This is a genomic window from Massilia pseudoviolaceinigra, from assembly GCF_030846505.1.
GTDB classification, from domain to species: Bacteria; Pseudomonadota; Gammaproteobacteria; order Burkholderiales; family Burkholderiaceae_D; genus Telluria_A; species Telluria_A violaceinigra.
Map to the genome: position 1 here is coordinate 1 of NZ_JAVCWL010000016.1, position 115,343 is coordinate 115,343.

At 63.8% G+C, this 115,343-nt stretch carries 96 protein-coding genes, 5 tRNA genes and 2 pseudogenes (1 of these 103 running past the window's edge); 50 read left to right on the forward strand and 53 right to left on the reverse strand.

From position 1 onward, the window contains the following. A partial coding sequence (locus RBA40_RS16715) for a transposase (protein ID WP_306648932.1) occupies positions 1–292 on the reverse strand: 292 nt, incomplete at its 3' end. Positions 293–470: 178 nt separating this feature from the next. On the opposite strand from RBA40_RS16715, the pseudogene RBA40_RS16720 reads away from it, so the two are divergent. Next, positions 471–1,274: pseudogene (locus tag RBA40_RS16720) on the forward strand (IS5 family transposase). A gap of 6 nt (positions 1,275–1,280) precedes the next feature. On the opposite strand, the gene RBA40_RS16725 reads toward RBA40_RS16720, so the two are convergent. The 9 genes from RBA40_RS16725 to RBA40_RS16765 form a co-directional block, all read right to left on the reverse strand. After that, positions 1,281–1,802: a GNAT family N-acetyltransferase gene (locus RBA40_RS16725; RefSeq protein WP_306648933.1), complete on the reverse strand. Its 522-nt coding sequence runs from the start codon at positions 1,800–1,802 to the stop codon at positions 1,281–1,283. A 4-nt stretch (positions 1,803–1,806) separates the two neighbouring features. Further along, positions 1,807–2,379, reverse strand: a complete 573-nt coding sequence (locus tag RBA40_RS16730) for a helix-turn-helix domain-containing protein (protein ID WP_306648934.1) — start codon at positions 2,377–2,379, stop codon at positions 1,807–1,809. Between the two features lie 107 nt (positions 2,380–2,486). Continuing rightward, positions 2,487–4,574: a 3-hydroxyacyl-CoA dehydrogenase NAD-binding domain-containing protein gene (locus tag RBA40_RS16735; protein ID WP_306648935.1), complete on the reverse strand. Its 2,088-nt coding sequence runs from the start codon at positions 4,572–4,574 to the stop codon at positions 2,487–2,489. A gap of 231 nt (positions 4,575–4,805) precedes the next feature. Then, positions 4,806–5,510: an ABC transporter ATP-binding protein gene (locus tag RBA40_RS16740; RefSeq protein ID WP_306648936.1), complete on the reverse strand. Its 705-nt coding sequence runs from the start codon at positions 5,508–5,510 to the stop codon at positions 4,806–4,808. Next, positions 5,507–6,271, reverse strand: a complete 765-nt coding sequence (locus tag RBA40_RS16745; RefSeq protein ID WP_306648937.1) for an ABC transporter ATP-binding protein — start codon at positions 6,269–6,271, stop codon at positions 5,507–5,509. The genes RBA40_RS16740 and RBA40_RS16745 overlap by 4 nt, the downstream gene beginning before the upstream one ends. Then, positions 6,268–7,545 carry a branched-chain amino acid ABC transporter permease gene (locus tag RBA40_RS16750; RefSeq protein ID WP_306648938.1) on the reverse strand — a complete coding sequence of 426 codons (1,278 nt, stop codon included), beginning with the start codon at positions 7,543–7,545 and terminating at the stop codon, positions 6,268–6,270. Before RBA40_RS16750 ends, RBA40_RS16745 begins: the two co-directional genes overlap by 4 nt. Continuing rightward, positions 7,542–8,486 (reverse strand): branched-chain amino acid ABC transporter permease, encoded by a 945-nt coding sequence (locus tag RBA40_RS16755; RefSeq protein WP_306625968.1) that lies wholly within the window; start codon positions 8,484–8,486, stop codon positions 7,542–7,544. The genes RBA40_RS16750 and RBA40_RS16755 overlap by 4 nt, the downstream gene beginning before the upstream one ends. A 216-nt stretch (positions 8,487–8,702) precedes the next feature. Next, positions 8,703–9,941, reverse strand: a complete 1,239-nt coding sequence (locus RBA40_RS16760) for a branched-chain amino acid ABC transporter substrate-binding protein (RefSeq protein WP_306648939.1) — start codon at positions 9,939–9,941, stop codon at positions 8,703–8,705. A gap of 269 nt (positions 9,942–10,210) precedes the next feature. Then, positions 10,211–11,863 carry a 3-(methylthio)propionyl-CoA ligase gene (locus tag RBA40_RS16765; protein ID WP_306648940.1) on the reverse strand — a complete coding sequence of 551 codons (1,653 nt, stop codon included), beginning with the start codon at positions 11,861–11,863 and terminating at the stop codon, positions 10,211–10,213. Between the two features lie 198 nt (positions 11,864–12,061). On the opposite strand from RBA40_RS16765, the gene RBA40_RS16770 reads away from it, so the two are divergent. The 9 genes and pseudogenes from RBA40_RS16770 to RBA40_RS16810 all read left to right on the forward strand — a co-directional run. Beyond that, positions 12,062–13,588, forward strand: coding sequence for a protein adenylyltransferase SelO (locus RBA40_RS16770; RefSeq protein WP_445352054.1), 1,527 nt, complete (start codon positions 12,062–12,064; stop codon positions 13,586–13,588). Positions 13,589–13,599: 11 nt separating this feature from the next. After that, the gene (msrB, locus tag RBA40_RS16775) at positions 13,600–13,995 is read left to right on the forward strand and encodes a peptide-methionine (R)-S-oxide reductase MsrB (protein ID WP_306648942.1); all 396 of its coding nucleotides are present in this window, start codon (positions 13,600–13,602) and stop codon (positions 13,993–13,995) included. Positions 13,996–14,010: 15 nt separating this feature from the next. Then, positions 14,011–14,646 (forward strand): septation protein A, encoded by a 636-nt coding sequence (locus RBA40_RS16780; RefSeq protein ID WP_306648943.1) that lies wholly within the window; start codon positions 14,011–14,013, stop codon positions 14,644–14,646. A gap of 2 nt (positions 14,647–14,648) precedes the next feature. Further along, positions 14,649–14,918, forward strand: a complete 270-nt coding sequence (locus tag RBA40_RS16785; protein WP_374710510.1) for a BolA family protein — start codon at positions 14,649–14,651, stop codon at positions 14,916–14,918. A gap of 107 nt (positions 14,919–15,025) precedes the next feature. Further along, positions 15,026–15,805: a peptidylprolyl isomerase gene (locus RBA40_RS16790; protein WP_306648945.1), complete on the forward strand. Its 780-nt coding sequence runs from the start codon at positions 15,026–15,028 to the stop codon at positions 15,803–15,805. A gap of 101 nt (positions 15,806–15,906) precedes the next feature. Continuing rightward, the gene (locus RBA40_RS16795) at positions 15,907–16,722 is read left to right on the forward strand and encodes a peptidylprolyl isomerase (protein WP_306648946.1); all 816 of its coding nucleotides are present in this window, start codon (positions 15,907–15,909) and stop codon (positions 16,720–16,722) included. A 322-nt stretch (positions 16,723–17,044) separates the two neighbouring features. Further along, a complete protein-coding gene (locus RBA40_RS16800) occupies positions 17,045–17,653 on the forward strand; it encodes a TetR/AcrR family transcriptional regulator (RefSeq protein WP_306648947.1) in 609 nt (202 codons plus the stop codon). Between the two features lie 96 nt (positions 17,654–17,749). Then, positions 17,750–18,562 carry an oxidoreductase gene (locus RBA40_RS16805; RefSeq protein WP_306648948.1) on the forward strand — a complete coding sequence of 271 codons (813 nt, stop codon included), beginning with the start codon at positions 17,750–17,752 and terminating at the stop codon, positions 18,560–18,562. Between the two features lie 70 nt (positions 18,563–18,632). Then, positions 18,633–19,028: pseudogene (locus RBA40_RS16810) on the forward strand (zinc-binding dehydrogenase); the annotation flags it as partial. Between the two features lie 61 nt (positions 19,029–19,089). Here RBA40_RS16810 and RBA40_RS16815 read toward each other — a convergent pair. Next, a complete protein-coding gene (locus RBA40_RS16815; RefSeq protein WP_306648949.1) occupies positions 19,090–19,449 on the reverse strand; it encodes an antibiotic biosynthesis monooxygenase family protein in 360 nt (119 codons plus the stop codon). Next, positions 19,446–19,775 (reverse strand): NIPSNAP family protein, encoded by a 330-nt coding sequence (locus RBA40_RS16820; protein WP_306648950.1) that lies wholly within the window; start codon positions 19,773–19,775, stop codon positions 19,446–19,448. The genes RBA40_RS16815 and RBA40_RS16820 overlap by 4 nt, the downstream gene beginning before the upstream one ends. Positions 19,776–20,452: 677 nt before the next feature. On the opposite strand from RBA40_RS16820, the gene RBA40_RS16825 reads away from it, so the two are divergent. Further along, positions 20,453–21,076: a pyridoxamine 5'-phosphate oxidase family protein gene (locus tag RBA40_RS16825; protein WP_306649038.1), complete on the forward strand. Its 624-nt coding sequence runs from the start codon at positions 20,453–20,455 to the stop codon at positions 21,074–21,076. Between the two features lie 588 nt (positions 21,077–21,664). Here the strand turns inward: RBA40_RS16825 and RBA40_RS16830 are convergent. After that, positions 21,665–22,111: a hypothetical protein gene (locus RBA40_RS16830; protein ID WP_306648951.1), complete on the reverse strand. Its 447-nt coding sequence runs from the start codon at positions 22,109–22,111 to the stop codon at positions 21,665–21,667. Between the two features lie 232 nt (positions 22,112–22,343). Next, positions 22,344–26,390 carry a phosphoribosylformylglycinamidine synthase gene (gene purL, locus RBA40_RS16835; protein ID WP_306648952.1) on the reverse strand — a complete coding sequence of 1,349 codons (4,047 nt, stop codon included), beginning with the start codon at positions 26,388–26,390 and terminating at the stop codon, positions 22,344–22,346. Positions 26,391–26,660: 270 nt separating this feature from the next. Between purL and RBA40_RS16840 the strand changes: the two genes are divergently transcribed. After that, entirely contained in the window at positions 26,661–28,277 is a 1,617-nt protein-coding gene (locus tag RBA40_RS16840; protein WP_306648953.1) for a tetratricopeptide repeat-containing response regulator, read from the forward strand. Between the two features lie 54 nt (positions 28,278–28,331). On the opposite strand, the gene RBA40_RS16845 is transcribed toward RBA40_RS16840, so the two are convergent. Both RBA40_RS16845 and RBA40_RS16850 read right to left on the reverse strand, forming a co-directional pair. Next, entirely contained in the window at positions 28,332–29,129 is a 798-nt protein-coding gene (locus tag RBA40_RS16845; protein ID WP_306648954.1) for a hypothetical protein, read from the reverse strand. A 200-nt stretch (positions 29,130–29,329) separates the two neighbouring features. Then, positions 29,330–32,944 (reverse strand): hydantoinase B/oxoprolinase family protein, encoded by a 3,615-nt coding sequence (locus RBA40_RS16850; protein WP_306648955.1) that lies wholly within the window; start codon positions 32,942–32,944, stop codon positions 29,330–29,332. A gap of 112 nt (positions 32,945–33,056) precedes the next feature. Here RBA40_RS16850 and RBA40_RS16855 point away from each other — a divergent pair, with 112 nt between their 5' ends. Then, positions 33,057–34,541, forward strand: coding sequence for an NAD(P)H-hydrate dehydratase (locus tag RBA40_RS16855; RefSeq protein ID WP_306649039.1), 1,485 nt, complete (start codon positions 33,057–33,059; stop codon positions 34,539–34,541). Between the two features lie 115 nt (positions 34,542–34,656). Here the strand turns inward: RBA40_RS16855 and RBA40_RS16860 are convergent, their stop codons facing one another. Next, the gene (locus RBA40_RS16860) at positions 34,657–35,373 is read right to left on the reverse strand and encodes an ABC transporter ATP-binding protein (RefSeq protein ID WP_099882717.1); all 717 of its coding nucleotides are present in this window, start codon (positions 35,371–35,373) and stop codon (positions 34,657–34,659) included. Here RBA40_RS16860 and RBA40_RS16865 point away from each other — a divergent pair. The 3 genes from RBA40_RS16865 to RBA40_RS16875 are packed head-to-tail and all read left to right on the forward strand — an operon-like array spanning position 35,372 to position 38,372. After that, entirely contained in the window at positions 35,372–36,001 is a 630-nt protein-coding gene (locus RBA40_RS16865) for an arylesterase (protein WP_374710506.1), read from the forward strand. The two genes, RBA40_RS16860 and RBA40_RS16865, sit on opposite strands and share 2 nt — an antisense overlap. Further along, complete coding sequence (mnmH, locus tag RBA40_RS16870; protein WP_306648957.1) at positions 35,998–37,053, forward strand: tRNA 2-selenouridine(34) synthase MnmH; 1,056 nt, start codon at positions 35,998–36,000, stop codon at positions 37,051–37,053. Before RBA40_RS16865 ends, mnmH begins: the two co-directional genes overlap by 4 nt. Before the next feature lie 23 nt (positions 37,054–37,076). After that, positions 37,077–38,372: a PoNe immunity protein domain-containing protein gene (locus RBA40_RS16875; protein WP_306648958.1), complete on the forward strand. Its 1,296-nt coding sequence runs from the start codon at positions 37,077–37,079 to the stop codon at positions 38,370–38,372. A gap of 21 nt (positions 38,373–38,393) precedes the next feature. Here the strand turns inward: RBA40_RS16875 and RBA40_RS16880 are convergent, their stop codons facing one another. Beyond that, entirely contained in the window at positions 38,394–39,143 is a 750-nt protein-coding gene (locus RBA40_RS16880; RefSeq protein WP_306648959.1) for a hypothetical protein, read from the reverse strand. A gap of 35 nt (positions 39,144–39,178) precedes the next feature. After that, the gene (locus RBA40_RS16885) at positions 39,179–39,607 is read right to left on the reverse strand and encodes a pentapeptide repeat-containing protein (protein ID WP_306648960.1); all 429 of its coding nucleotides are present in this window, start codon (positions 39,605–39,607) and stop codon (positions 39,179–39,181) included. A 62-nt stretch (positions 39,608–39,669) separates the two neighbouring features. Here RBA40_RS16885 and RBA40_RS16890 point away from each other — a divergent pair, with 62 nt between their 5' ends. Beyond that, the gene (locus RBA40_RS16890) at positions 39,670–40,182 is read left to right on the forward strand and encodes a hypothetical protein (RefSeq protein WP_306648961.1); all 513 of its coding nucleotides are present in this window, start codon (positions 39,670–39,672) and stop codon (positions 40,180–40,182) included. An 87-nt stretch (positions 40,183–40,269) separates the two neighbouring features. Here RBA40_RS16890 and RBA40_RS16895 read toward each other — a convergent pair whose 3' ends face one another. From RBA40_RS16895 to RBA40_RS16945, 11 genes are all read right to left on the reverse strand, one after another. Next, positions 40,270–42,201, reverse strand: coding sequence for a SurA N-terminal domain-containing protein (locus RBA40_RS16895; RefSeq protein ID WP_306648962.1), 1,932 nt, complete (start codon positions 42,199–42,201; stop codon positions 40,270–40,272). A gap of 211 nt (positions 42,202–42,412) precedes the next feature. After that, positions 42,413–42,489: transfer RNA gene (locus tag RBA40_RS16900), tRNA-Asp, on the reverse strand. A gap of 22 nt (positions 42,490–42,511) precedes the next feature. Next, positions 42,512–42,588: transfer RNA gene (locus tag RBA40_RS16905), tRNA-Asp, on the reverse strand. A 24-nt stretch (positions 42,589–42,612) separates the two neighbouring features. Next, positions 42,613–42,689, reverse strand: a tRNA-Asp gene (locus tag RBA40_RS16910). A gap of 30 nt (positions 42,690–42,719) precedes the next feature. Continuing rightward, positions 42,720–42,795: transfer RNA gene (locus RBA40_RS16915), tRNA-Val, on the reverse strand. Between the two features lie 66 nt (positions 42,796–42,861). Beyond that, positions 42,862–43,134 (reverse strand): non-specific DNA-binding protein Hbs, encoded by a 273-nt coding sequence (gene hbs, locus RBA40_RS16920; RefSeq protein ID WP_054262580.1) that lies wholly within the window; start codon positions 43,132–43,134, stop codon positions 42,862–42,864. A gap of 159 nt (positions 43,135–43,293) precedes the next feature. Then, entirely contained in the window at positions 43,294–45,711 is a 2,418-nt protein-coding gene (lon, locus tag RBA40_RS16925; protein ID WP_374710507.1) for an endopeptidase La, read from the reverse strand. A gap of 285 nt (positions 45,712–45,996) precedes the next feature. After that, on the reverse strand, positions 45,997–47,265 hold the full coding sequence (clpX, locus tag RBA40_RS16930) for an ATP-dependent Clp protease ATP-binding subunit ClpX (RefSeq protein ID WP_099879298.1): 1,269 nt from the start codon (positions 47,263–47,265) through the stop codon (positions 45,997–45,999). Positions 47,266–47,539: 274 nt separating this feature from the next. After that, positions 47,540–48,157: an ATP-dependent Clp endopeptidase proteolytic subunit ClpP gene (gene clpP, locus RBA40_RS16935; RefSeq protein ID WP_166879491.1), complete on the reverse strand. Its 618-nt coding sequence runs from the start codon at positions 48,155–48,157 to the stop codon at positions 47,540–47,542. A gap of 37 nt (positions 48,158–48,194) precedes the next feature. Next, positions 48,195–49,535: a trigger factor gene (gene tig, locus RBA40_RS16940; RefSeq protein WP_306648963.1), complete on the reverse strand. Its 1,341-nt coding sequence runs from the start codon at positions 49,533–49,535 to the stop codon at positions 48,195–48,197. A gap of 34 nt (positions 49,536–49,569) precedes the next feature. Continuing rightward, a tRNA-Leu gene (locus tag RBA40_RS16945) sits at positions 49,570–49,656 on the reverse strand. Between the two features lie 226 nt (positions 49,657–49,882). On the opposite strand from RBA40_RS16945, the gene RBA40_RS16950 reads away from it, so the two are divergent. Beyond that, positions 49,883–51,250 carry an MATE family efflux transporter gene (locus RBA40_RS16950; RefSeq protein ID WP_306648964.1) on the forward strand — a complete coding sequence of 456 codons (1,368 nt, stop codon included), beginning with the start codon at positions 49,883–49,885 and terminating at the stop codon, positions 51,248–51,250. A gap of 125 nt (positions 51,251–51,375) precedes the next feature. Here RBA40_RS16950 and RBA40_RS16955 read toward each other — a convergent pair whose 3' ends face one another. Both RBA40_RS16955 and RBA40_RS16960 read right to left on the reverse strand, forming a co-directional pair. Further along, on the reverse strand, positions 51,376–54,477 hold the full coding sequence (locus RBA40_RS16955; RefSeq protein ID WP_306648965.1) for an efflux RND transporter permease subunit: 3,102 nt from the start codon (positions 54,475–54,477) through the stop codon (positions 51,376–51,378). Next, positions 54,474–55,628, reverse strand: coding sequence for an efflux RND transporter periplasmic adaptor subunit (locus tag RBA40_RS16960; RefSeq protein ID WP_306648967.1), 1,155 nt, complete (start codon positions 55,626–55,628; stop codon positions 54,474–54,476). The genes RBA40_RS16955 and RBA40_RS16960 overlap by 4 nt, the downstream gene beginning before the upstream one ends. Before the next feature lie 202 nt (positions 55,629–55,830). Between RBA40_RS16960 and hpnC the strand changes: the two genes are divergently transcribed. From hpnC to RBA40_RS16990, 6 genes are all read left to right on the forward strand, one after another. Beyond that, a complete protein-coding gene (gene hpnC / locus RBA40_RS16965; RefSeq protein WP_306648968.1) occupies positions 55,831–56,640 on the forward strand; it encodes a squalene synthase HpnC in 810 nt (269 codons plus the stop codon). Positions 56,641–56,783: 143 nt separating this feature from the next. Further along, entirely contained in the window at positions 56,784–57,617 is an 834-nt protein-coding gene (hpnD, locus tag RBA40_RS16970; protein ID WP_099879308.1) for a presqualene diphosphate synthase HpnD, read from the forward strand. Positions 57,618–57,624: 7 nt separating this feature from the next. Next, positions 57,625–58,950 (forward strand): hydroxysqualene dehydroxylase HpnE, encoded by a 1,326-nt coding sequence (hpnE, locus tag RBA40_RS16975; protein WP_306649040.1) that lies wholly within the window; start codon positions 57,625–57,627, stop codon positions 58,948–58,950. Positions 58,951–59,074: 124 nt separating this feature from the next. Continuing rightward, on the forward strand, positions 59,075–59,212 hold the full coding sequence (locus RBA40_RS16980) for a hypothetical protein (protein WP_157778710.1): 138 nt from the start codon (positions 59,075–59,077) through the stop codon (positions 59,210–59,212). A 16-nt stretch (positions 59,213–59,228) separates the two neighbouring features. Beyond that, positions 59,229–60,086 carry a DUF1700 domain-containing protein gene (locus RBA40_RS16985; protein WP_306648969.1) on the forward strand — a complete coding sequence of 286 codons (858 nt, stop codon included), beginning with the start codon at positions 59,229–59,231 and terminating at the stop codon, positions 60,084–60,086. Between the two features lie 20 nt (positions 60,087–60,106). Beyond that, the gene (locus RBA40_RS16990) at positions 60,107–60,913 is read left to right on the forward strand and encodes a head GIN domain-containing protein (RefSeq protein WP_306648970.1); all 807 of its coding nucleotides are present in this window, start codon (positions 60,107–60,109) and stop codon (positions 60,911–60,913) included. On the opposite strand, the gene RBA40_RS16995 is transcribed toward RBA40_RS16990, so the two are convergent. Then, on the reverse strand, positions 60,900–62,156 hold the full coding sequence (locus RBA40_RS16995; RefSeq protein ID WP_306648971.1) for a TIGR03862 family flavoprotein: 1,257 nt from the start codon (positions 62,154–62,156) through the stop codon (positions 60,900–60,902). The genes RBA40_RS16990 and RBA40_RS16995 overlap by 14 nt on opposite strands. Positions 62,157–62,294: 138 nt before the next feature. On the opposite strand from RBA40_RS16995, the gene RBA40_RS17000 reads away from it, so the two are divergent. The 6 genes from RBA40_RS17000 to RBA40_RS17025 all read left to right on the forward strand — a co-directional run bounded on the left by RBA40_RS17000 (position 62,295) and on the right by RBA40_RS17025 (position 73,176). After that, positions 62,295–62,681, forward strand: coding sequence for a hypothetical protein (locus RBA40_RS17000; protein WP_099879318.1), 387 nt, complete (start codon positions 62,295–62,297; stop codon positions 62,679–62,681). 9 nt (positions 62,682–62,690) lie between these two features. Further along, positions 62,691–62,894: a helix-turn-helix transcriptional regulator gene (locus tag RBA40_RS17005; RefSeq protein WP_306648972.1), complete on the forward strand. Its 204-nt coding sequence runs from the start codon at positions 62,691–62,693 to the stop codon at positions 62,892–62,894. After that, positions 62,891–63,820 (forward strand): alpha/beta fold hydrolase, encoded by a 930-nt coding sequence (locus RBA40_RS17010; protein ID WP_306648973.1) that lies wholly within the window; start codon positions 62,891–62,893, stop codon positions 63,818–63,820. Before RBA40_RS17005 ends, RBA40_RS17010 begins: the two co-directional genes overlap by 4 nt. Before the next feature lie 263 nt (positions 63,821–64,083). After that, entirely contained in the window at positions 64,084–68,658 is a 4,575-nt protein-coding gene (locus tag RBA40_RS17015; protein ID WP_306648974.1) for a hypothetical protein, read from the forward strand. A 15-nt stretch (positions 68,659–68,673) separates the two neighbouring features. Next, entirely contained in the window at positions 68,674–72,138 is a 3,465-nt protein-coding gene (locus RBA40_RS17020) for a hypothetical protein (protein ID WP_306648975.1), read from the forward strand. Positions 72,139–72,255: 117 nt separating this feature from the next. Continuing rightward, complete coding sequence (locus RBA40_RS17025) at positions 72,256–73,176, forward strand: hypothetical protein (RefSeq protein WP_306648976.1); 921 nt, start codon at positions 72,256–72,258, stop codon at positions 73,174–73,176. Between the two features lie 12 nt (positions 73,177–73,188). Here RBA40_RS17025 and RBA40_RS17030 read toward each other — a convergent pair whose 3' ends face one another. Next, a complete protein-coding gene (locus tag RBA40_RS17030) occupies positions 73,189–73,860 on the reverse strand; it encodes a GntR family transcriptional regulator (protein WP_306648977.1) in 672 nt (223 codons plus the stop codon). A gap of 187 nt (positions 73,861–74,047) precedes the next feature. Between RBA40_RS17030 and dctP the strand changes: the two genes are divergently transcribed. Genes dctP through RBA40_RS17080 form a run of 10 tightly spaced genes read left to right on the forward strand, consistent with a single transcriptional unit; the run spans position 74,048 to position 82,983 of the window. Further along, entirely contained in the window at positions 74,048–75,064 is a 1,017-nt protein-coding gene (gene dctP / locus RBA40_RS17035) for a TRAP transporter substrate-binding protein DctP (RefSeq protein ID WP_306648978.1), read from the forward strand. After that, positions 75,061–75,627, forward strand: a complete 567-nt coding sequence (locus tag RBA40_RS17040; RefSeq protein ID WP_306648979.1) for a TRAP transporter small permease — start codon at positions 75,061–75,063, stop codon at positions 75,625–75,627. Before dctP ends, RBA40_RS17040 begins: the two co-directional genes overlap by 4 nt. Next, entirely contained in the window at positions 75,624–76,973 is a 1,350-nt protein-coding gene (locus RBA40_RS17045) for a TRAP transporter large permease (protein WP_306648980.1), read from the forward strand. Before RBA40_RS17040 ends, RBA40_RS17045 begins: the two co-directional genes overlap by 4 nt. After that, positions 76,974–78,641: a malonate decarboxylase subunit alpha gene (gene mdcA / locus RBA40_RS17050; RefSeq protein WP_306648981.1), complete on the forward strand. Its 1,668-nt coding sequence runs from the start codon at positions 76,974–76,976 to the stop codon at positions 78,639–78,641. A gap of 25 nt (positions 78,642–78,666) precedes the next feature. Beyond that, a complete protein-coding gene (gene mdcC / locus RBA40_RS17055) occupies positions 78,667–78,981 on the forward strand; it encodes a malonate decarboxylase acyl carrier protein (protein ID WP_306648982.1) in 315 nt (104 codons plus the stop codon). Next, on the forward strand, positions 78,978–79,877 hold the full coding sequence (locus RBA40_RS17060; protein ID WP_306648983.1) for a biotin-independent malonate decarboxylase subunit beta: 900 nt from the start codon (positions 78,978–78,980) through the stop codon (positions 79,875–79,877). Before mdcC ends, RBA40_RS17060 begins: the two co-directional genes overlap by 4 nt. Continuing rightward, positions 79,874–80,590, forward strand: coding sequence for a biotin-independent malonate decarboxylase subunit gamma (gene mdcE / locus RBA40_RS17065; protein ID WP_306648984.1), 717 nt, complete (start codon positions 79,874–79,876; stop codon positions 80,588–80,590). The genes RBA40_RS17060 and mdcE overlap by 4 nt, the downstream gene beginning before the upstream one ends. Then, entirely contained in the window at positions 80,574–81,218 is a 645-nt protein-coding gene (gene mdcG / locus RBA40_RS17070) for a malonate decarboxylase holo-[acyl-carrier-protein] synthase (RefSeq protein WP_306648985.1), read from the forward strand. The genes mdcE and mdcG overlap by 17 nt, the downstream gene beginning before the upstream one ends. Then, a complete protein-coding gene (gene mdcB / locus RBA40_RS17075) occupies positions 81,215–82,090 on the forward strand; it encodes a triphosphoribosyl-dephospho-CoA synthase MdcB (RefSeq protein ID WP_306648986.1) in 876 nt (291 codons plus the stop codon). Before mdcG ends, mdcB begins: the two co-directional genes overlap by 4 nt. After that, positions 82,087–82,983: an ACP S-malonyltransferase gene (locus tag RBA40_RS17080; RefSeq protein ID WP_306648987.1), complete on the forward strand. Its 897-nt coding sequence runs from the start codon at positions 82,087–82,089 to the stop codon at positions 82,981–82,983. The genes mdcB and RBA40_RS17080 overlap by 4 nt, the downstream gene beginning before the upstream one ends. 5 nt (positions 82,984–82,988) lie before the next feature. Here RBA40_RS17080 and moaD read toward each other — a convergent pair whose 3' ends face one another. Genes moaD through thrC form a run of 3 tightly spaced genes read right to left on the reverse strand, consistent with a single transcriptional unit; the run spans position 82,989 to position 85,989 of the window. Next, positions 82,989–83,246 (reverse strand): molybdopterin converting factor subunit 1, encoded by a 258-nt coding sequence (moaD, locus tag RBA40_RS17085; protein ID WP_099879344.1) that lies wholly within the window; start codon positions 83,244–83,246, stop codon positions 82,989–82,991. 6 nt (positions 83,247–83,252) lie between these two features. After that, on the reverse strand, positions 83,253–84,476 hold the full coding sequence (locus tag RBA40_RS17090) for a molybdopterin molybdotransferase MoeA (RefSeq protein ID WP_374710511.1): 1,224 nt from the start codon (positions 84,474–84,476) through the stop codon (positions 83,253–83,255). 37 nt (positions 84,477–84,513) lie between these two features. After that, the gene (thrC, locus tag RBA40_RS17095; RefSeq protein WP_306648989.1) at positions 84,514–85,989 is read right to left on the reverse strand and encodes a threonine synthase; all 1,476 of its coding nucleotides are present in this window, start codon (positions 85,987–85,989) and stop codon (positions 84,514–84,516) included. 322 nt (positions 85,990–86,311) lie between these two features. Between thrC and RBA40_RS17100 the strand changes: the two genes are divergently transcribed. The 4 genes from RBA40_RS17100 to RBA40_RS17115 all read left to right on the forward strand — a co-directional run bounded on the left by RBA40_RS17100 (position 86,312) and on the right by RBA40_RS17115 (position 89,511). Further along, complete coding sequence (locus RBA40_RS17100) at positions 86,312–86,515, forward strand: hypothetical protein (protein WP_306648990.1); 204 nt, start codon at positions 86,312–86,314, stop codon at positions 86,513–86,515. A 348-nt stretch (positions 86,516–86,863) separates the two neighbouring features. Continuing rightward, positions 86,864–87,559, forward strand: a complete 696-nt coding sequence (locus tag RBA40_RS17105) for a hypothetical protein (protein ID WP_306648991.1) — start codon at positions 86,864–86,866, stop codon at positions 87,557–87,559. Between the two features lie 50 nt (positions 87,560–87,609). Beyond that, the gene (locus tag RBA40_RS17110) at positions 87,610–88,554 is read left to right on the forward strand and encodes a hypothetical protein (protein ID WP_306648992.1); all 945 of its coding nucleotides are present in this window, start codon (positions 87,610–87,612) and stop codon (positions 88,552–88,554) included. A 6-nt stretch (positions 88,555–88,560) separates the two neighbouring features. Next, positions 88,561–89,511, forward strand: a complete 951-nt coding sequence (locus RBA40_RS17115) for a hypothetical protein (protein ID WP_306648993.1) — start codon at positions 88,561–88,563, stop codon at positions 89,509–89,511. Between the two features lie 65 nt (positions 89,512–89,576). On the opposite strand, the gene RBA40_RS17120 is transcribed toward RBA40_RS17115, so the two are convergent. Both RBA40_RS17120 and RBA40_RS17125 read right to left on the reverse strand, forming a co-directional pair. Next, positions 89,577–90,194 carry an NAD(P)-dependent oxidoreductase gene (locus RBA40_RS17120; protein WP_306648994.1) on the reverse strand — a complete coding sequence of 206 codons (618 nt, stop codon included), beginning with the start codon at positions 90,192–90,194 and terminating at the stop codon, positions 89,577–89,579. Beyond that, positions 90,191–91,024, reverse strand: a complete 834-nt coding sequence (locus tag RBA40_RS17125) for an inositol monophosphatase family protein (RefSeq protein ID WP_306648995.1) — start codon at positions 91,022–91,024, stop codon at positions 90,191–90,193. Before RBA40_RS17125 ends, RBA40_RS17120 begins: the two co-directional genes overlap by 4 nt. Positions 91,025–91,104: 80 nt before the next feature. Between RBA40_RS17125 and RBA40_RS17130 the strand changes: the two genes are divergently transcribed. The 3 genes from RBA40_RS17130 to RBA40_RS17140 all read left to right on the forward strand — a co-directional run bounded on the left by RBA40_RS17130 (position 91,105) and on the right by RBA40_RS17140 (position 94,637). Next, positions 91,105–91,737 carry a TetR/AcrR family transcriptional regulator gene (locus tag RBA40_RS17130; protein WP_306648996.1) on the forward strand — a complete coding sequence of 211 codons (633 nt, stop codon included), beginning with the start codon at positions 91,105–91,107 and terminating at the stop codon, positions 91,735–91,737. A gap of 341 nt (positions 91,738–92,078) precedes the next feature. Then, on the forward strand, positions 92,079–94,061 hold the full coding sequence (locus RBA40_RS17135) for a PKD domain-containing protein (protein ID WP_306648997.1): 1,983 nt from the start codon (positions 92,079–92,081) through the stop codon (positions 94,059–94,061). Between the two features lie 330 nt (positions 94,062–94,391). Then, positions 94,392–94,637: a type II toxin-antitoxin system Phd/YefM family antitoxin gene (locus RBA40_RS17140; RefSeq protein WP_306648998.1), complete on the forward strand. Its 246-nt coding sequence runs from the start codon at positions 94,392–94,394 to the stop codon at positions 94,635–94,637. A 238-nt stretch (positions 94,638–94,875) separates the two neighbouring features. Here the strand turns inward: RBA40_RS17140 and RBA40_RS17145 are convergent, their stop codons facing one another. Genes RBA40_RS17145 through kbl form a run of 4 tightly spaced genes read right to left on the reverse strand, consistent with a single transcriptional unit; the run spans position 94,876 to position 99,183 of the window. Continuing rightward, a complete protein-coding gene (locus RBA40_RS17145; protein WP_306648999.1) occupies positions 94,876–95,529 on the reverse strand; it encodes an SMI1/KNR4 family protein in 654 nt (217 codons plus the stop codon). A 6-nt stretch (positions 95,530–95,535) separates the two neighbouring features. Beyond that, on the reverse strand, positions 95,536–96,933 hold the full coding sequence (locus RBA40_RS17150; RefSeq protein ID WP_306649000.1) for an L-serine ammonia-lyase: 1,398 nt from the start codon (positions 96,931–96,933) through the stop codon (positions 95,536–95,538). A 48-nt stretch (positions 96,934–96,981) separates the two neighbouring features. Further along, positions 96,982–97,944 carry an NAD-dependent epimerase/dehydratase family protein gene (locus tag RBA40_RS17155; protein ID WP_306649001.1) on the reverse strand — a complete coding sequence of 321 codons (963 nt, stop codon included), beginning with the start codon at positions 97,942–97,944 and terminating at the stop codon, positions 96,982–96,984. Positions 97,945–97,962: 18 nt separating this feature from the next. Next, a complete protein-coding gene (gene kbl / locus RBA40_RS17160; protein ID WP_306649002.1) occupies positions 97,963–99,183 on the reverse strand; it encodes a glycine C-acetyltransferase in 1,221 nt (406 codons plus the stop codon). A gap of 214 nt (positions 99,184–99,397) precedes the next feature. Here kbl and RBA40_RS17165 point away from each other — a divergent pair, with 214 nt between their 5' ends. Next, a complete protein-coding gene (locus RBA40_RS17165; RefSeq protein WP_099882727.1) occupies positions 99,398–99,973 on the forward strand; it encodes a helix-turn-helix domain-containing protein in 576 nt (191 codons plus the stop codon). A gap of 337 nt (positions 99,974–100,310) precedes the next feature. Here the strand turns inward: RBA40_RS17165 and RBA40_RS17170 are convergent, their stop codons facing one another. Next, positions 100,311–101,027, reverse strand: a complete 717-nt coding sequence (locus RBA40_RS17170; protein WP_306649003.1) for a hypothetical protein — start codon at positions 101,025–101,027, stop codon at positions 100,311–100,313. Positions 101,028–101,315: 288 nt separating this feature from the next. Between RBA40_RS17170 and RBA40_RS17175 the strand changes: the two genes are divergently transcribed. Beyond that, entirely contained in the window at positions 101,316–101,744 is a 429-nt protein-coding gene (locus tag RBA40_RS17175) for a hypothetical protein (RefSeq protein ID WP_306649004.1), read from the forward strand. Here the strand turns inward: RBA40_RS17175 and RBA40_RS17180 are convergent. The 9 genes from RBA40_RS17180 to RBA40_RS17220 form a co-directional block, all read right to left on the reverse strand. Next, entirely contained in the window at positions 101,735–102,706 is a 972-nt protein-coding gene (locus RBA40_RS17180; RefSeq protein WP_306649005.1) for a hypothetical protein, read from the reverse strand. The genes RBA40_RS17175 and RBA40_RS17180 overlap by 10 nt on opposite strands. Positions 102,707–102,877: 171 nt before the next feature. Continuing rightward, positions 102,878–105,052: a prolyl oligopeptidase family serine peptidase gene (locus RBA40_RS17185; RefSeq protein ID WP_374710508.1), complete on the reverse strand. Its 2,175-nt coding sequence runs from the start codon at positions 105,050–105,052 to the stop codon at positions 102,878–102,880. 98 nt (positions 105,053–105,150) lie between these two features. Beyond that, the gene (locus RBA40_RS17190; RefSeq protein WP_306649007.1) at positions 105,151–107,562 is read right to left on the reverse strand and encodes a putative bifunctional diguanylate cyclase/phosphodiesterase; all 2,412 of its coding nucleotides are present in this window, start codon (positions 107,560–107,562) and stop codon (positions 105,151–105,153) included. 4 nt (positions 107,563–107,566) lie between these two features. Then, positions 107,567–108,211, reverse strand: coding sequence for a methylamine utilization protein (locus RBA40_RS17195; protein ID WP_306649008.1), 645 nt, complete (start codon positions 108,209–108,211; stop codon positions 107,567–107,569). Positions 108,212–108,450: 239 nt separating this feature from the next. Further along, positions 108,451–109,836, reverse strand: a complete 1,386-nt coding sequence (locus RBA40_RS17200; protein ID WP_306649009.1) for a tetratricopeptide repeat protein — start codon at positions 109,834–109,836, stop codon at positions 108,451–108,453. A 231-nt stretch (positions 109,837–110,067) separates the two neighbouring features. Continuing rightward, positions 110,068–112,083 (reverse strand): TonB-dependent receptor, encoded by a 2,016-nt coding sequence (locus RBA40_RS17205; RefSeq protein ID WP_306649010.1) that lies wholly within the window; start codon positions 112,081–112,083, stop codon positions 110,068–110,070. A 93-nt stretch (positions 112,084–112,176) separates the two neighbouring features. Beyond that, positions 112,177–112,533: a hypothetical protein gene (locus RBA40_RS17210; RefSeq protein ID WP_306649011.1), complete on the reverse strand. Its 357-nt coding sequence runs from the start codon at positions 112,531–112,533 to the stop codon at positions 112,177–112,179. 21 nt (positions 112,534–112,554) lie between these two features. Further along, on the reverse strand, positions 112,555–113,208 hold the full coding sequence (locus RBA40_RS17215) for a 3'-5' exonuclease (protein WP_306649012.1): 654 nt from the start codon (positions 113,206–113,208) through the stop codon (positions 112,555–112,557). An 8-nt stretch (positions 113,209–113,216) separates the two neighbouring features. Beyond that, positions 113,217–114,467 (reverse strand): Hsp70 family protein, encoded by a 1,251-nt coding sequence (locus tag RBA40_RS17220; RefSeq protein ID WP_099879386.1) that lies wholly within the window; start codon positions 114,465–114,467, stop codon positions 113,217–113,219. Between the two features lie 196 nt (positions 114,468–114,663). On the opposite strand from RBA40_RS17220, the gene RBA40_RS17225 reads away from it, so the two are divergent. Beyond that, on the forward strand, positions 114,664–115,343 hold the 5' portion of the coding sequence (locus tag RBA40_RS17225) for a LacI family DNA-binding transcriptional regulator (protein WP_306649013.1). Its footprint extends 394 nt past the window's final position; 680 of the gene's 1,074 nt are visible here — the first part of the coding sequence; it begins with the start codon at positions 114,664–114,666; its stop codon lies off the right edge, out of view.

A 115,343-nucleotide genomic window follows, 5' to 3' on the forward strand; every position in this document is an offset into this window, starting at 1 on the left:
ATTTTAAGCCGAGCCGACAAAACCAACGGTACGCCAGGTTCATGCTTACTTCCTCGCAAAATCTACGTTCGGACCGGATTCCATAGCAGTACCCAATGATCAGCATGCGCGCCATGAGTTCGGGATCAATCGACGGTCGACCAGTATGGCTAGACGAATCGGCCAGGGACAGCCGAAACTCGCTCAGGTCGAGGTACCGGTCCACTGCTCTCAGCAGATGGTCTTCGGGAACATATTCCTCTAGGCTGAGCACAACAAATAGCTCTCGCTTCGTTGTCTGACGCCCCATCATCTCAGCCTCCCTCTTTGAGACCTGTTAGACAGTGATAAGCGGTTAAGATCGCGAGCTCGAGTGGAGTTTTTCAACGCAATAGGGCGGAAGCAGCCGCCCGCGACAGTCCGGAAGCCGACGTACGCGGCCGCAGTCCGGCCGTTAAAATAACGGCCGTGTTCGCAGCCGGACTGATGCCATGGCCCAAGCACTTCGTCGCGAAGACCTTTGGTCGCTTATAGAAGCTCATCTTCCAAGTCACCATAGATCGCCGGAAGGTGGGCGACCGCGAATCAACGATTCGTGCAGCCCTACCGGGAATCTTGTTTGTCCTCAGAACGGAATACCTTGGGAGTACCTGCCGCGTGAGCTTGGGTGCGGCAGCGGCATGACGTGCTGGCGTCGCCTTCACGACTGGATGCAAGCGGGTGTTTGGCAGAGCGTCCGCGAGGCGGTCCTGCGTCGACTCCGAGAGTTTGACCAGATCATGTGGGATCGAGCCTGCATTGACGCAGCTAGCGTGCCGGCACCGGCTGGCGGCGAGCATACTGGCCGGAACCCGACTGACCGCGGCAAACTCGGCTGCAAACACCATTTACTGGTAGATCAGCGTGGACTACCCTAGCAGCCCGAATCACAGGCGCTCAGGTCCATGATTCGCGCCTGCTCATCCCTTTCGTAGAATCAATCCCAGCAGTTAAAGGGCTATCAGGCCGCGCGGGCAAACGTCCAGGTCAGCTACATGCTGATCGAGCGTACGCTTCAAGAGCGCATCGGGCCTCGCTGCGCCGGCGAGGGATCTCGGCACGGATCGCACGCTACGGCGTCGAGTCACACGAAAAGCTTGGCCAATGGCGCTGGGTCGTTGAACGCACCCTGGGGTGGCCGCACCGTTTTCGCAGACTGCGCATCCGTTATGAACGGCGAGCCGACATCCACCCAAGCCTTTCTTTTGCTTGCCTGCTCACTCATCTGTTGGAGGTACGTCGAGATGTTTTGTTAGGCGCTCTTAAACCCCGATCCGCTTCCAGTACAACAGCGTGCCCGTCAGGCCGCCTTGGGGCTTGAGCGCGTAGTCTGGAATCTCGCCGGCCAGGGTGAAGCCATGTTTGGCGTAGAGCCCGGCAGCGCCGCCCTCGCTGGCGGTATCGAGCACCAGCAGGGTTTTGCCGCGTGCCACCGCAGCAGCCTCGGCAGCTTGGAGCAAAGCCGCCGCGATGCCGCGTCCACGGCAGCGCGGCAAGGTCATCATCTTTGCGATTTCCGCGCGGTGCGGCTGGTTGGGCGGGCAGTCGAGCAGCAGGCTGACCGTCGCTACAAGTTGATCAGCCTCAAAAGCGCCGAACACGATGCGCTGGCCATCCGCCGCCGCTTGCAACGCGCGTTCCCAGAAGGCGCGCGCTTCCGAGAGGTCTAGCGGGTCCATGAAGCCGACCGAACCGCCTTGGGCGACAACCTCCGCCAGCAGCCCCGCGAGGGTCTCGATCAGTGCCGGGGCGGCCCCCAGCGGACGAATTTGAATGGTCGACATGCGATCAGCTCCTTGAAAGAACGACCAGGTAACGGCAGGTATCTGCCCCGTCATTGGCAATCGTCACCTCGGACGGCGGCCCGAAGCCGAGGCAGTCGCCGGCCTCCAGGCGGTGTTGTTCGCCGCCCTCCACCACCGTCAGCGGCCCCGCCTGCACCCAGATCGCCTGACGGATATGCGCGTACGACGACGCCGGCAACACCACGCGTTGGCCGGGCGGCATGGCGACCTGCACGATTTCCACGGGGTGATCGGGGCGCGCGTAGACTTGCCGGCGTACGTAGCCGCTGTCCGGATCGCGCCACAAGGGCTGCTGCGCCGCGCGCATGACGCGGCCAGCGTCGTCATGGCCCTCCGCGCGCAGCAGCAGGCCGGCGAGCGTCAGGTCGAAGGCGCCCGCCAGCCGCACCAGGATGACCGCCGTGGGACTGGTCTCTTCGCGTTCGATCTTGCTGATCGTGGCCTTGGCAACGCCGGAACGGGCCGCCAGATCGGCCAGCGACCAGCCACGCGCATCGCGCTCCAAGCGTAGCCGGCGGGCGATGGCAGCGCCTGTATCATCTTTTAATGTATCCATTCGTCCAATATAATGGACTAAAACATTGAATGCAAGCCCCATGGGCAATAAAAAAGGCAGCCCCGGCAATCCGGGTGCTGCCTTTTATCGTTGCGGTACCGCGTGTATCAGCTGTTGAAACCCTTGCCGTCGGCGGCCAGGCGCACCATCAGCGGGGCTGGCGTCCAGGCGTTGCCGTGACGGCCCTTGGCGTACTTTTCCATCGCCATGAGCACATTGGCCAGGCCGACCGTATCGGCATAGAACATCGGACCGCCGCGGAACACAGGGAAGCCGTAGCCCGTCAGGTAGACCATGTCAATGTCGGAAGCGCGCATGGCGATGCCTTCTTCCAGGATGAGCGCGCCTTCGTTGACCAGCGAATACACCAGACGCTCGACGATTTCCTCATCGCTGATCTTGCGGCGCTCGACGCCGATGTCGGCCGAGTGCTTGACGATCATGTCGTTGACGTCCTTCGAGGCATACGCCTTGCGGTCGCCGGCCTTGTAGTCGTACCAGCCCGAGCTGGTTTTCTGGCCGTAGCGGCCCATTTCGCACAGCAGGTCGGCGGTTTTCGAGTAGGTGATTTCAGGCGACTCGACATAGCGGCGCTTGCGGATGTACCAGCCGATATCGTTGCCTGCCAGGTCGCCCATGCGGAACGGACCCATCGCAAAACCGAATTTCTCGACAGCTTTATCAACCTGTTCCGGCAGGCAGCCTTCTTCCAGCAGGAAGCCGGCCTGGCGGCTGTACTGCTCGATCATGCGGTTGCCGATGAAGCCATCGCACACGCCCGACACCACGCCGGTCTTGCGCAGTTTTTTCGACAGCGCCAGGGTGGTGGCAAGCACATCCTTGCCAGTCTTGGCGCCGCGCACGATTTCCAGCAGCTTCATCACGTTGGCGGGGCTGAAGAAGTGGGTACCGACCACATCCTGCGGGCGGCTGGTGAAGTCGGCGATCTTGTTTACGTCCAGGGTCGAGGTGTTCGACGCCAGGATCGCGCCCGGCTTCATCACCGCGTCGAGCTGGCGGAAGACCGATTCCTTCACGCCCATGTCTTCGAACACGGCTTCGACGACGATGTCGGCCTGGGCGATGTCGGCGTAATTGAGGGTGCCGCTGATGAGGGCGACGCGCTGTTCGAATTTCTCGGGCGTGAGCTTGCCCTTTTTCATCGTGTTTTCGTAGTTCTTACGGATCGTGGCAATGCCCTTGTCCAGCGCTTCCTGCTTGGTTTCGAGCAGGATGACGGGAATGCCGGCGTTGACGAAGTTCATGGCGATGCCGCCGCCCATGGTGCCGGCGCCGATAATGGCGGCCTGCTTGATCTCGCGGGTCGGCGTGTCGGCTGGCACATCCGGAATCTTGCTGGCGAGGCGCTCAGCGAAGAACGCGTGGCGCAGCGACTTCGATTCCGGCGTCTGGATCAGGTGCAGGAAGCGCTCGCGCTCGAACTTGATGCCGTCTTCGAACTTTTTGGTGACTGACGCGGCCACGGTTTCAACGCATTCCATCGGCGCCGGGAATGCGCCCGACATGGCCTTGACCGTATTACGCGAAAATTGCAGGAAAGCTTCGTGGTTCGGATAGTTCACCTTGCGGTCGCGCACGCGCGGCAGCGGACGCACATCGGCGACTTTGCTGGCGAAGGCCACGGCCGAGTCGATCAGGTTGGCGTCGGAGGCAAACACTTCGTCGAACAGCGCGGTGCCGGCGAATTTTTCCGATGGCACAGGGGTGCCGGAGACGATCATGTTCAGGGCCATTTCAAGGCCGACCACGCGCGGCAGGCGCTGGGTGCCGCCGGCGCCCGGCAGCAGGCCGAGCTTGACTTCCGGCAGCGCGATTTGGGCGCCGGGCATGGCGACGCGGTAGTTGCAGCCCAGCGCCAGTTCGAGGCCGCCGCCCATGCAGACCGTGTGAATGGCGGCCACGACCGGTTTGGTCGAGCTTTCGGCGACCTGGATCAGCGAGTGCAGGGACGGTTCGGTGAGGGCCTTGGGCGAATTGAATTCCTTGATGTCGGCGCCACCGGAAAACGCCTTGCCGGCGCCGGTGATGACGATTGCCTTGACGGCGTCGTCCGCCAGCGCGCGGCGAATGCCGGCGACCGCGGCGGTCCGCGTCTCAAGACCCAGTCCGTTGACCGGTGGATTGTTCAGTGTGATGACGGCAACGCTGCCATTGACCAGGTATTCGGCGCTCATGTCTCTTCCTTTGTTAGTGGGTTCAGCAGTCTTCGACTATACATCATAATAGAACGGTCGTATTATTTTTTGTGATGATAGGGGTAGCGTCAGGAACTTGGGTTCCCGCCGAGTGCCGCCTTGGCGCGGGAACGACGAATCTACTTTTAGCAGCCAAAAAACCGTCGTCTCCGGCATTGCCGGAACCGACTTCCCGGGCCGGCGGGAACCCAAGTTCCGCCGATTATCCGCTTACACCTCCAACCACTCCTTGCGTACCCCCGCATCCGCCCTCAACTCCTGCGGCGTCCCCTCGAACACGATCGCCCCATGCCCCATCACATACACCCGCTGCGAAATCTCCAGCGCAATGGCCAGTTTCTGCTCCACCAGCAGCACCGAAATCCCCTTCTCCTTCAACGCCAATAAATACTGCGCCACCAGCGCCACGATTTTCGGTGCCAGGCCCTCGGTCGGCTCGTCGATCATGATCAGATCCGGATCGCCCATCAAGCTGCGGCACAAGGTGAGCATCTGCTGCTCCCCGCCCGACAGAAACCCGGCCGCGACGGTGCGCCGTTCCAGCAGGCGCGGGAACATGTTGTACATATCGTCGAGCGACCATCTTCCCGCCACGCCGGTCTTCTTCTGCCCCAGAATCAGATTCTGTTCCACCGTCAGGGTCGGAAAAATATCGCGGTTCTCCGGCACATACGCCAAACCCTTGTGCGCAATCTGGAATGCCTTCAATCCCAGCACTTCCTCCCCCTTGAACAGCACCGAGCCGGTGGCATTGACCTGCCCCATCACCGCCTTGACCAGGGTCGAGCGCCCCACGCCATTACGGCCCAGCAGGCTGACAATCTCGCCTTTGCCGATCTGCAGATCGACCCCGTGCAGAATATGGCCCTTGCCGTAAAACGCATGCAGGTTTTTAATCTCCAGAATGGCGCTCATGCGGCATCCTCGCTGCCTTCGTGGCCCAGATAGGCCGCCTGCACGGCGGCATTCGAGCGGATATTGGCCGGCGTATCGCAGGCGATCACCTCCCCATACACCAGCACCGCGATCTTATCGGCCAGCCCGAACACCACGCTCATATCGTGCTCCACCATCACCAGCGACTTGCCCACGGTGACCTTGCGGATCAACTCCACCGCCGCATCCGATTCCGAACGGCTCATGCCGGCGGTCGGCTCGTCGAGCAGAATCACATCGGCGCCGCCGGCAATGGTGATGCCAATCTCCAGCGCGCGCTGTTCGGCATAGGTCAGCACGCCGGCCAATACCTTGCGCTGGCGCTGCATGCCGATCTGCTCCAATACCTCTTCCGCGCGTTCATGAGCGTCGCGCAAGCCATTCAAACGCTGCCAGAACGAGTGTTTATACCCGAGCGACCACAATACCGCGCAGCGCAGGTTTTCATACACCGACAGCCGCTCGAACAGATTGCTGATCTGGAAACTGCGCGATAAACCGAGCCGATTGATCTCGAACGGGCGCAAGCCGCTGATGCTGTTCCCGTTGAGGCAAATATCGCCCGACGAAATATCGAACCGGCCCGATACCAGATTGAACAAGGTCGATTTACCGGCGCCGTTCGGGCCGATCACGGCGCAGCGTTCGCCTTTTTGCACGGTCAGGCTGGCGCCGCGGATGATTTCGGAACGCCCGAAACTCTTGCGCACGTCTTTCAGTTCAAGTGCGGCCGTCGTCATGCAACACCTCCGCGCTGTTGTGCCACGATTTCCGCATTAACGTCACTCCAGACTGCGTAATATCCCGGCTGGAAGCGCCGGTAGCCCACAATGCCAGCGACCAGCAGCGCGCCTGCCACCAGCCACGGTCCGGCCGATTTGGTATCGATCTCCTGTCCGAAACGGGTCATGACGCTGCCGTTGGCGGCGTCCAGGGTCAGGTGGTAGAGCATTTCGGTGCCCATCACCATGCCCGCCAGAGCGACCAGCACGCACGCTCCCACCGCCAGCAGCGGCTTCCAGATGCGCGCGAACTTGCGCGCGCTGGCGACCCGCAGCAGCATCAGGATCAGGCTGGCCAGTCCGGCCGGGGCGTAGCGCACCAGCAGAATGAAGAACAGGCCCAGATACAGTTGCCACGCTGGCGTGAAGTCAGACAGCATCACGGAAAAGAAGATGCCGACGATGGTGCCGAGCAAGGGACCGAAGAAAAAGCCAATCCCGCCGATGAACACGAACAGCAGGATGCTGCCCGAACGGATGGCGCTGACATTCTCGGCGCTGACAATCTCGAAGTTGATCGCCGACAGCCCGCCCGAAATGCCGGCGAAAAACGCCGACAGGATCAGCGTCAGGTAGCGCACCCATTGCGTGTCGTAGCCGATGAATTCGACGCGTTCGGGATTGTCGCGCACGGCATTGGCCATGCGCCCGAGCGGCGTTTGCGTGAACGCGAACATGGCCACCGTAGTGACGAACAGCCACGCGGCGATCAGGTAATACACCTGCACCTGCGGCCCGTACGTGATGCCCAGGAAGGCTTCACCGCGCACCCGGTTGGTGGTGATGCCGCCCTCGCCGCCAAAAAAGCCGGGAAACATCAGCGAGCTGGCAAACACCAGTTCCACCAGGCCCAGGGTGATCATGGCGAAGGTGGTGCCGGATTTCTTGGTGGTCACGTAACCGAACAGCACGCCGAAGCCCATGCCCGCCACGCCGCCCACCAGCGGAATGAGCGAGGTCGGCACCAGCGCGCCAATGCCGGTACTGTTCATCGCGTGGATGGCAAAGAAGGCGCCCAGCCCGGAATAGACGGCGTGGCCGAACGACAGCATGCCGCCTTGCCCCAGCAGCATATTGTAGGACAGGCCGAAAATCATCACCGTGCCGATCTGGGACAGGATCGACAGCGCCGCGCCCTTGGTAAAGATCAGCGGGGCCAGCACCAGGATCAGCGCAAAGCCGCCCCACACGAGGTAGCGCCCGAGGTTCAGGGGAGTGTAGGTGAGCCTCATTCGCGTGTCCCCATCAAGCCCTTCGGCCGGAAAATCAGGATCAGGACCAGCAGCAGGAACGGCAGGATGGCCGCGCTTTGCGAAATAGTCAGCTTCAGTACCTCGTAGCCGGGCGTGTCCATGGTGATGTTGGCGCCGATGCCGTTCAGTAAGGTCATCAGCGAGTAATCTAGCGCCACGGCGAAGGTTTGCAGCACGCCGATCAGGATCGAGGCATAAAAGGCTCCGGCCAGCGAGCCCATGCCGCCGACCACGACCACCACGAAGATGATGCTGCCGACCGTGGCGGCCATACCCGGTTCGGTCACGAAAGCATTGCCGCCAATTACGCCCGCCAGCCCGGCCAGTGCGCAACCGCCACCGAACACCCACATGAAAATGCGCGGCACGTTGTGGCCGAGCGCCTCGACCGCATCCGGATGGCTGAGCGCCGCCTGGATCACCAGCCCGACCCGGGTGCGCGTGAGCACCAGGTAAATCCCGGCCAGCATCGACAGCGCGACCAGCATCATGAAGCCGCGGTAGATCGGAAAACTGGTTGAGAAGAGGGTGAACAGCGGTCCGTCGAGCTCCTTCGGAATCGGATACGGCACCGCCGCCCTGCCCCATATCAGCTGGACCAGCTCGACGACCAGGAAGGACAGGCCGAAGGTAAAGAGCAGTTCGGGAATGTGGCCGTACTTATGCAGGGGACGCAGGCCGTAGCGCTCGACCAGCGCGCCGATCAGCCCGACCGCGACGGGCGCGAGCACCAGCGCAGGCCAGAATCCGAGCACGCTGCTGATGGTGTAGGCGATGTAGGCGCCGAGCATGTAAAAACTGGCGTGCGCAAAGTTGAGCACGCCCATCATGCTGAAGATCAGGGTCAGTCCGGACGAGAGCATGAACAGCAGCAGTCCGTAACTGATCCCGTTCAGCAGGGTGAACAGTGTGAATTCCATAGGTGTCTGCAGGTTGCAGTGGGCGTGCAGGACCCACCGTGGTCGGAAACGCAAAGGTGGTGGACACGCGCGCCACAGCGGGCCCGCCCACCCTACAGTGTTGCTCGGACATGCCGCCCGGGTAGGGGCCGCCCGGGTAGGGGCCGCCCGGGTAGGGGCCGCCCGGGAGAGGGCCGGCCGGCTTGTGGCCGGACGGCGCGCCCCGCGGCCGTGGCGTTACGCCCCTGGCCGCTTCATCTGGCAGGAAGTCGGCTGGTTCGCCAGGTAGGCGTCGATCTTCTTGTCCATTCGCCAGCCGTAGCCGGTATTTTCCTGGTCGTACTTGATGTCTTTGCCGTTGGTCTTGGTCCAGGTGCCGATGTACAGCGGCTGTTGCAGCTGGTGGTCGGCCTTGTTCATGATGACTTCGCCGTTGATGCTGTTGAACTTGGCGCCTTCCATGGCGAACGCCACTTTCACCGGGTCGGTGGTCTTGGCGGTCTTGATGGCCTGGGACAGTATGCCGATGGCGCTGTGGGTCTGGGCCGCGTAGTAATCGTCGTTGTATTTCTTCTTGAACGCTTCGACGATGTCCTTGCCGAGGAATTTGTCGTTGTTGACCATCCAGTTGCCGACGATCTTGACGCGGTCGGCGCCGGCTGCGCCCATGGCGGTGGGCACGCCCGTGGTGACGCCGTAGTAGGTGTAGAAATTGGCCTTGAGGTCGGCATCCTTGGCGGCGCGGATCAGCAGTGCCAGGTCGGCGCCCCAGTTGCCGGTGATGACGGTATCGGCGCCGGAAGCCTTGATCTTGGCAATGTAGGGCGAGAAATCCTTGACCTGGGCGATCGGGTGCAGGTCGTCACCGGCGATCTTGATGTCAGGACGCTTGCGTTTCAGGTATTCCTTGGCGGCACGGCTGACGGCCTGGCCGAAGGCATAGTTCTGGCCGATGATGTAGACGCTCTTGATGTCCTTGTTGGGGGCCATGTAGGAAGTCAGCGCCTCCATTTTCATGTCGGAATTGGCGTCGAAACGGAAGTGCCAGAAGCTGCACTTGCTGTTGGTCATGTCGGGATCGATGGCCGCATAGTTCAGGAACACGACTTCCTTGCCCGGATTGCGCTCGTTGTGCTTGTTGATCGCGTCGAGCAGGGCCAGGCCGACGCCGGAGCCGCTGCCCTGGGTGATGTAGCGGTAGCCCTGGTCGATGACGGTCTTGAGCAGGGTGAGGGATTCCTGTGGACTGGCCTTGTTGTCGAAGCCGACCACCTCGACCTTGTGCTCGCCGGCCCACTTTTGCTGGGTGGCCATGTCGGCGATCAGCTGGAAGCTTTTGAGCTGGTTCTGCCCGACCGGCGCGAAGGGGCCCGATAGAGGGTCGATGTAGGCAATCTTCACTGTTTCAGCCTGGGCCGAAGCCGACAGCAATGCAAACGAAACAGCCAGTGTCAACGGGCGAATAGTCTTGATCATGCGTCTCCATCCTTCTCTATTGTCTATGCGGGTCTGATGCCCTTGCAGCGAGTGCTGCCCATCTGGTGCTTGAAACCTCTTGTTAAATGTAAATGGTATTACAGACCCTACCCTCAAAACCGTCGCCCCCGCGCAAGGCGGGGGCCCAAGTCGGTTCCCAACCTGCGACATGTCGTAGTAACTTAGGCCCCCGCCTGCGCGGGGGCGATGGTTCTTAGGTCAGCGCTAGTTCACAGGCTCGAGTAAGCTGCCTGCGTACTGACGGCGGCTCAACCCACCGGCAACTGATGCGCCTTGAACTGATCGCGCAGCTTGTTCTTTTGAATCTTGCCCGTCGCCCCCATCGGCAGTGCATCGATGAACACCACATCATCCGGCATCCAGAATTTGGCGATCTTGCCTTCAAAAAACGCCAGTATCTCCTCGCGCGTCACTTCCATGCCTGGTCGTTTGACCACCAATAACAGCGGACGTTCATCCCATTTTGGATGCGCGATGCCGATACACGCCGCCTGCAGCACCGACGGATGCGACATGGCAATATTCTCCAGGTCGATCGTGCCGATCCATTCCCCACCGGACTTGATCACGTCCTTGCTGCGGTCGGTAATCTGCATGTAGCCGTCGGCATCGATGGTGGCCACGTCGCCGGTCGGGAACCAGCCATCCTGCAGCACGTCGCCGCCTTCATTCTTGAAATAGCTCTTGATAATCCATGGCCCCTTGACCAGCAAGTGACCGTAGGTGCTGCCATCCCACGGCAATTCGGTGCCGGCGTCGTCGACGATCTTCATGTCGACGCCGTACACCGCGTGGCCCTGCTTTTGCAAGATCTTGCGCTGCGCATCCTTCGGCAACGCCAGGTGCTTGGTCTGCAAGCCACCGGCCGTGCCCAGCGGCGACATTTCCGTCATGCCCCAGGCATGGATGACCTCGACATTGAACTTGTCGATCAGCGTGTCCATCATCGCGGGCGGACAAGCCGAGCCGCCAATCACCGTGCGCCGGAAGGTACTGAACTGCAGCTGGTTCTGGAGCGCATGGTTGATCAGGCCCAGCCAGACCGTCGGCACGCCGGCCGAGAAAGTGACTTTTTCAGCCTCGAACAGCTCGTACAGCGACTTGCCGTCCAGCGCCGCGCCCGGATACACCATCTTGGCGCCCGACAGCAGCACCGAGTACGGCAAGCCCCAGGCATTGACGTGGAACATCGGTACGACCGGCAGCACGGTGTCGGCCGAGGACACGTTGAGCGCGTTCGGCATCGCCGAACCATACGCGTGCAGCACGGTGGAACGATGCGAGTAGAGCGCTCCCTTGGGGTTGCCCGTGGTGCCCGACGTATAGCACAGCGAAGCGGCCGAATTCTCGTCGAACAGCGGCCACTGGTAATCGTCCGAGCTGCTTGAAATGAGATCTTCATAGCACAGCAGTTGCGCGATCTTGGTCTCGGCCGGCATGTGCTCGCGCCCGGCCATCAGGATGAAGGCCTTGACGGTGGTGCAGTGGGCGGCCACGGCTTCGATCAGCGGCAGGAAGGTCAGGTCGAAGTACAGGTACTGGTCTTCGGCGTGATTGGTGATGTAGGCGATCTGTTCCGGGTGCAGGCGCGGGTTGATCGTATGCAGCACGGCGCCCGATCCGGACACCGCATAATACAGTTCCATGTGGCGGTAGCCGTTCCAGGCCAGGGTGGCGACCCGGTCGCCGAGCTTGACGCCCAGGCCGGTGAGCACATTGGCCATCTGGCGCGCGCGCTGGTGACAGTCGCGGTAGGTGTAGCGGTGCAAGTCGCCTTCGACCCGCCGTGAAACGATTTCGGTGCTGCCGTAATGCCTTGCCGCGAATTCGATAATGCTGGAGATGAGCAATGGCTGGTCCATCATTTGCCCCATCAGTGGGCTCATCGGGTAAGACGTCATCAATACTCCTGTCATTACGTTGCGGCCGCACTGCGGCAACCGTTGACTTAGTTTCGTACGACCGTGCTAAAACAGTCAATCAATTTCGATGGTGCAGCGCATCCAGACCAACCGGTCCACTGCCCCACGCTTGCCCAGACCGCTTGCCGGCGCGTGTGGGCCCGGCCAAAAAATGGACGGTACGGTAGAATTCCGCTATTGTTTTCACCCACTACCGCGACTGGATCAGCTATTAACGTCGATGACTTGCCACTGGACAATTCCTTTGCTGAATTGCCTCCCGCTTTCTACACCCGGCTCATGCCGACGCCGCTGCCAGCGCCCTACTTCGTCGCCGCCAGCGCGCGCGCGGCCGCGCTTGTCGGGCTCGACCCGGCCTTGCTGGCGCACGATGACTTCGTCGCCACCTTTACCGGCAACCACGTGCCGCCGCGCGCCAAACCGCTCGCGGCAGTCTATTCCGGACACCAGTTCGGCGTCTGGGCCGGCCAGCTCGGCGACGGCCGCGCCATCCTGCTCGGCCAGCTCGCCGGTACCCAGGGCCCGATGGAGCTGCAACTCAAGGGCGCCGGCAAAACCCCCTACTCGCGCATGGGCGACGGGCGCGCCGTGCTGCGCTCGTCGATCCGCGAATTCCTGTGCTCCGAAGCAATGGCCGCGCTCGGCATCCCGACCACGCGCGCCCTCGTCGTCACCGGGTCCGACCAGGGTATCTTTCGCGAAACGGTCGAGAGCGCGGCCGTGGTCACGCGCATGGCGCCAAGTTTCGTGCGCTTCGGCTCGTTCGAGCACTGGTCTTCGCGCGACAAGCCGGAAGAACTGCGCATCCTGGCTGACTACGTCATCGCCACCTTCTACCCGGAACTGAGCGGCGCGCCGAATCCCTACCAGGCCCTGCTGCAGGAAGTCACCCGCCGCACGGCACACATGATTGCGCACTGGCAAGGGGTCGGCTTCATGCATGGCGTCATGAACACCGACAATATGTCGATCCTCGGCCTGACGCTCGACTACGGCCCGTTCGGCTTCATGGAAGCCTTCGATGCCCAGCATATCTGCAATCACACCGACCAGCAGGGGCGCTATTCCTACGCCAACCAGCCCGAGGTGGGCCACTGGAACTGCTACGCCCTGGCGCAGGCCCTGCTGCCGCTGATCGGCAGCGTCGAGGAAGCGCAGGATGCGCTGGCGCTCTACCAGCCGGCCTTCGCCAGCAAGTTCGACGAATTGCTGCGCGCCAAGCTGGGCCTGACCACGACGCAGGACGACGACGCGCAGCTGTTCGACGCCATGTTTACGCTGATGAACGACAGCCATGTCGACTTCACCCAGTTTTTCCGCAAGCTGGGCACGCTGCAGGCCGGCGACCCGGCGGCCGGCGACCCGGTGGCCGGCGACCCGGCGCAGGACAGCCCCCTGCGCGACATGTTTTATGTACGCGAGGACTTCGACGCCTGGGCGGCCCGTTACCGCGCCCGCCTGCGGGCCGAAGCGAGCGTTGACGCGCAGCGCAAGCTTGCAATGGACCGTGTCAACCCAAAGTTTGTATTGCGCAATTACCTGGCCCAGGTTGCCATCGAAAAAGCGCAAAACAAGGATTTCTCCGAAGTGGCGCGGCTGCTTGCCGTGCTGGAGCATCCATTCGACGAGCAACCCCACAACGAGCACTACGCAGCGTTGCCGCCCGACTGGGCGAGCCACCTCGAAGTGAGCTGTTCATCCTGAAAGAAGCTGCCATGTCCGATAAAGTCACCAAAACCGACGCCGAATGGCGTGCCATGCTCGACCCGATGGAATACGAGGTCACGCGCCACGCGGCCACCGAACGCGCCTTCACCGGCAAGTTCTGGGACCACCACGAGCACGGCATCTACACCTGCGTGTGCTGCAACACGCCGCTGTTCGCCTCCGACACCAAATTCGATTCCGGCTGCGGCTGGCCGAGCTACTTCAAGGCGCTCGACCCGGCCAATGTGATCGAAAAAACCGACCGCACGCATGGTATGCTGCGCACCGAGATCATTTGCGCGGTCTGCGACGCGCATCTCGGCCATGTGTTTCCGGACGGCCCGCCGCCGACCGGATTACGCTATTGCATTAATTCCGCTTCACTGCGTTTCGACCCAACTTGAACCACCAATAACAACATGAAACTTCTGTTCGACTTTTTCCCCATTTTGCTGTTCTTCGGCGTCTTCAAGCTCGCCGAGGTATATCAGCAGGCATCGTTCGCCATCGCCACCACCTATCTGGGCGGACTCGTTGCCGGAGGGAGCATCAAGCCGGACCAGGCGCCGATCATGATCGCCACGGTGGTCGCGATCGTCGCCACCACCTTTCAGCTGGTCTACCTCAAGCTGCGCGGCCGCAAGATCGACGCCATGCTGTGGGTGTCCTTTCTCATCATCACCTTCTTCGGCGGCATGACGATCTACTTCCACGACGACACCTTCATCAAGTGGAAGCCGACCATCATCTACTGGGTCTTCGCGTTCGCCATGGGCGTGGCGCAGTTCGGCTTCGGCAAGAACCTGATGCGCCAGGCGATGGAAGCGCAGATCAAGCTGCCCGAGCCGGTGTGGAAGAACGTGGGCCTGTCATGGATGGTGTTCTTCTTCGCGCTCGGGCTGGTCAACCTGCTGGCCGCGTTTGTCATTTTCAAGGGCAACACCAGCGCCTGGGTCAGCTTCAAGCTGTTCGGCATCAATGGCCTGCTGTTCGTCTTCATCATCGTGCAGACGCTGATGCTGTCGAAGTACATCGAAGCGGAGGAACAGGCATGACCATGGCTACCCGTCCCGAGCGCATCCGCGCGCTTCTCACGACCGCGCTCGAACCGAGCGTGCTCGAACTGACCGACGAATCGGCCCTGCATGCAGGCCACGCCGGGGCCGCTTCAGGAGGCAGCCACTTCCGCCTCAAGATCGTCTCGGCGCGTTTCGAGGGGCTCAGACTCGTCATGCGACATCGACTCGTGTATGATTCCGTGCACGATATGATGCACAATGAAATCCATGCACTTGCCATCACTGCGCTGGCGCCGTCCGAGCTGTGATCATTGCGCCTTCAGAGCGCGTTAAGAAATATGTCCGACAATTGAACGTAAAGTAAAAAAACTAATCTAACCTTTGTCCGAGTAACTTTTTCAAACAGGATTGAATAATGACCTTTAAGCCAGCCCGCTTGCTGTTAGCACTGATCGCCGTTGCCGCCATGCCTGCCTTTGCGCAGAATGCCGCCGTTGTCAACGGCAAGCCCATTCCTTTGGCGCGTGTCGATGCAGTCGTCAAGCAAGTTGTTGCCCAAGGCCAGCAGGCGGATTCCCCGGAACTGCGCGAGATGGTCAAGAAAGACCTGATCGCCCGCGAAGTCATGATGCAGGAAGCCCTGAAAAAGGGTTTCGAGAAAGACGCCACCGTCAAGCAGCAGCTCGACAGCGCGCGCCAGACCATCGTCATCAACGCACTGGTGCGTGACTATGTGAGCAAGAACGCCGTCAGCGACGCCGACATCAAGGCCGAATACGAGCGCTACAAGGCGCAGGCCGGCGACAAGGAATACCATGTGCGCCACATCCTGGCCGAGAACGAAGCCGACGCCAAGGCCATCATCGCCAAGCTGAAGGGCGGCGCCAAGTTTGAAGACCTGGCCAAGACCTCCAAGGATACCGGCACCGCCAACAGCGGTGGCGATCTGGACTGGGCGCTGCCATCGTCGTTCCCGAAACCATTCAGCGACGCCTTCGTCAGCCTGCAAAAAGGCCAGGTCGGCGAGAACCCGGTGCAAACGCCAGCCGGCTTCCACGTCATCAAGCTCGACGATACGCGCGCAGCCAAACTGCCGACGTTCGACGAAGTGAAGCCACAAATTGCCGATTCGCTGCAGCAAAAGAAACTGCAAGCCTATCAGGAAGAAATGATCAAGAAAGCGGCGATCAAGTAAGATCGTAGGGCCGGCGCACACGTGCGCCGGCGCTCGCTGGGCGAGATTGGCGGTATGATCCGTCCAGCCGCATACTTTTGTAATTTATAGGATCTAAAATAATGATGTTGAAGCCTGCCCGCCTGTTGTTAGCCATCCTCGCGCTGGCCACCGCGCCTGCGTTCGCGCAAAAAACTAGTGCTCCGAGTAGTGCTCCGAGTAGTGCTCCTATTGCTACCGTCAACGGCAAAGCCATTCCAGCCGCCAGGGTCGATCAGATCGTCAAGCAAGTCGTTGCTCAAGGCAAGCAGACCGATTCCCCGCAACTGCGCGAAGCGATCAAGAAAGACCTGATCGGCCGTGAAGTCATGATCCAGGAAGCTGACAAACAAGGCTTCGGCATGCGTCCTGAAGTCAAGTCCGCGCTCGAGAACGCGCGCCAGAGCATCATCATCAACGCGATGCTGGCCGACTACGTCAAGAAGAACCCTGTCAAGGATGCCGAGATCAAGGCCGAGTACGACAAGTACAAATCCACGGTCGGCGACAAGGAATACCACGCCAAGCACATCCTGGTGCCAACCGAAGAAGAAGCCAAGGCGCTCATCGCCAAGCTGAAAACCGGCAGCAAGTTTGAAGAGCTGGCCAAGGCCTCCTCGAAAGACGGCTCGGCAGCCAACGGCGGCGATCTGGACTGGGCGAGCCCGAATAACTACGTACCTGAGTTCTCGAAGGCCATGGTCGCCCTGCAAAAAGGCGCGATCACCGATACCCCGGTCAAGACGCAGTACGGCTTCCACGTCATCAAGCTGGAAGATTCCCGTGCAACCAAGGTTCCGCCACTGGAAGAAATCAAGCAGCAAGTCGCCGAATCACTGCAACAGCGCAAGCTGCAGCAGTTCCGCGAAGATCTGATGAAAAAAGCGACGATCAAGTAAGCCCGGTCGATCCGCTACAAGAGCGCATCCTCGGATGCGCTTTTTTTTCGTCTATTCCAGTCTCACACGCGATGCGGACCGCCGAAGCGGGTCATCCAAGGCAACTGCGACTTGCCGCCCCCATGGCTTCCTATGGGCTTGGTACCAAGCAGCGTGACTGGATGACGATGTCTCGAACGCCAGCCCGCCAAACAATCTGTCCACTGTACAGCCAACGCGTCGTTTCGGTCCATCGAGCCCAGCTTACCCGAACCACGACTGGGAGATTTCCCTGGCGGTGCGCTTGACGAGATCTCTTCTGCGCGTGGGCAAAAATTGGTATATGATGACCATCATGCAAAGTCCAAAAACAAAACGCAGCGCGTCAAGCCGCAAGGAAGCCACCCACGAACGCATCGTCGAGGTCGCCTCGCGGGCGATCCGGCGTAGCGGATACGCCGGCACGGGCGTGGCCGACATCATGAAAGAAGCGGGCCTGACCCACGGTGGCTTTTACGCCCACTTTGCCTCGCGCGACGCCTTGCTGGCCGAGGCGGCCGACCGGGCCGGTGCCGAGGCCGTGGCCGCATCGGCGCGCATTGCCGCCGCTGCATCCCCGGGTCAGGGCTTGCAGGCGCTGATCGACGCTTACCTGTCGCCGCAGCACCTTGCCACCATCGAATTCGGCTGTCCGGTGGCGGCCCTGTGCTCGGAGATGCCGCGCCAGGCGCCGGAAGTGCGCCGCGCCGCCACCCAGCACATCAAAGCCATGATCGATGTCATCGCGCGCCAGTCGCCCGATTGGGGCCAGCCCGGCGTGCACGAGCAGGCAGTCACCACGCTTGCCACCCTGATCGGCAGCCTGATGCTGGCGCGCGCCGTCGACGATTCTAAACTGGCCGACAGCTTTCTTCACAACGCGAAACACACCCTGGACCCTGCCAGCAATTGAACACGGCGCCTCGTCGCGCTACTTTCTTAAATCCAGAATATGATGATCATCATATCTTGCCGCAGATTTGTCCCCGCCACGGAATGGAATAACACTATGAACAACAAAATTGCATTGGTCACCGGGGCCTCCTCCGGTATCGGCGAATCGACCGCGCAGCGTCTCGCGCAGGGCGGCTACACCGTCTACGGCACCACCCGCGCCGCCTCGCCGCGCGCGCACGGCGCGGTGGGCATGCTGACGCTCGACGTGACGAGCGACGACTCGGTCGAGGCCGCGATTGCGGAAGTGCTGCGCCGCCATGGCCGCATCGACCTCCTGGTCAACAACGCCGGCTTCGGCGTGGCGCCGGCCGCCGCCGAGGAAAGCTCGATCGAGCAGGCGCGCGCCATCTTCGACACCAACTTCTTCGGCATGGTGCGCATGACGCGCGCCGTCCTACCCCACATGCGCCAGCAAGGCAGCGGCCGTATCCTGAATATCGGCTCGGTGCTCGGTTTCCTGCCGATGCCCTACATGGCCCTGTATTCGGCTAGCAAGCACGCTGTCGCCGGCTATTCGGAATCGCTCGATCATGAGCTGCGCACCCTCGGCATCCGCGTGTCGGTGATCGAGCCGGGCTATATCAAGACATCGTTCGACACCAACTCGCTCGAGCCCGATCTGCCGCTTGCCATGTATGGCGCGCTGCGCGCCGCCTTGAACGCGCGCGTGAAAGAGGTGCTGCGCACGGCGCAGGGGCCGGACGTCGTGGCGGAGACCGTCTTGCAGGCGGCAACAGCGGCGCACCCGAAGCTGCGCTACGCTTCCGGCACCCTTGCCGGCCGCATGCGTTTGCTGCGCAGATTCGCTCCCGCCAGCCTGGTCGATGCCGGCATCCGCAAAGACCTGCGCCTCGAAGCAGCCTGATCATGAAAGCATTTATCCTGGAAGCGTATTCAAAGAAGGCGCGCTGCGCAGCGCCGAGGTGGCGAAACCGGTCGTGCGCGACGACGATGTTGTGCTCAACAGCCAGGATGCGGCTACGCTGGAAAAATCGCTGCGCGTGCTCAAACCGGGCGGGAAGCTCATTTCCGTCTCCGGACCGCCGGACCCGGATTTTGCCACGGAACTGGGGCTGCCGTGGTTTGTGAAGCTGGTGATGACGCTGCTCAGTGCCGGCGCACGCAGGAAAGCGCGCAAGCTCGGTGTCACCTACTCCTTCCTCTTCATGCGCGCAGATGGCAAACAGCTGGCCGAGATCGCCAGCCTGATCGACGGCGGCAAGATCGGCGCCGTGATCGACCGCATTTTTCCCTTCGAAGAAACGAACGCCGCCCTCGATTACGTTGAAGCAGGCAGGGCCAAGGGCAAGGTTGCCATCAAGGTCCGGTAACAGCGCTGGATGCCGCGCGAGGCGATGTCATCCCATGTGCGCGCGAAGCACACCAGGGGCCTCAAGCCAAGGGCGGCTGGTCATGCCGGGCACGCGAATCGGCCGGCGCTTCCGCCCGCTCATCCATGCCGTAGTCGCGCATGACGGCCGCCACGCGCAAGCGGTAATCGGCGAAGATGAACGCGCGCCCCTGCTCCTGCGTCTCCCGATGCAAGCCGTGGTTGCGCCACGCGCGCACCGCCTCCTCATCGCGCCAGAACGACAGCGACAGGATCTTGCCGGCGTCCGTCAAGCTCTGGAAGCGTTCGATCGACAGGAAGCCATCCATCCGTTCGAGTTCAGGCCGCAGTGTCGCGGCGGCGTCCAGGTAGGCCTGGCGCTGCGCCTCGTGCGGGATGACCTCGAAGATCACGGCGATCATTGCGCGGCCCGCTGGAACGCGCTCTCGACCACCTCGGTGAAGGTGCGCTCTTCGCGCAGGATGAAGCGCTTTTCCTGCGCCATGGCGAAGTTGGCGCGGCTCTCGGGGTCGAGACGCAGGCGCGCGCGGTAGGCCTCGTAGGCGGCGAGGCTGTCGAATCCGACCAGGCCCCACGCTTCGTAATTGGTGCCTTCGAGCGGCAGGAAGTACCCGATCAGGTTGCCGCCGCAGCGGGGAATGATGCGGCCCCAGTTCTCGGCATACTCGCGAAAAGCGTCGCGTTGGAAGGGGTCGATTTCGTAGCGGATAAAGCAGGCGATGGTCATGATGGTCCTCGGTGAACTGAAGACCTGACTATAAGGGAATGCGGTTGGCAAATGGTTCGGCGTGGAGCGAACCATTGCGCGGCTGTGAAGCGCGTCTTGTTAGTAAGCGTCTTCCCAGCAACGTCTGTTCTACCTGATTCTCCGGCGGCATGATTGAGTGCGGGCACAAATTGAATTGTGTCCACAACTTCGATGATGGACACAAGAATTTAACCAGTCATTTCGCACCCGGAGCGCGGCCCCTACAGGCAGCACAGCATCGGGTTCAAGCGTGCCGTTGTAGCGAAGTCTCTCGTTGAGGGGACTTCAGTGTCGCGTCTAGCCCGCGAGTTCAACATCAATGCCAAACCGTGTTGACGAGTTCCCGCCCTGGCATTGCGCCGGGCAGCTGGCTCCTGCCTAAAAACACTCCGTTTCCCAGCGGTGTGACGCTATCATCGGAGAATTCGACGGCTCAAGACGGCGCTGAGACGACGCTACGCTTATCCACCCCACGTTCTTCTCTCAATTGAATGGCACACGCTCAGTCCCCCGCCCCAGGCTGCAGTCGCGCGCGATGGCTACCAGTTGAAGATGTGCTCGGGTAAAATGGATATCCAAGCAGCCGTTAGGAGCCATCGCCGGAGGTTCTCTTGTGACCGCAAGAGCTTATTAATCAGCATAGGGAGTAGAGCTTGATCCAGCTTGACAGCCAAATCGTTTCGGATATCGCAGCGCTTGAAGGGATTTACGGAACGCCTGCCGCAGCGTCGATAAAGAAAGAAGCGGCATACATTCATCCGCACTATCGAAAATTCATCGAGGCGGCGCCGTTTGCCCTCCTGGCAACAAGCGGATCGGACGGTCTGGATGTGTCTCCCCGAGGTGACCGCGCTGGTTTTGTCCGGGTCCACGACGAAGTAACCTTGCTCCTTCCCGATCGTCGCGGGAACAATCGAATAGACAGCCTGCGGAATGTCCTGCATGATTCCCGGGTCTCTCTCATCTTTTTGATACCCGGGATTGGAGAAACGTTGCGGGTCAACGGTGCAGCATCGATTCAAGTCGATCCGGGTTTGCTGTCAACCTTCAGTATCGACGGCAAATCGCCGCTTTCCGTATTGGTCGTGAAAGTCAACGCGGTGTTTTTCCAGTGCTCACGCGCGATACTTCGTTCGCATCTCTGGGACCCGTCCAGGCATCGGGATCGTGGGGATTTGCCGAGCCTTGGAACAATCTTGGCGGATTTGAGTAGTGACGAAATTGATGGCCCAAAATATGATGCCGATTTGCCCCGGCGTCTATCAACAACTCTTTATTGATCTCGGCAGCGTCGCTGACTCGTACACTTAGTGCCGATTTGTCCCGGTATTTTGTGTGATGCCAGCATCGCTTGAATTGCCGGGCGGCTCAAGACGGTGTCAGGGCGACGCTTACTCTTGTTAAAGGGGTTCCAAGCCGGAACCGCCGAAAATTCCGTCACTCCAAATCGGGGGCGTTTGACGAAAGGGAAATTAAAGATACGCTAGGTTTCCGGTAGCCGCAGGCCGCGAAACTCGGCTCGTTTGAATTTTACCCAGAAAGAAAGAAGAGGATACTTTGTTGGGTCATAGTTGAAGAGGTCGAGTTAGGTTCCTGGACCTGCGGCGCGATCGACATGACTGAGCAGATTCTCCCTTGCCTTGCCATGACCTACCTTCCGGCCGCGCTTTCACCGTCAAGGCATCCGGCAAGGATGTCAAGCGTCCGCAATTGGAATTACCAGGATATCGCCGGCGACCTGGCGGCACATCCTACTGAATGGGCACTACACGTTCCGGAGCGGCGGTAAGATGATCGACCTGGATGCGCTCCTGGCAGGGTTGGATTTGGGGTGACTGAATTTTCGGCGGTTCCGGCGTGCCCCCCCCTTAAAGCGCCTCGTCCCAGAGCGTCACGTCGTGCGCAACAAAGGCGACCGTGCCGCCCGGTTCGGGCCACAAGCCCCCCATTTCTTCTTCCGATAAACAGAAACAGGCTTCGCCGGCCATGATGAACGCATGGCGTTGTGCGCTCGGGTCGCTGTGCGCCGATTGGCTTTCGAGCATGCCGGTGACCTTGAATGATCCCGGTGTGTCCAGCGCTTCCACGGCGTTCATTGCCGCTTGATCGAGCACGCCAAATTGCGTGACCGAACCCTGGGTGATCTCGACGCCGAATTCCATGCCCAAGCAGTCCTCGGCGCGTTCGAGCGCCGGTACCAGCCGGGCAATGCCGCTGAAGGCGGCACTGCGGAAGTGGACGACGAAACTCGGTTGCGGGGTGTAGCCGATCAGGCGCATCGACGCGCTGTCGATTTCTTCAATTGTTATGTTCATCTGGAGGCTCCAGTTGACAGGTTTTCGACCAAAAGGCCGCGTTCTCGAGCGAGTCAAGTTAACTGCAAAACCGCCATTCCGCACGGACGGGAATCGAACGCACCGTCGCTTTCGTAGTGGCCTTGGATTCCCGCCTGCGCGGGAAGTCATTTCTGGCAGTGCCAGGAATGACGGTCTTGAGAGTTGCGGCTCGTTTTGCGGTTTGCCTTTTGCGTTCTGCGTTTAGCTTAACTTAGCCGACCCACTTGCGCGCATTGCGGAACATGCGCATCCACGGCGAATCCTCGCCCCATGCTTCCGGATGCCACGACTGCTGCACCGAGCGGAACACGCGCTCGGCGTGCGGCATCAGCACGCTGAAGCGCCCATCCGCCGTCGTCACCGACGTCAGCCCCTCGGGCGAACCATTCGGGTTGAACGGATACGCCTCGGTGGCCGCGCCACGATTGTCGACAAAGCGCATCGCCTTGACCACCGCGCCGATATCGCCCGTCTGCGAGAAGTCGGCAAACCCTTCGCCGTGCGCGATCGCAATCGCCGCCTGCGTGCCCGCCATGCCGCTGAAGAAGATCGACGGCGAATCGAGCACCTCGACCATCGCAAAGCGCGCCTCGAACTGCTCCGATTTATTGCGCGTGAACTTCGGCCACGCATGCGCGCCAGGAATGATCGATTTCAGGTTGCTCATCATCTGGCAACCGTTGCACACGCCCAGTCCGAACGTGTCGGCACGGTTGAAGAAGCGCGCGAACTGGTCCGCCAGCTGGGCGTTGAACAGAATCGTCTTGGCCCAGCCCTCGCCGGCACCGAGCACGTCGCCGTACGAGAAGCCACCGACGGCGATGATGCCCTGGAAGTCGTCCAGCTTGGCGCGGCCGGCAATCAGGTCGCTCATGTGAACGTCGACCGCCGCAAATCCGGCCTGGTGCATCACCCACGCGGTCTCGATATGCGAGTTCACGCCCTGCTCGCGCAGGATCGCCACGCGCGGCCGCACGCCCGTCGCCACGAACGGCGCGGCGATATTCTCGCTCGGGTCGAACGTCAGCTTCGGCGTAATGCCAGGATCGGTTTCGTCCAGCAGGCGCTCGTACTCGGCATCGGCGCACGCAGGATTGTCGCGCAGGCGCGCGATGCGCCAGCTCGTTTCGCTCCACACGCGGTGCAGCGCGCTGCGCGCTTCGGTGTAGATCACCTTGGCGTCGCGCGTGAATTCGATCACGCCACGCTCGTTCGGCTTGCCGATGATATGGCTGCACGCGCCCAGATTGTGCTCGCGCAGCACGTTCATCACAAGCGACTTTTCGTCCGAACGCACCTGGATCACGGCGCCCAGTTCTTCGCTGAACAAGGCACGCAGGGTTTGCTCGTTGCGGCGCTCGGCCACCTGGCCCGCCCAGTTCTTGGCGTCGCCCCAGTCGGCGCCATGGCCGGCTTCGAGCGTGAGGATGTCGAGGTTGACCGACAGGCCGCTGCGGCCCGCGAACGCCATCTCGCACAAGGTGGCGAACAGGCCGCCATCGGAACGGTCGTGGTAAGCGAGCAGCTTGTCGTCGGCGTTCAATTGCTGGATCGCCGCGAAGAAGCCTTTCAGGTCGTCCGCGCTGTCGACGTCCGGCGTGTCGTTGCCGAGCTGCTGGGTCACCAGCGACAACGCCGAGGCGCCGAGGCGGTTCTTGCCGCGTCCCAGATCGATCAGGATCAGCGCAGTCTCGCCGGCATCCTGCCTGATCTGCGGCGTGAGCGAACGGCGCACGTCGTAGACCGGTGCGAACGAGGAGACGATCAGCGATACCGGCGACGTGACCGCCTTTGCGGCGTCTTCATCGCGCCAGGTGGTGCGCATCGACAGCGAATCCTTGCCGACCGGGATACTGATTCCCAGGGCCGGGCACAGTTCCATGCCGACCGCCTTGACGGTGTCGAACAGCGCGGCATCCTGACCCGGCTGCCCGCAGGCGGCCATCCAGTTAGCCGACAGCTTGATGTCGGAGATATCGCGGATCGGCGCGGCGGCAATGTTGGTCACCGCTTCGCCGACCGCCATGCGGCCCGACGCTGCGGCGTCAATCACCGCCAGCGGGGTGCGTTCGCCCATTGCCATCGCTTCGCCAAGGTAGCCTTCGAAGCTCATGGCGGTAACGGCGCAATCGGCCACCGGAACCTGCCACGGGCCGACCATCTGGTCGCGCACCGTGGTGCCGCCGACCGTACGGTCGCCGATGGTAATCAGGAACGATTTGTCGGCCACCGCGGGCAGCAGCAGCACGCGCCTGGCGACGTCAAGCAGATCGAGGCCGGTCAGGTCGATTGCGGGGAATGCATTGTGAACGTGCGTGACCTCGCGCAGCATCTTGGGCGGCTTGCCGAGCAAGACGTCCATCGGCATGTCGACCGGCGAGTTGCCCAGTTCCGGGTCGATCAGCTTGAGCTGGCGCTCTTCGGTGGCTACGCCGACGGCGGCGAACAGGCAGCGCTCACGCTCGCACATGGCGGCGAACAGCGCCAGGCTCTCTGGAGCAATCGCCAGCACGTAGCGTTCCTGCGATTCGTTGGACCAGATCTCTTTCGGCGCCATGCCGCTTTCTTCGAGCGGCACCTTGCGCAGGTCGAAAATCGCGCCGCGCTTGGCGTCGTTGGTGATCTCCGGGAAAGCGTTCGACAGCCCGCCCGCGCCCACGTCGTGGATCGAGATGATCGGATTGTCGGCGCCCATCTGCCAGCACGCGTTGATCACTTCCTGCGCGCGCCGTTCCATTTCGGGATTGCCGCGCTGGACCGAGTCGAAATCCAGGTCGGCCGTGTTGGTGCCGGTCGCCATCGAGGACGCGGCGCTGCCGCCCATCCCGATGCGCATGCCCGGGCCGCCGAGCTGAATCAGCAGGCTGCCGACCGGGATGTCGTTCTTGTGCGTGTGCTGCCCGGAGATATTGCCGATGCCGCCGGCGATCATGATCGGCTTGTGGTAGCCGAACACCGCGTCGGGCATGCCCGCGCTCAAGGCGCCGACATTCTGTTCGTAGGTGCGGAAGTAGCCGCCCAGGACCGGACGGCCAAACTCGTTGCTGAACGCGGCCCCGCCGAGCGGGCCTTCGATCATGATCTGCAGCGGCGAGGCGATGCGGTCAGGCTTGCCGTAGACGGCCGCTTGCGCGCGCTCGCCGAACGGCTGGTTGACGTTGGCCGCGTTCTCCCATGGACGCACGGCGTCCGGGATCATCAGGTTCGACACCGTGAAGCCGGTCAGGCCAGCCTTCGGCTTGGCCCCGCGGCCGGTCGCGCCTTCGTCGCGGATTTCGCCGCCCGCGCCGGTGGAGGCGCCGGGGAACGGCGAAATCGCGGTCGGGTGATTGTGCGTTTCGACCTTCATCAGGGTGTGCGTCAGTTCCGTCGACGGGGCGTATTCGTGCCCTGCGCCACGCGGATAGAAGCGCATGACGCTCGCCCCTTCCATGATCGACGAATTGTCGCTGTAGGCGACGATCGTGCCTTTCGGCTGCAGCTGGTGCGTGTTCTTGATCATCTGGAACAGCGATTTGTCCTGCGCCACCCCGTCGACGATCCAGTCGGCGTTGAAAATCTTGTGGCGGCAATGCTCGCTGTTCGCCTGCGCGAACATCATCAGTTCGACGTCGGTCGGGTTGCGCCCGGCCTTCGTGAACGCGTCGAACAGGTAGTCGATTTCATCGTCGGACAGGGCCAGGCCAAGTTCGGTGTTGGCTTTTTCCAAAGCGTGCTTGCCGGCGCCGATAACATCCACCGACTCCAGCGGCCGCGCTTCGAGTTCGCGGAACAGGCTTGAGGCCTGGTCGGCGTTGCGCAGCACGCTTTCGGTCATGCGGTCGTGCAGCAGGCCAGCCACCGCGTCGGTTTGCGCGTCGGAGAGCTTCTTGGCCGCGCCGATGCTGCTGCCCAGGATGCCCGTTTTCAGGCTGACCGAAAATGCAATCCCCCGCTCGATCCGGTGCACATGCGCCATGCCGCAGTTGTGCGCGATGTCGGTCGCTTTCGATGCCCATGGCGAGATGGTACCCAGGCGCGGGATGACGAAGAATTCTTCCGTCACGCCTTCGCGCGGATTTTCCGCGGCAGGTTCGCCGTAGGTCAGCATCGCGGACAGGCGCGACGTGTCGTCCGCCGACAGCGCCGCGCTGGTATCGATAAAGTGATAAAAACGCGCCTGGACCGCCGTAATCGCCGGGGCGACAGCTTGCAATTGGCTCAGGAGGCGTTGGCTGCGAAATACGGACAGGGCATTGGAACCCGGTAGTATCAACATGGTTGGAAGGTGGTTGATGCAGCGAGGCTGCGGGGTTAAAGGTAATGAAGGCACTAATCTGGGTAAGGCTGAAATCCTTTAGGCCGACATTATACCGTGTTGCTACCCCGACAGCGCGGCGTATTCGCCTCACCGCCTCGTGTGCCTGTTGCCGCCAGCGGGAACATTAGCGTATCGTAGGGTTTCAAGAGTTTCCCGCACGAACCGTTAATAGTGCTGAAACCCCGTTCATGGGGGCACGAGAGTGAAAAGATGCAAGATAACAGCAACTTGTCCGTATTGGTAATCGACCCGAACCCGGGCATGCGCGGCAGCCTGCAGAACATGCTGGTGCAGTCCAGCATCACGAAAATCGAATTTGCCGTCAACGCCAGCACGGCGATCAAACAGGTCGGCAAGCGCAGCTACGACCTGATCCTGTGCGAATACGACCTCGACGGCGGTGGGGGCAGCGACAACGGCCAGGATGGCCAGCAGCTGCTGGAAGACATGCGCCATCACAAGCTGATCGGGCTGTCGACCATTTTCATCATGATTACCTCGGAGGGTGTTTATAGCAAGGTGGTCAGCGCCGCCGAACTGACCCCGACCGACTACATCCTCAAGCCGTTCACGGTGGACATGCTCAGCCAGCGCATCAACCGCGCCATCGAGCGCCGCGCTGTGTTCCTGCCGACCTACAACCTGATCGCCCAGGGCAATCTGCGCGAGGCGATCAGGTCGGCCGCGACCGGAGAAGCGAATCACCCGCGCTATGTGGCCGATTTTGCAAGGCTGCGCGCCGACATGCATGTGGCGCTCGACGAACTGCCGCAGGCCGAGGATATCTACAGCGGCATCCTGGCCAGCAAGCCGATCGGCTGGGCCAGCCTGGGCCTGGCGCGCGTGCTGTTCGCGCAAGACAAGATTGAAGAAGCCGAGAACGTTGTCACAAAGCTCATCGAAGACAACCCCAAGTTCATGGCCGCCTACGATCTGCTGGCCAAGTGCCACGAAATGAACGGCGCCGCCTATCGCGCCCAGAAGATCCTGGAAGAAGCGGTGGCGATTTCGCCGCACATGGTGCGCCGCCTGCGCCGCCTGGGCGAGGTGGCGCTGGAAGCGGGCGACGTGGTGGTGGCGGAAAAATCGTTCAAACAGGTGGTATCGCGCTCCAAATACTCGGAATTTCGCGACCCGGAAGACCACGTCAAGCTGGTCAAGACCCTGCTCAAGAAAGGCGACACCAACCAGGCCGGCAGCGTCATCCGCGACATGGAAAAGTCCCTGCGCGGCAATGCCGCCATCGATGCCTGCAAGTCCATTTCGGTGGCGCTGCTGCATGAGTCGGCCGGCAATACCTCGGCCGCAGTGACGGAACTCAATGCGGCGGTGGCGGCGGTGCGGCTGTCGAAGGGCTTGTCGAGCGAGCTCAAGATCGACCTGGCGCGCACCTGCCTGTCGAACCGGCTCGACAATGCTGCGGCGGAAGTCATGCTGACGGTCATGAACGACGTCGACAGCGACGTGTCGATGCAGGATGCGATGAGCGTGTTCGTCAAGGCCGGCCGGCCCGATCTGGCCGAAGGCATGAACTCGCGCCTGATGACCCAGGTGCAGGAACTGCTCGACCTGGCCGCCGAAAAAGGCAATATGGGCGACGTGAAAGGCGCGGTGCAGACCCTGCTCGAAGCCCAGCACATGGCGCCGAAGAACGTGCAGGTCATGGTGGCGCTGGCCAAGGCGATCCTGCGCCAGCTCGAAGACCTGGGCTGGGATCATCCGCTGGCCGAGACATGCAACACCCAGATCGACGCCATCCGCAAGATCGACCCGGCCAATCCCCTGCTTCCGGGCCTGACCGAGGATTACCACAGCGCCCAGCGCAAGTACGGCATTTCGACGTAGTTCCTGCTACCGCGCCACCAGACCAGCGGCAAATGCATCACCTGGAACGAGGGTTCAGCACTCGCGTGCCAGCGCCCCGCTCTTGCACGGCTTGGCGTTGGCGGGCGTGTGCAGCTTGAACGGCGGCTCCTGCCTTGCGCTTGTCTTGGCGGGCGCAGGTTTGGCTTTCGCCGCCGGCTTGGTCCCCGGCTTGGTTGCAGGCTTTGTTACCGGTTTCGGCGCCACCTTGGCCTTGAGGCCAGGTTTGACAGGCGCCACGGCAGCCGGCTTCTTCTTCGCGCCCGCTTTCGCCACCACCGGCGGTGCGTTCTTCTTTGCGACCGGCTTGGCAGAAGCGACAGGCGCCTTCGGCTTGACCACCGGCTTTTTCAAAACGACCGCAGGCGGCTTGGCCTTGACGTCTGGCTTGGCCGGCATCGCCTTTTTCACCACCGCGGCAGCAGGCGGATGCGCAGGTTTCGGCGCGGGTGCAGGCTCAACCGGCTGCTTGACAACCGGCGCGGCTGGTTTTTCCGGCTCGGGCGGCAAGACGACCAGCGGCGGCACCGGTTCCGGCGCGGGCGTGATGCGGCCCGGCGGCGGCGACGTATTGTCGGGTACCGGTTCGGGGACTGTCGGAGGAACCGCAGCGGCCGGCGGCGTCTTGACCACTGGCTTGGCCGACGCCGTGGCATCGACCTTCGCGCTCATCGCCACGGCATGCATGGCATTGTCGACCTTGCGTTCCGAATAGAACCAGAACCCGGCGCCGACGAGCGCCGCCAGGGCAGCCACACTGCCGCCCCAGGCCACCGCCGCGCCGATCCAGTCGCCCGCGGGCGCCCTCTCCTGCGGCGCGATACCCAACAACACCGGCGGACCATCCGGGTCCGCAGGCGCCGGGGCAGGCGGCGCCGGCTCGGGAGGTACTGGCGGCGCAGCAGGTGCCGGCTCGTTTTCCGGCAGCAGGCTCGGTTCTACCCGCCGAGGGCCGTTTTGCTCATGTGATTCCAAAATGCAACCCTTATTGATCTGACACTAAATTGTGTACCAATCCATAAGTGTAGCCAATTTCACAAATTTTTGGAGCACGAATCTCCAAATCCGCCTCCACCCGGCGTTTCGATCACGAACAGGTCGCCTGCCGCCATCTCGGTTTTGCCGATATGCGCGAGCAGCTCGACGCTGCCGTCGGCCCGCACCACGCTGTTCACTCCGCATGCGCCCGGGCTGCCGCCAGCCATGCCGAACGGCGCATGGATACGGTTATTCGACAGGATCGCCGCCGTCATCGGCTCCAGGAAGCGCACCTTGCGCACCCCGCCGTTACCGCCGTGCCAGCGCCCTGCCCCGCCCGAACCGGGCCGGATCTCATAGCTTTCCAGCCGCACCGGGAAACGGAATTCCAGGATTTCCGGGTCGGTCAGGCGCGAATTGGTCATGTTGGTCTGGACCACGTCGGTGCCGTTGTAGCCCTCGCCGGCGCCGGAGCCGCCCGAAATGGTTTCGTAATACTGGTATTTGGCGTTCCCGAACGTGAAATTGTTCATCGTGCCCTGCGAGGCGGCCATGACACCGAGCGCGCCGTACAGCGTGTTGGTGATGCAGGTCGACGTTTCCACGTTCCCCGATACGACCGACGCCGGATAGTGCGGATTGAGCATCGAGCCCGGCGGAATGATCACCTTCAGCGGTTTCAGGCAGCCAGCGTTGAGCGGAATTTCATCATCCACCAGCGTGCGGAACACATACAGCACCGCCGCCATGCACACCGCCGACGGCGCGTTGAAGTTGTTGGCCAGCTGCGGCGAGGTGCCGCTGAAGTCAATCGTCGCGCTGCGGGTGGCTTGGTCGACCCGAATGGCAACCTGGATCCGGGCGCCGTTATCGAGGTCGGTGGTGAAGTCGCCGTCCTTGAGCGCCGTGATCACGCGCCGCACCGCTTCTTCGGCGTTGTCCTGCACGTGCCCCATGTAAGCCTGCACGACGGCCAGCCCGAAGTGCGCGACCATCTTGCGCAGTTCGTCCACACCCTTCTGGTTGGCCGCCACCTGCGCGCGCAGGTCGGCCATGTTCTGGTCGGGATTGCGCGCCGGGTAGCGCGCGCCGGACAAGAGAGCGCGGGCTTCCGCGTCGCGCAGCAAGCCATCGGCGCCGTCGACCAGCTTGAAGTTATCGATCAATACGCCTTCCTGCTCGATGAACACCGAGTCCGGCGGCATCGACCCTGGCGTGGTGCCGCCGATGTCGGCGTGGTGACCGCGCGAGCCGACGTAAAACAGGATCGCGGCGCCCGCCTCATCGAACACCGGCGTAATGACCGTCACATCGGGCAGATGGGTGCCGCCGTGGTACGGGTCGTTGAGCATGAAGACATCGCCCGGACGCATCTTGCCGGCGTTTTCGGTCATGACGGTCTTGATCGATTCGCCCATCGAGCCCAGATGCACCGGCATGTGCGGCGCATTGGCGATCAGGTTGCCGGCGGCATCAAAAATCGCGCAGCTGAAGTCCAGCCGCTCCTTGATGTTCACCGAGTACGCGGTGTTCTGCAGGCGCAGCCCCATTTGCTCGGCAATCGACATGAACAAATTATTGAAGATCTCCAGCATCACCGGATCGGCCGTGGTGCCGATGGCGCGCCGCGCGGGCAGCGCTTCGATCCGGGTCAGCACCAGGTGGTTGTGCGGCGTGACTTTCGCCTGCCAGCCCAGTTCCACCACGGTGGTGGCGTTGTCTTCGGCGACGATGGCCGGGCCCTTGATCACGTCGCCCGGGCGCATGTCGGCCCGCTTGTACAAGCCCGTGTTGTGCCACGAGTCGGCGCCGAACATGCGCACCGTCTCGCGCGCCTTGAGCGGTGCCTCGCGCGTGGGCAGCACGGCCAGGTTCTCGGCCGGCGCGTCGGATGCGCCGATGGCTTCGACCGAGACCGCCTCGACCACCATCGCCTTCGACGGCATCAGGAACGAGAAGCGCTTCTTGTAGGCCGCCTCGAACTGGTTCTTCATGCGATCGGGATTATCGAACAGGACGATGATGGCCGAATCGGTGCCTTCGTAGCGCAGGTGAACGCGGCGCACCAGGCGGATGCGCGAAGCGGCCACGCCCTGATGCGTGAGTTCGCGGGTCAGGCCTTCGCCGAGGGCGTGCAGATAGCCGGCCAGCATATCGGGGGTGGTGTCGGCCAGGCGCAGTTCGACCGCGCGCTCGCGCATGGAGCGCTGGTCGGCCAGGCCCATGCCGTAGGCCGACAGCACGCCGGCCAGCGAGTGCACGAACACCGTCTTCATGCCGAGGGCGTCGGCCACCAGGCAGGCGTGCTGGCCGCCGGCGCCGCCGAAACTGGTGAGTGCATAGTCGGTCACGTCGTGGCCGCGCTGCACCGAGATCTGCTTGATCGCGTTGGCCATGTTCCCGACCGCGATCTGGATGAAGCCTTCGGCCACCTGCTCCGGTGCCGGCGTGGCGCCGGTGGCGGCGCCAATCTTCTGCGCCAGCGCGAGGAACAGCGCGCGCACGCGCTCCGGGTCGAGCGGCTGGTTGGCATCGGGGCCGAACAGGCGCGGGAAATGCGCGGGCTGGATTTTGCCCAGCATGACGTTGCAATCGGTGACCGCGAGCGGTCCGCCGCGCCGGTAGCTGGCCGGCCCCGGATTGGCGCCGGCGCTGTCCGGGCCGACACGATAGCGGCTGCCGTCGAAATGCAGGAGCGAGCCGCCGCCGGCGGCCACGGTGTGAATGCTCATCATCGGCGCGCGCATGCGCACGCCCGCGACTTGGGTCTCGAACACGCGCTCGAATTCGCCCGAAAAGTGCGATACGTCGGTCGAGGTGCCGCCCATGTCGAAGCCGATCACCTTGTCGAAGCCGGCCAACTGGCTGGCGCGCGCCATGCCGACGATGCCGCCGGCCGGTCCGGACAAGATGCTGTCCTTGCCCTGGAAGGCACGGGCGTCGGTGAGGCCGCCGTTCGACTGCATGAACTGCAGGTTCACGGTGGGCATCTCGGCGGCCACCTGGTCGACGTAGCGGCGCAGGATCGGCGAGAGGTAGGCGTCAACGACGGTGGTGTCGCCGCGTGCAACCAGTTTCATCATCGGGCTCACTTCGTGCGAGACCGAGACCTGGGTGTAGCCGATGGCGCGGGCGATGCGCGCGGCCGCCGCTTCGTGCGTGGTGTAGCGGTAGCCGTGCATGAAGACGATTGCCAGCGAACGGGCGCCGTCGTCATAGGCTGTTTGCAGGGCGGCGCGGGTGGCGTCGTCGTCGAGTGGGGTGAGCACGTCGCCGTGGGCGCCCATGCGTTCATCGATTTCCACCACGTGGCTGTACAGCAGTTCCGGCAGCACGATATGACGATCGAACAATTTCGGCCGGTTCTGATACGCTATGCGCAGCGCGTCGCGAAAGCCACGCGTGATGGCCAGCGCCGTGCGCTCGCCCTTGCGTTCGAGCAGTGCGTTGGTGGCGACAGTGGTGCCCATCTTGACCGCCTCGATAGCCTCGACCGGTATCGGATCGCCGGCCCGCAGGCCAAGCAGGTGGCGGATGCCGGCGACGGCTGCATCGCTGTATTGCTCCGGATTTTCGGACAACAATTTATGGGTCACCAGGCTGCCGTCGGGCTGACGCGCCACGATGTCGGTAAATGTGCCGCCGCGATCGATCCAGAATTGCCAATCCATGTGCCGTCCTTAAATGTGTTTGGAATGGCGCATATTGTAGTGCCCAACCCGAAATTTTAGTCGCAGCGCATTGAAATTGGCACAATATTGGTGCCTTTGCAACGGAGTTATGATGAAATCACTGTACAACGTGGCCGAAATCCGCAGTATCGAACAGACCATGGCAGCGGCCCTGCCGGCCGGCACGCTGATGCAGCGCGCCGGCGAAGCGGCCACCGGCGCCGCGCGCGACATGCTGGCCCGGCGCAAGGTGCTGGTGCTGGCTGGCCCGGGCAACAATGGCGGCGACGCGCTCGAAGTGGCGGCCAACCTGGCCGGTGCCAACACCGATCTTGACGCCGATGTCACGGTACTGCATCTTCCCGGCGCGGCGGCGCCCTCGCCCGAAACAGCGCAGGCGCTGGCCCGCGCGCGCGCCAGCAAGGCGCACTTTGTCGATACCCTGCCGCTGGGGCGCGACTGGGGCCTGATCGTCGATGGCCTGTTCGGCATCGGCCTGGCGCGCCCGCTGGCTGGCGAGATGCGTTCGCTGGTCGAGACCATCAATGCACTCGGACGGCCGGTGCTGGCGCTCGATGTACCGAGCGGGCTCGATGCCGATACCGGCGCCGTGATCGGCCCGGACGGCGTTGCGATCCACGCCACGCGCACGATTACCTTCATCGCCGACAAGCCCGGGCTGCATACGTATGAAGGACGCGACTACGCCGGCCAGGTGCAGGTGGCGCCGCTCGGCATCGATCCGGGCCAGCGGCCGCCAGCCGGGGCGCGCCTGAACGAGCCGGCGCTGTTTGCGCGCCACCTCGCGCCGCGCCGGCATAACAGCCATAAAGGCAGCTTTGGCGATGTGGCCGTGGTCGGCGGCGCCAAAGGCATGGGTGGCGCGCCCCTGCTGGCGGCGCGCGGGGCCCTGTTTTGCGGGGCCGGGCGGGTGTTTGTGGCCGCCATCGACCCGGTGGCTGCGGTCGATGGCGGCCAGCCCGAAATCATGATGCGCGACGCCCAGGAGTTCGACAGCGGCGAAGGCACGCTCGTGATCGGGCCGGGCATGGGCGACTCGGTCACCGCCATGCGGGTGCTGTTCAAGGCGCTCGAAGGCACGGCGCCGCTGGTGCTCGATGCCGATGCGCTTAACCTGCTCGCGGCCAGTCCGGACTTGCAGGGACGGCTGGCGCAGCGCGTGGCGCCGGCGATCCTGACGCCGCATCCGCTGGAGGCGGCGCGGCTGCTGGGCGTGACCAGCGGCGTTGTTCAGGGCGACCGGCTGGCCGCGGCGCGCGAACTGGCATCGCGTTTGAATGCGGTGGTGGTGCTCAAGGGATCGGGCAGCGTGATTGCGAATGCCAGTGGGGCGGCGGTGATCAATCCGACCGGGAACGCGGGATTGGCGACGGCGGGCAGCGGTGACGTGCTGGCGGGGATCTGCGGCAGTTTGCTGGCGCAAGGGTGGCAGGCGTGGGAGGCGGCGCTCGGCGCGGTGTGGGTGCATGGCGCGGCGGCCGACCGGCTGGTGGCGCAAGGGAGCGGGCCGATTGGCTTGACGGCGGGCGAGTTGCCGGTGGCGGCGCGCGCGGTGCTCAATGCGCTGGCGCGCTGAGGCACCGTTTCGTCAATTCGCTACACCTTGCTCCGTCGTTCCTGCTATTGGCAGAAACGACTTCCTGCGCGGGAACGACGGATTATGGTTCGGTGGCTAACGGAAACCGCTAGACCTAAACCAACCGCCCACCCGCAATCGTAATCGTCCGTCCACAACGCGCCGCAATCGACGGATCGTGCGTGACCAGCACCAGGGTCGACCCGCGTTCGCGGTTCAATTCGAACATCAGCTGAATCACCGCCTCGCCGGTGGCCGCATCGAGGCTGCCGGTCGGCTCGTCGGCGAACAGCAGCGGCGGCTCGGTAACGAACGCGCGCGCCAGGGCCACGCGCTGCTGCTCGCCGCCCGACAAAAATTTCGGATAATGCTTCAGGCGGCTCGACAGCCCTACCCGTCCCAGCATCGCCGCCGCCTTTTCCTTGGCGTCGCTTTCGCCGCGCAATTCCATCGGCAACATGACGTTTTCCAGCGCATTCAAGTGCGCCAGCAACTGGAACGACTGGAATACGAAGCCCAGCTTGGCCTTGCGCAGGCTGGCGCGGCCATCTTCATCGAGCGCGAAGATATCGTCGCCGGCGAGGATCACCTTGCCGGACGATGGCGTGTCCAGGCCGGCAAGCAGCCCAAGCAAGGTCGACTTGCCCGAACCGGACGCGCCCACGATCGCGAGCGTCTCGGCCGGTTGCACTGTAAAATCCACACTGTGCAAAATGGTGAGCTCGCCGCTGGCGTCGGCCACCCGTTTCGACAGGCCGATCACCTCGATCGCCGCCGGCGCCTTTGCATGGTCACTTACGTAACGATTGGAAGAGTCAGGAATGTCACGCATGCTTGTTTATCTCAAAAAATGGTCTGTTTGCGGGCTGCTGATGCTGGCCGCCTCGGCGAGCGCCTATTCTGCACCAAAAACCGTGCTTGTGCTGGGCGATAGTCTCTCCGCCGAGTATGGCCTGAGCCGCGGCGCCGGCTGGGTCGCGCTGCTGGAGCAGAAACTCAAGGCTGAAAAAATCGACGCCGCCATCGTCAACGCCAGCATCAGCGGCGAAACCACCAGCGGCGGCCGCGCGCGCCTGCCGGCCCTGCTCACGCAGCACAAGCCGGACATCGTGGTCATCGAACTGGGCGCCAACGACGGCCTGCGCGGCCTGCCGGTGCCGGCCGCCGAAACCAATATGCGCACCATGATCGAGCTGGCGCAGAAGAACAAGGCGCGCGTGCTGCTGGTCGGCATGCGCATTCCGCCCAACTACGGGCGCGATTACACCGAGCGTTTCTTCGGTATGTACAAGTCGCTGTCGACCCAGTACAAGGCGCCGCTGGTGCCGTTCATGCTCGACGGCGTGGCCGACAAGCCGGCGCTGTTCCAGCCCGACCGCCTGCATCCGAACGCCCAGGCCCATCCGGTCATCCTGGCGAACATCTGGCCTCATTTCCTCGCACTGGTGAAATCCCGATGAAATATCCCGCCCTGGAGAATTTTGCTTCGCTGCTGCCGCAGCTCGACCAGTTCGACTGCATCATCGACGCGCGCAGCGAGTCCGAGTTCGCCCTCGACCATCTTCCCGGCGCCATCAACTGCCCGGTCCTGAGCGACCCGGAGCGCGTGCGGGTGGGCACCATGTACAAGCAGATCAACGCCTTCGAGGCCAAGAAGGTCGGCGCGGCGCTGGTGGCCAAGAACATCGCGCGCCATATCGAAACGCTGTGGCTGGACAAGCCCAAGGAATGGCGGCCGCTGGTGTATTGCTGGCGTGGCGGCAACCGCAGCGGCTCGATGGCGCTGATCCTGGCCAAGATCGGCTGGCCGTCGGTGCAGCTCGACGGCGGCTACAAGGCGTACCGCGCGTATGTCAGCGCGGCGCTGCTGGAAACGCCCGTGCCGGAATTGAAGGTTATCTGCGGCACCACGGGCAGCGGCAAGAGCCGCCTGCTGCAGGTGCTCGATTCGATCGGCGCGCAGGTGCTGGACCTGGAACAGCTGGCCGCGCACCGCGGCTCGGTGCTGGGCAATCTGCCGAGCAAGCCGCAGCCGTCGCAAAAGATGTTCGAAACCCTCATCTGGGAAAAACTGCGCCGCTTCGATCCGGCCCGGCCCGTGTTCGTGGAATCGGAAAGCAAGAAGGTCGGCCAGTTGCGCGTGCCGGACGCGTTGATGAACAAGATGCGGCAATCGTCGTGCGTGTCGTTGATGCTGTCGCGGCCGAACCGGGTGCGCCTGCTGATGGAAGACTACCAGCATTTCACCGAGAGTCCGGACACGCTCAATACGCAGCTCGACTGCCTGACGCTGCTGCACGGACGCGACAAGATCGACAGCTGGCACGCGCTGGCCAGCGGCGGGCAGATGCCGGTGCTGGTGGACGAATTGCTGGCCGCGCACTACGATCCGGCTTACCTGCGCTCGATCGACCGCAATTTCATCCAGGTCGGCAAGGCCGAGGTGGTGCAGCTGGACGATATCGGCGAGGCGGATTTCCTGGCCGCGGCGCACCATTTGAATGCCGCGTGAACAACCTTTGACAACTTGACCGCATGAGCACACCGCGTAACCTGAGCAGCACGCCTGCCGAGATGGAATCCCATGTCGGCGACGCCGACACCAGCGTCGCTTTTCCCCTGCGCCGCTATGCGGAAGAGCCGGAAAATTCGTTCAATCAGTACGAACTGCTGACCATTCCCCGCTATCAGCAAAAATGTCTGCTGCACCGTTTCGGGCGCGGCGACTCGCTCGACAGCATCCGTGCCTGGTTCGTGGACGACATGCTGCCCACCTTGCGCAGCACGCAGGAAACGAGCAAGAAGCTGTTCCCGGAGCATGACGTGCTGATTGATGCGGGCGAACCATGGGCCTTGCTGTGGCTGTTTGCCTTCGTCTGCTTCGACGACAAGGGCACGGAACTGGCGCGCGCCGACACCTGGTTCACGCGCGAGGACGGCCCGGTGTTGTTCGACATGATGCTCAAGGCATTTGTTCCATCGACGTCGTACGCCAAGGAATACGATCCAACGTTCTCGGAGCCGAAAGACGAAGCGGTCATCGATGCGCTGCTGCTGGACGAACCTGCGCGCACGCGCGCACTGGAAGCATGCATGCGCCAGTGGCCGAAACTGATGAAGCCATCCGGCTACCGTGAAGCGCCGGCCGCAGGCAAACATATCTTCCTGCATTTCCCGTTCGAGATTGCGCTGGCGGTGTGTGCCTACGATATCGACGACAGCACCTTCCGCGACCTGCCCTACTATCCGCGCGAGCTGGTCGACTATTACCGTGAACACGTGCGCGGCAAGCGCGATGCGTGGCGCGCCACGGGTGCTGGCGCGGGACCGGAAATTCCGCCTTCGCCGCACCTGCAGCCGAAAAAAGTCTACTCCCTCAAGCCTGCCGAGGCGTACGTGCGCTGGCTGGAGCTGGCCTGCAACGAGCAGGCCGACATCGTCACCAAGGCGCACAAGGGGCTGAAGAAGCGCAAGAGCATGCCGGCGCTGTGCAGCGCGATGGAGGTGCTGGCCGGGCTGGGTTATGGCGCGCAGGCGGACTTGAAGGACGACGAGTCGCTGGCCGACCATGTGGTGGCCATGTGCGCCGCGCGCGGCTTGCCCGGATTCACGCCACCGCCGCCGCCGCCGGAGGGCCCTGCCCGCATCAGCAAGATCCTGTCGAGGTTGCAGGCATGGGCGGCCGGGCAAGGCCAGCAGTTGTTCGTCCTCAACGACGACGATGACGACAACTGGAACGCGCTCCTGGTACGGGCCGATGCGAAGGATGAATTTACGCTGCTGTGCGAACAGTTGTCGCTTGAGGTGCTTGACGAGGATGGCTGGAGCTGAGACTTCGTCAGCCCCTTTTATTCACGAAATAAGATGCCGGAATGTCGGTTCGATGTTTTTTGAATGCAGGAAGCGCACGATGTCTTCCAGCGTGGCGTCGCGCAGCAGCAAGCCATCGGCGCTGGGGGCAGGCTCGCGTGGCGGCACGCTGACGCTCGCCTTGACGGGCGCACCATGCGCCTGTTCGAGTACGTCGAGGGCATGCTGGAACTGTTTGGCGCTGATGCGCTCCACGCGCTCGAGCAGCGCTGCCTGGCCTGCCAGCGGCGGCGGCATTTCCAGCCCGGACTCGTCGGCAAAGGAAGCGCCCAGGCCCGGATCGATGAATGCGGCCCACTTGCCGCTGTGCGGGTCGAGGCAAGGCGGCAATTCCACCGGGGCGCTGGCCGCGTCCGCAAGCACGTCCATGTCCGGGGTGTAGGCCCGGCGGAGCAATTCCAGAAACGTTTGAACCCGGGCGACCGGCGTGGGCGTGTCCAGCGACATCCACAGGTAGTAGCCATTGGCACCCGAAATACTGACTGCCGGCGCGGGAAAGCCAAGCTCGGCCTGCAAGGCGTTTGCCAGCGTGCACAGGCGCATCCAGTGCTGCGCTTCTTCGGCACCGGGCGTTTTTCGGAAGGCGATGACGATGGCACGCGTGCGGCCGGTATCGTCCGCCGAATCGATCGCAAGGGAGGATTGGCCCAACCGGCGCTGCGCCAGCGTTTCTGGCGACAAGCTACCTTCGGGCAGGTATAACCTCGTCAATTCCGACATCAATTTCTGCATCTGTTTCCTTGAATCGGACCGCATCGGCCTGCTGCTTAGGCTCGTCCTTTCGCGTATTTTGCCACAGGACGCCTCGATGCCGGAGGCCTGCTGAGAAACTCGGCTTCAAGACCTGGGCAACGGGTCTGCGTGCATTTGTACCAAGCGTTATCATTGAACGAGCAGACGCCGTTCAGATTGTCTTTCACAAAATGGCAATCGACGAACTCGCACTCGACGAACTTGCATCCTGCAAAGCTGGTACCGCGAAATGTACAGTCCGTGAATTTTACGTTGACGAACAGCGCGCAATTAAACAGGCCCCAATACCACGTGCAGCGCTCAATGGTGCAGCCGATAAAAGTGGAATCCACATTCCCGCCCTCGGTATCGATCCCGATAAATTCGCAATACCGATAAATATGATCGTTCCACCCGGCCGGTTTTCGCAAGGATGTTTCGAATCGTTCGCCTTCATATAACATGTAATGCGCTCCAAATTAATCGGTTATGCTGGATGTTGCCAACACCTGCCCTCGGAAACGCCTTGAATTCTCCCTACCGCCCCCCTGCCGCCCAATTCGCCAATCAATCCGCCACAGGTACCGATATTCGCCGGCGCGGAGCCGCTATCTTCGCCACACTCCCCTCGCTCTTGCTCATTATCTTTCAGGGAAATAGTTTTTACGTGCATCCGGTGTGGACAGAAATCCGCGTCTTTGAGCCGAGCTACACGATGACGCCATTGGTCCTGATAAGCGCAGTTACAGGTCATGCCATTGCGCTTCAATGTATTCAGGCATCGGCGTCGCGCATGATCGGACTGGGCGCGGCGGCTGCTGCGATGTGGGCGATGACCGCAGTCGTCGCGGGCAACCTCATTCTTGACAAAGCGACGCAATTCAATCTTGTCGCGGTGCTCGCACAATGGGCAGTCATCGTTGCGTTCTTCTTGCCAATCATAATAGTGAAATGCGTAATCCTGCGGCATTATGGCCGTGCCATGCTGGCACCGGACGACAAGCCAATAGCAGGCATCGCCAACGGCCCCCCTCAATGAGGCCAACGCTAAGCCTCAAGGGGCGATGAGAGGCGAAAAAAAACCCGGCAGCGCGAGCGACCGGGTTTTTATCTGCCTGAACAGCGATTACTTCACCGCAGGGACAGCTGGCGTATCGGCTGCGGCGACTTCAGTCTTGACCGTGACCTTGGCCTTGGCTTTTTGCTTGAGCGCATCGATGTAATTATGCATCTCAGCCTGGCCAATACGCTGGGCAATGTCCTGCTGCTCCGCTGCGCGGCGCGCCACGTCCGGCTTGGCTGCTTGCGCGACCTTGCCGATGCGATAGACGCCGTAGCCGATGCCCGGCAGGTCCACGCCAACATAGGCTGGCAGCTTGCTCGTGTCTGCCTTCAGAACGGCGGTCAGCGCGGTCGGGTTGATGCCCGTCGGCGCGGCACGGCTCACTACCTTGGCTTCGCCGAAACCGGCGGCGTCGCCGCTGGTCTTGGCGGCAGCGATCTTCGCTTCGCCGGCTTTCTTGGCCAGGTTGGCCGCTTCCTGCTCAGCCACGCGGGCACGGATGACGGTGTCGACTTCGGCCAGCGGACGCTTGGTCGCCGGCTTGTACTCCAGTACCCGGGCAGCGATCAGCGTGCTTGGCGTGGCCTGGATGGCATCGGTATTGTGCTTGTTCTTGAGCACGCTATCCGAGAACACCGCGTTCAGGAACTTGACGTTGTTGAACGGTGCATTTCCCAGGGCCGGATTCGGCGTGCGCGACAGGTTGTCGATCGTTTCGATCTTCAGCTTGAGCTTGTCCGCGGCCGGTTTCAGGCTATCAGACTGGTCGTACACGGTCTCGCTGAAGACCTGCGCCAGTTCCGAATACTTCTTCGACATCTTCGGCTTCTTGACTTCGGCAACGATGGCATCCTTGACTTCGTCGAACGGCTTGACGACCTCGGGAACCAGCTTGGTCACGGTCAGGATGTGGTAACCGGATTCCGATTCCACCACGTCGCTGATTTCACCCTGCTTGAGCTTGAAGACGGCCGGTTCCAGCGCGGCGCTGAGGAACTCGCCCTTCTTCGCCTGGCCCAGATCGCCGCCCTGCTCGGCCGTGGCCACGTCTTGCGACTTGGCTTTGGCAACCTCGGCAAAACTCTCCGGCGCCTTGCGCAGCTCGGCCAGCACGGCGTCGGCCTTGGCTTTGGCGGCGGCCTTGTCGGCAGCGCTCGCGCCTTTGGCGACGGTGAACATGATGTGGCTGTATTGGCGATCTTCCGGCGTGGTGTAGCGCTTCACGTTGCTCTTGTAGAACTCGCTCACTTCGGCATCGGTCACGCTGACCAGGCCCTCGACCGCGGCGGCGTCGAACATGATGTATTCGATCTTGACCTTTTCCGGAATCTGGAACAGGGCGGCATTCTTGTCGTAGAAGGCCTTGACCATCTCGTCGGTGACCTTGACCTGGGCTTGCTGCTCCTTGGCCGGGAACAGCATTTCCTGCACTTCGCGTTCCTGGTCGAACATGTCGGACAGGCGCGAGGCGATGGCGCGCGGAACGAATGCCGTTTCCTGCACGGTGCCGGTCAGTTGCTGCAGCGCGAAACTGCGGCGCAGGCTATCTTCGTACTGGGGCGCCGTCATGCGCGCGTTGTTCAGCGCGGCCTTGTACACTTCCACGTCAAACTTGCCGTTGGTATGGAAATTCTCATCCTGCTGGATCGTGTTGACCAGCACATCGTCGCCCACCGTCAGGTGGCTGCGGTCGATTTCGGTTTCCACGGCGCGCTGCGCGACCAGGTTATTGAGGATCTCACGCTTGAATTCAGGCGTATCGAAGCGCTTCTGGTCGAACTGCGCACCCATCATGGCGCGATAGCGGTCGATCTGCTTGCGCTGGGCATCTTCCCATTCGGGCTGCGTGATCTTCTTGCCGTTCACATTCGCCACTTCGATGGTACTGTCGGTGTTTTCGTTGGTGGCCATTCCACCGACGACCAGGAACGAGGCTGCCAGCAATACGAGCATGACCTGGATCCAGCGCTTGTGATTACGAATAAATTCAAACATGGTTTGCCAATTCGAGATAAATAAAATTGCGATTGAATGCGATTGAGACGCACATATAAAAAAAGGCGAACTTTCGTTCGCCTCTTCTTTTTTTTTGACAGGACTGCCAGGACCCGGCCGCCTTGTGCGAACCATGGAATCGGCATGCTGGCGACTCCTGAACCCCGGCGCACTTCCCGTTCGGGAACTGCACCATCGTACTGCTATATGCTGGCGGAGCGGACGGGACTCGAACCCGCGACCCCCGACGTGACAGGCCGGTATTCTAACCAACTGAACTACCACTCCTAAATCGTTTCTTCTTTTTCATTGGCGGAGCGGACGGGACTCGAACCCGCGACCTCCGACGTGACAGGCCGGCATTCTAACCAACTGAACTACCACTCCTCAAATCAACTTCGTATTTTTTATTGGCGGAGCGGACGGGACTCGAACCCGCGACCTCCGACGTGACAGGCCGGCATTCTAACCAACTGAACTACCACTCCGTAAAAAATACTGTACAACATGCCAGGCTCTGGTGGGGGCTGAGAGGCTCGAACTCCCGACCCGCGCCTTGTAAGGGCGCTGCTCTACCAACTGAGCTAAACCCCCGTAAGCACACTTGTGTCACCAAGTGCTTCCGACATTTTCCGGTGATTGTCACCTCACCGAAGGACATTAGTTTACTGCATCTTTAAGCGCTTTACCAGCTTTAAATTTAGGAACTTTCGCGGCCGCGATCTTGATCGCTTCCTTGGTGCGTGGATTGCGTCCGGTACGCGCGGCGCGCTCGCCCACCGAGAAGGTGCCGAAGCCGACCAGGGTCACGCTGTCGTTCTTCTGCAGGCTGGCGGTGACGGCATCGATCATCGCGTCGAGCGCGCGCGTGGCCGAGGCCTTGGTGATGTCCGCCGACTTCGCGATTTCTTCGATCAATTCTGTTTTGTTCACTTGTGCCCCGTTACATAAGATGTGCGGCGAAAAGAAATCCGCAGCGCGTATTAAACAAGCCGTCCATCTGCCTGTCAAGCCAAATACAAACCCAAGCGCCTGGCCAAAAAAGAAACAAGCGTCCGAAGACGCTTGCTTGGGTACTGCGCTACTGCAGGTTTAGTGCTTGACGATGTCCGTTTGCGGAGCCGCGCCATCGACCTGGGTGGTCGCTGCCACAGCGGCGACGGCGGGTACTTCCACCACTGCCGTCGGCATGCGTTCCAGCGCGATTTCGAGCACCTTGTCGATCCAGCGAACCGGAACGATTTCGAGCTTGTTCTTCACGTTGTCCGGAATCTCGGCCAGGTCCTTGACGTTCTGCTCCGGAATGAGCACCGTCTTGATGCCGCCGCGATGCGCCGCCAGCAGCTTCTCTTTCAGGCCGCCGATCGGCAGCACTTCGCCGCGCAGGGTGATCTCGCCCGTCATCGCCACGTCGGCGCGTACCGGAATGCCGGTAAATACCGACACCAGCGCGGTGGTCATCGCGATACCGGCCGATGGACCATCTTTCGGCGTCGCGCCTTCCGGCACGTGAATGTGAATGTCGGCTTTTTCGAACACGTCATTCTTGATGCCGAGCCGGTTGGCGCGCGAACGCACCACGGTGCGCGCCGCTTCGATCGATTCCTTCATCACGTCGCCCAGGGTACCGGTGCGGATCACGCCGCCCTTGCCCGGCATTTGCACCGCCTCGATGGTCAAGAGATCGCCGCCCACTTCGGTCCATGCAAGGCCAACCACCTGGCCGATCTGGTTTTCTTTCTCGGCCACGCCGAAATCGTAACGGCGCACGCCCAGGAACTTGTCGACGTTCTTGTTGTTGACCGTGACCTTTTTATCGGCCTTTTTCAACAGCAGCATCTTGACCACCTTGCGGCAGATCTTCGAGATTTCGCGCTCAAGCGATCGCACGCCGGCTTCCCGGGTGTAGTAACGGATGATGTCGCGGATCGCGCCTTCAGCGACGGCGATTTCTTCTTCCTTCAGGCCATTGGCCTTGATCTGCTTGGGCAGCAGGTAACGCTGGGCGATGCTGGTCTTTTCATCTTCCGTGTAACCGGACAGGCGAATGACTTCCATGCGGTCGAGCAGGGCCGGCGGAATGTTGAACGAATTCGAGGTCGCCACGAACATCACGTCCGACAGATCGAAGTCGACTTCGATGTAGTGGTCCGAGAACGTGTGATTCTGTTCCGGGTCCAGCACTTCGAGCAGGGCCGACGACGGATCGCCGCGGAAATCCGCGCCCATCTTGTCGATTTCATCGAGCAGGAACAGCGGGTTGCGCACGCCGACTTTCGCCAGCGATTGCAGCACCTTGCCCGGCATCGAACCGATATACGTGCGGCGGTGGCCACGGATCTCGGCTTCGTCGCGCACGCCGCCCAGGGCCATGCGCACGAACTTGCGGTTGGTGGCCTTGGCGATCGATTGGCCGAGCGAGGTCTTGCCCACGCCCGGAGGACCGACGAAGCACAGGATCGGCGCTTTCAGTTTGTCGACGCGTTGCTGGACCGCGAGGTATTCCAGAATGCGTTCTTTCACCTTGTCCAGACCATAGTGATCGCCTTCGAGCACTTTTTCGGCGTTCGACAGATCGTTATTGACCTTGGACTTTTTCTTCCACGGCAGATTGACCAGGGTGTCGATGTAGTTGCGCACGACAGTGGCTTCAGCCGACATCGGCGACATCAGCTTGAGCTTCTTGAGTTCGTTGGTAGCCTTGTCCAGCGCTTCCTTCGGCATCTTGGCGGCGATGACTTTTTTCTCGAGTTCGTCGATATCGGCGCCATCTTCGCCCTCGCCCAGTTCTTTCTGGATCGCCTTGACCTGCTCGTTCAGATAGTACTCGCGCTGCGATTTTTCCATCTGGCGCTTGACGCGGCCGCGGATGCGTTTTTCCACTTGCAGAATGTCGAGCTCGCCTTCGAGCTGGCCGAGCAGATGCTCAAGACGCTTGGCGACGTTGAAGATTTCGAGGATCACCTGCTTCTGCTCAAGCTTGAGCGGCAGATGGGCGGCGACCGTATCGGCCAAGCGGCCGGCATCGTCGATCCCTGCCAGCGAAGCGAGGATTTCAGGTGGAATCTTCTTGTTCAGTTTAACGTACTGGTCGAACTGCTGGACGATCGCGCGGCGCATCGCCTCGACTTCGGAATCGTCGCCGATTTCCGAACTGAGCGGGGTCAGGTCCGCGATGAAGTGCGTCGGCGCATCGCTGATGTGGTTGATGCGCGCACGCTGGGCGCCTTCGACCAGCACCTTGACGGTGCCGTCGGGCAGCTTGAGCATTTGCAGGATGTTCGCCACGCAACCGATCTCGTAGATGTCGGACGCGGATGGCTCGTCTTTGGCGGCGGCCTTCTGGGCGGCCAGCATGATGCTCTTGCCCTGCTCCATGGCTGCTTCCAGCGCCTTGATGGATTTCGGACGGCCGACGAACAATGGGATCACCATATGCGGGAAGACGACCACGTCGCGCAACGGCAGTAAGGGCAGCGTCGTTTGCTCGGTTAATTTGGAAGTTGTCATGGCATACCTTATAGAAAGCGTGTTTACGATGTTGGCACTGACTGCCAAAACACAAGACCGGCAGATAAAATATTTCTACAAGTTATTTGAACAATTCATCAACTTGATTCAAATACAACCGGAATAATCTAAAAAAATTTTATCGGAACATCAAATAAAAAAGCCACCGCGCAGCGGTTCCGCTGCGAGTGGCTTTTCGAGTGAAGCCTGATTCTTTTATTGAGGTAAATTGTACCGCCAAGAATTCAGGAATCAATGCTTTTGTTGCGTGCGGAGCGCAGAATTTCAGTTTTCGCCCGATGCTTTTGCGCTTTCGCTGTAAATCAGTAAAGGTTTGGCGCCGTTCGTGATCGAATTTTCATCGATAACGACCTTGATGACATTCTGCTGATTTGGCAATTCGTACATCACATCGAGCAGTGCATGTTCAAGAATGGAACGCAAACCGCGCGCACCGGTCTTGCGTGCCAGTGCCTTGCGGGCAATCGCATGCAAGGCGGCCGGACGGATTTCCAGTTCCGCGCCTTCCATTTCCAGCAACTTGGAATACTGTTTAATCAACGCATTCTTCGGCTCGATCAGAATCTGGATCAGCGCTTCTTCAGTCAGTTCCGACAGGGCGGCAACCACCGGCAGGCGGCCCACCAGTTCCGGAATCAGGCCGAACTTGATCAGGTCTTCCGGTTCGGCTTCGAGCAGCACGTCGGCGCTGGCGCGCTGCGATTCGCTCTTGACGCTGGCCGAGAAGCCGATGCCGCTCTTTTCGGAACGGTTCTGGATGATCTTGACCAGGCCGTCGAACGCGCCGCCACAGATGAACATGATGTTGGTCGTGTCGATCTGGACGAAATCCTGGTTCGGATGCTTGCGCCCGCCTTGTGGCGGTACCGATGCCATCGTGCCTTCGATCAGTTTCAGCAAGGCTTGCTGCACGCCTTCGCCGGACACGTCGCGGGTAATCGACGGATTGTCCGATTTGCGCGAAATCTTGTCGATTTCATCGATGTAGACGATGCCGCGCTGAGCCTTGTCGACTTCGTAATTGCAGCTTTGCAGCAGCTTCTGGATGATGTTCTCGACGTCTTCGCCCACATAACCGGCTTCGGTCAGGGTGGTGGCGTCGGCGATCACGAACGGCACGTTGAGCATGCGCGCCAGCGTCTGCGCCAGCAGGGTCTTGCCCGAACCGGTAGGACCGACCAGCAAGATGTTGCTCTTTGCCAGTTCGACTTCATCCTTCTTGCCCAGGTGCTTGAGGCGCTTGTAATGGTTGTAGACCGCAACGGACAGGATGCGCTTGGCGGTTTGCTGGCCGATCACGTACTGGTCCAGCAATTCCTTGATTTCGTTCGGGGTCGGCAGGTCGGACTTGGCGCCGGCCACCGTTTCCACGTTCGAGGTCTCGTCGCGGATGATGTCGTTACACAGGTCGATGCATTCGTCGCAAATGAAGACGGATGGACCTGCGATGAGTTTCTTCACCTCGTGCTGGCTCTTGCCGCAGAACGAGCAGTAGAGGAGTTTTTCGCCGCTGGAGGATTTTTTGTCTGACATGGGGCAGGTTTCTATTGAATTGCTATAAATGTAACGCGAACCGACGCGCAACAAGGGGGCGCGCTATCAGCATGCTACCCGAAATAAAAACGAAACGCCCGAACGTTGTAGCGCACGGGCGTTTTTTGAGCAACACCTGAGGACGTCCCGGCCTACCTGCTGCACAGCCAGTTCCTGAACCGGCGTGGCGCGCCCTGCTTGCACAGGGCGGCGCGACGCGCGGCAAGAACGGACAGGCTCGCTACGGTTGCCCGACACGACCCGCGCTGACGATTTATTCGCGCTTCGCAAGGACTTTGTCGATCAGACCATATTCCGCGGCTTCCTCGCCCGACATGAAACGATCGCGGTCGGTATCCTTGTGGATCTGTTCCATCGTCTTGCCCGTACGTTCGGCCAGGATATGGTTCAGGCGCTCACGCAGGTAGAGGATTTCCTTGGCCTGGATTTCGATGTCCGAGGCCTGCCCTTGCGAGCCACCCGACGGCTGGTGAATCATGATGCGCGAATTCGGCAGCGAGAAACGCTTGCCCTTGGCGCCAGCGGCCAGCAGGAAAGCACCCATCGACGCGGCCATCCCGGTGCACAGGGTCGACACGTCCGGCTTGATGAAGTTCATCGTATCGAAGATCGCCAGGCCGGCCGAAACCGATCCGCCAGGCGAGTTGATGTAGAGCGAAATATCCTTGTCCGGATTCTCGCTCTCGAGGAACAGCAGCTGGGCGACGATCAGGTTGGCCATCTGGTCATGCACCGGCCCGACCATGAAAATCACACGTTCCTTGAGCAGGCGCGAGTAAATATCGTACGAGCGCTCGCCGCGGCCGCTCTGCTCCACGACCATCGGAATGAGGCCGAGTGCTTGTGTATCCAATGCCGGATTATGGTTCATACCTGTCTCTTCCTTTGTAAGCAGCCTAAAGCAGACTTTAAGCTTGTGCGTTGCTTCCCATCAACTCGTCGAATGCAACAGCCTTGGCTGTGACTTTCGCGATACCGAGTACATAGTTAACGACGTTTTCTTCCAATACAAGAGCTTCGACTTCCGACAGGCGGCGGCGATCGCTGTAATAGTACTTGAGTACTTCACGCGGATCTTCGTAGCTTTGGGCGAAATCTTCGATCTGCGCCTTGACCTGCTCAGGGGTAGCCTGCAGCTTGTTGTCGCCAACCAGTTGCGACAGGATCAGGCCCAGGCGCACGCGGCGCTCGGCCTTGGTGGCGAACAGGTCTTGCGGGAATGGCATGTCCTTGACATCCATGCCGCGCTGCGCCATGTCCTGGCGGGTCATTTCGGCCAGACGCTCGGCGTCCTGGGCGATCATGACTTTAGGAACTTCCATGTCGGTGACCTTGACCAGGGCATCCATCACGGCTTCCTTGTTGCGTGCCTTGACGCGGCCCGCGACTTCGCGTTCCAGGTTGACCTTGATGTCGGCGCGCATTTTTTCCAGATCGCCATCTTCCATGCCCAGCGACTTGGCGAACTCGGCATCGACTGCCGGCAGGTGCGCCCATTCCAGCTTCTTGAGGGTGATGGTGAAGTCGGCGGTTTTGCCGGCCACGTCAGCACCGTGGTAATCGACCGGGAAAGCCAATGGGAAGGTTTTTGCTTCGCCGACCTTCAGGCCGACGGTGGCTGCTTCGAATTCCGGCAGCATGCGGCCTTCGCCGAGCACGAATGCGTAGTCTTCAGCTTTGCCGCCTGGGAATTCAACGCCATCGATCACGCCGACGAAGTCGACGGTCACGCGGTCGCCATTGGCTGCGACCGGCTCGCCGCCGTCGCCGTGTTCGCCGGCTTCACCCTTGGTGTGGTAATGCACGCGCTGCTTGCGCAGGATTTCGATGGTCTTTTCGATTTCCGCGTCCGACACGTCGGCTTTCACGGTTTCGATCTCGACGCCCGACAGGTCGCCGATGACGACTTCAGGATAGACCTCGAAGGTGGCGTCGAACGACAGCACGCCTTCGGCGGAATCTTCCTTTGGTTCGATTTTTGGGAAACCGGCAACGCGCAGCTGGTTCTCGTTGGCGGCGTCATTGAACGCGCGGCCGACTTTATCGTTGAGCACGTCCGATTCGATCTGGTAGCCATATTGCTGCGCGACCATTTTCAGTGGAACTTTGCCTGGACGGAAGCCAGGTGCCTTGGCCGTCTTGGCCTGCTGTTTCAGGCGCTTTTCCACTTCCGTACGGACGTCAGTCAGCGGAAAAGAGATCGTCAAGCGACGTTCGAGTTTACCCAGGGTTTCGACTGCAGTTGCCATTGTAAAAATCGTCCAAAAAATAGTATTAAACTCGTGGTGCGAGGAGGGGGACTCGAACCCCCACACCATTGCTGGCGTCAGGACCTAAACCTGGTGCGTCTACCAATTTCGCCATCCTCGCGGGATCGCATTGACCGCCATCATCGGCGAGAGAATGCACCTTTCCATCTGAAAAAACAAAGGGCGCCCGACAGTGAAACCGGCCGCCCTGCACTGCCTTTGTTAGGGGCTACAACTTCAACCCGGTATTTTACTGGATTTTCTGACCACATAGGGCGTTTTTTGAAACGGACTCAGGCGGCGTATAATTTGGAAACGTTTTCAGTCCTTTAGAGAAATACCTCTGCATGTCTTCCAATCACATTAACAAAGTGCGCCAGGCGAGTTTATTCGCCATGACGTGGCCGATCTTCATCGAGCAGCTCTCGCATATTCTGCCGGGGATTGTCGATACCTTCATGGTCAGCCACCTGGGCGACTCGGCCGTGGCCGGGCTGGCGGTGGCCAACCAGATTGTCGGCTTTTGCATCATTCTGTTTTCGTTCGTCGGCATCGGCAGCGCGGTCGTGCTCACCCACTACCTGGGCGCGGGCGACCATGCCGGCGCCCAGCGCGTGGCGGCCACGGCGGTGGGTATCAACTTCTGGCTCGGGGTGGTGGTCAGTCTGGCGATCTGGGCGTTCTCGGCCGACATGCTGCGCCTGCTGCACCTGCCGCCGCAACTGATGCCCTACGCCCAGCCGTTTCTGGCGCTGATGGGCGGCACCCTGTTCCTCGAATCGATCAATATCGCGTTCGGCTCGGTACTGCGCGCGCATGGGCACACGCGCGAAGCGATGTATGTCGCCATCGGCATGAACGTGCTCAATCTGATCTTGAATGTGGTGTTGATTTTCGGCCTGCTGGGTGCGCCCAAGATGGGCGTGATCGGGGCGGCGCTGTCGACCGTCATCAGCCGCGCCGTGGCCTGCCTGGCCCTGGCCTGGCTGGTGCGGCGCCAGCTCAAGCTGGGCGTGCGCCTGTCGTGGTTCCTGAACCTGTCGCGCGATACGCTCTCGCGCATCCTCAGGATCGGCTTGCCGGCGGCGGGCGAGAATCTGTGCTGGCAAGCCAGCTTCATGGTGATCACGTACTTTGTCGGGCAAATGGGCGTGGTCCAGCTGGCGACGTTCTCGTATGCGATTCAGCTGTCGATGATCATGATGATGCTGGGAATTTCGATCGGCATCAGCACCGAGATCATGATCGGCCACATGATCGGCGCCGGCGAGTTCGATGAAGCCTACCGCCAGTTGCTGCGCAGCTTGCGCGTGGGCCTGGGGGTGACGGTGGTGACGACCTGCGTGGTGGTGCTGCTGGCGCCGTGGCTGCTGGGCTTTTTCAGCAAGGACCCGGCGATTGTGGCCGGCGGCGCGGTACTGCTGCGCATCAGTCTGCTGCTGGAACCGGGGCGCACGTTCAATCTGGTGGTGATCAATTCACTGCGGGCAACGGGCGATGCGCGCTTTCCGGTGCTGATGGGCGTGTGTTCGATGTGGGGCGTGGCGGTGCCGCTGGCATGGCTGCTGGGCCTGCATTTGGGCTGGGGATTGATTGGCGTGTGGATCGCGTTCACCTGCGACGAATGGGTGCGCGGGCTGGCGATGTATGCGAGGTGGAAGAGCCGGGTGTGGGAAAAGCATGCGCACGCAGTGCGGGCGCATGTGGCGGCTTGAGTTACCCGTCGTTCCCGCGCCAAGGCGGCACTCGGCGGGAACCCAAGTCCGTTGCTCAGTCGTAGGCTTCGGCGCAAACTTGGATCCCCGCCTTCGCGGGGATGACGGCTCAAAAACCAATCGATTTAGGTACGCAGCGCCACTGCTTCCACCGGCTTCTTGACCCGGAACCACGCCGCATACAACGCCGGCAGGAACAGCAAGGTCAAGGCCGTCGCCACCACCAGACCACCCATGATGGCGACCGCCATCGGGCCCCAGAACACAGAGCGCGACAGCGGAATCATCGCCAGCGCGGCCGCCGCGGCCGTCAAGACGATCGGCCGGCAGCGCCGTACCGCCGCCTCGATCACCGCATTCCACGGCTCGGCACCGGCAGCGATATCCTGCTCAATCTGATCGACCAGAATCACCGAATTGCGGATGATCATGCCGAACAGCGCAATCACACCCAGATTCGCGACGAATCCGAACGGCCGGTCCAGGATCAGCAGCGCCATGGCGGCACCGGCCACGCCCAGCGGACCGGTCAGGAACACCAGCAGCGAACGCGAGAAGCTGTGCAGCTGCAGCATCAGCAAGGTGAACACAATGAACAGCACCAGCGGCACGTTCGCCGCGATCGACGCTTCCGCGGCCGCGCTGTCGGCAGCGGCGCCGGCCAGCGAGATCGTGTAGCCCGGCGGCAGCGCCGCGCGCAGGTCGGCCAGCTTCAGGCCGATCTGGTCCGACACGGTCGGCCCCTGGATGCCATCGATCACGTCGGACTGCGCCGTGATCGCCCATTCGCGGCCTTCACGCCACACCACGCCCGGCTCCCACACAAAATGGGCGCGCGCGATCTGCGAAATGGTCACCGACTTGCCCGATGCCGTCGGGATGTTGGTGTCGTTGAGCACCGCCATGGTCGCGCGCTCTTCCACCGGCTGGCGTACCACGATGTCGATCAGCTTGTTGTCCTCGCGGAACTGGCCGATGGTCGTGCCCGACAGAATGGTATTGGCCGCACGCATCACCGTTTGCGAGGTCACGCCCAGCGCGCGCAGTTTTTCCTGGTCCAGGTCGAGACGCAGCACCTTGATCGATTCGTTCCAGTTGTCGTTGACGCCGATCGCATTCGGATTGGCGCGCATGATGTCCTTGACCTTGTCGGCAAAATCGCGCACGACGGCGATTTCGGGACCGGCCACGCGGAACTGCACCGGATACGGCACCGGCGGCCCGTTCGGCAGCAGCTTGACCCTGCCGCGCACTTCGGGGAAGTCCTTCTTGAAGATGTCGACAATCTTCAGGCGCAGCGCCTCGCGCTTCTCCAGGCCCTTGGCCAGCACCACCACTTGCGAGACGTTCGATTGCGGGAAGATCTGGTCCAGCGGCAGATAGAAACGCGGGCTGCCGGTGCCGACATAGCTGGTCACGCTCTCGACATCGGTTTCCTTGGCCATCAGCTTCTCGAACTTCTTCACCAGCGCTTCGTTGGCGCGGAACGTGGTGCCTTCGGGCGTCCACATCTCGACCATCAGCTCGGGCCGGCTGGAATCGGGGAAGAATTGCTTCTCGATAAAGTTGAAGCCATACACGCCGAGGAAAAACACGCCCAGGCTCAGCGCAATGGTGGTCTTGCGCCATTCCACGCACCAGGTCACGACGCGGCGGAAACGCTGGAAACCGGGCGTATTGAACAGGTCGTGCTCGCCCTCGCCGGCCGCGTGCGGCTTGACCTTGAGGATCAGGTAGCCGATGTACGGCGTAAACACCACCGCCACCAGCCACGAAATCAACAGCGCCAGCGCATTGACCGAGAACATCGAAAAGGTGTACTCGCCGGCAGCCGACTTGGCCAGGCCGATCGGCAGGAAGCCGGCGGCCGTGATCAGGGTGCCGGTCAGCATCGGCATCGCGGTGGAGGTGTAGGCGAAGGTAGCCGCCTCGAAGCGCGACATGCCCTCCTCCATCTTGCGCACCATCATTTCGACGGCGATGATGGCGTCATCGACCAGCAAGCCGAGCGCGATGATCAGCGCGCCGAGCGAAATCTTGTGCAGGTCGATGTCGAACATGCGCATGAACAGGAAGGTAATGGCCAGCACCAGCGGAATGGTCAGCGCCACCACCAGGCCGGGCCGCGCATCGATGCGCAGCGGCTTGGTATGCAGGCCCAGCGCCAGGAAACTGACCGCCAGCACGATCACGACCGCTTCGATCAGCACCTTGATGAACTCGCTCACCGAGGCCGTCACCGCGCGCGGCTGGTCCGATACCCGTTCGAGTTCGATGCCGACCGGCAGCTTGGCCTTGATGCGGGCCACGGTTTCATCGAGCCCCTTGCCCATCTGAATGATATTGCCGCCCTTTTCCATCGACACGCCCAGGCCGATGACTTCCTTGCCGTTAAACCGCATCTTTTCCAGCGGCGGATCCTGGTATTCGCGCTTGATGGTGGCGAAGTCGCCCAGGCGGAAGGTGGTGCCGTTGGCGCGCAGCTCCAGGTTTTCGAGGTCCTTGGCGCTGGTCAGGGCGCCGGTGACGCGCACTTGCAGGTTGTCCGTTTCGGTGACCAGCACGCCGGTCGATTCGACCGAGTTTTGCGTGGCGATCTGGTTGGCGATGACTTCGAACGGCACGCCGAGCTGGGCAAATTTCTTGTGCGAGAACTCGATATTGAGTTTTTCCGTCTGCACGCCGAACTGCTCGACTTTCGATACCAGCGGCACTTGCAGCAATTGCTGGCGCACGAAGTCGGCATATTCCTTGACCTCGGCGTAGTTGAAGCCGTCGGCCGAAAGCGCGAAGATCGAGCCGTAGGTGTCGCCGAATTCATCGTTGAAGAACGGTCCGATCACCCCGGCCGGCAAGGTGCCGCGGATGTCGCCGATCTTCTTGCGCACCTGATACCAGGCGTTGGCGGTCTCGCGCGGGGGCGTCGATTCGCGCAGCTGCAAAATGATGATCACTTCGCCCGGCTTGGAATAACTCTTGATCTTGTCGATGTAGGGCGTTTCCTGCAGCTTCCTTTCCAGCTTGTCGGTGACCTGCTCGGCCATCTGCACCGCGGTCGACCCCGGCCAGATCGCGCGCACCACCATCACGCGGAACGTAAACGGCGGATCTTCATCCTGCCCCAGATTCATGTAGCTGATCACCCCGCCCAGCAGCAGCGCGACCATCAGGTAGCGCGTCAGCGGAATATGCTCGAGCGCCCAGCGAGAAAGATTGAACCCCTTCATTTGGCAACCTCAACCTTTGCTGCTGCCGGTGCTGCCGCCGGCGCCGCTGCCTGCGGTGCGGGTTTCGCAGCCGGCAGCGGGTCGCTCGACGAGGTATCCGGCGGCAGGATCGTCACTTTCTGGCCCTGCTTGAGCAGGTTCACGCCCGCCGTCACCACGGTCTGGCCGGACGTCACGCCGCTGGCCAGCACCACCTCGTTGCCGGACGTGCCAGCAATGCTTACCGGCACCATGCGCGCCACGCCCTTCTCGACCACCCACACCGAGGTAGTGTTCTTTTCGTGATACAGCGCCGTCAGCGGCACCTTGATCTGCGGCGTGGCCATGGTGCTGGCGAACTGCACCATGGCAGTCATGCCCAGCTTGACGTCGGCCGCGCTGTCGGGAATCGATACCTTGACCGCGTAGGTGCGGGTGGCGGGGTCGGCCACCGGCGACACTTCACGCACCTTGCCGGGAATAACCACATCCTTGTTGGCCCACAGGCGCACGGTCACGTCGGTGAGCTTGCGCAATTGTTCGACCTTATCTTCCGGCAAGCCAATCACGATTTCCTTCTCGCCCATCTTGGCCACGCGCACCACCGGCGTGCCCGGCGAGACCACCTGCCCCACTTCCGCGTCCACGGCCGTGACCACGCCATCGACATCCGACACCAGAGTGGCGTAGCCCGCCTGGTTCGACTGCCCGAAATAGGCCGCCTGGGCCGCATCGACGCTGGACTGCGCCGAGCTGAACGCCGACACCTTGGCGTCGAGCACGGCCTGGCTGACGAAATTTTTCACGCGCAATTCCTGATAGCGCTTCAGTTCCGCCTTGGCCAGGTCGCGCCCGGTTTCCGCCGCGCGCAGGTTGGCCTTGGCCTGGGCCTGCGACAACTTCAAGTCTTGCGGATCGAGCTGCATCAGCACCTGGCCCTTCTTGACCACCGTGCCGGCGTCGACCTTGCGCGCGGTAATCTTGCCGCCAACCCGGAAACCGAGGCGCGACTCGACCCGCGCCCGCACCTCGCCGGCGAATTCGGCGTTCACGCCCACGCTGCTCGACGTCAGCACCACGGCGCGTACGGGACGGATGTCCTCGGTTTTTTCGGCGGGCTTGGAGCAGGCGGACAGCAGTGCTGCCATCACGGCGGCACTGAGAACGGTCATCGGGGCCAAAGGTCTTTGGCGCAGGTTTTTCACGGGGAACACGGTGTTTTCCTTTACTATGCGGTGGTCGCGACCCCGAGGGATCGACGATGATGTCGAGATGCTACTACTCGTTCGACCCTGAGAGCTAACTGACTTTCTGGTTAGTAATTATAATACTGCAAGTTTTATTTGCAAATGACTTTCACGTCATTAATACTCCATGCCCGTCGATCACTACGAGAACTTCCCCGTTGCCTCTGTTTTGCTGCCCCGGCGGCTGGTGCCGGCCGTGGAAGCGATCTACGCTTTCGCCCGCACCGCTGACGACATCGCCGACGAAGGCGATGCCACCGGCCCCGAGCGGCTGGCCGCGCTCAGCGCTTACGAGGCCGCGCTGGACGCCATCGGCCGCGGCGAAACGCAGAGCGAACCGTTGTTCCAGCGCCTCGCCGGCGTGATCGATCAGTATAGATTGCCGCTGCAACCGTTCCTAGACCTGCTGTCGGCCTTCAAGCAGGATGTGGACACAACGCGCTACCCCAGCTTCGAGCTGCTGCTCGATTACTGCCGCCGCTCGGCCAATCCGGTTGGTTTCCTGATGCTGTCGCTGTATGGCGCCGTGGACGAGGCCAACGTGCGCGATTCGGACGCCATCTGCTCGGCGCTGCAGCTGATCAACTTCCTGCAAGACGTCGGCATCGACCGTCAAAAAGACCGTATTTACCTGCCCATGGATGATTTACAGCGCTTCGGCGTGCCCCCGGCCCAGCTCGACCAATCGCGCACCGACGGCAACTGGCGCGCCCTGATGGCCTTCGAGGTGGCCCGCGCGCGCGCGCTCATGCTGTCGGGCGCGCCGCTGGCGCTGCGTTTGCCGGGCCGCATCGGCTGGGAATTGCGGCTGGTGGTCCAGGGCGGCTTGCGCATCCTGGAAGAAATCGAGAAGGTCGGCTACGACGTCTTCGGCCAGCGCCCGCAGATCAAAACGCTGGACTGGATGGTGATTGTGTGGCGAGCAATACGCATGTAAGCCGGCATCAAACGCGGCTCCAACGCGGCAATGACCCGCTGTCGCGCTGCCTGACGACGAAAAAACCCGCGCCCCCTGCCTCGACTTGCACTCATCGGCTATAGAATAGCGGCTTCGCTTCGCGCACCCTTGCATTTTTGACCATGTCCCCTGACGAATACTGCCAACAAAAGACCGTCCAGAGCGGCTCGAGCTTTTATTACAGCTTCCTGTTCCTGCCTCCGGAGCGGCGCCGCGCGATCACTGCGCTGTACGCCTTCTGCCGCGAGGTGGACGACACGGTGGACGAATGCACCGACCAGTCGATCGCGCGCATCAAGCTGGCCTGGTGGCGCAACGAGCTCTCCAGCATGTACGCGGGCGCGCCCACCCACCCCGTGACGCAAGCCTTGCAGCCGCACCTGACGGTGTACAACCTGCAGGAAACGCACATGCAGGCCATCGTCGACGGCATGGAAATGGATCTGGACCAGACCCGCTACCTCGATTTCCCGGCCATGAAGCGCTACTGCTGGCACGTGGCCAGCGTGGTCGGCATTCTGTCGGCGAGCATTTTCGGCGTGACCAATCCCAAGACCCTGGAGTATGCGGAACAGCTCGGCCTGGCGTTTCAGCTGACCAATATCATCCGCGACGTGGGCGAAGATGCGCGCAAGGGCCGCATTTACCTGCCTGTCAACGAACTGCAACAGTTCGGCGTGACCGCGGCCGACCTGCTCAACGCGCGCCACAGCGACAAGTTCGAGAACCTGATGCGCTTTCAGACCGAACGCGCGCAAAAGGTCTACGACGAAGCCTTTGCCCTGCTGCCCAAGGAAGACCGGCGCGCCCAGCGTCCCGGCCTGATGATGGCGGCCATCTACCGCACCGTGCTCGACGAAATCGAACGCGACAACTTCCACGTGCTCACTCAGCGTATCTCGCTCACGCCGCTGCGCAAACTGTGGCTGGCGTGGAAGACCTACATCCGTGGCTAAAGTGGACATGAGCGCCGCCGTCATCGGCGCCGGCTGGGCCGGCTGCAGCGCGGCCGTCGAACTGGCCCGCGCCGGCTGCAAGGTCACCCTGTTCGAGGCCGCGCGCACGCTCGGCGGACGGGCGCGCGCGGTCGACGTACAGGGCCGCCAGCTCGACAACGGCCAGCACATCTTGCTGGGCGCCTACAAGGAATCGCTGCGCCTGATGCGCGCGGTCGGCATCGACCTGGGCGCCGCCATGCTGTACCTGCCGCTGCAGATGCGCTATCCGAAGGAAAGCGGCGGCATGGACTTTGTCGCCCCGCGCCTGCCGGCGCCGCTGCACCTGGCGCTGGCCCTGCTGAGCGCCGATGGCCTGGCCTTTGCCGACAAGATGGCCCTGGCGCGCTTTTCCTCCACCGCGCGCTGGATGGGCTGGCGCCTGCACACCGACTGCAGCGTCAGCGAATTACTTGAACGCTACGACCAGACCGACCGCCTCATCGAACTGATGTGGCGTCCGCTGTGCCTGGCCGCGCTCAACACCGCGCCCGAACGCGCCTCGGCCCAGGTCTTCCTGGCCGTGCTGCGCGACAGCCTGGGCGCGAGCCGCGCCAGTTCCGACATGCTGCTGCCGCGCGTCGACCTGAGCGCGCTGTTCCCGGTGGCCGCGGCAGCCTTCGTGGAACGCGCCGGCGGCGCCGTGCGCCTTGGCGCCAAGGTCGGCTCCTTGGCACCGGCTGACGCTACCGGCGGCTGGCTCCTTGGCGAAGGCGAACGCTTCGGCGCCGTCGTCATCGCCACCGCGCCGCCGGCGGCCGCCACCCTGCTCGAACAGGCCGGCGCGCCCGAACTGGCGGCGAGCCTGCAGCATTTCGAGTACGAACCGATCACCACCTGCTACCTGCAATATCCGGCCGCCACCCGGCTCGACCTGCCCTTCTACGCCCTGCGCGACAATGCCGCCAGCGGCCACTGGGGCCAGTTCGTGTTCGACCGCGGCCAGCTCGACGCCGCGCAGGCCGGCCTGTTCTCGGTGGTCATCAGCGCCTCGGGCGCGGCCTCGGAACCGGGACGCGAAGCGCTGGCCCAGGCAGTCGCCAGCCAGCTGGCCGCCGTGCTGCGCCGCCCGGAACTGAGCCATCCGGAATGGGTCCAGGTCATCAGCGAGAAACGCGCCACCTTCGCCTGCACCCCGGGCCTGGCGCGGCCCGCCAACGCGACCGGACTGGCATCGCTGGCGCTGGCGGGCGACTACACTGCCAGTGACTATCCGGCAACAATCGAGTCGGCCGTGCGCAGCGGCGTGGCGGCCGCGCGCGTCGTCCTGTCGGCCAAGGCCACAAAAAAGTGAACGACTGTCCCCCGATTTGGTCGTTTGCGGCGCTGAAAGTGCAGCCTGTCGCATTCCGGTGGAGCTGAACTGTCCGTTTTCGTACAGTAGCACCATCGATACAGGATTTTTACACGGACAGCACATGAACATCGCACTCGGCCTTCGCGCACTCGCATTACTGGTTTTTGTTGCCGCGACTACCGCCGTCATCGTCATGCCGGACCTGCTCGGCGGCGACTCGCAGATTCTCCATTCGGGCGTGGCGCTGAGCCATTCCTGATCCAAAGGCGACCATCATGGGCAAACTCGACTATCTCGACGCGCTGCGGCGCGCCATGGCGGGCATTTCCGCCGACACCCAGGCCAACACGCTGGCTTACTACGAGCAGCGCTTCATCGACGGCGTGGCCGCCGGCCGCACCGAGGCCGAGGTGGCCGCCGGGCTCGACGCGCCGACCGCGGTCGCCGTGAAGCTGCGCGCCACCGTGCACATGCATTCTTTCGAGCAAAAGAAAAATCCCGCCAACCTGATGCGCCTCATGGTGTCGATCGTTGGCCTGGGCATTTTTAATCTGTTCATGGTGGTGCCAGCGCTGGTCTACGCAGCCCTGCTGGCCCTCCTGTACGCGGCCGGCCTGGCCTTCTACGTGGCCGGCATCGCCATTACCGCCAGCGGACTGGCGGGCGCCAACGAACTGGTGCTCGATGGCCCTTTCCGCGAGCTGATCCTGAGCGACGCCTCCAGCGACGAGCGCAACACGATGGAAGCGAAAGTGTCGATCAGCCAGGACGGCGTGCGCTTCTTCCGCGAACACAGGGCCGGCAATGTCCCCAAGGAGGCCGTGGACGCCGTGCGCGAAGCCGGCGAGGCCGCTGACACGGCGGACGCGACCAGTGAAGCGGGCGACGAAGCCGCAGAGGACGGCCCGAAAAAAACCAGCGTGATCCGCCGCGCCGAGGAAGCGGCCAGCGTCGGCGTGCGCATCACCACCAACCTCGAACCGGGGTCGCGCGCTACCCAGACCGTCTTTGGGCTGGGCATCGTACTGGCCGGAATCGTGATCTTCCTGCTGTGCCTGGTCATTACGAAATACACGCTGACCGGCATCCGCCGCTACGCCGAAATGAATGTTTCCCTGCTCAAGGGCAACTAAACGCGGAACCGGAGAATTTCATGCGATCACTTATCAAAGTCGGCTTCGGCCTGCTGCTCCTCGCTTTCGTCCTGATCGCCCTGTTCTACGGCATGCTGCGGGCCCAGGGCACGACTCGTCCGGCCAATCCGGAGGGCCGCGTGGTCGCCAGCGAAGCGCGCCATGTGGGCAACGACGTCACCTCGGTCGTGCTCGGCGGCCCGATCGACATGACCCTGCGCCAGGGCGCGGTAGCGTCGCTGACCGTGCGCGGCGAACAGCGCTTGCTGGGCAATATAGGAACCGTGAGCGAAGGCAATACCCTGCACATCGAAACGAAGGGCATGCTGCTGCACCATAAACAGCCGCTGCAAGTGGTGCTGGTGCTGCCGTCCATCGACAGCGTCAGGATCCATGGCAGCGGCGACAGCACCATCAATGGTTTTAGCGGCGACAAGATCGCGCTGCAACTGCATGGTTCCGGCGACGTCAAATTCAATGGCCGCTATCGCGCAGTCGAGGCCGGCCTGCAAGGCAGCGGCGACATCGAGCTCAACGGCGGCAACAGCGACAAGGTCGACGTCAGCGTGGTCGGCTCGGGCAGCATGACGGTGGTGGGCGCGGCCAAACAGTTCAAGGTGGCGCAGACCGGTTCGGGCGACCTCGACGCCGAGCACCTGAGCGCCGATACGGTGGCCGTCGAGCTGATGGGTTCGGGCAGCGCGGTTGTTCAGGCCCGCAAAAGCGCCACCGTCAACCTGCGCGGCAGCGGCGACGTGAACGTGCATGGCAATCCGGACGAGCGCAACGTCACCCGCAACGGCTCGGGCGACGTTACGTTCGAGTAATCGGCCGCTGCGCCAGCCAGGCCAGCGCTCCATGTCCGGCGGCCCGGCCGCTGGCAAAACAGGCGGTAAGCAGGTAGCCGCCGGTCGGCGCTTCCCAGTCCACCATTTCGCCGGCGGCGAACACCCCCGGCAGCGCGCGCAGCATGGCGTGCCCGTCGAGCGCGTCGAAGCGCACCCCGCCGGCGCTGCTGATCGCCTCGTCGATCGGGCGTGCCCGTTTCAAGGTGACCGGCAGCATTTTCAGGGCCGCCGCCAGACGCGCCGGGTCGGCGAATTCATCCGCCGACAGGCATTCGCGCAGCAATCCCGATTTCACCCCCTTGATGCCCAGCCGGCTTTGCAGATGGCTCGACATCGAGCGCGAGCCGCGCGGACGCGCCACGTCCTCCAGCACCCGTTCGGCGCTGAAATCGGGCACCAGGTCGAGCCAGATGGTGGCGCTGCCGCTTGCCGCAATCTGCTCGCGCAGATCGGCCGACAAGGCGTAGATCAGGCTGCCCTCGACGCCAGTGGCGGTAATCACGAACTGCCCCTGGCGCTTGTGCGGGCGGCCCTGGGCATCGTTGGCGGTAATGGCCACCGTGGTCAGGGGTGCGCCCGCGTGGCGGCTGCTGAAATGCTCGCTCCAGCCGGTATCGAAACCGCAGTTCGACGGCACCAGCGGTGCCACCGCGACCGCGCGCTGCTCCAGTAGCGGCACCCAGGCGCCGTCCGAACCCAGGCGCGCCCAGCTGCCGCCGCCGAGCGCCAGGACGACTGCGTCGGCGCTGACCTCGCGCTCGCCGTCGGGCGTGGCAAAACGCAGCGCGGCGCCATGCCAGCCCAGCCAGCGATGGCGCATGTGCAGCTGCACGCCCGCCTCGCGCAGGCGGTGCAGCCAGGCGCGCAGCAGGGGCGCGGCCTTCATATCGGTCGGAAACACGCGTCCGGAGGTGCCCACGAACGTGTCGACGCCGAGGCCGTGTATCCATTCGCGCACCGCTTGCGCGTCGAAGCGCTCCAGCCACGGCGCCACGTGCCCGCTGCGTGCGCCGTAGCGTTGGAGAAAATCGGCGTATGGCTCCGAATGCGTGATATTCATGCCGCCCTTGCCCGCCAGCAGGAACTTGCGCCCCACCGACGGCATCGCATCGTACAGGTCGGCCGCCACCCCGCCCTGGCTCAGGACTTCGGCGGCCATCAGGCCGGCCGGGCCGCCACCGATGACGGCGACGCGGGCTTGGGGAAGGTTTTCAGCAGGCATGACAGACTCGGTGCGGCGGTTGAACGACCCGCATTGTAGTCGACTTCGGCAGGCTGAAAATAGATGTAAAGCTTGCTTGACATACCGATTATTCATCCCTACCATGTAAAGCATACTTGACTAACGGGGAGACGCAACATGCATGAAAAGATCATCGGCCGGCGCTATCTGCGCGAACTGTTCGGCGCCATCGGCATCTATGCGCTGATCCTGACGGCGGCGATTGTTTACGGGCGCACGCTGGCCGAAGGCCCGGCGCGCACGCTGGTGCTGGCCAGTCCGGTCATCGGCGTCGCCCTGGCCGTCTGGGCCATCGTGCGCCACATGCGCCGGGTCGACGAATTCATCCGCCAGAGCACGCTGGAAAACCTGGGCATCGCCGCCGCCCTCACGGCCGCCCTGACGCTTACCTACGGCTTTCTGGAAACGGCCGGCTTTCCGCGCCTGTCGATGTTCACCGTCTGGCCCCTGATGGGCGCCTGCTGGCTGGTGACGGGCCTGGTACGCGGATGCGCCTTTAAATGAACAAGAACCATGAATAACACCATTCGCGACCTGCGCGCGCAGCAGGGCTGGAGCCAGGCGCATCTGGCCGACCTGCTCAAGGTGTCGCGCCAGACCGTCAACGCCATCGAAACGGGCCGCTACGACCCGAGCCTGCCGCTGGCGTTCGCCATTGCCCGGCTGTTCGCCCAACCCCTTGAAACCATTTTCCATCCCGACCAGGAGATTGCATGATCGCTCGCATTGTTTTAGCCCTGATGATGGCGGCTGGCGCGCCCGCCTTCGCCGCCGAGGCGGCGCCGCAGCCGCCCAACCGCTTCGCCGCCACCCTCGTTCCGGCCGAACGCTTCGAGGTCGGCGCCATGCAGGTCGAACGGCACGGCAAGCGCGGGCGTCCGCTGATCCTCATTCCCGGCCTGGCCAGCGGTTCCTGGGTGTGGCAGAGTACCGCGCGCCAGTTTCTCGGCGACTACACCGTGTATATCGTCACCCTGCCCGGTTTCGACGGCCGCGCGCCGGCGCCGGGCAAGCAGATGGAAGCGGCCCGGCGCGCGCTGGCGCAGCTGATCGAGACGCGCAAGCTGGTCAAGCCGGTGCTGGTTGGACACAGCCTGGGCGGCGTGCTGGCGCTGTCGCTGGCGGCGCAGTTGCCCGAGCGAATAGCCGGCGTGGTCAGCATCGACGGCTTGCCGGTGTTTCCGGGTTCCGAAGACTTGCCGCCGCACCAGCGCGACCAGATGGCGCAATCGCTGGCGCGGCGCATGGCGCCGGCCGACCAGCGCGCATTCGCCGCGCAGCAGCAGGATTACATGCGCGGCACCGGCGTGCTGGACATGGCGCGCGCCGACGAACTGGCCAAGCTCAGCGCGCGCAGCGATCCCGGCGCGGTGCTGCAATACATGGCCGAAACGTTCGCCATGGACTTGCGCCCGCAGTTGCCCGGGATTAGCGCGCCGGTGCTGCTGATTGCGCCGTATTTCGAACCCGACGCCAGCCAGCACGAGCTGACCGAGGACACCAAGAAAACTTACTACGCCTCGCTGATCGCGGCCGCGCCCAAGGCGCAGGTGGTCACGATATCGCCGGCGCGGCACTTCGCCATGTTCGACCAGCCCGAACGCGTGAACGCCGCCATTCGCACCTTCCTCGACGCATTGTAAGTATGCATGGGTTGCGGCGCCGCCACACGCCGCAACCCATCGGTTTACCAGCTTGACCTTCTGGAGTGCCCGGATAATCAACGGCTTGCGCCTGCTGCCGGCGACCGCGGCCGGCGGCCTCGTCAATGGCGCTTGCGCCCGCCGATGGCGAATGCTAACTTGGTTCGGGCCGAACCTCTGATCAACGGGCGCGGCGATGTCAACCGGGTTCCGTCGCCGTGTTGCGACGGAGCATTTAGATCGTCTTCGGAGGAGCATCAGCCATGCCATCCAGGATTGCGCCCACGACACTTCCTTTCGGCTTGAGCGAGCCCGGCTCGCCTGCTCCCGACAACGCACAGTTCACCCGGACCACCGAGAATGCATCGGCCGAGTTGCTGCTCCAGCTTGCTTCCGGAGAGTGGCTCGGCGATGCCGCCATGGCGTCCGACGAAACGCGCGCAACGCTGCAGGAGCTGGCCGCCGTGCTGCGCAGTGCCGGCCCCGGCGAAGGCGAGCCGCTGCGCGTGGGCGACGCCCTGGTGGCGCTGCGCCGCCTGCCTTTCCTGAGCACGCGCATGGAAGGCGGCGCGCCGGCCTGGAGCGCAGGCATGGCGGCAGCAGAACGGATCGGGCCTGTCACCGACCAGCTGGGCCGGCCGTTCTGGCTCGACCTGTTCCGCCCGGTCCGCCAACTGCGCTTCGTGCGCAGCCGCGGGGGACCACCCGTGCTGAGCCTGCCCATCATCCAGGCGCCATGGGCGATCAGCGGCGCCGCCTTGCGCGCCGGCCAGGCGCTCGAACTGGGCGCGGGCAGCGTGTGGTTCGCGACCAGCCTGGTGGCCGTGGCGCCGCCGAACGTGTATTCCGGCGTGCGCATCGCGCGCGGCAGCCTGCGCTTTTCGGTCGACCTGGCGCTTGGCGACGATGAAGTGCTGTTGCCGCCGGGAGTGGCGTTCGACCTGGCGCTCGACTTCGATGTGTCCGGGGCCGCCGCGCCCGCGCCCGGCAGCGTGCTGGCCGCCACGGGGCGCCGTTCGCCCGACGGCCTGGTCATCGGACTGGGCCCGGCCGGCGCCACCGTCTCGGTGGTGGGCGACGCCGGACTGGGACTGGGCGCCACCACGCTCACGCTGGCACCGGCCGCCGGCGCGGCCCGCTACCGGGCCGACCTGAACCGCCTGGTGGTGCCGATGACGCCGGACCGCCCCAGCATCACCATCAACGCCATCGCTTCGACCCTGTTCGCGCCGTCGGGCGCCGCGCCCATTGCGGCGGCCGGACTGGCGTTGCCGGCGGCTGTGATCGACCCGGCCAACCTCGGCCAGGCCAGCGGCGCTGGCGCCCTGATGCTGGAACTGGAGCGCGGTCTGTCGGCCACCTGGCATGGCGAGCCGCGGCCGGTCGAACTCGGTCCGGTGCTCATCTTGCTGGACGAAACGCGCCTGGCCGTGAGCGGCCAGGCCGCCCGCGCCACCGGACGCGCGCTGCGCCCGCCGCTGGCGCCCTTGTCCGCGCCGGCCACGCTGGCATATGCGCGGATCGACCGCAGCGCGGTGCACTTCGTGACCGGTGCCGATGGCTTGGCGTCGGTGACGCTCACGGCCAGGGTCGATGTGCGCCTTCCCAAACCTGTGGATGTGGCCGGCAACCGGGTTGGCATGACCCTGCCGGCGGCACAGGTCGTGATCGCTACCACGCTGGCGGGCCAGCGCAGCCTGAGCGTGAGCGGCCTGGCGCTGGCGCCGCAGCAGCAACGGGCGATCGCCTTCGCGCTCACCAATGCCGTGATGCGCGCCACGCGCCCGCGCGCTTTTTTCATGATGGGCCGGCTCGAAGGCGAACGCATCGTCGAGGCATTGGCGCTGACCGCCTACGGCATGGGCGGCCTGCTGCCCTCGCTGCCCGATCCGTATGCCGCCAATACGCCGCTGGGCACCCCGTTTGCCGCCGCCGGCGGCCAGGGGTTTCTGCTCAGCCAGTTCCGCTTCGGCCCCGGCGGCGAAACGCTCAGTTTCGTGCTGCCGCAGTCGGTGGCGGTTGCGCCACCGCTGGCCGGCCCGGGCTTTGCCAATGTCGCCGTGCCGCCCACGCTCAGCGCCGCGGTCAACGTCAACTACGGCGACCTGTTCGATTTCGAGGCGCAGGGCAAGGTTGTGCTGCTCGACGTGTCGTCCAACGCCAGCCGCTTCGGGGTCGCGGTGCGTCCGCCGCGCCGGGAAAACCAGGACACTTTCGGCGGCGCGCCGCTCAAGCCGGTCACCGTGCAGGGCCTCGACCTGTCGCTCGACGGGCGCATGCTGGTGCTGCTCACGCTGCCGGCGGTGCAATGGGAACCGGTGCGCAATGTGCCCGGCCCCGAACCCTTCCCCGACGAAGTGCGCTTCGCCAACAGCGGCGTGCCGACCACGATCGACGTGCCCAGCGTCGAGCTGGTGCGCATCAATCCGCTCGCGGCCTATGACACGATCCTCGACAATTTCGCCCAGGATAATCCGCGGCCATCGCGGGCGCGCTTCACGCTGCCGTTCGGGATCGTCGCCCAGGCCCGCCTGAACCAGGCCTCGCCCGCGCAACGCGGCGCCCGGGTTGGCGAAGTGCGTCCGGCATTTACCGATCTGCAAGGCGCGCATCAACTGCGCATTGCCGCTGTCGACCCGGCACTGGGGCCTGGCGCCACGCCGGCGCTGCCGGGGTTTATCGCCCAGCTCTCGGTCGCCCGGCCGGTCGGCGGCGGCCCGCTGCAAAGCATTCTCGGCACCAGCACCACGGGGATCGTCCATGACTATCTCGGCCTTGGGCAGCCAACGGCGCTGGTACCGGTGACGCACATCGACCTGTCCGGCCATGGCGAGAGCCTGTTCAGCGCCTGGGCCCATCCGGATGAGCCCGAAACCGGGGTCGCCGCGGCCGAATTCCAGGTGCTCAACGGCCGCGCCGCGCACGAGGTGATCCACGTCAAGAGCATCCTGCTGCCGTATTTCGTGCCGGTGGTGCGCATCATCACGCTCGAACGCAAGGGCAATGCGGTCGTCACGCGCGAGGACAGCGGCTGGGTGGCGGTGGGCGAGGGACGCTACCGCGCCGCGCCGGGCAGCGGCATCGTGGTCCACCCGGGCGTGGTGCGGCGCGCCACGCGCGTAACCAACATCCGCGAGACCGGCAGCACCGTGCACGCCGGCGGCATGGAGTTCGTGGCCGTCTATTTCAATACCGATCTGATTGTCGACGGGGCGGACGGGCCGGTGCCGGCGCGCCGCCAGCTCGGCTATGTGAAGCTGTCGAACCCGCCGCTGACTGCCGCCGTCTACGAGGCGCTGATCGCAACGGCAGGCCCGATGGGCGGTGCGCTCGACGCCAGCATCCAGGTGGCCGGCGGGCGCCAGCGCATGCGCCTGCACCGGGTCGGGGTCGGCATCGCGGCTCCCGAATTCGCCATGGCGGCGTGGGGCGGCCTGGCCTTTCCGGCCGGCGGCGACTGGTCGGTGCTCGAAGCGGCCAATGCGGTCGATGCGCCGGGGGCCGTCGCCGCCGAGCGCGGCCTGCCGCTGATCCGGCAGGGCGCGGCGGGCGCGGCGAGCGCCGTACCCTTCCCCTACCGCTTTGCCGATCCGGAAGACCTGCTCAACGAGGCCGCGCCGCGCCGCGACTACGGCCTGCTGCACTCGATGGGGACCCAGCGCGCCTTTTTCCGCCGCCCGCGCATCGATACCGGCGCGCCGCACCGGATCGTGTCGAGCCAGCGCCCCGTCATCGCCGATCCGCTGATCCTGGCCACCTCCACCGGCGCCTTTCCGCGCCAGGCCGATGCGATTGCCTTCCCCGACGCTACCTATGCGCTGGAGGCGCGCGCCGACGGCAGCTGGGTGCTCGACGCGCCGCCGAGTTTCCCGGCCGGGGTGGCGCGCCGCACCATCCGCAGCGCCGGCACCGTGCGCAGCGACCTCGACTATTCCAGCGCCACCGTCACCTACACGCTCGACACTGCCGACCCGGTTCCCTGGCGCTTCATGCTGGAAGACGCGGTCAAGATCATGGCCCACACGGCGATGGGCGATCTGATGTCGATGGCGGTCGACATCGATGCCGAAGCCGGGCGCGCGACCCGATTCGCCGATCCGGCCCTGCGCATCGGCGGTCCGTTCGACATCGTCCAGGACTTGCTGACGATCCTCAAGGACCTGGGCATCCCGGTCCAGCCGGACGTACGCATGACCAACGACTGGTCGCTCAGCGTTGCCCTGAACGTCCCCTTCGTCGATGCCTCCGGCGAGGACTTCCAGGTGCCTCCGGGAGATCCGCTGCCCACCATCAAATTCGCCGACACCGGGGTGACCGTGGAAGTGGCGGTCGCACCCACGGACGACGAGGCCAGCCTGACCCTGCACGGCTCACCGATGTTCGCGATCAAATCGGTGCCCGGGCTGTATGTGGTGGCGATCATCGAGTTCGAACTGACCTTGTCGACCGAGCATGGCACCACCTACGGCTTCCTGATCGGGGTCGGCATCGCCTACAGCCTGGAGGCCGGACCGTTCGAGCTGGAAGGCCTGTTCGCCATCACCTTCTTCGCCGTGTTCGGCGATACCGTGCTCGGTTACGGCGTCGGCTTCCTGGTCAAACTGTCCGCCGAGCTGCCGCCCATCGTCGCGATCGACCTGTCGCTCGAAGGAAAACTGGCGCGCCTGGTAGCCCACAAGGGCTTGCCGGACGAAACGGTGTTCCAGATCGCCAAGCTGGTCTTCGCCATCGAAGTGTCCATTTTCCTGGTCTTTAGCATCTCCCTCGAAGTGGAAACGCGCAAGGTCGAGGTCATACGCGGCCCGCTGCTCGAGAGCGACGCCCCCGATGTCATCTGAAAACAGGAGCCTGCCATGCCACTGCCGATCCGCCTGATCCTGTTTCCCTTCCTGCAAAGCTATGACGGCAACGCGCTCTCGCTGCGCCTGCTGGCCGCCCCGCAGACCGATCCCACCGCCGCGCCAGCGCCCGGACTGACGCCGTTCGTCGCGACCGATTTTGAATTCGAGCTGCGGTTCGTCGGCGACCTGGCCCAGCTGCCCACCAGCGGCGCGGCGGCGACCATCGTCGAGCAGGTGTCGCCCACGCCTCCGGGCGCCGGCGCCATTTGCGCCGCCCTCAACGCGCAGTTCGGGATCGACGCCAGCATCGGCCCCATCGACGGGCGCGCCGGCGCGCCGCGCATCGTCAAGTACGCCCCGCCGGCGTACCGGCGCGCGACCGGCTATGGCGGCGAAAATCCTTTTCTGCTGACCGACGACAGCTATCACTGCGCGCTCAAGGCACCGGTGGCGCCCGGCACCTCGGTCAAGGTCGCGCCGCCGGTCATGTCGTGGGGCAAAGTGCTGGCGCAGGTATTGCGCCAGCCGCTGCTGGCCGAGGCGGTCGGCCTGGTGCGTCCGTTCAGCGTGATTGCGCCCGCCGACATCGTCGCCGGCGGCGGCTGGCTGTTCGTCACGCTCAGGCCCGGCAGCCCGTGGAGCGAGCTGGCCGGCATGCCGGGCGCGCTGCGCTCCTACGCGGCGCGCATTGCGCCGCTCACCGAACCGCGCGCGCTGTTCACACCGGTGCTGTTCCCGGTCGCCGCCGCCCCCGCGCCGGGCGTGGCGTGGGATGACCTGTTCCGCGAATCGATCGAGTACGACGATGGCTTCGCCAAGGCCGTGTATGCGCGCCAGCCGCCCCAGGCCGATCCGCTGGCCGACGACGAGGGCGAACGCCCGCCCGAGGACCGCGGCATCCAGCTCGGCTGGGATGACGAGCAGATTGTCACCTGGTTCAACCGCCAGTTCGACATCGATGCCGACGCGCCCATGGGCGTGATGGGCTACCGCATCGACGTGCGCGAGGCCGGCACGGCCGCGTGGGAGTCGCTGGTGCGCGCGCGCACCGCCGTCACGCTGGGCGCGACTGACCTGGGCGACGCCGATCTCGACTGGCGGGTGGAAGTCGCGCCCAACCGGCTGATCGGCGACGCAAGCAACCGCAGCTGGCTGCCAAGCTACATGAGCGCCTGGACCGGACCCTCGCTGATCGGCATCGACGCGCTCGCCGCGCAGCTGCGCGGCCTGCCCGCCGCCACCCCGGTGGTCCAGGGCTTGCCTCCGGCGACCGCGCTACGCTACGGGCGCAGCTACGAATTCCGGGTCCGCTTCGACGACCTCACCGGCGGCGGCCCGGCGCCGACCGCCGAGCCGCGCAACGGCGGGCCGCAGCCGGTGGCCGGCATCGACTTCCGGCGACCGGTCCACCCGACCGGCGTCACTATCGATCCTCAGCTGCCGCTCGACGCCAACCCGAACGCGCCGCCCTCGACCCTGACGGTGTCGCATCCCTTGCTCGGTTACCCAGCCTGCCTGATGGCGGGCGGATCGGCGCCGGCCCTGCTGGCCGACATCGCCCCGGCCATGCTGGCCCAGCGCGCGCCCGGGCTGCCCGACCCCGATGTCGACCAGCTCGAAATCGTGGTCGAAGTGGCCACGCCGGAACCGGGCGCGGCCAGCCGCTACCTGCCGCTGTACACCGTCACGCGCGCCTATCCGGGCAACGGACCGCTGACGCTGGAGTTTGCATGGACCGACGTGGCCGATGCGCGCGACCTGCCCGCCACGCCGGCCGGCGGGCTGGCCTTGCCCACCTCGCGCAATGTGCGCTTGCGGCTGACCCCGCTGGCCACCGCCAAGGCCGATTACTATATTAGCGAGGACGTGCGGCGCGGCGAAACGCGCCTGGTGCCCGTGCGCGCCCCGGCCAGCGACGAGCGCGATCTGCTGGCGCAGGGCGGCGGCTCGCTGATCGAGGGCTTTTTCCTGCAGCCGGCCGAACCGGCCTCGCTGGCGATGATGGCGGCCCGGCGGGCGGCCGGCCACGGCGACGAACTGGACGACGATCCGCTCGGGCGCCTGGCCGCGGCGCTCGACCTCGACCGCAAGGACCGGAGCCTGCGGGCGCGTCCCGGCCGGCGCCTGATGATCGGCGCCGGCGCGCTGCTGCGCCAGGTGGTCGGGCCGGACGGCGCCAGTCTCACCTTCGCCACCGCCAATGACATGACGCGCCTGTGGCTGGTGGCGGTGGTGCTCGAACTGCGGCGCGACTGGAGCTGGGATGGGCTGGATTATCTCCTCGTCGAGCGCGACGGCGTCGAGGTCGGCCGCATCGCCGCCAGCACCAGCGCCGGCCACGAAGCGGCCGGGGACGCGGAACGCGACAGCTCGACCCTGATCTTCCTCGACGCCATCGACCCCAAGCCGGCGGCCGGCGCGTTCCCGCGTCCGCTGACCCCAAGCTACCGGATCACGCCGGTGCTGCGCATCGCGCCCGACCAGCAAGATCCTGCGCTGACCGCCGCTATCGTATTGCCGGTGACGACGCCGCCGGCGCAGGTGTCCAAGCTGGTGTCGGCCGGGCTGGCGCTCTCGCCCTACCGGCGCGATCCGGCCTATGCCGCCAGCGAGGAGCGGCAAACGGCGGTCTGGCTCGAATTCGACCGTCCGCCGGCGGACCCCGAGGACCGCTACTATGCGCGGGTACTGGCCAGCGCGCCCGATCCGGTGCTGACCAACGAATTCGAGGACGTCGCCGACATCGCCGACGTGCCGCTGCCGGTCGATCCGGAACCGATTCGCCGCATCGTGCCCGGCCAGGGCGACGACCGCGCCGGCCAGGGCAGCATGCAAATGCTGATGCCCACTTCCAGCGCGCGTCATTTCCTGCTGCCGCTGCCGCCGGGGCTCACGCCAGGATCGCTTGAACTGTTCGGCTTCTTCACCTACGAATTCCGGGTCGGGCACTTCGGCATCTGGAGCACGGCGCAAGGCTTCGCGGGCCGGGCGCTGCGCGTGGGCGGAATCGCCCATGCGCCGCCGCCGCTGGCCTGCGCGGTAACCCGCAGCAGAGGCCGGCTGACTGTGAGCGCGGCCTTTGCCGAACCGGTGCGCGACGGCCGCTCGCTGCGCCCGGCCACGCCGGTCACCGATTTGTGGGCGCTGCTGTATGCGCGCGTACACCAGGCCGATGACGCCGACCGCCGCAATATCCTGCTCGGTACGCGCCGCCTCGATCCCGCGCGGCGCCAGCACCCCGGCGCCGCCGGCGTGGGTGGCGCCAGGGCGGCGGCCGACGGCATGGCCGACTGGTCGAGCGCAGAAATCAGCGCCGGCCTGTCCTTGCTGACCCTTGGCCCGGACGCGCCGCTCAGTTGCCTGGTGGTCGAGACGCTGCCCGGCGAAGTTCCCTATCCGGATCCGCTGGCGGCCCAACTCGGCTACGAGCGCTTCCTGCGCACCTCGCCGCTGACGGAGGTGCCCGATATCTGCTGAACGCCGCTGCGCCGGCTGCTACGCACGGTCGCGTTTTGCGCTACCCGATGCGGCATCGGCCATTGGCCCGAACGGCATAGCACACTGCTGGTCCCTTGTAGCGATGTTGGAGACCACATGAAAAGTGCATTGGCCATTCTGGCGATTGGCGCGAGCCTGAACGCGCTGGCCGCCGCCGCGCCATCGCAGGCGGCTCGCGCCAGCGCATTGCAGCGCATGGAGGCGAGCGCGCCCAACGTCGAGCGGGTGCGCGCCGCCGTGCGCGCGGCCGTGTCGGAAGATGAACAGATCCACCAGATTGTCCTGCTCGGCGGCCTGCACACGCGCACCAATGCCTCCGGCATGAACGACGCGATCGAGCGCGACCTGCGCGCGCTCGCCGCCTCGCCCAGCCGGCGCATCGCGCGCAGCGCCACCTTTCCGCTGGCGCAGGCGGTTGGCGCGAAAGAAGCCATCGAGATCCTGATGCGCGCCAAGCGAAGCGGCTTGATGGACGGTGAGGAGGTCGCCGGCGAACTGGCGCGCGCACTGCGCTTCGTGCCGCGCGAGCTGCAGTTGCGCCACGTGCAGCTGATCGCCGCCGAACCATCGCGCTATGGCGTGGACGTCATGGTGTCGGCCTTCGACGAGCGCCTGCTCGCGCCCATGCTGCCGGAGACGCGCCAGGCCATCGGCGAGCTGCTGCGGGGTACGCGCGTCGACTTCCCGCACGCGATCGGCAGTTTCGGCGCCGGGGACGCGACCCGCTACGCCGCCTGGCTGCACGCCACTGCCCTGACCGAGCAGTGGGTCAGCCGCCGCCCGTACGGCGACACGGTGCTGGCGCAGCTGGACGACCCGCAACTCGATCCGCGCAAGATCATCGCTTATCTCGGCATGCCCGAAGGCCAGGCGCTGATGTCGGGCGTCGGCCGGCGCGCGCCGTTTACCAGCGCGGTGCGGCGCGCGGCCAGCTACGCCCGCTCCTTCCCCGGCAACCTGCACGTCAAACAACTGGTGGACGATATCGTCGACGCCTGGTACAAGCTGCCAGCCTGACGCGCCGCGCCGTCAGGAGGGCACCAGCGCGCCCGCCGCCAGCTGCGGCAGGGACGCCATCAGATCGGCGAAGCGCTGCCCCTGGATCATCACGTGGCCGCGGGTGAGCTGCCCCGCCTTCTCGCCATCGCCGGCCAGGATCGCCTGCACCACGGCGTCGTGCTCGTCCCAGGAGGCGCCGACCCGGCCGCGCACCCGCAGCTGCAGGCGCCGGTAAGGCCGCAGGCGGCGGTACAGGTTGCGCGTCTGCTCGAACAGGAACTGGTTATGGCTGCCCGCGTAAATGACTTCGTGGAAGGCTTCGTTCTGGTAGTAGTAGGCATCCGGATCGCTGGCGTCGCGCGCGTCGCGGCAAGCCTGGTGCGCGGCCAGCAGCCTGGCGTGATCGGCCGGCGTCATGCGGCGCGCCGCCAGCCGGCTGCAGGTCGCCTCCAGTTCCGACATCACTTCGAACATCTCCACCAGTTGGTGCGGCCCGAGTTCGGCCACCACCGCGCCGCGCCGCGGGCGGATCACCACCAATCCCATCGAGGCTAGCTGGATCAGCGTTTCCCGGATCGGCGTGCGCGACACGCCGAAACGCGCAGCCAGTTCGGTCTCGTCCAGATGCTGGCCGGGCGCCAGTGCGCCGACCGCAATCAACTCTTCGATCTTTTCCCGGAGTATTTCAGAACGGCTTGTCATTTGTATTTACTGTACCGGGTTGTATACAAGATTTCATTATAAAAGCACGATAGAACTTGACAAGGTATTTTTAGAAATATTACTGTATACCAAGAAACGACGATTGCATACGCCAAACCCATGCGCCTGCCCCGCCGTCCTTCGAAGTAGTGCCACCCAGCGAAGTTTCCATCATCTTGGAGGAAGTATGACCGCAATGACCCGCAGAACCGTTCTTGCCGCGCTCGCCACGAGCCCACTCTGGATGCAACATGCCTGGGCCCAGACGACCAGCTTGAAAATCTCGCACCAGTTCCCCGGCGGCACCATCAACGAAGGCGACTTCCGCGACCGTCTGTGCCGGATGTTTGCGGCCGAGGTGGAAAAACGCAGCAAGGGCACGCTCAAGTTCTCAGTCTATCCCGGTTCGTCCCTGATGAAAACGAATGCGCAGTTCTCGGCCATGCGCAAGGGAGCGCTCGACCTGTCGCTGGTGCCGCTGTCGTACGCCGGCGGCGAAGTCCCGGAAGTGAACATCGGCCTGATGCCCGGCCTGGTGACCACCTACGAACAGGGCTACAGCTGGAAAAAAGCGGAGGTGGGCAAGGAACTGGCACGCATCCTGGGCGAAAAAGGCATCGTGGTCCTGAGCTGGATCTGGCAGGCGGGCGGCGTGGCCTCGCGCAGCAAGCCGATCGTCGAGCCGGAAGACGTGCGCGGCATGAAGGTGCGCGGCGGCTCGCGCGAGATGGACCTGATCCTCAAGGCCGCCGGCGCCGCCGTCGTCACGCTGCCGTCGAACGAAATCTACGCCGCCATGCAGACCGGCGCGATGGATGCGGCGCTGACCTCGTCCACGTCGCTGATCTCGTTCCGCCTGGAGGAAGTGTCGAAAGCGCTGACCACGGGCCGCGGCGGCGCGTACTGGTTCATGTTCGAGCCGCTGCTGATGTCCAAGGCGGTCTTCGAGCGCCTCACCAGGGAACAGCAGGCGATCCTGATGGCGGTCGGCGGCGAACTCGAAGGCTTCGCGCGCACCTCGGCCCAGGCCGACGATGCGGCGGTGGCCGCGGTGTACCAGAAAGCCGGCGCCAAGGTGGTCGACCTGAACGCGACCGTCGTCAAGAAATGGCAAGCCATCGCGCGCACCACCGCGTGGACCGACTACCGCGAGAAAAACGCCAACTGCGCCAAGTTGCTGGCATTGGCCGAGAAAACCTTGTGAGCCACGGCTTCGAACTGGCGCCGGCCAAAGGGCCGGCGGTGCCGGACCATCCGGTCCTGGCAGCCGTGTCGCGCATGCTCGACCGGTTAAACAGCATGCTGCTCAAGCTGTCGATGGCGGCCCTCGTCATCACGGCGCTGGTGCTGACCTATTCGGTGGTGTCGCGCTATTTTTTCAAGCTGCCCACCGACTGGCAGGATGAAGCGGCGGTATTCATGCTCGTTGGCGTGACCTTCTTCTGCACCGGCTACGTGCAGTCGTACCGCGGCCATATCGGCATCGAGGCGCTGTCGTCGCTGCTGCCGCCGAAGCTCAACGCGGTGCGCCTGTTCCTGGTCGACCTGGTGTCGTGCCTGTTCTGCGCCTTCTTCGCCTGGAAATCATGGACCCTGTTGCATGAAGCCTGGGTCGACGGCCAGACCACGTCGTCGACCTTCGCGCCGCCACTGTGGATCCCGTACGGCATGATGTCGCTCGGGATGACCATATTGACCCTGCAGATCCTGATCCAGGTTCTGACCCACATCACCAACAAGCCAGCCGGCCAACGGAGCGCGCCATGAGCGACCTGACCCTGGGCGCCCTGTACGGCGTCGTCACCCTGATCGTCATGTGCTCCGGCATGCCGATCGCCTTTGCCCTCGGGGTGGTGGCCATTTCGTTCATGTACTTCTTCATGCCGGCGTCCTCGCTCGACACGGTGACCCAGAACGTGTACGAGGAAATGGCCTCCATCACCCTGCTCTCGATCCCCCTGTTCATCCTCAAGGGCGCGGCGATCGGCAAGTCACCGGCCGGCAAGGACTTGTATTCGGCCATCCACACCTGGCTGCACAAGATCCCCGGAGGCCTGGGCATCGCCAACGTGTTTGCGTGCGCGCTGTTCGCGGCGATGGCCGGCTCGTCGCCCGCGACCTGCTCGGCCATCGGCTCGGCCGGCATTCCCGAGATGCGCAAGCGCGGCTACTCGCCAGGTTTTGCGGCCGGCATCATCGCCGCCGGCGGCACGCTGGGCATCCTGCTGCCACCGTCGATCACCATGATCCTGTACGCGGTCGCCTCCGAACAGTCGCTCGGACGCCTGTTCCTGGCCGGGATCGGCCCCGGCATCCTGCTCGTCGCCCTGTTCGCCGGCTACGCGGTGTTCCGCGCACGCAAAGAGTACGCCATGGCCAAGGCCATCTACGAAGCGGGCGGCGACAAGTCGCCTTACCTCGATACCGAGCACTTCACCCTGCGCGAAAAGGTCGAGATGCTGCCGCGCGTGCTACCCTTCATCATCCTGCTGATCGGGGTGATGGTGGCGCTGTACGGCGGCTATGCCACGCCGTCCGAAACGGCCGGCCTGGGCGCCATGCTGGCGTTGGTGCTGATCGCCGTGGTCTACAATGTGTGGCGGCCGAAGGACCTGTCGCCGATCCTGGCCTCGACCATCAAGGAATCGACCATGCTGCTCCTGATTATCGGGATGTCGCTGCTGTATTCCTATGTCATGAGCTATCTGCATATCAGCCAGTCGGCCGCGCAGTGGGTGGTCGACATGCACCTGTCGCGCTGGGTGCTGCTGACGGTGATTTTGCTGATGGTGGTGGTGTTCGGCTTCTTTTTACCGCCAGTCTCGATTATCCTGATGACCGCGCCGATCATCCTGCCGCCGCTCAAGGACGCCGGTTTCGACCTGATCTGGTTCGGTATCGTGATGACCGTGGTGATGGAAATGGGGCTGATCCATCCGCCGGTGGGCTTGAATATCTTCGTGATCAAGAACATCGCGCCGGACATACCGCTCAAGGATGTGATCTGGGGCGTCATGCCCTTCCTCGGCCTGATGCTCGTTGCGGTGGTGCTTCTGTGCCTTTTCCCTTCGATCGCGACCGGCCTGCCTGACATGATGATGGGAGCAAAATAGATGAGTGCATCGCCAGCGAAGTGGAACACGCTGCAAACCAACCGCGCCGAACGCCTGGCACGCGCCGGCGCTTCGCTTGGCGGTGCGCTCGAGGGCAAGGCGCTGCCGGCGGCGCTGCTGCCGGACCTGCTGTACGCCGTCATCGAACGCGGCGACCGCGTTTGCCTCGAAGGGAACAACCAGAAGCAGGCCGACTTTCTGGGCCAGGCGCTGGCGCAGCTCGACCCGGCGCGCGTGAACGGACTGCATATGCTGCAATCGGTGCTGGCGCTGCCGCAGCACCTGGACGTGTTCGAGCGCGGCATCGCCGACCGCCTCGATTTTTCTTTCTCCGGACCGCAGGCGGCGCGCGTGGCCAAACTGCTCGCCGCCGGCAAACTGAAAATCGGCGCGATCCACACTTATCTTGAACTGTTCAGCCGCTACTTTATCGACCTCACGCCGCGCGTGTGCCTGATCGCGGCCGAAGCGGCCGACCGCCACGGCAACCTGTACACCGGCCCGAATACCGAAGACACGCCGCCGATTGCCGAGGCGACGGCCTTCAAGAACGGCATCGTGATCGTGCAGGCAAACCGCATCATGGACACCCTGCCGCGCGTGGACATTCCGGGCGACTGGGTCGACTTCGTGGTGCAGTCGCCGCGCCCCTACTATATAGAACCGTTGTTTACGCGCGACCCGGCCCAGATTTCGGAAATCCAGGTGCTGATGGCGATGATGGCCATCAAGGGCATCTACGCTCCCTACCAGGTCGAACGCCTGAACCACGGCATCGGCTTCGACACGGCGGCCATCGAACTGCTGCTGCCGACCTACGGCGAATCGCTTGGCCTGAAGGGCAAGATCGCGCGTCACTGGGCGCTCAATCCCCATCCGGCGCTGATTCCGGCGATCGAATCAGGCTTCGTCGAATCGGTCTATTCGTTCGGCTCCGAACTTGGCATGGAAGACTACATCCGCGCCCGACCCGACGTGTTTTTCACGGGGCCGGACGGCGGCATGCGCAGCAACCGCGCCCTGTGCCAGGCCGCCGGGCACTATGCCTGCGACATGTTCATCGGCTCAACCCTGCAAATCGATTTGCAGGGCAATTCATCAACCGCGACCCAGGGCCGTATCGCCGGTTTCGGCGGGGCGCCCAACATGGGGGCGGACGCGCGCGGACGGCGTCATGCCAGCCCGGCGTGGCTGAAAGCCGGCCAGCAGGCGCGCGAGGGCCGCAACACCATCCCGCGCGGCCAGAAACTGGTGGTGCAGATCGTCGAGACCTTCCGCGAGCATATGCAGCCGGCCTTTGTCGACCGGCTCGATGCGTGGGACCTGGCCGAGCAGGCCGGCATGGCGCTGCCGCCGGTGATGATCTACGGCGACGACGTCACCCACATCCTGACCGAGGAAGGCATCGCCAACCTGCTGCTGTGCCGCAGCGACGAGGAGCGCGAACAGGCGATCCGCGGTGTGGCCGGCTACACGCCGGTGGGCATGGGGCGCGACCGCCGCATGGTGGAGAACCTGCGCGATCGCGGTATTATCCAGCGCGCGGAAGATATCGGCGTCGACAAGCGGCTCGCCACGCGCGACCTGCTCGCCGCCAGGAACATGAAAGAGCTGGTGCGCGCCTCCGGCGGTTTGTACAACCCGCCGAAGCGCTTTCGCAACTGGTAGTCATAAACAAGAACCCGGAGAATCTATGGAAACGCTCGCATATCGCTTCGAACAAGGCAGCCGCGCGCTGCCGGCGCAGGCGCAGGTGGTCGGCGTGGTCGGCTCGGGCAACCTGGAGGTGCTGATCGAATCGGCGCCCCTCGGTGGCGCCTGCACGATCGACATCAGCACCGCCGCCGTGGGCTTTGGCGCGACATGGGAAGCGGTCATGCGCGACTTTCACGAACGCTGGCAACTGAAGGACGCGCGCATTGCGATTAACGACATGGGCGCCACGCCCGCCGTGGTCAGCCTGCGGCTCGATCAGGCGGTGCAGACCATGCTGGGAGACGCACCTTGAACAGCTATCTTGAACTGACAGCGCGCGAACGGCTTGCGCGCCTGTTCGACCAGGGCAGCTTTAAAGAATTCCTGCCGCCGTCGGCGCGCGTGGCCAGCCCGCACCTGGGGCAACTGAACGCGCCGGTCGCCTTCGACGATGGCGTGGCCGTGGGCCGCGCGCTGCTCGACGGCCAGCCGGTCCTGTGCGCGGCGCAGGAAGGTGGCTTCATGGGCGGCGCGGTGGGCGAAGTGCACGGCGCCAAGCTCACCGGCCTGCTGCGCCGCGCGGTGCAGGAGCGCGCCGGCGCGGTGGTGCTGCTGCTGGAAAGCGGCGGCGTGCGGCTGCACGAAGCCAACGCCGGCCTGATCGCCGTCTCGGAAGTCATGCGCGCCCTGCTCGACGCGCGCGCCGCCGGCATACCGGTGGTCGCGCTGGTGGGCGGCTCGAACGGCTGCTTCGGCGGCATGGGCATCGTGGCGCGCTGCGCGAATGCGGTTGTCATGTCGGAAGAAGGCCGGCTGGCCATGTCGGGACCCGAGGTGATCGAAACCGCGTCGGGGGTGGAAGAATTCGATTCGCGCGACCGCGCGCTGGTCTGGCGCACCACCGGCGGCAAGCACCGCTATCTGATGGGCGACTGCCACGCCATCGTGCCCGACGAAGTGCAAGCGTTCCGCGCCGCGGCGATTGACGCCATCGCGCACAGCCGGCGCGCCGGCGTGGAACTGAGCCTGGCCACGCTGGAGGCCGAACAGGCATTGCTCGGCCAGCGCATCGCGCGTTTCGGCGGCTGCGCCGATCCGCTCGACGCGTGGCGCGAACTGGGTGTGCCCGACCCGGCCGCCGTGCCGATGATGGAGGCCGACGCCTTTTCCGCCCTCGCGGCTGGCCACACACTGGGAGGCGCACGATGAACTGGAACGAACTGGCTGCGCAACTGTTCCCCGAAGGCCATGCAATCACGGAAAGCGACAGTTTCCTCAGCGGCAGCGCACGCGTCGCCGGCGGCGATATCGCGGTGGTCGGCACCACGGACCATGCGCCGATCGGCGTCGAAATCGCGCTGGCACAGGCCAGCTTCGTGCTGCGCACGGTGCGCGAACATCCCGGGCGGCCGATCCTGATCCTGGTCGACACCCAGGGCCAGCGCCTGCGCCATCGCGACGAAATGTTGGGCATCAACAGCTACATGGCGCACCTGGGCAAATGCGTCGATCTGGCGCGCCGCTCGGGCCACAAGATTGTCGGCCTGGTGTACGACCAGGCGCTCTCCGGCGGGTTTATCACCAGCGGCATGATGGCCGACGCCTGCTACGCGCTGCCCGACGCCACCATTCGCGTCATGGGACTGCCCGCTATGGCGCGCATCACCAAGGTGCCCGAAGAACGGCTCACCGAATTGGCCGCATCGAATCCCGTCTTTGCGCCTGGGGCGGAAAACTATGCCCGCATGGGCGGCATCGAGGCGATCTGGGATGGCGAGCTGGCCGCCGCGCTTGCCAAGGCATTCACCGACGCCGGCGCCGCCGACATGCGCAGCGCACGGGGACTGGAACGCGGCGGGCGCAAGCTCGCGCAGCCGGTCATCGAGGCGATCGTCGCAGGGTCCGATGTACTCGCGTCATGACCAGGTCTGGCTAAGCGGCACCGGATGGGCCGACGCGCTCGCTGGCGCCGCGCCGGAACATGCGCACGCCCTCGAACAATGGCGCGGCCATGACTGGCCCCTGATCGTCACGCGCCGCACGCCCGATGCAGCACCCGGCACAGTGTGCCTGGGCTTGGCGCTGCCCCCGGATGCGGGCCGCAAACTGCGCATTGCATTACTGGTGGACGACAATGCCGTGGCGCGCGTTGACAATGCACTGCCGCTGCGCGCCGCAGCCGCAGTGGCGCCGGCGCGATGGGCAGGTCCACTGGCGGCACTGCTGTCCGACGCCGGTCCCATCACGCTGCGCGCCTGTGGCTCGCTGGCCCTGCAGGCCGTGACGGGCCTGAACTATCTGACTGAAACTTCCGACATCGACCTGTTGTTCAAGCCCGGGAGCCTGCAAGAACTCGACGTCGGCCTGCACCTGCTGCAAGCGTACGCACCGCGCCTTCCGCTCGACGGCGAGATTGTTTTCCCTGGCGGCGCGGCGGTGGCGTGGAAAGAATGGCGCGACGCGGCTGGCAACGATGCCCGGGTGCTGGTCAAGGACGCCAACATGGTGCGGCTGGCTACGACGGCGTCGCTGCGGGACCTGCTCGGATGATGGACACGCTGTCTCCTGCCACGCGCACAGTCGATGTACGCCGATTCGGGCAGCGCGCCGCACGCCTGGCAATCGCCAGCCTGTACGCCGAACTGGCGCTGTATCCCAAACCGGGGCTGGTTTCGCTGGTCGACAACGGCAGCCACACCGACATGAACGCGGTCACCTTCATGCGCAGCCTGTTCTCGCTGCGGCATTACTTCCGCCTGATCTTCCACGCGGGCAGCAACGACGCACCTTTCGCCACACTCAAGCGGCTCGGCATCGAGGCCGAGGAGCGCATGCTGCGCGCCACCGGCGGCATCAACACCCATCGCGGCGCGATCTTCAGCATTGGCCTGCTGTGCGCCGCCGCCGGACGTGCCTGCGCCCATGGCGGCGAGATGACGGCGGCGGCGCTGCAATCGCATCTGCGCGCGGGATGGGGCAAGGAGCTGGCAAACCACTCCGTACCTGTCAACGAACGCTCGCACGGCTTGAGCGCGGCGGCCCTGCACGGCGCCAGCGGCGCGCGCCACGAAGCGGCCAGCGGCCTGCCCTCGGTCTTACAGACGGGCCTGGGCGCCTTGCGGCGCACGCTGGCCGAAGGACGCGGACCGAGGCAGGCGCGCATCGATGCGCTGTTCGCACTGATGATGCATGTCAGCGATACGAACGTGGTACACCGTGGTGGACCGCAGGGCGCGGCCTTCGTGCGCATCCAGGCCAGCGCGTTCCTCCATGCCGGCGGCACCGCATCGAACGGCTGGGAGGCGCACGCGCTGGCGATCCACCGCGCGTTCGTCGAGCGCAATCTGTCGCCCGGCGGCGCCGCCGACCTGCTGGCGGCAAGCTGCTTCGTGCATGCGCTGACGGCGGAGCACGAACGGTGACGCGCGGCCTGTTCATCATGTGCCCGGGCCAGGGCGGCCAGCACGCGGGCATGTTCGACCTGGCGCGCACCGATCCGCAGGCCGCCGGCCTGCTCGACCAGGCCGGCATCCGTCCTGACGCGGCTACGCTGTTCGATAACGCAGTCGCCCAGCCATCGATTGTCGCTTGCACGCTGGCGGTTTGGGAGGCGCTGCGCGCGCACTTGCCAAAGCCGATGCTCGCTGCCGGTTACAGCATCGGTGAAGTGGCCGCGTGGTCGGTGGCGGGAGCGATTGCCCCGTCGGACGCGATAGCCCTGAGCCGCATACGGGCCACGGCAATGGATCATGCGGCGCGCGTGGGACCGCCCCATGCGATGACCGCCATCAGCGCCCTGGCGATCGACAAGGCTGGCGCGATCGCGGCGCGCCACGGATACGAGATCGCGATCGTCAACGATGCCGATGCCTGCATTGCCGGGGGGCCGGAAGACAATCTCGCGGCGCTGGGCGAGTCGGTGTCGGCCGAAGGCGCAAAGCTCCAGCGCCTGCCGGTCGCAGTGGCGTCGCATACTTCGCTGATGGCGCCAGCCCGCCGCGCATTCGACGCGGCCCTGGCAGCGCTGCACTTCGCCATGCCGGCCTGTCCGGTGCTGGGCGGCGTGAACGCGCTGGCGCTGCGCACCCAAGAGGAGGCCGTGGATGCATTAGCACGCCAGTTGGTGCAGACGATCCGCTGGAGCGATTGCATGGATGCGGCGGTCGAAGCCGGCGCCACGGTGGCGCTGGAACTGGGACCGGGCGCCGCGCTGGCGCGCATGATGCAGGCGCGTCATCCGCACATTGCATGCCGCTCGGTGGCGGACTTTCGCAGCATCGCGGGCATTGCCGCCTGGGTCGCGCGGCAGGAATAACAGCGTCAGCCGCCGGTCACCGGCGGGAAAAACGCCACTTCAGCGCCCTCTTCGACCACTTGGTCGGGGCCGCACATGACCTGGTTGAAGGCGGTGCGCAGGGGGCGCTGTTCCGACAAGGCCAGCGCCCATTTCTCGCCGCGTTCCATCAGGTGCCGCCGCACCTGGGCGACCGTGTCGATACCCGGTGGCAGAGCGACCGTTTCCTGGGAAGTGCCGAGTGCTTCGCGCACGCTGGCGAAAAAACGCAGTGTAATGTTCATTGATGCCTAATGCTGTAAGTCGCTAAATGGAATGAAGCGCACGATCTCGCCCGCCTTGATGGTCTGGCCGGCCGGGTTGTCGAGCAGGCCATCGCCCCAGACGGTAGACGTGAGCACGCCCGAACTCTGGTTCGGAAACAGATCGAGCCCGCCGGCGTCGTTGATGCGCACGCGCAGGAACTCGTTGCGACGGTCCGCCCTGGGCCAGTCGAAATCGGCGCGCATGGCGTACGCACGCGGCTCCACCTTGCCGCTCACGCCCTGCAAGCGCAGGATGAACGGGCGCACGAACAGCAGGAAGGTGACGAAGCTCGATACCGGATTGCCCGGCAGGCCGAGGAAAAAGGCCGAACCGCCGGCGCGATCTACTTCGCCGAAAGCCAATGGTTTACCCGGCTTGACGGCGATCTGCCACATGTTCAGGCGTCCTTCGGCTTCCACCGCCGGCTTGATATGGTCTTCCTCGCCGACCGAGACGCCGCCAGAGGTGATGATCAGATCGTTCTGGCGCGCGGCGCTGCGCAAGGTCTCGCGCGTCGCTTCCAGGGTATCGGGCACGATGCCGAAATCGCTGATCGCGCAGCCCAGGTTTTCCAGCAGCGCGCGCAGGGTAAAGCGGTTCGAGTTGTAGATGGCGCCCGGCGCCAGTTGCCCGCCTGGCGCTTCGCCCGGCATGGTCAATTCGTCGCCGGTAAAAAACACCGCCACGCGCAACCTGCGGAACACCGGCAGGTTGGCAAGACCGACCGAGGCGGCCAGGCCCAGCTCCTGGCTGCGCAGGCGCGTGCCGGCGGCCAGGATGGCGCCGCCGGCTTCGATGTCTTCCCCTGCGCGGCGTATCCATTCGCCCTCTTTGGGCGCGTGCCTGATGGTGACAGTGTTGTCCGCACCCGCTTCGCACTGTTCCTGCATCACCACCGCATCGGCTCCTTGCGGAATCATGGCGCCGGTAAAGATGCGCGCCGCGCTGCCGGGGGCGAGCGGCTTGCCCACCGTGCCGGCCGGGATGCGCTGGGTGACCGTCAGCGTGGCCGCGCCGCTTGCGCAGTCGGCCGCGCGCACGGCGTAGCCGTCCATCTGCGTATTGTCGGCGGACGGCACGTCGATGGTCGAGACCTGGGCGCTGGCCAGCACGCGACCGTTGGCGCCCAGCGTGGGCACGACTTCGGTATCGAGCACGGGACGCGCCGCGCCTTGCAGGAAATCGAGCGCCTCGCGCACCGACAGCATGGGCGGGCGGCTCTGTTGCGGTTCGTTCGCCATGCCCTTACAAACCCGTGTTGGCGGCGATGTAAGCCTGCATCTGCACCACGTCGGCCGGCATGACGACGAACTTTTGCGGCAGCGATTCGATATCCTCGAAGCCGGGTGGACGTTCGGCGTCCACGCCCAGCGCGTCGAGGATCGTTTCGTTGAACTTGGCCGCCAGCGCGGTTTCGAGCACGATCATCGGTACGCCCGGCGCCATGTACTGGCGCGCGACCTTGATACCGTCGGCGGTGTGGGTGTCGATGGTGATGTCGAAGTCGTCCTGCACGTCGCGGATGGTGTCGAGGCGGTCCTTGTGGGTCGATTTACCCGACGAGAAGCCGTAGTTCGATACCAGCTTGAATTCGTCGCCATCGCTGCCCGGTTTACCCGACAAATCAAAACCGCCCTCGGTTTCGACCTTGTGGAACAGCGCGCGCACGCGATCGGCATCGCGCCCGACCAGGTCGTAGATGAAGCGCTCGAAGTTGGACGCCTTGGAGATGTCCATCGACGGGCTGCTGGTGTGGTACGTCTCGGCCGACTTGCGCACGCGGTACACGCCGGTGCGGAAGAATTCGTCGAGCACGTCGTTTTCGTTGGTGGCGGCCACCAGGCGGTCGATCGGCAGGCCCATCATGCGCGCGATGTGGCCCGCGCAGATATTGCCGAAGTTGCCCGACGGGACCGTGAACGAGACCTTTTGCGCATTGTCGGTGGTGGCCGCGAGGTAGCCGCGGAAGTAGTACACCACCTGCGCCACGACGCGTGCCCAGTTGATCGAATTGACGGTGCCGATCTTTTGCTTCGCCTTGAACGGCAGGTCGTTCGAGACGGCCTTGACCAGGTCCTGGCAATCGTCGAACACGCCTTCGACGGCGATGTTGAAGATGTTCGGATCCTGCAGGCTGAACATCTGCGCGCTCTGGAAGGCGCTCATTTTCTTGTGCGGCGAGAGCATGAACACGCGGATGCCCTTTTTGCCGCGCATGGCGTATTCGGCCGCGCTGCCGGTGTCGCCCGAGGTCGCGCCAAAAATATTGAGTTCGGCGCCATCCTTGGCCAGGGTGTATTCGAACAGGTTGCCCAGCAGCTGCATCGCCATGTCCTTGAAGGCCAGGGTCGGGCCGTTCGACAGCGCTTGCAGGATCAGGGTCTTGTCGCCGTCCTGTTCCAGGATGCGCAGCGGCGTGATGTCGGCGCTTTTTTCGCCCTTGCGCACGTTGCGGTAGACCTCGGCCGTGTAGGTCTTTTTGGTCAGCTTTTTGAGGTCCGCTTCGGGAATGTCGGTCGCGAATTTTCTCAGGATCTCGAAGGCGAGCTCGGCGTAGGACAGCTTGCGCCAGGCATCGAGTTCGGCCCCGCTCACCTGCGGATACTCGGCCGGCAGGTACAGGCCGCCGTCCGGCGCAAGGCCGCCCAGCAGGATGTCGGAGAATTGTTGAGGAGCTTGCGAAGCGGCGGCCTTGGCGGCGCGGGTAGACACGTATTGCATAGAGTTGGTAGGTCCGTTTTGGCTAACAGCAGGGAGCAGAACAGTGCGATCGAATGTTTATTATAGTTGCTACGAACTGTCCTTGCGCAAATCGCGACATTTTCCACACACGCACCCCGGTCACCCTCGTCCCGGACAAACCACGGGCGAATGTCACCGGCGATTCGACAAGCGCCGACAAGCCGGGCCGTGCCATTTTCGTGGACTGCGCGCGCGGCAGGCGCTGAGCTGGCGTTTGCGGCATGAATCCGAGGGACAACTCGGTCTCGCGGTATGCCGCGTTCGACCCGGTAGCGAGCGAGGCTCTGCCGGCTCGCCGGACATGTCGGCCCAGCAAGGTCGCGACGGCGGCAGTTTCAATGTACGCCAACAACATTTCCCAATCGGCCCGCACAATGCCGCCGCGTTGCGCAGTGGCAAATCAATGGCGGCGCGGGCTGGTGCGCTCAGCTATTTTCCCAGAAAAAATAAAAGAAGGCTGCAAATGGCGGTCCGCTCGTTCTGTGGGAAATCTGCGCAATGGTAGTTAAAATATTTCAGATATATCAGCATTCGATTGCTGGCATTCGATTGACTGTTCAATATATCCCCCGACATGAATATACCCGGAATACTTCCAAACAATATCTTCTAAGCATTTTGCGCCAATCACAGCAATAATATTTATCCGTGTTTGTGGCATATACGTCACGGTTGATGCGAATCGACGATAGACGAAGAAAAAAGCGGATAGTACGATGGTTACAAATAGATTCAGATAGCGGCTGATGACATAAGAATGCACAGTAATCTTGGTCACTTATCCGCACCAACGCCTTTTCGCCCTGCCATATTCTCTCAATAACGCAAACAATTGATCAAAGGAGATATTCCCATGGAACGATACCGACTGTACGCAACCGGCCTGATGCTGGCACTGGGCCTGACCGCACATGCAAGTGCGCAAACGCATTCCGAAACGGCATTAACCAAAGAAAGACAAGCACAGATACAAGCCCAGGACGCCTTATCGGTGCAAGTTGCCCCAATTAAATCCCAAGCCGATTTAATTCAGTACATGAAGATGGTACCGCCGCAATCGAATGCGCTGTACCTGCTGTCGCCAACGGCGAGAGAACGCTTTGTGTCCAGTCTCACCTTCAACCAGCACGGACTTTCCGGTTTCAGTTATGCCGATCTGCAGCGCGAGCTGTCGCCGGCCAAAATCGCCCGGGTGCTGCGCCTGTTCGGATCGGAAAGCTCGGTCAGCACCATTCAGACCCAAGGGGGAACGACAGCCAGGCCAGAGCGCTGGGAGAGTGCAAACGGGGAATGCCGGGGCTTCCTCGACCCCGCATGGGGCACGTGCGATCAGCCGCTTCCCGGTGGTGGTGGCCTGCCGGGCAACTTGCCGGGAGGCGGTGGCGGCGGTGGTGGCGGTCGTGGCGGCGGCGCTGGGCCATCGGACCCTGTCGGACAGGAACCTCAACCGAAACCCATGCCCAATGGAGACTACTGGAATTACCGGTGCACATGGGGCGGCGGCGGATGCGCACACCAGACCAACAGTATCTGTAAAGCAAAATGTTGATCCGCCGACGTCAGTCCCACGGGGAACAGAATTTCATGGATGAGGCCACGATGAACCCAACACGCACACGGTGCAAGCTCCTGGCGGGTGCGGCGCTTTTACTGATCTCTACATACTCCTCAGCAACGTCGGATGCGCAGGCTCGTCTTGAAAGATATTACGAGGCCTCCGCATCGGTTGCGCAGAGTGACATGCCGGAACGACGCAAGGCAGCGATGATCGATGCAATCTTTTCCAGCAGCTTCAAGGAGATTGGCGGGTCGATTCCGGATGAGGATCTGCTTCCCGTGTTTCAGGCAACGCTTTCCACGCTGTTTTATACGGTTGATAAAAATAAACTGCCGCCGATGGACAAGATTTTTCGCCGCATGGTGACGTTGAAAATTGCCAAATCCGCGGATTATGAAAACATGTTGCAGGCCTATCTTGCGGTTCGCGATTTTCAAGGCGCAAATGCTTTTCTATCGCGCCACCACAAACGTGCGGAGGAACGGCGTATCATATCCATCGATCCTTTGCCGTTATCCGCGAAACAACGTACCGAATGGCAAGTAGGAGAAGCACGGCGCCTGATCCGGCGTCCTGTCAACATGCCACCTGGGACATTCCTTGTCATACTCGCCTCGCCGCACTGCCACTTTGCGACCGATGCCGTACTGGCGATGGAAAACGACACTGCGCTGCGTCCGTTATTGAAAAACCGCATCAAACTGTTGGCCATTCAGGACTTGAGTTTTGATTATGACGCGTTTATTGCCTGGAACCGCTCGCATCCGTCCTTGCCCTATGCGCTCATCCATAGCCGCAGCGAATGGCCGGAGGTATCGAGTATCACGCTCCCGACCTTCGCTTTCTATCGGGATGGAAAGCTGTTGAAAGAGTTTTCCCGATGGCCGGAGGGTGGCAATATGGAACAGATTTACAGTGGGTTTGGAATAAGCTATCCGACTGTGGCAATCGGTGGCAGGCGCCAGAATTCTTCACATAGCGAGTGATGTACGATGAAAAAGCCGGTGCAACAATGTCAGCGTGCAGAAGAACGGCCGGTGCCGGCGACAACCATCACCGCAGCCGCTATTCTGGGCGCGGTGGCGCTGATATCGGCATCCTTCTGGATGGCCCGCGACAAGCCCGCTGCGCCGGTGCCGGCACGCAGCAACATGGCGGCACCTGCGGCCGCTGGCACGACAACGGCGCATGCCACGTCCGCCGTCGCCGCGACGCAAGCGGTGGCAGGCGACGTTTGCCTGCCACCCTTGCGCGCGTCCGCAGGTCCATCGCCCGATGAACTGGTACGGAATACCATCCGTGCCGTTCTTGCTAGAAACATGGATGTGTTGGCGCTGGCCGGGCTGTCCCAGCGCGGCGATGAAGGCGCCGCACTGGCGCTGTTTCAGCAGGTAAGGCCGTGTGCGAACACGACGCGCTATCTCGACAGCATGGAGTTTTCGATCGACGACGTCCGTTTCGTTGGCGCGGCCGGGTGCCGACGGCTTCCCGCCAGGCTGCTTGCCAACCCCATCAACATTCTCATCCCGGCGGCCGATGCGGGGTCGACTGCCGCGAAGTTATTGGTATCGAAAAACGCGCCGACGGTCGCCGCCGTGAAGCAGGCGGTCGGCGGTGCGTCGGCGAACGACATCGCCGACCTCCTGGCGATCGCCGAACGCTACGGCAAGGATGCGGCCAGCGCCGGATCGGCCAGCGCGGCGGCGTGGCTTGCGCAAGCCTATTTGAACGGAAGCTTTGGCAGCAAGCGCGAGCAGGCTGCGTACGCGATCACGTATGAAATGAACCAGTCACTGCAGGGCGAAGAGAACCGGTCCCGACTGCGCTATCTGTACGGCCGGATGTCCGGCACCGACCTGACCGGCGTGCGCTCCATGCTCGACCGCTGCCGCGCCCGCAAGGAAGCGGAAGCGTCGTCGGTGCTGATTTCACCGTTCCGGTAGCGGCTCGCTGGAACAGAGGTGTCGCATGGAAACGCGGTGCCCTGCTCTTTCGCGAACGCGCCTGGCTACCGCGACACCACAACCGCCTGCCCGATGTAGTTGCCTTCACCTGCCTCGCGCAGCATGAAGGCGGCAAGGTCGGCGCGGGACAGCCTGCCCGTGACGCCTGGTTGGAGTGCCGTCCCGGCGCGATAGCTGCCGCTTCGTTCGCCATTCGTCAGTATTGGCGGCCGCACCAGGGTCCAGTCGAGTTCACTGTCGCGCACCAGCGCTTCCATGCCGTCCTTGTCGCGCATCTTCGCGGCGATTATCTTGCGGATAAAGCGGATGAACAGGGAGGCATTGCGCGTTTCCGACGCGCCGTACGCGCTTAATGCCACAAGGCGCTGCACGCCAGCCGTGTTCATCGCTTGCACAATGCTGCGTGCGCCCTCGGTACAGATGGCGCACGCTTCGCCCTTGCGCGCGCCGAGCACACTGATGACGGCATCGGCGCCCTGCACCACGCCGCCGACGATGGCCGGTTGCGCGAAGGTGCCGACAACGATCCGCAGGCGCGGATGCGCGATCGGCAGGCCGTCCGCACTGCGCACCAGCGCCCGGACCTGGTGGCCCGCGTCCAGGGCCTGCTCAACCAGGTGGCGCCCGGTGGCACCCGTCGCGCCGAAAATCGCCAGGTTCATGCCGCAGCTTCCAGCGACGCCAGGACGGCCAGCGCCTGCGCTGTCAGCGCAGGTGCGCCGGCCAGGAAGCCGCCGCTGTCCGTGTTCCACGGCGCGCCGACCAGATCGCTTACGCGGCCGCCCGCTTCGGCAACCAGCAAGGCGCCGGCCAGCAGGCCGGAGCGCACCTGGCTGGCTTGCCAGAACAGATCCTGATGGCCCGCCGCGACGCGGATCAGCTGCAATGTCGACGGCACCGACACCTGCACCACCAGCGCCGCCTCCAGCATCGCGGCGACCGAGCGTCCGATGTGCAGGTAGGCAGCGGTCCCTTCGTTCGGCGCAGCCTGGCCGGTACCAACCATGGCCGTGCGCAAATCGGATTTCGACGAGGCATTCAGGCGCGTTCCGTTGAGCCACGCACCGCCCCCGCTCAGCGCGGTATAGGTGGCGCCGCTGAGCGGCAGATGGATCGCACACAGCACGGGCACGTTATCGCGCACCAGCGTCGCCGTGACGCCCCAGTCCGGCAAGCCGTGGATATGGTTGATGGCCCCTTCCACCGGATCGCACACCCACCACTCTCCCGGCGGCAAGGCGCCACGGCCCTCCTCGTCGTCGTCCCAGCGGGCATGAGGGCGGGCGCGCGACAGGGCTTCGCGCAGGATCGTCATCGATATGACGTCATTGGCCGTGATCGCTGCTGCGATTTCCGGCATGCTCCGCGGCCGCGCGGCAGGGTCGAAACGCGACTTGACGGCCTGGCCGGCGGCCTGCACTGCGGCGACGGTCTGCAGCAGCAGCGCCTGGTCGCCGGCGGTCGGGATGGAACTGGATTCGGGATGGTTCATGCGTGGCGCTTCCTTGGTTGCGTCAGGCGGCTCGATATTGCGCTTGACTTGACCCGGAAATGATATGAGCATGCTGTCGCATGAACAACTCGCAATCGAAGAAGGCGGTCGTGCGCCGGCTGGCGCCAAGGAAGACGCCATCCCAGCCCCGTTCCGCCCATACCGTCGGTGCCATCCTGGAAGGGGCAGCTCACATTCTTGAGCTGCATGGACTTGAAGGATATACAACAAATGCCATCGCCGCCCGCGCCGGCGTGAGCATCGGTTCGCTCTACCAGTATTTCCCGACCAAGGATGCGGTGACGATCGCGCTGATCGAACGCGAATCGCTGGAGCTGGTGCGCGAGGCGAGCGAAGCGTTGCAGGGAAAGGAGCACCGGCGCGCGCTGCGCGAGCTGGTCGAGACAGGCGTCCGCTACCAGCTGCGCCGGCCGCAGCTGGCCAAATTGCTCGATACGGAACAGGGGCGGCTGGCGTCGCTGATGCCGGATACCGCCCACGCTGCGGCGATGCGTGCCGCGCTGGCCAGATTTCTTGCCACCTACCCGGGCCTGGATGCGGCGCGCGCCGAGCGGACGGCGTCCGACCTGATGGCGCTCATCAGCGCGCTGACGGATGCAGCCGGACGGGTAGAGACGGAAGTGTCGCCATCCCTGGCCGATCCGATCGAAGGGGCTGTGCTCGGGTACCTGAACGCGGTGTGCGGCACCTGAGTCGACGCGATTGAAGCGCGGCGGCGCTCACACCGTCACAGCAAGCGGGCGAAAAACGACGCAGGTTTCTGACAACAGCCGGACCTCATGCGCCGCTGAAGCAAGATCGCCTTGCGCCGCCCTCTTTTTGTTGCGCGCGCCCATCATGCGCAGTCTCTATTTCCTCCAACCCTCTTGCGCCCGGCGGCGTCGCGACGCGCCGACTGTCGCGCTCTCAAGCCATCGATTGACCTGAGCCAGTAACGGGCGCGGCGCTTTACCTAAGGTGAAGTCAGGGACACCCGGTCGCATGCGTCAGGCGACCTGGTTGACCTGACGCACTCACTTAGCCGGAGAAAGACATGAGAACGAAAATGAGAATAGGCCAACGCGGGCAAGGCTGGACGCGTTGGGTCCTGTGTTCGCTTGCCGCACTGGCAGCATGGGGCGGCAGTCCACCTTCAGCCGCGTCGCAAGACACGGCCTACGCGGCCACCACCACGGCGCCGCCGGCCAGGACGATCTATCGCATCGTGCATCTTTCCCCAAGCGCCAACGGCCCTTTGGATATCAACGGCAAAGGACAGGTTGCGTTCACCGAGGACGTCGGGAACGACCGGACCATGGCACGGTTCTACGACGGGACGACCTTCAGCAATCTCGGGACGCTCGGCGGTGCGGGCTCCTACGTGAATGGGCTCAATGATTTCGGACAGATCATCGGCGGTTCGAACTTCAATCCGGCAAGTACCGATACGCACGCCTACCGTTGGACCGCGCAAACGGGCATGGTGACCTTGCACAGCCCCCCGTTCAGTTTCGCCACGTCGGCCGCGTTCGATATCAATAGCCGCGGACAGGTTGTCGGCTACCTCCCCTTCTCCGGCCCCGTATTGGAGCGCCTGCATGCGACGCGATGGAGCGCGGAGAATGTACCGCTCGACCTGGGCACCTTGAACGGACCGTCGCTCGCGATGGCGATTAACGAGGCCGGGCAGGTCGCGGGAAACACCCGAAATGCCGCTGGCAGCGGCCTCGCATTCAGGTGGACCGAAGCGGGTGGGATGGCCGGACTGGGGACGCTCGGGGGTGCGGATTCGGACTCGGTCGCCATTAACGGCGCCGGCCACGTGGCCGGCCACGCGGCGACAGCGCAGGGACTGACCCATGCATTCCTGTGGACGCCGGAGAAAGGCATGCGCGATCTCGGCCCGCAGCGCGCCGATGCCGACGCCTTTACGATCGCCATGAATGATAGCGACACGGTCGTCGGCGGCATTCGCATCGTCGACGGCCCTTTCCGTGCCTTTGCCTGGACCAGGCCGGGCGGCATGAAAGAGCTGGGCACATTCGGCGGCCGTAACTCCAATGCTTACGACATCAATCAGGCCGGCCAGGTTGTCGGAACAGCTGAAGCGCGCGATGGCGGCGGCCGCGCGTTTGTATGGACCAACGCCGGGGGCCTGGTCGACCTGAACACGCGCATTGCGCTCGCGCCGCCGGGCTTCTTGCTGACGGCTGCCCGCGCCATCTCCGACAACGGCGCAATTGTCGCCGATTCGAATGCCGGGCTGGTCCTGCTGGTGCCCAAAGCCGCCACCCATGTTGCCCCCACGGTCGGTCCGATCCAGCTGCGCGGCGCAGCGCGGGTCAACAGGCCCCTGCCGGTGTTCGCCAGCTTCAAGGACGCCGACCTGGGCGACACCCACAGGGCCACCTGGTCATGGGGTGATGGCAGCAAGGACGAGGCGGGCACCGTCGTCGAAAAGAACGGCACCGGCGTCGTAAGCGGCAAGCACACGTACCGCGCGACAGGCGTCTACACGCTGAAGCTCACCGTCACCGACAGCAGCGCAAAGAGCGCGACCGTCCAGCGCACCGTGGTCGTACGCGGACCGGGCGCCTACATCAGCGGCGAAGGCGGGTTCTTCTCCCCACCCGGGGCCGTCACGTCCAGCAGGAACCACTCCGGGCGCGCAACATTCGCGTTCTTCTCCGAATACCAGAACGACGGACGCCGGGCGCAGGGCAAGGCACTACTGCGTTTCAGCACCGCCCATCTCAAGTTCGAGAGTACCCGCTTCGATTCGGTGGTGGTGAAAGGGGCGAGGATCGAATACCGTGGCGGCGGCACGGTGAATGGCGCCGGTAACTACCAGTTCACGCTCACGGCGGTGGCCGGCCCGAACCCGGCAGATGGCAAACACCGCCTGCACATCCGGATCTGGCATCTGGATGCGATGACGAACCGGGAGGTCGTCGATTACGACAACCAGGGCCGGTCGGACGCGGCAAGCGGCAGCCAGGGTGTGCTTGTTGACGATGGCGTGCTCAGGATCGAATAGGCTTGGCAAGCTGGCACTGGTTGCCGGGTGCTGCCTGCGGGAGCGTCGTCGATCGCGGCGAAATAGTCCGATGCCTCCCACTGATATGCCGTTGCCCGCTCCGTGGCCTGTCTGGCCCCGCCGGTCATCCAGTCTACGAGCGAGGAATGGCGGCACGCGAACCTATCGTGGTGCCGGAAATTACTTGACCACGGCAGTCCGCCCCTGGCAGCCGATTTCGGCGCCCGAGAGATCCTGATTGCCGGCTGCGACGCGGATCAGTTGCAGCGCGCGGCTTGCAAGCTAGCGTAACTTCGCTAAACTGGCTGAACCGACAAGAAAGAGTTTTGAATGAAAACGGTCAACATTCATAACGCAAAGACACATCTGTCCACTTTAGTGGAAGAGGCTGCGAAGGGGGAAAGCTTTATTATTTCGATGGCCGGGAAACCGATGGTCAAAGTCATGGCACTCGATGCGCAGGCTACCGGTCCGGTCAGGCGATTGGGTTTTATGACGGGGCACGTGAATATCCCAGAGGATTTCGACACAATGGGAAAAAATGAGATCGAATCCATGTTTGAAGACGGCAAGTGAAACTGCTGCTGGACACGCATTTACTGTTGTGGGCCGCCTGGAAACCCGCGCAGTTACGCGCAACTGCCCGTTCGCTGGTTGACAATTGACCGGATGCTGCTTGCTCAAGCGACGGTCGAGGGGATAGTTTTGCTGACTGCCGATTCGGTACTCGCTCAATATCCTGGGCCAGTGCGAAAAGTCTGATTACGGTACAGGCTGATCAAGGGACAGTCATCACGACGCCCTTCGGATGAATCTATTCTTCCCAGCGCGCAACCACGTCGAACGAAACAGGGTCGGCATTGCTGACTTGGGCACACAGCGCCTCCTCCTCGTCCTGGCTGATCCACGACAGCACCATCTCCGGACGCGCCCGGTAGCCCAGCTTGTAGGGCCGCTCCATCAGCGGCTTGGCCAGGCAGGCGCGCAGCACATCCTGAAGCGCGGGTTCGAGCAGATCGATCACCCGGGCGACGTCGGCCCGCACATAGCCTTCCGGATCGTCGCCGGCCCCCTCGTCGAGTTCCGTCAGGTTGGCGAACGCGGCCACGTACTGTCCCGCGACGAAGCGGTCGAAGCTGCTGAAATGCAGGTGCGAGGCCCCTGAATCGTGCCACACCATGCACACGCCCTCTTCCCCGCTGTGCAAGCGCACCAGACAGTACGCATCGCCCGCGCCGGAGCGGGCAAACGGCAGAAACACATTGCCTTTCTGCTTGACGGGATTGAGCCACTCGCCGATCACCTCGCCGGCCCGCTGCGCCGACAGCCAGTGAAAATCATAAATCGCCAGCAAGGCCATCTGCTCTGGATCGTCGCGGTTCGCCCGGCCCGACTCGATCAGAGCGCGCAGAGCCGGCGGCAAGGCAATGCCGGTCGACGCGGCCAGCGCATCGAAGGAGTCGCTCATGCGCCCTTAGCAGGCCGCGTGGTTGACCGTCACCACGTGAATCGCCAGCCCGCCGAGCGAGGTTTCCTTGTACTTGTCCTGCATGTCGGCACCAGTCTGGCGCATGGTTTCGATCACGTCGTCCAGGCTGACGAAGTGCGTGCCGTCGCCGCGCAGCGCCAGCGAGGCCGCGGTGATCGCCTTGATCGCGCCCATGCCGTTACGCTCGATGCACGGAATCTGCACCAGCCCGCCGATCGGATCGCACGTCATGCCCAGGTGGTGTTCGATGCCGATTTCGGCCGCGTTCTCGATCTGCTCATTGGTGCCGCCCAGCGCCGCCACCAGTCCTGCCGCGGCCATGGCGCAGGCCACGCCCACTTCGCCCTGGCAGCCGATTTCGGCGCCCGAGATCGAGGCGTTCTTCTTGCACAGCATGCCGATGGCGGCCGAGGTGAGCATGAAGTCGCGTACTCCGCGCACGGGATCGCTCGGACGGCAATCCTCGGCGTAGTAGCGCAGCACCGCCGGAATGATGCCGGCCGCGCCGTTGGTCGGCGCCGTCACCACGCGCCCGCCGGCGGCGTTTTCTTCGTTGACCGCCATCGCGTACAGGCTGACCAGGTGCAGCGCGTCGTGCGGCAGGTCGTTGGCGCGGTTGTCGCCATTGAGCGCATCCTGCGCCTGCTTCCACAGGTTGGCCGCGCGGCGCTTGACGTTCAGGCCACCAGGCAGCTGCCCGCCGGTCACCAGGCCATGCGCGATACAGTCGCGCATCACGTGCCAGATCTTGTCGATGCCGGCGTCGAGCGCCGCGCCGTCCATGCGCGCGAGTTCGTTCGCGCGCAGCATTTGCGGGATCGTCAGGCCGCTGCTGCGGCCGTGCGCCAGCAACTGGTCCATCGTGTCGAAACTGTAGGGAATCGGCGCGGTGCTCTCGCCATTGCTCTGGCGCGCCTGCGATTCGCCGGCGGCGTGAATGAAGCCGCCGCCGACCGAGTAGAAAATCCGTTCGATGACGCTGCCGTCATCGAGCTTGAGCGTGAAGCGCATACCGTTCGGGTGTTCGGGCAGCGAAGAGCTCTTGTGCCAAATTAGGCCGGTGCGGGCCGAAAACGGCACTTCGTGGGTGCCCAGCAGCTTGATCACGCCATCGAGTTCGGCTTCGGCCAGCATGTCTTCGACACGCTCGGGGTCCACGCCCTGCGGCGTTTCGCCCATCAGGCCGAGGATGACCGCCTTGTCGGTCGCGTGGCCCACGCCGGTCAGGGCCAGCGAGCCATACAGCGCCGCTTCCACGCCCACCGCCCGATCCAGCGGACCGCATTCGACCAGGAAGCGCCGCGCCGCCACCATCGGCCCCACGGTGTGGGAACTCGACGGCCCGATGCCGATCTTGAATAGGTCGAATACGCTCATGTCCATCAGTTGCCTCTTTTATGTTTTTTATGTGGTGTGTGTCGGTGAAACGAATCAGGCAGCCTTGGTGAGGCTGACGTCGATATTGGCCAGCATGTCGGCCACCAGCTGGTCGAGGCCTACCTGCGCCTTCCAGCCCCAGTCGGCCGTGGCCACGCTGTCGTCCAGGCTTTGCGGCCAGCTGGCGGCAATCGCCTGACGGCTGTCCGGCTTGTAGCTGATCTCGAAGGCCGGCAAGGCGCGCCGGATTGCTGCCGCCAGTTCGCCCGGATTGAACGATACGCCGGCCACATTATAGGCAGAACGCACTGCGATTTGTCTAGATGGGGCATCCATCAATTCGATGGTGGCACGGATTGCGTCGGGCATGTAGATCATCGGCAGCGTGGCGTCCGGGCCGAGGAAGCATTCGTAGCGTTCGCCGCGCAGGGCCGCGTGGAAGATCGCGATCGCGTAGTCGGTGGTGCCGCCGCCCGGAGGCGACTTGTAGCTGATGATTCCGGGATAGCGGATGCTGCGCACGTCCACGCCGTACTTGGTGAAGTAGTACTCGCACAGGCGCTCGCCGGCGAGTTTACTGATGCCGTAGATGGTGGTCGGGTCCATCACCGTGTATTGCGGCGTGGCCTGGGGTGGCGTGTTCGGGCCGAAGGCGGCGATCGACGATGGCCAGAACACGCGCAGCGGCTTGCCAGCTTCGCCGCGTTCGCGCGCCACTTCCAGGATGTTGAGCAGGCCATCCATGTTCAGGGTCCACGCCTTGAGCGGGGCCTGCTCGCCGGTGGCCGACAGCAGCGCGGCCAGCTGGTAGACCTGGGTGATGCCTTCGTCGGCCACCAGGGCCGTCAGGCGCGCTTTATCGAGCACGTCGAGCTGGGTGTAGCGCGCCGCCTTGTACACGTTGTTCGCGCCGATGTCCGAGGCAATGACGTTGCCGGCGCCATGCTGCTGCGCCAGCGCGCCGACCAGTTCACTGCCAATCTGGCCGTTCGCGCCGATAATGAGAATGCGTTCCATGTGCTTGATTCCGATTTATTAGTGTTCTTGATTCTTGAGAATGCCCAGCTCGCGCCCGGCCTGTTCGAATGCTTTCAATACCGTGTCGAGCTGCTCGCGCGTGTGCGCGGCCGACAGCTGCACCCTCACCCGCGCCTGCCCCATCGGCACCACCGGGTAGAAGAAGCCGCTCAGCAGCACGCCCAGTTCGTACATGCGCGCCGCGAAGCGCTGCGCCACGGGCGCTTCGAACAGCATCACCGGCACCACCGGGTGCGTGCCCGGCTTGATGGTGAAGCCGATGCGCTCGATCTGCTTGCGGAAGTAGGCGGTGTTTTCGTGCAGGCGGTCGCGCAGTTCGGTCGACTTCGAAATCCGTTCCAGCACCGACAGCGAGGCGCCGGCGATCGATGGCGCCAGCGTGTTCGAGAACAGATAAGGACGCGATTTCTGGCGCAGCGTGTCGATCACTTCCTTGCGCGCGGCGGTAAAGCCGCCCATCGCGCCGCCCAGGGCCTTGCCCAGGGTACCGGTGATGATATCGATGCGGCCCATGACGTTGTGGTGTTCATGCGTGCCGCGCCCGGTCTTGCCCATGAAGCCGGAGGCATGGCATTCGTCGATCATCACCAGCGCGCCGTACTTGTCGGCCAGGTCGCAGATCTTGTCCAGCTGGGCGATGGTGCCGTCCATCGAGAATACGCCGTCGGTGACGATGACCTTGTGGCGCTTGCCGGCGGCAATCGCCGCCTGCAGCTGCACTTCGAGGTCGGCCATGTCGTTGTGCTGGTAGCGATAGCGGCCCGCCTTGCACAGGCGGATGCCGTCGATGATCGAGGCGTGATTGAGCGCGTCGGAGATGATGGCGTCGTTCTCGTCGAACAGCGGCTCGAACACGCCGCCGTTGGCGTCGAAAGCGGCCGCGTACAAAATCGTGTCTTCCGTGCCCAGGAACTGCGAGATCGCTTTTTCGAGTTCCTTGTGCACGGTCTGGGTGCCGCAGATGAAGCGCACCGACGACAGGCCGTAGCCGTACTTTTCGGTGGCGTCGATCGACGCCTGCTGCGTTTGCAGGTCGCCCGACAGGCCGAGGTAATTGTTGGCGCACATATTGATCAGCGTGCGGCCATCGTCGGCCACCACTTCGGCGCCCTGGCGCGACGCCAGCACGCGTTCGGGCTTGTACAGGCCCTGTTCGCGCAGCGTGTCCAGGTTTTGCTGCAGGCCGCTGAAAAACGCACTCTTCGCTTGCTCGCTCATCATTATTCCTCGTCATGTGGTTGCCGGCTTGACCGACTGTTAAACTATGCTGTACCGTGCTCCGGAGCGCACGACTTCAACCGCATCGTGAAATTCCGTTATGTCGAACACAAATTCAATATAATGGATACTACCCAAGCCGAGTGAACTTGGCAAGCCTCGGTTTGCTTATATGTATGGAAATTTTTTGTTTGAACACTGTTGCGAAAACCCGATGAAACCACCTGTATCGACCAATTCTCCACCTGAAGTAGGCGCCACCCTGCAGCGTTTGCGGCTGGCGCGCGGCCTGACCCTGGAGGACTTGTCCCGGATCGCCGGCGTGTCGAAATCCATGTTATCGCAAATCGAAAGGGAGAAGGCGAACCCCACGATTGCGATCACGTGGCGTTTGGCTAACGCCCTGGGCGTGGCCATCGGCGAGCTGCTGTCGGCCGAAACGCGCCCGGTCGAGACCATCCGCGTGCTCGACGCCCACGAAACGCCGACCCTGCCCGGCACCCACGCCGGCTACGTGCTGCGCATCCTGGGACCGATGGATCTTGCTGGAAAGTACGAGTGGTATGAGCTGACCCTGGCGCCGGGCGGCGAACTGGCGTCGCAGGCCCACGATCCGGGCACCAGCGAGCATATGACGGTGCTGCACGGCACGATGGAACTGGAAGTGGGCAGCGACAAGAAGAAAATCAAGCTGGGCGGCACGGCGCGTTATCCGGCCGACCAGAATCACGTGATCCGCAACGCCGGCAAGACCGAGGCCAAGGCCTTGCTGGTGGTGGTGCACCGCTGACAAACTCTTCATGTCCGCGCAGGCGGGATTCCGGGATTCAATTGCCGCCTGCGCGGGCTGCACCGACAGGCCCAAGCTGCGGAAATGCTGGTTGCTCACCTGATACGTGCCTTCGATCACGACGCCGATGACGAAATCGGCACAGCTGCCCACATCTGTTGTTATTTTGAAACTCCCTACCGGCAATAGCGCCCCGGCAGTCAAGACTCCCCCCCGAACGGGCTTTGAAATGAGCCGCAAAGGCGGGGTGTTGTCGGGAAAGCATATGCGCTTGACGAGCTCGCTATCGCCGCTCATCACCCGACAGCGATGCCGGCGTTCAACATTTTCCTTGAAATCAGTACCTTGCAGCGATCATGCGCGCGAGGACCAGCGCCGCCAGCGTGGCCAGCAGGTGCTTGAGCGTGTGGCCGCTGACCGCGTGGATAGCGCTCAGGATGGCGCCGTCGGCCAGCTCGGACAGCTTGGCCAGCACGTACAGGCCGATGGCGGCACCAAAAGCGCGCCGCTGGACATGCGGGGCGCCAGTCTGCCATTGCAGGACCGGAATCAGCACCAGCGGCGCCAGCTGGAGCAGCAGATAGGGGCCGAGATTGCCGGTGGCTGACCACCAGAACACGCTGGCCACGCCAAGTGCGCACAGCGCGGCCAGGGTCGGCAGCGGCGCAAAGCGCGCGGGGAAAGCGTCCTGCAGCGCGGCGGCGAGCAGCGACACGCAGGCCAGCGCGATCGGCAGGCGGTCCCAGATCAGGCGTGTATCGTCCGGGGCCAGGTGGTACCAGGAGGAACCGAAGGCGGTCAGCAGGATCGCGGCGAAGAACATGGTATGGGCCAGCCGCGTGGGGCGCACGCGCAGGAGGCCGTAAAGACCGATGATGAGGAAGCCGAGGTTCGACAAGACGTCGGCTGCGTTGGCCAGCCCCGAGAGCGAACGCTCGTCGGCAAAGGCATGGTATCCGGCCGGTTGCAGGATCGGACCGGCCAGCAGCATGGCGGCGGCCAGGAAGGCGGCAAGGTACAGGGCGATGTTAGGTCGGGCGTGGGCGAGCTGCATGACGGTCCTTGGCAGTGGAGAGGAGCTCACTGTGACGCGTCCGGCGCGGGAGCGGGAAAGGACGACGGAAAGTACCGCCGGGCAGGACATCTGGTGGCGGATTCCAATACGTGGCCGCCCGCAGTAATTGACGCAGCTTCAGTACGGCGTCCGCCAAGCTTGTTTTTTTAAGCCGCTTTTTATCGATCACAAATACTGGAGGTCTGCCTACCGTTGGCCAATTCAAGGAGAAACGCCATGAACGTCACGCCAGCTATCAGCCCCGCCGAGAACCAGACAGGCAATTAGTTGGTGGTTGTCAACGGGGATGGCTTCTACAATTCGGTCAACCAGAAAGTCGGCGCCCGGATTCGCGGGGACGACGAGTGGTTCGACGACACGCTCTTCAGTATTGGCGGCAGCGGCATCGAGCGTGTCCGGGTGGACGGCAGCTTCTCGCTGTCGAACACAGTGTACGCCGGCCAGTTGAACGAAGACTGGGGCCAGGATGAGGTGTTTGCCCTGGTCAGCGTGGAAGGACTGAGTGGCTCGCTCCGAAGCAACACGATCAAACGCGACTTCCAAACGCCCCCAACGCCACCGGATGGGGCACACGCCTCATCCGTGTTGGGTTCCAGAAATGCGACTTCATCCACTTCGCAAGCAGTTCACGGGCCTTGGCAGGCTGCACCGGCGTCATTCAATGTCGCCAGCGACCGTGCTTGTTGTTACGGTTGAAACCGCATGATAAATTCGCTCGCATCCTTGGAAAGCAATAACAGGTCGGAGCGCCCGCTGCGCACCGACTCCATCGATGCTTCGCATCGTTGGCGGGTCAATGGGGCGCTGGCCATGGCCGCCACATCGCGTCTGGTGACGAAATCGAGAGCGTTCTGGAGCTGGGTTGCCGTTTCGAGATGCTGGCGTTCGCCATATGCCTCGCGCATTGTGGTGGCCGTCAGCAACGCTAACTTATCAAGGATTTCCTTGTTGCGCCCTTCCCAACTTGCTCGTGCTTCAGCAATGCCTGGGGCGAGATCGGGCATCTGCGACTGGCAGTGATCCAGTATCGCGTTCATTCGCACCCTTTGCCGGAGGACAGTTCCTTGCGACACCGCCAATTGCGTGAGGCGCTGCCCCACCGGATTGGCCAGTTCCGACGCGGACTTTATGTGCACCGATGCGAGGAACAAGGTGACCGGTTTTGATGCGGGCCGTTCGCCGCTTTCGATGGCGACGATATGCAGCAAAGAAGACTTGCCCACGATCATTCTGCCCGAAAACCTGGCCCTGCCTCCACCCGGCGCCAGTTTCTTCATTCCGGAATAACTGGCTACCGCGCCGAGTTCGGTTTGTTGGATGGATGTCGTCGCTTGCTCAAGCCGGCTCGCTTGCACGTGTTGCTCAGCCAGCGACCGAAGACCGGCAACCGATTGCGCCTGGTCGGCAATCGCACCGCACTCCGCGCGTACAAAGACAGCACGAGGGCTGTCCGGTTCGCTCTCGGCGAACAACCCTTGCGAACCGTATTCCCCCTTGAGTTCGACGCGCACAGGGCTGCGCACGATAAATTCGCACAGTGGTGAAGAAACCGCTTCGCCGGCGGGAATCGTCGGGAGTGCAAGCGGCGTTGTCGCATTGGCCGCGCCACAAAAAAACAGGGAGGCGACAAACACGCAGGCGTTCTTAAGAATGGTCATAGGCAGGTCGGGGCGGCGACGCAATCGCTGCCAGAGCAGCGGTCCGGATAAATGCGGCTGTTTTCATAATACGCGTCCAACCAGCGATATGGCAAGACTGACCGGCTGAGCTGACCGCGTCCCTTGAGCGGATCCCCTCGGCGCCAGCGGCACGGCGAGGGGGTCACAGGTTTACTGCGCCGCCACCTTGGCCGGCTCGTTCATGCGCAAGGCCCGGCTGAGGAAGCCCCAGCGGTCGGCCACTTCCTCGATCATCTTGGTGGTCGGCTTGCCGGCGCCATGGCCCGCCTTCACATCGATGCGGATCAGGATCGGCGCCGCGCCTGCCTGCGCTGCCTGCGCCGCCGCCGCGAACTTGAAGCTGTGCGCCGGCACCACGCGGTCGTCATGGTCGGCCGTGGTGATCATGGTCGCCGGATAGCACGATCCCGCCTTCAGGTTATGCAGGGGCGAGTACTTCACCAGCGCCTTGAATTCATCGGCGTTCTCGGACGAGCCGTAATCCGAGGTCCAGGCCCAGCCGATCGTGAATTTATGGAAGCGCAGCATATCGAGCACGCCCACTTGCGGAATCGCCGCGCCGAACAGTTCCGGACGCTGCGTCATCGCGGCACCGACCAGCAGGCCGCCGTTGCTGCCCCCGCCGATGGCCAGTTTGGCCGGCGAGGTGACCTTGTTCGCCACCAGCCACTCGGCCGCGCCGATGAAGTCGTCGAACACGTTCTGCTTATGCAGCTTGGTGCCCGCTTCGTGCCACGCTTCGCCGTACTCGCCGCCGCCGCGCAGGTTGGCCACCACGTACACGCCACCCATTTCCATCCATGCCAGATTGGCCGGCGAGAAGGTCGGGGTCAGCGAGACGTTGAAGCCGCCGTAGCCGTACAGGTAAGTCGGATTGCTGCCATCGAGCTTGATGCCCTTTTTCGAGACGATGAACATCGGCACCTTGGTGCCGTCGCGGCTCGTGTAGAACTGCTGGCGCGTCTCGAAGCCGCTCGGGTCGAAGTCCACGGTCGGCTTGCGGAACACCGTGCTCACGCCGGTTTTCATGTCGAGGCGGTAGATGGTGGTCGGGTTGGTGAAGCCGGTGAACGAGTAGAAGGTCTCGCTGTCGCCACGCTTGCCGTTAAAGCCCGAAACCGAGCCGATGCCCGGCAGCGCGATCTCGCGTACCAGCTTGCCCTTGCGGTCCATGACCTTGACCATGCTGCGCGCATCGGCCAGGTACTCGGCGATGATCTGGTTGTTGACCATCGAGGCGCCAACCAGGGTTTGCGCCGATTCGGGAATGATCTCTTTCCAGTGTTTCTCGGCCGGCTTGCGCGTGTCGATGGCGATCACGCGCGAACGGGTCGCCTTCTTGTCGGTGCTCAAGTAGAACACCGGGCCGTCGTTGTCGATGAAGTTGTAGGACGCCTCGAATTGATCGATCAGCGGCACCACTTTCGAGCCGGGCTTGGTCAGGTCCTTGTAGAAGATGCGGTATTTCGGCGCCGTGCCCTTGGTCGCGGTGATGACGAGGTATTTGCCATCGTTGCTGACCTGGCCGCCGAAGCCCCATTCCTTTTCGTCCGGACGGTCGTAGACCAGCGTGTCTTGGCTCTGCGGCGTGCCGATCTTGTGATAGTACAGCTTCTGGAAGTAGTTGATGCCGGCCAGCTTGGCCGCTTCTTCCGGTGCGTCGTAGCGGCTGTAGAAGAAGCCCTTGCCATCCTTGGTCCAGGAGGCGCCGGAGAACTTGACCCACTTCAGATGGTCGTCCAAGTCCTTGCCGGTGTCGATGTCGCGCACCTTCCACTCGTTCCAGTCGGAGCCCGATGCGGCTGTGCCGTAGGCGAGGTATTTGCCGTCCGGGCTCACCGCAGTGCCGGCCAGGGCCACGGTGCCGTCGGCGGCCAGGGTGTTCGGGTCGAGCAGCAGGCGCGGCTCGTCGCTCAGCGACTTCATCGTGAACAGCACCGACTGGTTCTGCAAGCCGTTATTGCGGCTGTAGAAATAGCGGCCGCTTTCCTTGTACGGCACGCTGTAGCGTTCGTAGTTCCAGAGCTTGGTCAGGCGCTCCTTGATGGCCGCGCGCTCGCCGATCTGGCCGAGGTAGGACTGGGTGACCTTGTTCTGGGCATCGACCCACTCCTTGGTCTCGGCGCTGTTGGCGTCTTCGAGCCAGCGGTACGGGTCGGCGATGCTGGTGCCGTGATACATATCCTGCTGCTCGACTTTCTTCGTGACCGGATAGGTCGCTGGCGCGCCGCCGGGAGCACAAGCCGGGGTCTGGACCTGGGCCACTGCTTGTCCGCCGAATGCGGCGAGCAGGCTGGCGACGAGGACTGCATGTCTCATTTGCATGGTTCTGTCTCTTGGTGGGATGGGCAACTTTGCCGGGGAAGATAATAGCGCGAAATCCGGGCCGTGGCGATGGCCGGCCGCGCATCACGGCGGTCGAATCAGGCCGAACCGACCGTATCCGAATACGGCAGGGCCGACCTGGCCGGCGGGGTCCAGGCGGCGATCCAGCCGACCAGCCTGTCGGCGGCGATCGGGCGGCTCATGAAGTAACCCTGGCCCTGGTCGCAGCCGAGCGCGGCCAGCAGGCGCCACACGGCTTCGCTCTCGATCCCCTCGGCCACCACGCGCAAACCCATGTTGTGACCCAGGTCGATGGTCGAACGCACGATCTTGGTATCGCCAATATCGTTTTCCATGTTCAGCACAAACGACTTGTCGATCTTGAGTTCATCGACCGGCAGGCGCTTGAGGTAAGCGAGTGACGAGTAGCCGGTGCCGAAATCATCGATCGACAAATCGACACCCATGGCGTGCAGGCGCTCGAGCGTCTGCTGGGCGCGCACCGGGTCGTCCATGATCGCGCTCTCGGTGATCTCGAGGCAGAACGAGCCTGCCGAGAGCTGGTGGCGCGTGAGGATGTCCTTGAACTTGGCCGGCAGGTCCTGGTCGAGCAGGTCGCGGGTGGACAGGTTGACCGAGATTTTCAGATGAATGCCCTGCTGCTGCAACTGGCTGCACAGCGCGGCCGACTGGTCCAGCACCCAGCGCGTGAGCACGCGGATAAAGCCGGTCTGCTCGGCGAACGGGATGAATTCGTCAGGGAACACGTTGCCGCGCTCCGGATGGGCCCAGCGCACCAGCGACTCCACGCCCACCACTTCGCCGGTATCGAGCCGGATCTTGGGCTGCACGTGCAGGCGGAATTCGTTGCGCTCGATGGCGTTGCGCAGTTCCGTGAGCAGGCTAAGGGACTTGGCGCTGGACTTGTCCATGGCCGCGTCGTAGGCCACGGCGCCGTCGTTGCGCTGCTTGGCGGCGTACATCGCCACTTCGGCCATCGACAGCAGCGACTCGGGATCGGCGCCGTTGATCGGAAAGGCGGCCATGCCGAGACCAGCGCCGATGTCGACCGTCTGGTCTTCCAGCGAGAGCGGCGCTTCGAGCGCGCGCAGGATGCTGGCGGCGACCTTGTGCGCATGGTCGATCGAGGACGCCGGCAGCAGCACCACGAATTCGTCGCCGCCCAGGCGCGCAAGGCAGGCTTGCGGCTGGGTCTCGCCGAGCAGCGCGCGCAGGCGTTCGGCCACTTTTTGCAGCAAGACGTCGCCGAAAGCGTGACCCATGACGTCGTTGACGTGCTTGAAGCGGTCCAGGTCCATCATCAGCACGAACACCACCTGCTCGCGCAGGCGCGCCTCGGCCAGCGCTTCGCCCAGCTGCAGCACGAACTGGGCGCGGTTGGGCAGGTCGGTCAGCGAATCCCAGTAAGCCAGGCGCCGGATTTCCTGTTCGCGCTTGGCGATCCCGTCGCGCATGCCGGCGAAGGCCTTGGCCAGGGCCCCGATTTCATCCTTGCGTTCGACGTCGATGCGGCCGTCGTAGTCGCCCAGTTCCATGCGCCGCGCAGTGCCGGCCAGGTGGCGCAGCGGCTGCGCGATGCGCATCGCCGTGATCACCGCCACCCCACAGGCGACCAGGGTGGCGACGATGGTGAGGATCATCAGGGTGCGCTGCAGGCCGGTGTATTCGGCGGTGGCGTCGTCGATCGAGCGCGCCAGCACGATGTCGGCGTGGCGTCCGCCGTCGAGGCCGAGCGGCAGCAGGCGCGCGCTGTAGCGGTTGCCGCCGGCGTCGAGATCGAACGGGCGCGCCAGGTTCCCGGGCAGCGCCTGCAGCGCGCGCGCCACGGCCGGCATGGCCGCGGCGGGCAGGGTCGACTCGAACGGCGTCCACGGCCCGTCCGGCTGGCGCGTGAAGATCGCCACTTCCAGCTGCGAGAGCTGGCGCATGTCGAGCACCAGCTGGCGGTCGAGGACGAAACCCATCACCACCCAGGCGATGGTGACCGGCGCCTTGACCGGCATGATCACCACCTGCACCGGCCGCTGGTCGACAATGGCGACGGCGCTGGCGCCATCGTTCTGTTCGGCCTGGTCGAGCAGGCCGAGGACCAGCTTTTCGAGCGAGCTGTTCTTGACGATGCCGTTTTCGACGGTGACGCGGCGCTCGCCGTCGATCAGCATGGTCATGTCGGCGCGCGCGCGGCGCCCGCTGTTGACCAGCGCCGAGGCGATGGTGGCGCGGTCATCCTCGTCGCCGTTGCCGATGGCTTGCACAAACGCGGTGTCGCGCGCCAGCACCTGAGCGCTGAAGCGCTGCTTCTGGGCGTTCTGCTCCATCAGCTTGCGGAAGACTTTTTCGCCGTTGACCAGTTCGGTGGCGATGCTCGAGCGGGCGTTGACATCGATGCCATGCTCGATCACCACCAGGCCGATGGCCTGCACCGCCACGATCAGCACCAGGAACAGGGTGACGATGCGCCCTTCCAGGCTGTTGAAACGCAGCATCATGCTATCAAGGCGCACTGGCGCCCGGCGAATCGGCGTGCGGCGCGGGCGGCTTCATGGTGAGCCTGACGCTGGCGGTGGTGGCGCCCTCGTCCGCCTTGACCGCGACGGCTTGCTCGACGGCGGCGCCGGCCATGTTGAAGTGCCAGGACGAGAGCGTGTATTTACCGGCCGCGGGCACGTCGATGCGGGCCACGCCGGCGGCGTCGGTCTTGGCGAAGAACGGGGTGTCGACCACCTGGATGTAAGCGAGCATGCGGTCGTGGATATTGCAGCCCAGCACGACGATGCCGGCCTTGTCGAACACCTGTGGCGTGGCCGCCACGCCGGAGTACAGTTTCTGGTCGAATTTCTTGGCGGGCGAGAAGGAATAGATGTGGTGCTTGACCTTGTCGTAGTTCGGGAACGACACCCGGCTGCCGGTCTGGATCACCGATACCAGCGGCAGGAAGCGCAGGCCGCGCTGCTCGATCTCGGCCGCCTCGAGCGTCTTCGGCACGGCCGCGCCGCCGTCCGGCTCGGCCGCCACGACTACGTCGGCCAGCGGCTTGCCGCTGCTGTCAATGACCCGCACCGCGATGGCGGTGGCGGCAGCGGCGGCGCTGGCGAGCGACATCCCGGCCAGGCTGATCAGACGAAGTAATGGTTTCATGGGTGCGCATCCAAGGTGGACAGAAATCCCGCTGACACGCGGGGCAGGTACAAGCCGTTCGGCGAGCCGTTCGGCGAGCCTGTCGGCGAATCTATTGTAGCGTCTGGAAGAAAGTTCCGAGCAGAACTTTCAACCGAGTCGGGCGACAAGCGGACCATGGGATTTCGCCGCGGCATCAACGGGCGCGGCGGCACGTTAATAGAATGAACACGATCCTGCCCGGACCGGGCGCGGGGCGCTTACGCCGCGCCGCGCACACCCTTGCCAAGGCCAGCGTGGGCGATCAGCCACAGGCGCGACTGGTCCACCGCCGAGCCGATCTCGGCCGGAGTGAGGCGGCGCGCCACGATGGCCTTGTTGGCGTTGGCCGTTTCGTCGCCGGCGTCGGCCGCGAGCAGCATCCACATGTAGGAGCGCACGGCGTCGCGCGCCACGCCGCGTCCGCTGTTGTACATACCGCCCAGGTTGTACTGGGCCAGCGCATGGCCCTGCTCGGCGGCCTGGGTGTACCAGTAGACGGCCATCGCATCATCCTGCGGCACGCCCTGGCCGTTGGCGTACATGACGCCGAGGTTGTTCTGGGCGCTGGCGTCGCCCTGCTCGGCCGCGGTGCGGTACCAGTGCGCGGCCTGGCTGTCGTCGCGCGGCACGCCCTGGCCGCTGGCATAGATCACGCCGAGATTGAACTGGGCGTTGGCCGCGCCCTGTTCGGCGGCGCGCCGGTACCACTCGAGCGCGCGGTATTCGTCGCGCGGGGTGCCGCGCCCGTTGGCATACATGCTGCCCAGATTGTATTGCGCCAGCACGTGGCCCTGTTCGGCCGCGCGCGCGTACCACTGCAGCGCGCGGTGTTCATCCTGCTCGGCGCCCTGGCCGTTGGCCAGCATTACGCCGAGGTTGAACTGGGCGTCGCGGTCGCCCTGTTCGGCCGCGCGCTGCAGCCAGGCCACGGCGCGCAAGGGATCGGCGCGCACGCCCACGCCGTCGGCATAGGCCACGCCCACGTGGCGCTGGGCCATCGGATTGCCCTGGGCCGCGGCCTGGCGGAACCAGCACAGCGCCTGTTCGTCGCTGGCCTCCACGCCCTGGCCGCGCTTGTACATCAGACCGAGGTTGAGCTGGGCCACGGCGTCGCTTTGGAGGGCCGCTTTGCGGAACCAGTTCATGGCCTGCTCATAGCTGACCGGCGCGCCCTGCCCGGCCAGGTAGCATTCGGCCAGCAGGGTCTGGGCGCTGGCCGAACCCTGCTCGGCGGCGCGCTGGAACCACGCCAGCGCCTGCTCGTGGTTCTGTTCGACGCCCCGCCCCTTGCGGTACATCAGCCCCAGGTTTTGCTGGGCCGACGCCTCGCCCTGTTCGGCCGCGCGGCGGAACCAGCGCGCGGCCTCGGCATCGCTGTGGGCGACGCCGCGGCCATGGTAATACATCGAACCGAGGTGATTCTGGGCAAATGCCAGCCCTTGCTGGGCCGCCAGCCGCAGCCAGGTGAAAGCGCTGTCGTAATCGCGCTCTTTTTTGCACATCAAGCCCAGGTTGAACTGGGCGTACGCATTGCCGCGTTCTGCAGCTTGGCGGAACCACATGTAGGTTTGATAGTTCTCGCGGGTGGTGTTCTGGCGGTCCATGCTTCATCCTCCGGCGCCAACGCCGTTGAAACTGCAGAATTATCGGGCTGCAACAGGCAATAAGCGACCTGAGAAGTATTGCTAAAATTTTAATAGGACAAGCGTGCCGGAGTTTGACTGGGAACAAGCGGACCCGCAGGTGGGCGCGTTAGGCAGCATGAAAAAACCCCGCTGAGATCGCTCTCGGCGGGGTTTGGTTTCGGCCTGAAACAAATTATGGCTTGTGCCTGCTTAAAATTTGGTGCGAACTCCGAACAGGAAATTTCGGCCGGGCAGTGGCGAGACCTCTTTTAATACCGAGGTCGACAGGCGGATGTCCTCGTTCAACAGATTGCGCGCGATCATGAACCAGGTCAGGTCGACGCTGCCGATATGCTGGGTATACGACAGATTGGCGCTGAGCTGGGTGTAAGCGGGGGTGGCGTTTTGCTCGAAACTGGCGAGCCGGTCCTGGCTTTGGGCGCGCACGACCGACATGCCGGCACGCACGGCGCCGCTGCGGTAGCCGACATCGGCACCGATGCGCGAGGCCGGTTGCAGCGGCAGGTTGCCGCCGTGATCGAGCTTGCCGCGCGAGGTGTCGGCAAAGGCGCGCAGGGACAGGCCCGCGCCGTGCTGGTTGTAGGTCACTTCCGCTTCGGCGCCGCGGATGCTGGCGTCGGCCTGCTGGTAAATGCGCTGCAGCAGTTCCTCGCCCGGATTGCCTTCCTCATCCACCATGGCGCCGCTGATATTGCCGTAGATGAAATCCTTGACCTTGTTCTGGAACACGTTGGCCTTCCAGCGCACCAGGCCCGACACTTTCTGCAGCGACAGCTCGATATTGCGCGAGGTTTCCTTTTTAAAGTCGGCGTTGCCGATATCGAAGGTCTGGGTGGCGTCGTGCGGGCCGCCCGAATACAGTTCCTCGGTGGCCGGCGCGCGCTGCGCCACCGACACCGTTGCACCGGTTGCGTAACCGGGCATGAACGGCCACAGCGCGCCCACCGAATACGAACCGAGGTCGAACTTGCGGTCCTGGTGGCCCAGCGGCTTGCGCTCGACCGATTCGACGCGCGCGCCGGCATTGACCCGCACGGGGCCGAATTCGCGTTCCTCGACCAGGAAGGCCGCCCGCGAAGTCGAATGCGTGACCGGCACCGTGTCCGGACCGCCTTCGGCGCTCAGGGCGCTGAAGTGGGCGTTCTCGGTCTGCATGCCCAGGGTGCCGTGCCAGCCGGCCAGCGGCGCATGGGTCAGCTCGGCGCGGGTTTCCAGCGCGCGGTTCTTGAACAGCACTTCCGGATGGTTGTCGTCGTCCAGTTCGGCATGGTCGTAATCGGTATAGCCGAACTTGATCCTGATGTTCTCGACGCCCGCAAACGGCATCTTGAACAGGGAATCGGCGTCGTAGCGGATCTGCGACTGGTCGATCTGCGAGCCTTCCAGGCTGGGGATGCCGTAGCGGTTGTTGAGCGTGGCCACCGACACGCCGGCATGGCCCCAGTCGCCGATGACCGAGGCGCCGGCGCCGAGCGTATCCTGGCGCGTGAACGATTGCGGCAAGCGGCCCGAGGCCGAGCTTGGGTCGCCCGGCACGCGGTTGCCGGGAATCTTGTAGTCGTCGGCGCGGCGGATATTGCCATCGATGTGCAGGCCGATCTTGCCGACCGCGCCATCGAGCGCGCCCGAAGCGCTGCGGCCGCGGTCCACCGTGCCGTAGCGGGTCTCGAACTGGCCGGCCGGCTTGGCTTCGAGCGCGGTCGGGATGCGTTCGTTGACCACGTTGACCAGGCCGCCGATGGCGCCCGAGCCGTACAACAAGGCGGCCGGGCCGCGCAGGATTTCGATCTGGCGCGCCACGGCGCCGTCGGCCGACACCGCATGGTCATTCGACAGGCCGGACACGTCGGCCACCGCCATGCCGTTTTCCAGCATCTTCACGCGCGAGCCTTCCAGCCCGCGGATGATGGGGCGCGAGGCGCCGGCGCCGAAGCCCGATGCGGACACGCCCAGTTCCTGCGACAGCGTTTCGCCGAGCGAAGAGCCGAGCTTGTCGCGCAGTTCGTCGCCGGACAGGATCTTGGCGGGCGCCAGAATCTGGTCGCCTTCGGACTTGCCGAAGGGATTGGCGGTGACGATCACCCTGGGCACGGCGGGATCGGCGGAGGCGGCGGCGGAGGCGGCGGCAACTTGCGCATTGGCGTGGTTCAGGGCGGACAGGGCGGACAGGATCGCGCTGGCAAGCAGCGTACGTTGGACATTCATGTAAAAAACCTCAGGCAAACAAAGAGTGACAGACAGGCGCACGCGGGCAGGCCGCGCGCGGCCTGGCGTATGCACAGAAACAGGGTATGGCTGTCAGGCCTGAGGTGGTCCGCGCGGTTCGAACGCGTTCAGCGTGCGTGCGCGCGCCGCCTGGGGGGAAATCGATGCGGCCGGCGCCAGGGCGGCGTCGGCGAAGATGAAACCGTGCGCATGGCTGGGCAGCGGTCCGGCCAGCTGGGCAAAGGCCAGACACTGGTCGCAGCTCTGGTCGCGGGCGATGGCGCGCGAGAGCGCACTGCCCTCCCCGTCAGGCTGCGCCTGCGCCGAGGCTTGCGCCTGGCCGCCGGCGGAAGCCGTGCTCCAGTGCGACATCACGTGCATGGTCGCCATCTGCTGCGACATCAGCAGCAGAAGCGACAACAGGATGCGAATGGAGAACTGGCGGGTCATGGTGCCAATATTGTAAAGCGATCAGGCGCTTTGCGGCACTTTTTTTGCCAGCAGTGCGGCGTCGGCCATCTGGCGCAGGTAAGCGGGCACCTTGGCCGCGCTCAGTTTGTTCATCGACACCAGCAGCTGGGGCGCGAGCGCACCGAAGCCGTAGGTGTCGCCCAGATGGCGCGCGATGTGGATCAGCACCTCGGCCGCCACCTCGGCATCGGACTCGGCGCGGTGGGCGGCGCTGCGAAAGCGGATGCCGAGCTGGCCCGACAACAGGCCCAGCTTGTAGCTCGACAAGCCCGGAAACACCCGGCGCGACAGCTTGAGCGAACACACCAGCCCCTCGTGCGCCGTCGCCAGGCCCAGCCGCTCGGCCTCGGCCTTGAGGAATTTCTCGTCGAAGCTGGCGTTATGGGCCGACAGGGCGTCGCAGCCGATGAAGTCGAGCAGTTGCGGCAGCACGCGATCGACCGGCGGCGCCGAATCGACCATGGCCTGCGAAATGCCGGTCAGCTGGGAAATAAAGTAGGGAATGCGCGCGCCGCAATTGACCAGCGACACATAGCGCTCCGTCACGCGGCCGTCGACGATGCGCAGCGCCGCCACTTCGGTGATACGGTCGCCGTTGGCCGGCGACAAACCCGTGGTCTCGAAATCGAGCATGACGATCGGTTTCTCGAACACCGCGCGTCCTAACCGAACTTGCGCACGGCGTCGAGCGCGAGGCCGGCGCCGATGCTGCCGAACAGGTCGCCTTCGACCTTGAGCGCGTTCGGCACCAGTGCGCCTATGCGCTCGCGCAACATGCGCACGCCGCTCGAGCCGCCGGTGAAGAACACGGTGTCGACCGCATCCGGCGACACGCCGGCGTCGGCCAGCAGTTTGAGCACCGTCTGGTCGATGCTGCCGACCAGGTGGCTGATGGCCTCGTCGAACTCGCTGCGCTGGAGCAGCAGGTCGACCGGGGGCGACAGGCGGTCCAGGGCCAGCGTGGCGCTGGCCGCGTCGGACAGGGCGATCTTGCCCTCTTCCACCTGCATCGCCAGCCAGTGGCCGGAGCGCTCCTCGATCAGGCGCTGCAGGCGGCCCAGCTTGTCCGGCTCGCGGGCGTCGCGCGCCACGTCGGCCAGCTGCGCCGCGGCCTTCTTGGTGTAGGCCAGGTTGATGGTGTGCCAGGTCGCCAGATTGAAGAAATAGCTCGACGGAATCGCGCTATTGTTATTGAGCAGGGTCTGGTAACCGAGCAGCGGCATCACCGACGCCAGGCTCAGGTATTTATCGAAATCGGTACCGCCGATGTGCACGCCGCCAGTGGCGAGGATATCGTCGCGCCGCTCGGCCTTGAGCGCCCGTTCGGGCGACAGGCGCACCAGCGAAAAGTCGGAGGTACCGCCGCCGATGTCGGCGATCAGCACCAGTTCCTCGCGCCGGATCTGCGACTCGTAGTCGAAGGCGGCCGCGATCGGCTCGTACTGGAAAGCGACGTGCTCGAAGCCGACCGAACGCGCCACTTCGGCCAGGGTATCCTCGGCCAGGCGGTCGGCGGCCGTGCTGTCGTCGATGAAGAACACGGGACGGCCGAACACGGCCGAGTTGAAGCTGCGCCCCGCTTCGCGTTCGGCGCGGCGCTTGACCTCGCCGATGAAGTGCGAGAGCAGCATGCGGAACGGCAACGCGCGTCCGCCGACCTCGGTCTGGCCGTCGATCAGGCTGGTGCCGAGCAAGCTCTTGAGCGAGCGCATGAGGCGCCCCTCGTAGCCCGCAAGGTAGCCTGCCAGGGCCGCGCGGCCATAGCTGACCTCCTCGTCCTCGGCGTTAAAAAACACCACCGAGGGCAAGGTAGCCTTGCCATCCTCGAGGGCGAGCAGAGCCGACTGACCGGGGCGGACCCAGCCTACTGTTGAGTTTGACGTTCCGAAATCGACGCCGCAAGCATTCGCCATGGTACCCTTTAGATTAAGGGGCGATATTATACCAGAGTACGGCTGAAGCGGGCATTCCCTTCGATTGTCGCCGTGGAGCAACTGAAAAGCACCGGTTCCCGCCTTACCAAATTTCTCTACAGTAAAAGTATTGCCACATAGCAAAACAGGGTCTACACTGGGCAGTCCAGCAAGGATTGTTATCCAGAAGAAATTAATGACCCACACCCCCGCGCCGCTGCATCCGAGCATTGCCGACCTCAAGGAGCTGATCCATAGCGAAGCGCGCCGCGTCACCTCGTATGACGTGGCCAGCGCGGCGGGCGTGTCGCAGTCGGCCGTGTCGCGCTGCTTCAAGCCGGGTGCGAGCGTGTCGAAAGCGACCTTTGCGCGCGTCATGCAGGCGGCGGCCGAACTCGACTATACGCCGAACGCGGCCGCGCGCAGCCTGATCACGCGCCGCTCCAACCTGATCGCGGTGGTGCTGTCGGACACCGTCACCCTGCACTATCCCCAGATCCTGTCCGAGCTGAGCCGGCAATTCGGCCAGCACGGCATGCGCGTGCTGCTGTTTTCGCTGGCGCGCGAAGGCGATATCGGTGCCACCCTGGCCGATGTCTGGCAGCACCAGGTCGACGGCGCGGTGCTGGCCGCCACCCTGACCCACGAACAGGCCGCCGAATTCGAGCGGCGCCGCATTCCCTTCGTCCTGTTCAACCGCACCCTGCGCGACCGCACCGTCAACGCCGTCGTGTGCGACCAGGTGGAAGGGGCGCGCCTGCTGGTGTCGCGCCTGGCGGCGGGCGGGCACAAGCGCTTCGCCATGATCGACGGCCCGCACGATTCCGCCATCGCGCAGGACCGCAAGCGCGGCGTGGCCGGACGCCTGGCCGAGCT

Bases quoted from the DNA above. Each gene is read 5' to 3' on its own strand.
- RBA40_RS16725 (WP_306648933.1), bottom strand. From the start codon at position 1,802: ATGTCGACCATTCAAATTCGTCCGCTGGGGGCCGCCCCGGCACTGATC.
- RBA40_RS16730 (WP_306648934.1), bottom strand. From the start codon at position 2,379: ATGGATACATTAAAAGATGATACAGGCGCTGCCATCGCCCGCCGGCTA.
- RBA40_RS16735 (WP_306648935.1), bottom strand. From the start codon at position 4,574: ATGAGCGCCGAATACCTGGTCAATGGCAGCGTTGCCGTCATCACACTG.
- RBA40_RS16740 (WP_306648936.1), bottom strand. From the start codon at position 5,510: ATGAGCGCCATTCTGGAGATTAAAAACCTGCATGCGTTTTACGGCAAG.
- RBA40_RS16745 (WP_306648937.1), bottom strand. From the start codon at position 6,271: ATGACGACGGCCGCACTTGAACTGAAAGACGTGCGCAAGAGTTTCGGG.
- RBA40_RS16750 (WP_306648938.1), bottom strand. From the start codon at position 7,545: ATGAGGCTCACCTACACTCCCCTGAACCTCGGGCGCTACCTCGTGTGG.
- RBA40_RS16755 (WP_306625968.1), bottom strand. From the start codon at position 8,486: ATGGAATTCACACTGTTCACCCTGCTGAACGGGATCAGTTACGGACTG.
- RBA40_RS16760 (WP_306648939.1), bottom strand. From the start codon at position 9,941: ATGATCAAGACTATTCGCCCGTTGACACTGGCTGTTTCGTTTGCATTG.
- RBA40_RS16765 (WP_306648940.1), bottom strand. From the start codon at position 11,863: ATGACGTCTTACCCGATGAGCCCACTGATGGGGCAAATGATGGACCAG.
- msrB (WP_306648942.1), top strand. From the start codon at position 13,600: ATGTCCGATAAAGTCACCAAAACCGACGCCGAATGGCGTGCCATGCTC.
- RBA40_RS16780 (WP_306648943.1), top strand. From the start codon at position 14,011: ATGAAACTTCTGTTCGACTTTTTCCCCATTTTGCTGTTCTTCGGCGTC.
- RBA40_RS16785 (WP_374710510.1), top strand. From the start codon at position 14,649: ATGGCTACCCGTCCCGAGCGCATCCGCGCGCTTCTCACGACCGCGCTC.
- RBA40_RS16790 (WP_306648945.1), top strand. From the start codon at position 15,026: ATGACCTTTAAGCCAGCCCGCTTGCTGTTAGCACTGATCGCCGTTGCC.
- RBA40_RS16795 (WP_306648946.1), top strand. From the start codon at position 15,907: ATGATGTTGAAGCCTGCCCGCCTGTTGTTAGCCATCCTCGCGCTGGCC.
- RBA40_RS16800 (WP_306648947.1), top strand. From the start codon at position 17,045: ATGATGACCATCATGCAAAGTCCAAAAACAAAACGCAGCGCGTCAAGC.
- RBA40_RS16805 (WP_306648948.1), top strand. From the start codon at position 17,750: ATGAACAACAAAATTGCATTGGTCACCGGGGCCTCCTCCGGTATCGGC.
- RBA40_RS16815 (WP_306648949.1), bottom strand. From the start codon at position 19,449: ATGATCGCCGTGATCTTCGAGGTCATCCCGCACGAGGCGCAGCGCCAG.
- RBA40_RS16820 (WP_306648950.1), bottom strand. From the start codon at position 19,775: ATGACCATCGCCTGCTTTATCCGCTACGAAATCGACCCCTTCCAACGC.
- RBA40_RS16830 (WP_306648951.1), bottom strand. From the start codon at position 22,111: ATGAACATAACAATTGAAGAAATCGACAGCGCGTCGATGCGCCTGATC.
- purL (WP_306648952.1), bottom strand. From the start codon at position 26,390: ATGTTGATACTACCGGGTTCCAATGCCCTGTCCGTATTTCGCAGCCAA.
- RBA40_RS16850 (WP_306648955.1), bottom strand. From the start codon at position 32,944: ATGGATTGGCAATTCTGGATCGATCGCGGCGGCACATTTACCGACATC.
- RBA40_RS16855 (WP_306649039.1), top strand. From the start codon at position 33,057: ATGAAATCACTGTACAACGTGGCCGAAATCCGCAGTATCGAACAGACC.
- RBA40_RS16865 (WP_374710506.1), top strand. From the start codon at position 35,372: ATGCTTGTTTATCTCAAAAAATGGTCTGTTTGCGGGCTGCTGATGCTG.
- RBA40_RS16860 (WP_099882717.1), bottom strand. From the start codon at position 35,373: ATGCGTGACATTCCTGACTCTTCCAATCGTTACGTAAGTGACCATGCA.
- mnmH (WP_306648957.1), top strand. From the start codon at position 35,998: ATGAAATATCCCGCCCTGGAGAATTTTGCTTCGCTGCTGCCGCAGCTC.
- RBA40_RS16875 (WP_306648958.1), top strand. From the start codon at position 37,077: ATGAGCACACCGCGTAACCTGAGCAGCACGCCTGCCGAGATGGAATCC.
- RBA40_RS16880 (WP_306648959.1), bottom strand. From the start codon at position 39,143: ATGCAGAAATTGATGTCGGAATTGACGAGGTTATACCTGCCCGAAGGT.
- RBA40_RS16885 (WP_306648960.1), bottom strand. From the start codon at position 39,607: ATGTTATATGAAGGCGAACGATTCGAAACATCCTTGCGAAAACCGGCC.
- RBA40_RS16895 (WP_306648962.1), bottom strand. From the start codon at position 42,201: ATGTTTGAATTTATTCGTAATCACAAGCGCTGGATCCAGGTCATGCTC.
- lon (WP_374710507.1), bottom strand. From the start codon at position 45,711: ATGACAACTTCCAAATTAACCGAGCAAACGACGCTGCCCTTACTGCCG.
- clpX (WP_099879298.1), bottom strand. From the start codon at position 47,265: ATGTCAGACAAAAAATCCTCCAGCGGCGAAAAACTCCTCTACTGCTCG.
- clpP (WP_166879491.1), bottom strand. From the start codon at position 48,157: ATGAACCATAATCCGGCATTGGATACACAAGCACTCGGCCTCATTCCG.
- tig (WP_306648963.1), bottom strand. From the start codon at position 49,535: ATGGCAACTGCAGTCGAAACCCTGGGTAAACTCGAACGTCGCTTGACG.
- RBA40_RS16950 (WP_306648964.1), top strand. From the start codon at position 49,883: ATGTCTTCCAATCACATTAACAAAGTGCGCCAGGCGAGTTTATTCGCC.
- RBA40_RS16955 (WP_306648965.1), bottom strand. From the start codon at position 54,477: ATGAAGGGGTTCAATCTTTCTCGCTGGGCGCTCGAGCATATTCCGCTG.
- RBA40_RS16960 (WP_306648967.1), bottom strand. From the start codon at position 55,628: ATGACCGTTCTCAGTGCCGCCGTGATGGCAGCACTGCTGTCCGCCTGC.
- hpnC (WP_306648968.1), top strand. From the start codon at position 55,831: ATGCCCGTCGATCACTACGAGAACTTCCCCGTTGCCTCTGTTTTGCTG.
- hpnD (WP_099879308.1), top strand. From the start codon at position 56,784: ATGTCCCCTGACGAATACTGCCAACAAAAGACCGTCCAGAGCGGCTCG.
- hpnE (WP_306649040.1), top strand. From the start codon at position 57,625: ATGAGCGCCGCCGTCATCGGCGCCGGCTGGGCCGGCTGCAGCGCGGCC.
- RBA40_RS16980 (WP_157778710.1), top strand. From the start codon at position 59,075: ATGAACATCGCACTCGGCCTTCGCGCACTCGCATTACTGGTTTTTGTT.
- RBA40_RS16985 (WP_306648969.1), top strand. From the start codon at position 59,229: ATGGGCAAACTCGACTATCTCGACGCGCTGCGGCGCGCCATGGCGGGC.
- RBA40_RS16990 (WP_306648970.1), top strand. From the start codon at position 60,107: ATGCGATCACTTATCAAAGTCGGCTTCGGCCTGCTGCTCCTCGCTTTC.
- RBA40_RS16995 (WP_306648971.1), bottom strand. From the start codon at position 62,156: ATGCCTGCTGAAAACCTTCCCCAAGCCCGCGTCGCCGTCATCGGTGGC.
- RBA40_RS17000 (WP_099879318.1), top strand. From the start codon at position 62,295: ATGCATGAAAAGATCATCGGCCGGCGCTATCTGCGCGAACTGTTCGGC.
- RBA40_RS17005 (WP_306648972.1), top strand. From the start codon at position 62,691: ATGAATAACACCATTCGCGACCTGCGCGCGCAGCAGGGCTGGAGCCAG.
- RBA40_RS17010 (WP_306648973.1), top strand. From the start codon at position 62,891: ATGATCGCTCGCATTGTTTTAGCCCTGATGATGGCGGCTGGCGCGCCC.
- RBA40_RS17015 (WP_306648974.1), top strand. From the start codon at position 64,084: ATGCCATCCAGGATTGCGCCCACGACACTTCCTTTCGGCTTGAGCGAG.
- RBA40_RS17020 (WP_306648975.1), top strand. From the start codon at position 68,674: ATGCCACTGCCGATCCGCCTGATCCTGTTTCCCTTCCTGCAAAGCTAT.
- RBA40_RS17025 (WP_306648976.1), top strand. From the start codon at position 72,256: ATGAAAAGTGCATTGGCCATTCTGGCGATTGGCGCGAGCCTGAACGCG.
- RBA40_RS17030 (WP_306648977.1), bottom strand. From the start codon at position 73,860: ATGACAAGCCGTTCTGAAATACTCCGGGAAAAGATCGAAGAGTTGATT.
- dctP (WP_306648978.1), top strand. From the start codon at position 74,048: ATGACCGCAATGACCCGCAGAACCGTTCTTGCCGCGCTCGCCACGAGC.
- RBA40_RS17045 (WP_306648980.1), top strand. From the start codon at position 75,624: ATGAGCGACCTGACCCTGGGCGCCCTGTACGGCGTCGTCACCCTGATC.
- mdcA (WP_306648981.1), top strand. From the start codon at position 76,974: ATGAGTGCATCGCCAGCGAAGTGGAACACGCTGCAAACCAACCGCGCC.
- mdcC (WP_306648982.1), top strand. From the start codon at position 78,667: ATGGAAACGCTCGCATATCGCTTCGAACAAGGCAGCCGCGCGCTGCCG.
- mdcE (WP_306648984.1), top strand. From the start codon at position 79,874: ATGAACTGGAACGAACTGGCTGCGCAACTGTTCCCCGAAGGCCATGCA.
- mdcG (WP_306648985.1), top strand. From the start codon at position 80,574: ATGTACTCGCGTCATGACCAGGTCTGGCTAAGCGGCACCGGATGGGCC.
- mdcB (WP_306648986.1), top strand. From the start codon at position 81,215: ATGATGGACACGCTGTCTCCTGCCACGCGCACAGTCGATGTACGCCGA.
- moaD (WP_099879344.1), bottom strand. From the start codon at position 83,246: ATGAACATTACACTGCGTTTTTTCGCCAGCGTGCGCGAAGCACTCGGC.
- RBA40_RS17090 (WP_374710511.1), bottom strand. From the start codon at position 84,476: ATGCTGTCGGTGCGCGAGGCGCTCGATTTCCTGCAAGGCGCGGCGCGT.
- thrC (WP_306648989.1), bottom strand. From the start codon at position 85,989: ATGCAATACGTGTCTACCCGCGCCGCCAAGGCCGCCGCTTCGCAAGCT.
- RBA40_RS17100 (WP_306648990.1), top strand. From the start codon at position 86,312: ATGTCGGCCCAGCAAGGTCGCGACGGCGGCAGTTTCAATGTACGCCAA.
- RBA40_RS17105 (WP_306648991.1), top strand. From the start codon at position 86,864: ATGGAACGATACCGACTGTACGCAACCGGCCTGATGCTGGCACTGGGC.
- RBA40_RS17110 (WP_306648992.1), top strand. From the start codon at position 87,610: ATGAACCCAACACGCACACGGTGCAAGCTCCTGGCGGGTGCGGCGCTT.
- RBA40_RS17115 (WP_306648993.1), top strand. From the start codon at position 88,561: ATGAAAAAGCCGGTGCAACAATGTCAGCGTGCAGAAGAACGGCCGGTG.
- RBA40_RS17120 (WP_306648994.1), bottom strand. From the start codon at position 90,194: ATGAACCTGGCGATTTTCGGCGCGACGGGTGCCACCGGGCGCCACCTG.
- RBA40_RS17125 (WP_306648995.1), bottom strand. From the start codon at position 91,024: ATGAACCATCCCGAATCCAGTTCCATCCCGACCGCCGGCGACCAGGCG.
- RBA40_RS17130 (WP_306648996.1), top strand. From the start codon at position 91,105: ATGAACAACTCGCAATCGAAGAAGGCGGTCGTGCGCCGGCTGGCGCCA.
- RBA40_RS17135 (WP_306648997.1), top strand. From the start codon at position 92,079: ATGAGAACGAAAATGAGAATAGGCCAACGCGGGCAAGGCTGGACGCGT.
- RBA40_RS17140 (WP_306648998.1), top strand. From the start codon at position 94,392: ATGAAAACGGTCAACATTCATAACGCAAAGACACATCTGTCCACTTTA.
- RBA40_RS17145 (WP_306648999.1), bottom strand. From the start codon at position 95,529: ATGAGCGACTCCTTCGATGCGCTGGCCGCGTCGACCGGCATTGCCTTG.
- RBA40_RS17150 (WP_306649000.1), bottom strand. From the start codon at position 96,933: ATGGACATGAGCGTATTCGACCTATTCAAGATCGGCATCGGGCCGTCG.
- RBA40_RS17155 (WP_306649001.1), bottom strand. From the start codon at position 97,944: ATGGAACGCATTCTCATTATCGGCGCGAACGGCCAGATTGGCAGTGAA.
- kbl (WP_306649002.1), bottom strand. From the start codon at position 99,183: ATGAGCGAGCAAGCGAAGAGTGCGTTTTTCAGCGGCCTGCAGCAAAAC.
- RBA40_RS17165 (WP_099882727.1), top strand. From the start codon at position 99,398: ATGAAACCACCTGTATCGACCAATTCTCCACCTGAAGTAGGCGCCACC.
- RBA40_RS17170 (WP_306649003.1), bottom strand. From the start codon at position 101,027: ATGCAGCTCGCCCACGCCCGACCTAACATCGCCCTGTACCTTGCCGCC.
- RBA40_RS17180 (WP_306649005.1), bottom strand. From the start codon at position 102,706: ATGACCATTCTTAAGAACGCCTGCGTGTTTGTCGCCTCCCTGTTTTTT.
- RBA40_RS17185 (WP_374710508.1), bottom strand. From the start codon at position 105,052: ATGCAAATGAGACATGCAGTCCTCGTCGCCAGCCTGCTCGCCGCATTC.
- RBA40_RS17190 (WP_306649007.1), bottom strand. From the start codon at position 107,562: ATGATGCTGCGTTTCAACAGCCTGGAAGGGCGCATCGTCACCCTGTTC.
- RBA40_RS17195 (WP_306649008.1), bottom strand. From the start codon at position 108,211: ATGAAACCATTACTTCGTCTGATCAGCCTGGCCGGGATGTCGCTCGCC.
- RBA40_RS17200 (WP_306649009.1), bottom strand. From the start codon at position 109,836: ATGGACCGCCAGAACACCACCCGCGAGAACTATCAAACCTACATGTGG.
- RBA40_RS17205 (WP_306649010.1), bottom strand. From the start codon at position 112,083: ATGAATGTCCAACGTACGCTGCTTGCCAGCGCGATCCTGTCCGCCCTG.
- RBA40_RS17210 (WP_306649011.1), bottom strand. From the start codon at position 112,533: ATGACCCGCCAGTTCTCCATTCGCATCCTGTTGTCGCTTCTGCTGCTG.
- RBA40_RS17220 (WP_099879386.1), bottom strand. From the start codon at position 114,467: ATGGCGAATGCTTGCGGCGTCGATTTCGGAACGTCAAACTCAACAGTA.